Below are 115,343 nucleotides of genomic sequence, written 5' to 3' on the forward strand. Positions count from 1 at the left end.
CGCGGCGTCACGCAGGGCACCCAGGTGTCGCTGTTCGACGTGTCGGACCCGGCCGCACCGCGCCGGCTGGCGCAACACCAGGTGAGCGGTGGCCACTCCGAGGCCGAGTACGACCCGCACGCCCTGCTCTGGTGGCCGGCCACCAACCTGCTGGTGGTGCCGATCAACCGGTACGACGCCAGGATGTCCGCCCCGGCGAACGCGGCCCTCGCCCTGCGGATCACCGACCGCGGCGTCGAGGAGGCCGGCACCCTGGCGCAGCCGGCCGTCCCGGGCGCCGCGGAGCGCGCCTGGACGCCCGGCATCCGCCGCTCACTCGTCATCGGCGACGTGCTCTGGACGGTCAGCGAGTCCGGCCTGCAGGCGTCCCGGCTGTCCACCCTGGAGCAGATCGGCTGGATTCCGACAAACTGACCGGCTAGATGTACATCCCGGTGCGGTGGTCGGTCGGGTCCTTGCTGATCGGCTTGTCGCTCTCGCCGAAGAACCGCTTGCCGCCGAACTCGCCGTGCAGCCGGTCGTCCAGCTCGTCGGCGAGACCGGTCATCACCTGCACCGCGAGCATCAGATGCGCGGCCTGGAAGTTGCGGCCGAACACCGGGACGGACGCCCACACCGTGTCCTGGGCGCAGTACAGCCGGCCGATCGGCATGCGGTTGGTGAGTTCGGACAGCTTCACGTACAGCTGCTCGGTCGGCTCCACCTCGGTGAGGATGGGCGAGAAGACGTCGACCAGCGGCGGGTTGTCGCGCACCCGGACGAACACCATCGCCGAGCCGGCCCGGATGCCGATGTCGCCGTCCGCGTCCTCCTGCAGCTGGTCGACCGTGGTCTTCGACATGGTGGCGACCACGGTCCGGACCCGCTCGGCCAGCGGAATGGCCTCCTCGGCGGCCGTGGCCAGCGCGGCGGCGCCCTCCAGGTCGTCCAGGTTCAGCCCGGCCTCGAGGCTGGGCTCGTGCCGGGCGGTGCCCAGCGGGACCGTGTCGATCGGCTCGTCGTCGATGTCGTGCACCAGATAGACCAGGAACGCCGGATGCGGCGCACCGTACACGTCGCGCAGCGTGCGGGACACGATCGTGGCCAGGCGGCCGGCCTGATCCACCGTGGTGCGCAGGCCGAAGGAATCGCCCGAGTCGGGCAGCACGCCCGGCGGCGACCAGCCCAGCGCGACCAGGTCGGCCACCGCGGCACGGTCCATCCGGTAGCCCTCGGGCAGCTCGGCGTTGCCCACCGCCAGCGCCTCCACGACGCCGTCGTCGAGCAGCCGCATGCTCACCGAATAGACCGCGGTGCCGGTGCCTGAGGCGGTCGGGTCGAGCGTCACGTCGACGTGCGCGCCCGGCGAGAGCTCCGGCACCAACCGCGCCAACGCCCCGGCGAACTCCCGCCACGCCTCGGTGACCTTCACCCGTAGGTCAGAGTTCGTGGGCTCGTCGAGCAGAATGCCCTCGGGCTGCTCGCCCGTCGTGTCCGCCGTCATGTCCGCCACCCTATCGAGTGGTTCTCACTCCGCGTCGCGCGCTTTCCTCCCGGACAGTGCCGTCTTCAGCGCCTCTCCCTGGGCAACGGCTACTTCGGGTCGGCGGGCGGCGCTGTCTTCGGCCAGGCCAGGGCGAGGGCGCTGAGGCGGGCCGCGGCGTCGGCCGGATCGGACCCGCGGCCCACGGCGATCCCCATCAGGTACGTGGTGACCGGCGCACCCGGACGCAACACCTGGTGCGCCACGTCCCGGGCCACGTCCAGCGCCAGCTTCGGCTCGACCTCACCCGGGTCCACACCGAACTCCGCGGCGGCGGCGGCGATCCAGGCGTCCAACTCGTTCATCCGGTCCGCTCCCTCAGATTCCGTGCCGCCCGTCACCGCGCCCACTCCTCCGCGGTACGCAGGTCGTCATCGGTGTCGCAGTCGAACCACGGCGGCGGACCCGGCCGTCGCCAGGACACCTCCGCCACCCGCAGATACTCCATCAGATCCCGCACCGAGGCGCCGTGCAGATCACCACGTTCCGCGGCCAGCCGGTCCACCGCCTCCCGGAGCGCGGTCGTCCGCCACACCCCGCAGAGCAGCTGCCGGCGTCCCTCCGAGTCGCGGTAGACCGCGCCCTGCATCGGCGCCGACTCCACGGTCAGGCGCAGCACGTCGATCGCCTCGCCGGTGAGAAAGGGCAGGTCCGCGGCGAGCAATGCGGTGAACGTGACGTGCGCGGGCACCAGCGCCAGACCGGCCGAGGTGGCCGCGACCGGGCCGCCGCCCGGCGGATCCTCACGGGTCGAATGCACGTGGACCGGCAGGTCGGGCGGCACCCGGCCGACCACCACGCGCGGCTCGGCGTCGTGGACCGCGGCCAGTACCCGGGTCAACATCGGCTGACCCGCCACCGGCAGCGTCGGTTTGTCCGCACCACCCATCCGACGCGCCGCACCGCCGGCCAGCACCACCGCCGCAAATCCCCCCACGTACGTACCGTATCCCGCCGACGACCTCCGCGTGACCGCCCGCCTCACCCTTCCCACCTCACACTGCCGAGATCCTCCCTTCCCCCGCCACCCCCAAAGCCACACAACCGACTACTCGGACACCGGGCAGCGCCGGTTGGGCCGGCCGAGTCGGCCCCGGCGGCCGGTAGGGCCGGGCACTCCGGGGCGGGCGGCCGGTAGGGCCGGGCACTCCGGGGCGGGCGGCCGGTAGGGCCGGGCACTCCGGCCCGGGCGGGCATACGCTCGCACGATGGCACGGACGATGCACCGGCGGCCGGTGGTGAAGATCGACCTGGACGGATCGGCGGAACCACGCCGCCGCCCCGACGACCTGGCCGCCGAGGAACCGCTGGAGATCCGCCTGCGGCGCACCCCGTTGGCGGTGACCATGCGCACCCCCGGGCAGGATCTCGACCTCGCGATGGGCTTCCTGCTCACCGAGGGCATCATCGGCGCCGCCGGGGACGTGGTGACCGCGCAGCTGTGCGCCGGCACCGACGCCCCGAACACGTACAACGTGGTGGACGTCGTGCTCGGCGGGCACGTGCCGCCGCCGGTCACCGACCCGAGCCGGAACTTCTACACCACGAGCTCCTGCGGCGTGTGCGGGAAGGCCAGCATCGACGCGGTCCGCACCCGCTCGCGGTTCGACGTGTCCGGGGATCCGCTGCGGGTGTCCGCGCACGTCCTCGCCGCGCTGCCGGACCGGCTGCGGGCGGCGCAGCGGACGTTCGACCGGACCGGCGGCCTGCACGCGGCCGGGCTGTTCACGCCGGACGGCGAACTGCTGGCGCTGCGCGAGGATGTCGGGCGGCACAACGCCGTGGACAAGGTGATCGGCTGGGCGCTGCGGGAGGGCCGGCTGCCGCTGACCGGACATGTCCTGCTGGTGTCCGGGCGGGCCAGTTTCGAGCTCACCCAGAAGGCGTGGATGGCCGGAATCCCGCTGCTCGCCGCGGTGTCCGCACCGAGCACGCTGTCCGCGGAACTGGCCGACGAGGCGGGACTGACCCTGGTCGGCTTCCTGCGCGGGGCGTCGATGAACGTGTACACCCACCCGCAACGCGTCACCGTGGAGAACTTCCCCCGCCGGTAAGCCGCACACCGATCGGCGTTCATCCATGCTCGCGACGCTGCGGGCATGTCTGTTTCGCGACGTACCCTCCTGCTCGGTGGCGCCGCCGCCGGTGCCGCCGGCGCGATCACCACGTGGCCGCTGGCCGCGGTGGCGGCGCCCTACCGGGGCCCGCTCCGCAGCGACCCCTTCACGCTCGGCGTCGCGTCCGGCGACCCGGAGCCCGACGGCTTCGTGCTGTGGACGCGGCTCGCCCCGGCCCCGCTGGCTGAGGACGGCCTCGGCGGAATGCCGGCCCGCAACGTGCCGGTCCGCTGGGAGTTGGCGGCGGACCAGCGCTTCCGGCACGTGGTACGCCGCGGCACCGTGGTCGCGGACCCGGCCCGGGGGCACTCGGTGCACGTCGAACTGCACGGGTTGCTCCCCGGACGGGAGTACTTCTACCGGTTCCGGGCCGAGCGGTACGCCTCGCCGGTCGGCCGGACCCGCACCGCCCCGGCGCCGTGGGCCGTCGGCGGCACGCTGGCCATGTCGTTCGCGTCCTGTTCGCAGTACGAGCACGGCTACTTCACCGCGTACCGCCGGCTGGCCGAGGACGAACCGGACCTGATCCTGCACCTGGGCGACTACCAGTACGAGTACGCCCCGGGCACGTACACCATCCCGGCCGGCAACCCGCGCGACCACCAGGGCCCGGAGACCCGCACGCTGGCGAACTACCGGCAGCGGCACGCGCAGTACAAGACCGACCCGGACCTGCAGGCGGCGCACGCCGTGGCGCCGTGGGCCGTGGTGTTCGACGACCACGAGGTCGAGAACAACTGGGCCGGCGAGGTGCCCGAGGAGCCCGACCCGGACTTCCCGGCCCGGCGCGCCGCCGCGTTCCAGGCGTACTACGAGAACATGCCGCTGCGCCGCCGGTCGGTGCCCCGCGGCATCGACATGCAGCTGTACCGGCGGCTGCACTGGGGCCGGCTGGCCACGTTCCACCTGCTCGGCACCCGGCAGTACCGCAGCGATCAGGGCTGCGGCGACGGGTACCGGGACTGCCCGGAGGCCGCCGACCCGGCCCGCTCGATCACCGGCGCCGAGCAGGAGAGGTGGCTGCTCAACGGCTTCCGCAGGTCGGACGCCCGCTGGGATGTGCTCGGCCAGCAGGTGTTCTTCGGACAGCGGGACAACAACTCGGGGCCGGCCACGGTGGTCAGCATGGACTCCTGGGACGGGTACGCCGCTTCCCGCGACCGGATCACCCGCGGCTGGCTCGCCGCCGGCGTCCGCAACCCGGTCGTGCTGACCGGCGACGTGCACGCGCACTGGGCCGACGATCTCAAGCTGGACTACGCCGATCCCACCTCCCGCACGGTCGGCACCGAACTGGTCTGCTCCTCGATCACCTCCGGCGGCGACGGCACGGACGTGCCCACCGGCGCGCACAGCTGGGCGCCCTGGAACCCGCACCTGCGCTTCTACAACAACCAGCGCGGCTACGTCCGCACCCGGATCACCGCGGGCGCGTTCACCGCCGACTTCCGGGTGGTGCCGTACGTGACCCGGCCGGACGCGCCCGCGCACACCCGCGCCACGTTCGTCATCGAGGACCGGGTCCCCGGCCTGCACCAGACCGCCGACCAACCGACCCCGGCGGCTCCGAGCACGCTGCGGGCGCCCTCCTCCGCCCCCGACACGGTCCGCCAGGAGACCGACCGGCCCCGCTAGCTGGAGCCGCCGTCGGCCGCGTCTCCGCCGTCCGGCGGCGGCGCCCGCGGCGCCCGAGTCACCGCGACTCAACCGGCCCACAGCGCCCGAGCACCCCCCGACTCACACCAGGCCGCCCGAGTTCCCACGACTCACACCGACCCACGGCGGGGCCTGCGGGTGCGCCGCTGAGCCCGCAGGTCCCGCCGCACCGCCGCCGGACGGAACGGCAGCACCAGATCGCCCCCGCCGGCCCCGGGCCGCACGTCACCCGAACCAGACCGCGCCCGGCCGTCGGGACCAGACCGGCCCGGGCCGTCGGGACCAGACCGACCCCGACCATCGAGGCCAGACCCACCCCGGCCATCGGAACCAGAGCCACCCCGACCATCGGAACCAGACCTACCCCGGCCATCGGAACCAGACCCACCCCGGCCATCGGAACCAGACCGGCCCCGGCCATCCGGACCGAACCGCGCCGGCCCAGCTCGACCGAACCCGGGCGGGACATCCCAGCCGGGTTCCGGCCCGCCGCCCAGCTCGAGCCGGTCCGCCGCCGGCCCGTTGGCCGCCATGGCCGGTGACACGCCGAGCCCGAGCACCTGCTGCAGCAGCATCGCCATCCGGTAGTCCTCGTCGACATCCAGCGCCCGCTCGACCGCCACCCGGGCCAGCGCGCCCTGCCCGAGACGCCACGCCGCGTACCCGAGCAGGCACGCCGGCGCCGGCACGTACGCGGACTCCACCCGGCGCAGCACGTCCGTCCAGAGGCCGACCCGCCACTGTTCCACGCCGATCCGCTCCCAGGCGTAGTCGCGCACCTGCACGTCGACCAGCAGCACCCCGAGCCAGGCGGCCTCGTCCGCGGTGAGCCGGCGGCCGGACCGGTACCGGCGTTCCGCCTCGCGCACCGCCGCACGCCCGGCGCGGCGGACCAGCCGGGCGAACCCACCGCCGCGCGGCCGCGGCTCGACCAGGTCGGCGAGCCGTGCCTGCGCTCGCGCGGTGGCCGCGGTCATCGCCTCCCGTTCCGCGCCGGTCACGGCAGCGACCTGCGCCACCAGCGCCTCCCGGTCGGGTAGCGCCACCGCGCCGGCAAAGGTCGCCTGGGCGGCCACCACGCTCTGCTCGGGGGCGTACGGCGTGCCCTCCGGCGGGCAGCACCGCGGGTCTTCGCACTGGTACGACCAGTACCGGCCGTCGGCGACCCGGAGCACGTCGTCCACCGGAACGCCCAGCCGCCGGAGCGCCTCGGCGAGCCGGAGCACGGCGGGCGTGACCCGGACCGGTGGCCCGTACCCGATGATCCGGGTCTGGTCGACGTTCTGCCGGGCCACCACCGCGGCCAGGTAGTCCGCATCGGCCTGGGTCTCGGACGCGGGCGCGCCCGGCGCCGGCAGGTCGTGGCGCGCCGCGAACATCACGGTCTTCTCGTGCACCGCGACCACGACGACGCTGTCCGCCGGATGGAAGCCGAGCAGATAGGGCACGGCGGTGATGAGTTCGGCCGGGGAACTGACCTTGAGGGTGTGCTCGGATGTCATGCCAGGCAGCGTGGCGGGTGCCGGCCGGGCGCGGCGTGCCGGTTTGCCGGCCTGTGGACGACACGCCGGTCATCCACAGGGCGGATCGCCCCGGCGCAGGTCAGGAGCGGAACTGCAGTTCGTGCAGTTCGAGTCCGTCCGGCTGCCAGGCGTGCTCGTGCCGGCCCAGGTCCATGGTCAGCTTGATCGAGGAGACCACGTCGTAGCCGGCCGCGTGCAGGCTCCGGATGGCGTCCACGTTGCGCGACGCCGGGGAGATGGTGAGCGACTGCATGCTGCGCTTCTTGGCCTCGGTGGCGACGTGCCGCAGCAGCTTGCGGCCCACGCCCTTGTGCCGGTGCGTGGCGGTGACCACGACCGGATCCACCTCGCCGGCCCGGTCCCGCATGATCAGGCCGACCAGTCCGATCACGCCGTCGTCCGCGTGGTCGGCCACCCAGAGGCCGCTCAGGTCGAGGCGCGTGAGGTACTCCTCGAACGCGGCGCCGTCGTCGTCCGTGACACCGTCGCCGTACATGTCGTGGTGCTGCAGGGTCAGCTCCGCGTAGAGGCGACGGCACGCGTTGTGATCGCTGGGCCGGTACGAACGCACCGTGACAGGGCTCATGCCGACATTTTGACTCCGATTTCCGGGGCCCGTAACCCGAAGTGGAAGATAAGGCCGTGGATCTGGCGTACCTGCGCGCGCACCCGCAGCACCTCCCGACATTTCTCACCCATCAGCGGCTCCGCGAGACCCCGGTGTCCGGCGGCCACGTGTGCACCGCGTCGCGCCTGACCCTGGACGACGGCAGCTCGGTCTTCGCCAAGACGTGGCCGTCCGGGACCGCGCCGGAGGGCTTCTTCGCCACCGAGGCGGCCGGCCTGCGCTGGCTCGCCGACGCCGGGTCGGTACCGGTCCCCGAGGTGCTGGTGGCACTCCCGGACATGCTGGCGATGGAGTGGATCGAGCCGGGCGAACCGTCTCCCGAGGCGGCGGAACGGCTCGGCCGGGACCTGGCCGGGACGCATCGCGCCGGGGCGGACACCTTCGGCGCGGACCGGCCCGGGTTCATCGGCCCGCTGCCGCTGGACAACACGCCGTCGGCCGGACCCTGGGGGGCCTGGTTCGCCGAGCGCCGGCTCCTGCCGTACCTGCGCAGCTCGGCCGATCGCGGCGCGCTCTCCGTGGACGACGTCGCGGCCGTCGAGCGGATCATCAACACCATTGAGCGGTACGGCGGAAGCGAACCGCCCGCCCGTACCCACGGTGACCTGTGGTCGGGCAACGTCCTGTGGGCGGCCGACGGACGCGCTCGGCTGATCGACCCGGCGGCACACGGCGGACACCGGGAGACCGACCTGGCGGCGCTGGCCCTGTTCGGCGGGGCGCCGCACCTGGACCGGATCCTCGCGGCGTACCAGGAGGCGTACCCGTTGGCGGACGGCTGGCGGCAGCGCGTGCCGCTGCACCAACTGCACCTCCTGCTGGTGCACACGGCGTCCTTCGGGGCCGCCTACTCGGGCGCGGTCCGGACCGCCGCGGACGCGATCCGGCCCGGTTGACCGACTGTTAGCGCTGTCCCGGTCCACAGGGTGGACACCGCTACGGCGGAACCGCCGCGGCACGGGCTAGATTTGGCCGATGAGCGAGCTTCCTGGGCCGATCGGTGCTCCGCAGATCGTCGCGCCCGGAGCGCCGGTGGCCGACGACCTACCGGCCGGCAGTACGCTCGCCGACCGCTACGGGCGGGTGGCGACCGACCTGCGCGTCTCGCTCACCGACCGGTGCAACCTCCGCTGCACCTACTGCATGCCGGAGGAGGGCCTCGCCTGGCTGCCGCGCGAGCAGCAGCTGACCGACGACGAGGTGAACCGGCTCATCCGCATCGCGGTCGAACAGCTCGGCGTGACCGAGGTCCGCTTCACCGGCGGCGAGCCCCTGCTCCGCCGCGGGCTGCTCGGCATCGTCCAGTCCGCCGCCGCGCTGCGCCCGAGGCCGCGACTGTCGATCACCACGAACGGCATCGGGCTCGACCGTCTCGCCGCACCGCTGCGGGACGCCGGGCTGGACCGGGTCAACGTCTCGCTGGACACCGTCGACCCGGTGCGCTTCGCGACCCTGACCCGCCGCGACCGCCACGCGGACGTCCTGGCCGGGCTGCGCGCCGCGGCCGCCGCCGGACTCACGCCCGTCAAGATCAATACCGTCCTCATGCAGGGCGTCAACGACGACGAGGCGCCGGCGCTGCTGCGCTTCGCGCTGCAACACGGGTACGAACTCCGCTTCATCGAGCAGATGCCCCTCGACGCGCAGCACCGCTGGGACCGGCACACCATGGTCACCGCCGGTGACATCCTGCAGTCCCTGGCCGAGTTCGACCTGACTCCCGATTCGGTTTCACGTGGAACCGCGCCGGCCGAGACCTGGCTGGTCCCCGGCCACGTCGGCATCGACGGCAGGCCCGCCCGGGTGGGCGTCATCGGCAGCGTGACCAGGCCGTTCTGCGGCGACTGCGACCGCACCCGGCTGACCGCCGACGGCCAGGTGCGCAACTGCCTCTTCGCCACCGACGAGTCCGACCTGCGCGGCCTGCTCCGCGGCGGCCGGTCGGACGACGACATCGCCACCGCCTGGCGGGTCGCGATGTGGGGCAAGAAGCCCGGCCACGGCATCGACAATCCGTCCTTCCTGCAGCCGGCGCGACCCATGTCGGCCATCGGCGGCTGATCGTGACGACGGCCCTGACGGTGCGCTACTTCGCCGGCGCACGCGCCGCCGCGGGGGTCTCCACCGAGGCGGTCACCGCGGCCTCGCTCGACGACCTGGTCGGTGTGCTGACCGACCGGCACGGCGAACGGCTCGCCGTCGTACTCAAGGCGGCCAGCTTCCTGGTGGACGGCCTGACCTGCCACGATCGCGGGGCGACCCTGCCACCCGGGGCTACCGTGGACGTGCTGCCGCCGTTCGCCGGCGGATGAGCACAGACGGGGGAAACGGTGTTCGTATTCTTCGCGGTGGCGCTGGCGGTGCTGTTCGCCATCCACTGGTACCTGTGGAAACGCCTCGTCCGTGATCCGCTGCCCCCCGGCCGGGCGCGGAGGGCCGGCGGCATCCTCATGGTCCTGCTGGCCATCCTGGTACCGGCCACCCTGATCGGCACCCGCACCGGCCACGCCACCTGGCTGGGCTGGCCGGGGTACCTCTGGATCGCCCTGATGTTCTACCTGCTGGTGATCCTCGCCGTGCTGGAGATCCCGCGCCTCATCGTGTCGCTGACCTGGGTCCGGGGCCGCTCCTCCGAAACCGGCCTGCCGGTGTCCGGAGCCCGCTCGACGGCGATCCCGGCGCCCGGCGCACCGGAGAACACCGGCGGAACCGCCACGACGACAGCGGCCGGCGACCCGAGCCACGCCACGACCGCGACGGCCGGCGACCCGAGCCATGCCACGACCGCGGCGGCCGGCGACCCGAGCCATGCCACACCGGATGCGGCCGAATCAGGCGCGACCACCCACGCGGCCGAATCAGGCGCGACCACTGACCGAGCGGCCGAATCGGCCACGGCCGCCGGCGGCGACACCCGTTCGGGTGACGAGAACCGGACCGGCATCGAGCGGCGCCTGCTGCTGGCCCGTGGTGCCGCGATCTTCGCGGGTCTCACCGCCGCCGGGATCACCGGCTACGGCGTGCGGACCGCGCTCGGCGGCCCGCAGCTCGACCGGGTGCAGATCCCGCTGGCGAAGTTGCCACGGGCGATGGACGGCACCCGGCTCGCCGTCGTGTCCGACATCCACCTCGGCCCGCTGACCGGCCCCGACCACGCGCGGCGGATCGTGGACCTGATCAACTCGGTCGACGCCGACGTGGTGTGCATCGTCGGTGACATGGTCGACGGCACGGTGGAAGAGCTGGGCCGGCTCGCCGCGCCGCTGGCGGACATCCGGGCGCGGCAGGGTGCGTACTTCGTCACCGGCAACCACGAGTACTACTCCGGCTTCCAGCAGTGGGTCGACGAGGTGGCCCGGCTGGGCGTGCGCCCGCTGCGCAACGAGCGGCTGCAGATCACCACCCGCGGCGGCACGTTCGACCTGGCCGGCGTCAACGACCCGGGTGGCGCCGAGTTCGATGACGCACCGGACTTCGAGCGCGCGCTCGGCGACCGGGACCCGGCCCGGCCGGTCGTCCTCATGGCCCACCAGCCGGTGGTCGCCCGGGACGCCGCCCGGTACGGCGTGGACCTGCAGGTGTCCGGGCACACCCACGGCGGCCAGATGATGCCGTTCAACCTGCTGGTCCGGCTGGAGCAACCGGTGGTGTCCGGCTTCGGCAAGGTGGACGGCGTACCGGTGTACGTGACGAACGGCGCCGGTTTCTGGGGACCGCCCGTGCGCGTCGGCGCCCCACCGCAGGTCAGCCTCATCGAACTCCGCACACCCTGATCCCGTCCAACCGCCCCGCCACCGCCCTTGACCGGAAAGAGGCCCGGCTCTACAGCCATCAAGATCCGTTAATCCGGCTTGAGCGTGGCGGCGTGAAGGCGGACCGGCCGACATGACAGGATGCAGCGCGTGCCCTCGGACAACGCAGGGTCCTCGGTCGCCGCGGACGCATACGTCGCGGACCTGCACATCCACTCCCGGTACTCGCGTGCCTGCAGCCGCGACCTGACGCTGCCCAATCTCGCCTGGTGGGCGCGTCGCAAGGGCATCGCGCTGCTCGGTACCGGCGACTTCACCCACCCGGCGTGGTTCGACCACCTCCGGGAGAGCCTGCACCCGGCCGCCGAGCCCGGCCTGTTCCGGCTCAGCGGAGAAGCGGAACGCGACGTCGCCCGCAAGTTGCCGCCGATTCTGCAGGCCGGCGAGCCGGCCCGGTTCATGCTCAGCGTGGAGATCTCCACGATCTACAAGCGCGACGACCGCACCCGCAAGGTGCACCACCTGATCTACCTGCCCGACTTCGAGGCGGCCGCCCGGTTCAACACCGCGCTGGGCCGGATCGGCAACCTGACCGCGGACGGCCGCCCGATCCTCGGCCTGGACTCCCGGGACCTGCTGGAGATCGTGCTCGAGGCCAGCCCCGACGGGTACCTGGTCCCGGCACACATCTGGACGCCGTGGTTCTCCGCGCTCGGCTCCAAGTCCGGTTTCGACGCGATCGCCGACTGCTACGCGGACCTGGCGGACCACATCACCGCGGTGGAGACGGGCCTGTCCTCCGACCCGGAGATGAACTGGCGGGTCTCCAGCCTGGACCGGTACCGCCTGGTGTCCAATTCGGACGCGCATTCGCCGGCCGCGCTGGCCCGCGAGGCGACGTTGTTCACCGGCACCCCGGACTACTTCGCGGTGAAGGACGGGCGGGGCCTGGCCGGCACGCTCGAGTTCTTCCCGGAAGAGGGCAAGTACCACGCGGACGGCCACCGCGCCTGCGGAGTGAACTGGTCCCCCGCGCAGACCCGGGAGAACGCCGGACGCTGCCCCGAGTGCGGCAAGCCGCTGACCGTCGGCGTGCTGAGCCGGGTCGAGGATCTGGCCGACCGGCCCGGCGGCGAGGGACGGCGCGCCCCGGCGGTCGAGCACCTGATCCAGCTGCACGAGATCCTCGGCGAGATCAACGGCGTGGGCGCCAAGTCGAAGACCGTCGAGGCCCAGCTCAACCACGTCGTCGCGACGCTCGGCGCGGAACTCGACATCCTGCGCAGAGTGCCGGTCGACGACATCGGCCGGGCCGGCGGCGAGCAGCTGCGCGAGGCCGTCACCCGGCTGCGGCGGGGCGCGGTCCGGCGGATTCCCGGGTACGACGGCGAGTACGGCGTGATCACCCTGTTCGAGCCGGGTGAACTGCGGAACCGCGCCGCCGCCCCGCAGGCTGAGACGCTGTTCGACGTGCCGCAGCAGCGCACCGCCCCGGCGGTCGGGCGGGCCCCGGTGCCCACCGCACCGGCGCGCGAGTCCGCGAAGAAGAAACCGGCGCCCAAACCGGTGGCGCCGCCACCGCCGATCGCGCCGCCGCCGTCGCCGCACGAGCCGTTCGAGCCGATGCTGGCCGGGATGGAAGAGGTCGGCACCGGCCTGCTGGACCGGCTGGACGCGATGCAGCGGGTGGCCGCCTCGGCGCCGGGCGGACCGTTGCTGATCGTGGCCGGCCCGGGCACCGGCAAGACCCGGACGCTCACCCACCGGATCGCGTACCTCTGTGCCGAGCTGGGGGTCTTCCCGGAGCGCTGCCTGGCCATCACGTTCACCCGGCGCGCCGCCGAGGAGCTGCGCGAACGGCTCGACCATCTGCTCGGTGACGTGGCCGAGGACATCACGGTCGGCACGTTCCACTCGGTCGGCCTGACCATCCTGCGGGAGAACGCCAAGGCGGCCGGTCTGCCGGCGGCGTTCCGGATCGCCGACGACACCGAGCGGGCGCAGGCGCGGGAGCAGGCCGGGGACGACGATGCGGCGTACGCGAAGCTGCTCCGCCAGCAGGACCTGGTCGACCTGGACGACCTGATCACCTTGCCGGTGACCCTGCTCGGCGACGACCCGGCGCTGGTCGAGCGGTACCGCAAGCGCTGGCAGTGGATCTTCGTGGACGAGTATCAGGACGTCGACGAGCAGCAGTACGAACTGCTGCGGCTGCTCAGCCCCGCGGACGGCAACCTCTGCGCGATCGGCGACCCGGACCAGGCCATCTATTCGTTCCGCGGCGCCGACGTCCGGTACTTCCTGCGCTTCAACACCGACTTCACCGACGCCCGCCTGGTCCGCCTGACCCGCAACTACCGCTCGTCCGCGCCGATCCTGGCCGCCGCCGTGCAGGCCATCGCGCCGACCTCGCTGGTGCGCGGGCGGCGCCTGGACCCGGCCCGGCTGGACCCGGAGTCGCCGCTGGTGGGCCGGTACTTCGCGGCGAGCGTCGCGGACGAGGCCGACTTCGTGGTCCGTACCGTGGACGAACTGGTCGGCGGACTGTCGCACCGGTCGCTGGACTCCGGCCGGGTGGACTCCCGCGCGGTCGCGCCGGGCACGCTGTCCTTCTCGGACATCGCGGTGCTGTACCGCGCCGACGCCCAGTCCGGCCCGATCATGGAGGCGCTGTCGCGGGCCGGCGTGCCGGTGCAGAAGCGCTCACACAATCGACTCCGGGACCGGGCCGGCGTGCAGGTGATCGCTCGCGAGCTCCGGCACGCGGACGGCCTGGGCGGATCGCTCCCCGCGCGGGTCAAGCTGACCGCGCAGGTGCTGGCCCAGCGGTACGCGGCGCCGACGCTGGACGCGGAACAACTGGCCCCGGACGACATCTGGGCCGCCGCCGAGCTGCTGATGCCGCTGGCCCACCGGATCGGCGACGACCCGTCCCGGTTCCTGCAGGAGATCGCCACCGGCGCCGAGGTGGACGCGCTGGACCCGCGGGCCGAGGCGGTCAACCTGCTCACCCTGCACGCCGCGAAGGGTCTCGAGTTCCCGGTCGTGTTCCTGGTCGGCTGCGAGGACGGCCTGCTGCCGCTGCGCTGGCCGGGCGGCACGCCGACGGACGACGAGGTCGCCGAGGAACGCCGGTTGTTCTTCGTCGGGCTAACCCGGGCGCAGGACCGGTTGTACGTGTCGCACGCGGCGCGCCGGTTCCGCCACGGCAGCGAACGCGAGCAGGGCCCGACGCCGTTCCTGGACGCGATCGACGCCGGCCTGTTCGAGCGCATGGGCGACGCCGTTCCGGCCCGCCCCAAGGACCGTCAGCTGCGCCTCCTCTAGACGCCACGCCGGCTCGGGCAGGCGGGCGCCCGGAGGACGGTCCACAAGCGTCGACGGCCACCCCGCCCCCCAGCCACACCTCACCCCACCCGGCCCACCCCAGCCCAGCCCAGCCGCACCCTGCCCAGCGCGCCGAGTCGCGTGTGAAGTAGAGGCGCGCTACTCGCCGCAACCCCACACGCCCCAGCCACCCGAGCACCGCGTGTGAAGTAGAGGCGCGCCACTCGCCGCAACCCCACACGCCCCAGCCACCCGAGCACCACGTGCGGAGCAGAGGCGCGCCACTCGCCGCAACCCCACACGCCCCAGCCACCCGAGCACCACGTGCGGAGCAGAGGCGCGCTACTCGCCGCATCCCCACACGCCCCTGTCACCCGAGCACCGCGTGCAAAGTTGTGGCGCGCTATGCGCCGGAACGCCACACGCGGCGCCACCCGAACCCAACGAGCGACAACGGCGCGCTCGACAATCGAGCAGCGATACTGAAGATGTTGGAGGGGAGGGCAGATCTTGGAGGCGGCGCGCCCTCCCGGGGGCCATTTCGCTCCAAGAATCGCCTCCGCCTCCAAGAGATCTGAACACTCCGCTAGATCCGGCGGACCACAGGCAACCCCGCGGACACAGGAACCCGCGGACACAGGTAACTAGTAGCCGCGGGAAACAGGACGGATCAGCCTTCGCCCAACCCGGCTGTCCGCCCTGGGCAGCGCGCCTCGCGAGGCGGTCATCGGACGGTCAGCGGAACGGCCAGGGCGGCGCCCGCCAGCAGGGCCGGCCCGAACGGCAACGGGGTACGGCGCCCGGCCCGGCGGCGGAGCAGCAGCCAGATCGCGACCGGCCCGTTGATCAGGTGTGGCAGCACCAGGCCGGCGACCAGGGTCGGCCACCCGAACCAGCCGAGCAGGAACGCCAGCACCGTGGCCAGCTTCACGTCGCCCAGGCCGAGTCCGTCGCCGGGCAGCAGCGCCAGCCCGAGGTGCCCGAGCCCGGCCAGCGCCGCCGCCAGGCAGGCCCGCCACCAGCCGGTGCCGCCGCCCGGCAGGACGACCGGCACCACGACGACCGCGGCCAGCGCGCCGACCAGGGGGTCGGGCAGCCGCAACGAGCGCAGGTCGGCCTCGGCGAGGCGGAGGCCGAGCACGACCGCGGTCATCAGCACCGGCAGCAGCGGCGACGGCCCGGCGACGGCACCGAGACCCCCTGCCGCGGCGGCCCCGACCGGGACGGCCCGCCACGTGTGCCAGTACCGACGGGACGCCGCACCGGGGCGTACCCCTGGAAAAACCCACGCGGCCGCGGCCGCGCCGAACAGCGCGGCACCGACGCCGGTCGCGAGAAGCATGCGGGGAACGTAGCGGGACCGGTACGCGCGGCACGGCGCGTTTTCGCGGCCCTGGGGAAAACTCGCGGGTTCGGGTCGCGTTACCGACACTGGCGGCGAAATGCCGTCCTTGCTCCACTGATCCGCGCGATTCCGGGAGGGAGGTCGGCGGGGCCGCACGCTACCGTGTCGTACAGCGAATCTTCCTGGAGGACTCCCTGATGACTGCAAACGGCCCGTATCCCGGCCCGCCGTCGCAGCCGTGGTCCGGTGGGGGTTCCGAAGAGCCGTACACCGCGCCCGCCGATCCGTGGGGGGAGCAGTCGACCGCGTCGGCGCCGGAGTCGGCGGCCTGGGGTGGGCAGCCTCCGTCGGTCCCGCCCGCCATGTCGACGTCGACGGGCTATCCCTCGCCGTACGCCGCGCCGATGCACAACACCGCACCGCCGGTCTGGGGGCAGCCGGTCGCGCCGCAGCGCCGCCGGAACACGCCGATGGTGGCGTTGGTGGTCGTGCTGATCCTGTTGATCTGCGGCGGCCTCGGCACCACCGCGTGGCTGCTCACCCGGCCCAAGGATCCGCTGCGCAGCACCGGGCCGGGTCCGGTGGCGCCGTCCGTCCCACCGGCCACCGAGGAGGCCGCCGATCCGCAGCCGCGCAGCAGCTCGGACGCCCGGTTCGTGGCCAAGGGGCAGTGTGTCCGCAACGAGGGCACCGAGAGCGTTCCGGAGATGAAGATCGTGCCGTGCGCGAGCGGGACGTTCGAGGTGCTCAAGCGGGTGGACGGGCGCACCACCGGGGAGGCGGACGCGGAGAGCAAGTGCGGCAAGGTGCGCAACTACACGAAGTGGTTCTTCTACGACAGCGAGCTGGACAGCCTCGACTTCGTGCTCTGCCTCCGGGAACGGTAGGACGCTCTAGCCTTCTCTAGCAAATGAGCTAGAGAATCGTAGACGCGACTCGATAGCCATCTCTAGCGCATCAGCTAGAGAGCCCGATACGGTGCTATCCGTGGATCCGGTGCGGAACCCGTACGCTCCCGGCGCCGGCCAGCGCCCACCCGAGCTGGCCGGGCGCGGCCGTGAGCTGGACGCCTTCGACGTGGTGCTGGAGCGGGTCGCCCGCGGCCGTCCGGAGCGCAGCCTGGTGCTCACCGGTCTGCGCGGGGTGGGCAAGACCGTGCTGCTCAACACGCTGCGGTCGGCGGCCATCGGGCGGCTCTGGGGCACCGGCAAGATCGAGGCCCGGCCCGACCAGTCGCTGCGCCGCCCGGTCTCCGCGGCACTGCACATGGCGATCCGCGAGCTGACCCCGCACCACCGCGATCCGGAGCGGGTGGACGAGGTGCTCGGCGTGCTGAAGGCGTTCGCGCTGCGAGCCAACGACGCCAACGCGAAGCTGCGGGATCGCTGGGCGCCCGGCATCGACGTGCCGCCGGCCCGCGGCCGGGCCGACTCCGGCGACATCGAGATCGACCTGGTCGAGCTGTTCACCGACGCGGCGTCGCTCGCCACCGACGTGGGCACCGGCATCGCGCTGTTCATCGACGAGATGCAGGACCTGGGTCCGGCCGACGTGTCCGCGCTCTGCGCCGCCTGCCACGAGCTGTCCCAGATCGGCGCGCCGCTGATCGTCGTCGGGGCCGGCCTGCCGCACCTGCCGGCGGTGTTGTCCGCGGCGAAGTCGTACTCCGAGCGGCTGTTCCGGTACCAGCGGATCGACCGGCTGGACCGGATCGCCGCCGACCTGGCGCTGTGCGCACCCGCCGCCCGGGAGGACGTGGAGTACGAACCGAAGGCGCTCGACCTGCTCTACGAGAAGTCCGGCGGCTATCCCTACTTCGTCCAGGCGTACGGGAAGGCGACCTGGGACCACGCGCCGCAGTCGCCGGTCACCGACGCCGACGTCCGGGTCGCCGCCCCGGAGGCGGAGGCCGAACTCGCCGTGGGCTTCTTCGGTTCCCGGTTCGAGCGGGCCACGCCGGCCGAGCGGGAGTACATGCGCACGATGGCGACGCTCGCCGGGGACGCCGCGGACGACATGGACGCCGCCGTGCCCACCTCCGACATCGCGGCGTCGCTGGGCCGCAAGCCGGCCAGCCTGTCCCCGGCCCGGGACGCGTTGATCAAGAAGGGGCTGATCTACTCCGGCGAGCGGGGGACGGTCGCGTTCACCGTCCCGCACTTCGGCCGCTACCTGCGTACCCAACCCTGACTAGACGGCACTCCAGGGCGGCGGCGGGTAGAGCACCTCACCGGGTACGACCGGGCCGCGCAGCGGCAGCACCTGCCAGGCGTCGCCGAACGACGACCACGGTCCGGTGATCCCGTGCGCCGCCCCCGGCCCGAACCCGAACCGGCCGTAGTACGCCGGGTCGCCGAGCACCACGACCAGGCTCTCCCCGGCGGCCCGCAGCAGCGCGTCGCGGATCACCGCACTGCCGTGCCCCTGCTTCTGCCGCTCCGGCAGCACCGCCACCGGGCCCAGCGCCAGTGCCGGCACGTCGCCGTCCGGGCCGGCCACCACGATGCGGCTGAGCAGCGCGTGCGCGATCACCGTGTGGTCCTCGACGGCCACCACGGACAGCTCCGGCAGCCAGGCGTCGCCGGCGCGCAGCGCGTCCACCAGGTCCGCCTCCGCGGTGGTCTCGAACGCGGCCGCCAGCACGGCGCGGATGCCGGGGAGGTCGTCGGGGCGTTCCGCCCGCAGCTCGGTCATGCACCGGCACCCTACGCCACCGGGCCATCCGCAGGATGTCGCGCAGATCCGGCACAACGCGGGTATAACGAGCGTTATGAAGCCCGTACGGAGTGCCGCTCGCGCCATGCTCGCCTCGATCTTCGTCGTCAGCGGAGCGAAGATTCTCGTCAATCCGGACTCGAAGGTGGACACCGCCAGGCGGGTCACCGACCGGGTCGGTCCGCTGATCGAGCGAACGGACCCACGCCTGCCCGCCGAGCCGCGCGACCTGGTGCGGGTCAAGGCGGGCGTGGACGTGCTGGCCGGCCTGCTGCTGGCGACCGGTCATCTGACCCGTCCGGCGGCCGCCGTGCTGGCCGTCAACCTGGTGCCCACCACGCTGGCCGGCCACTCGTTCTGGAGCATGCCGAAGGAGGAGCGGTCCGGCCACCAGGTCCACTTCCTGAAGAATCTCGGCCTGCTCGGCGGGCTGCTGCTGGCCGTGGCCGACACCCAGGGCAAGCCCGGCCTGAAGTACCGCACCACGCACGCGGTCGGCCGTTCCCAGCGTGAGGTCCGCCGCGCGGTGCGCACGGCACGCCGGGAGGCGAAGATCGCCGCGATGTCCGCCGCGGCCGGTCGCAAGCTGCCGGGGTGACCTTCCCGCGCCCCCGGCGTTGAACGTCCGGGGGCCACACGGGTGGCCGGAGCCTTCTAAGCTCTCGACGGGAAGAACCGTGCCCGGAACACGAGAGCGACGCGGGGGTCGTGCATGCCGGCGGTGATGGAACGAGCGCGCGGCCGATTGACCGCGCGACGGTCCATGATGGCCGGACTGGTGGTGGCGGTCGCGACCGTCGCGACCGCCGGGTACGCGATCCGGTACGACTTCGCCGGCCTGCAGCTGAACACCGACGCCCTCCGCAGCTGGCTCGACGGCGACGGGCTGTACTCCTACCGGGCGCCCGGCTCGCATCTCGGCGCGGCGCTGACCCCGGTCGCCGCCGGGGCGCTGACGCCGCTCGCGGTCCTGCCGCTGACCGTGGCCGGGTGGCTGCTCGCACTGGTCGGCGTGGCCGCGCTGGCGCTGGCCCTGATCGCGCTGGTCGGCCCGGTCGCCCGCCGGTACGGCCGGAGCCGCGGCCCGGTGGTGCTCGTCGCGACCCTGACCGCGCTGGCCGTCGAACCGGTCCGGGCGGCGCTCGGGCTGGGCCACCTCGACCTGGTGCTGTTCGGCCTGATCACCGCGGACGTGGTCGCCCTGCGGCGGGGCGCCTGGGCCCGGAGCCGGGCGGCGTGGTGGCCCGGCCGGCCGGCGTCCGCGCCGGCACACCGCCGGTCGGTGGGTCTGCTGCTGCGCAAGGGCTGGGCCACCGGTGCCTGGGCCGGCGCCGGCGTCGGGCTGGCCACCGTGCTGTCGGTCGGTCCGGCGCTGTTCATCGTCTACTTCGCCGTGACCCGGCAGTGGCGGGCCGCGCTCACCGCGACCGGCACCGCGGTCACGCTGGCCGGTGGTGCGTTGCTGGTCGCGCCGCGGGAGACGGCCGCGTGGTTCGGCGAGGTGCTGTGGCGGCTGGACCGCACCGGTGGCGTGGACCGGGTGGAGAACCAGTCGCTGGCCGGGGTGCTGGCCCGCCTGTACGACTCGGCGACCACCCCGGTGCTGCTGTGGCTGTCGTTCTCGCTGCTGCTGGTTGCGGTGGGCATGATCCGGGCCCGGTCGGCGCACGCCGACGGCGACGAGATCACCGCGTTCACGCTGATCGGGTTGACCGGCGCGATCGTCGGACCGGTCACCCCGACGCACGAGCTGGTGTGGGTGCTGCCGGCGATCCTGATCCTGGCGGACGCCGCGGCTCGGCAGCGGGTGCAGGCGCGACGGTCGCTGCGCGGGTTCGGCAGCCGCCACCCCGGAGCCGGGTACGCCTCGGCGGCGGTGCTGGTCGTCCTGCTGTTCGTGGTCGCTCCGCTGTGGATGGCCGACGAGGTGGGCGGGCTGGCCGGGCTGCTCGGCGGGAACGCGTACGCGCTGGCGCTGATCGTGCTGATCAACGCGCTGCCCTGGCGGCCGGGGGTGGCTCCGGCGTTCCCGGTGAACCGCTGGCTACGGCGCCGGCCGGTGACGCGCCGGATACCGCCGGCCCGGCGACCCACGCCCTAGCTAGGGGCAGTTCACCCATTCCTCGGCGCCGTCCGTGAAGACCTGCCGCTTCCAGATCGGCAGCCGCGCCTTGGCCTCGTCGACCAGCCGCCCGCAGGCCGCGAACGCCGCCGCCCGGTGGGCCGTGCTGACCGCCGCGACGAGGGCCACGTCGCCGATCGCCAGCGTGCCGATCCGGTGCGAGACCGCCACCGCGTACACGTCGGGGTCGGCCGCGATCTCCGCGGCGACCTCCCGGAGCACCGCCTCGGCGCTGGGATGGCCCTCGTACTCCAGCAGCGTGACGCCGCGACCGTGGTCGTGGTCGCGGACCACGCCCTGGAAGGACACCACGGCGCCGGCGCGCGGGCCGGCCACCGCGGCCTCGTGTGCGGCCAGGTCCAGCGGCGCGTCACCGACCCACACCAGCGTCACACTCACGGCCGTTCCCCCTTCAGCAGCGGCAGCGGCAGGAACGGCACGGTGTCACCGGCCGCCGCCTGGGTGTCCGGGCGGACCACCACGAAGCCGTGCGCGTTGGCCAGGCCGCGGAGCATCGCGGAGCCGACGTGCCCGACCGGCGTGGCGGACCGTCCATCGTGGTCGAGCGCGGCCAGCGCCAGGTGGGTCTGGCTGCCCCGGCCCGGCACCGCCCGGGTGACCCGGACGTGCGGCAGCGCCGGCAGCGCCCGGCCGTGCAGGCCGGCCAGCAGCGGCGCCACCAGGCTGATCAGTGCGATGACCGCGGACTGCGGGTTGCCGGGCAGGCCGGCCAGGAAGCGGGTACGCCCGTCGTCGCCGGTCAGCCGGGCCAGCAGCATCGGAAAGCCGGGCCGGACCGCGACCGTGTTCACCACGTACTCGGCGCCGAGCGCGGCCAGCGCCGGGTGCAGATGGTCGACCGGGCCGTGCATGGTGCCCCCGGTGGTGCAGACCAGATCGGCCGTGGCCAGCGCGGACCGGAGCGCGTCGACGTGCGCGTCCAGAGTGTCCTGGACCGGACCGAGCACCGCGCCGGGGTCGATCACCGCGCCGTACCGCCGCAGCCAGCCGGGCACCTGCGGGCCGAGCGAGTCCCGGACCCGGCCGTCGCCCGGCGTGCCGCGGGTGAGCAGTTCGTCGCCGAACACCAGCAGGGCGGCGCGCGGCTGGGCGCTGACGGTCAGCGTCTCGTAGCCGCAGGTGGCGGCGACGCCGATGACCGCCGGGTCGACGGCGGTGCCGGCCGGCAGCAGTTCCTCGCCCTTGGTGGCCTCCTCGCCGGGCAGGCGCCACTCGGGGGCGGCGCGGGGCGTGCCGCTCACCAGCCCGGCGTCGTCGCGGGTGGAGTCCTCGATCCGGATCAGCGCCTCGGCACCGGCCGGCACCATCGCGCCGGTGGCGATCTCCATGCAGGTGCCGTCGTGGTCCAGCACGGGGGCGGTGCCGCCGGCCAGCACGCGGCCCACCGGCCGCCAGGGCCCGGTGCCGCGCACCGCCCACCCGTCGATACTGGCGGTCGGGAACGCCGGCAGGTCGGTGAGGGACAGCAACGGTTCGGCGAGGGTACGTCCGTCCGCGTCGGGCAACGGCACCGCCTCGGCCGGGCCGGCGGCCGACCGTCCCGCCGCATAGGCCAGGGCCCGTGCCTCTTCCCAGTCCACCGGGGTGCTGTCCGCGCTCACCCGCCGAGCCTATCCAGCCGCCGGGTGGTCGCCGCCGCGGAGTTGCTCGACGGTGTGCCGCAGGATCGGGCCGAGCACGGCGAGACCGTCGCGCGCCCCGCCGGTCGAGCCGGGCAGGTTCACCACGAGGGTACGGCCGGCCACGCCCGCCAGCCCCCGGGACAGCGCCGCGGCGGGCACCCGGTCCCGGCTGTACGCCCGGATCGCCTCGGCGATGCCCGGGATCTCGAAGTCGAGCAGTCCGCGCGTGGCCTCGGGGGTGCGGTCGGTCGGCGTGACGCCGGTGCCGCCGCTGGTGAGCACCACGTCCACCCGGTCCGCGACGGCCGCGCGCAGCGCCTCGGCGACCGGTTCGCCGTCGGGCACCACGACCGGCGCGTCGTCCACCTCGCAGCCGAGGTCGCGCAGGCCGGACACCAGCAACGGGCCGCTGGTGTCCGCGTACACGCCGGCCGCGGCCCGGTTCGACGCCACGATCACCCGGGCCCTCACGGCCGGTCCTCGGGGCGTACCCACTCGCCGGTCTTGCCGCCCTCCTTGCGCAGGACCCGCACCGCCTCGATGCTCGCCGCGGGGTCGACCGCCTTGACCATGTCGATCAGCGCGAGGCCGGCGGTCGCCACCGCGGTGAGCGCCTCCATCTCGACGCCGGTGCGGTCGGCGGTCCGCGCGGTGGCAGTGATGTCGACGCCGCGGTCCGTGACGGCCAGGTCCACGGTTACCCCGTGCAACCCGATGGGGTGGCAGAGCGGCACGAGTTCCGAGGTCCGTTTCGCACCCATGATCCCGGCCAGCCGGGCTACCGCGAGTGCATCGCCCTTGGGCACTCCGTCACCGCGGAGCAGGGCGACCACCTCCGCGGTGGTGACCAGCCGCCCGGCGGCGACGGCGCGGCGGACGGTCACCTCCTTCCGGGACACGTCCACCATGCGCGCGGCGCCGGTCTGATCCACGTGGGTAAGCAGGGATTCGTCGGGCATAACGGGAGCTTATAGAAACATTTCAAGTTTGTGAGTTAGCGCTACGGCGACGCGCACAGCACAATTTCCGTACGACAATGTCCGAAGATCTATCCCCTGATCAGGGGCACGGAGAGTCTCTCGATAACTACAACTGAGTGGATATTGATTGTCAATCATGTCGGTCATCGAAACGCCACTGTCCGCATCGCGAACAAACCGTCCCGCACAGTAATTACATTGCTCTGTGTTTCCGTCCATAAGCGCGCGGTAACTAGATCGCGGAGGGTTCTCGCGTTCTGCGCATAGGGACACAAACCACTACCAACTTCTCTCTTCGTGTCATACGTTCTGTCCGTCGCGACACGACAGGTTCAGCGATCGGACGAGGGCCGCGCGAACGGCACCTCGACCGACAGGGGGTTAGGAGTAACGCCATGCGCGGAATCGAGTGGGGCTGAGGTAGATGCACCCGACCTGGACCCCAACTACGCTGGTGGAGGGTCCGCCACGGCCAGGCCGACCTGCCGCGGTTGAGAGGAACGGGTTGACCCGCGATCAAAGTTCCAACGACGACGTGACCGGTAAGCAGCTCCGGCTGCTGATCGGTCTCGTCGTCGTTATGGGCTGCGGCGCCATCGCCTGGTCGGCCGGCGCGCTGCTGCTGTCCGAGCACCCGGTGCCGCACCCCGGCATGCTGGTCGGCCTGGTGCTCGGCATCGCCCTGGCGAGCCGCACCTCGGTGTCGATCCGCGTGCAGAGCAGTCAGTTCGGCATTTCCTGGACCGAGGTGGCCGTGCTCATCGGCCTCACCGTGGTCCCGGCCGCCTGGGTGGTGCTGTGCACCGCGGTGGCCATCGCCGGAGCCCGCGTCATCGAGCAGAAGCCGCTCCAGCGCTCGGTCTTCAGCGTCGCCAAGGAGACCCTGGTCGCCGCGACCGCCGCCGCGATCTACCTGATCGCCGGGATCGGCTACCCGGACGAGCCCAGACTGCACGCCGCCACGGTGGCGCTCGCGGTGGTGGCGATGTGGATCGTCGACGAAAGCCTGAGCGTCCCGGTGGTGGCGCTGGCCAACCGCATGCGGCTGCGCTCCATGGTCCGGGTCAACATCGAGCTCCGGATCGTCTCGATGATCGCCCGCTACGCCGTGGCCATCCTGGTGCCCGCCATCCTGATGGCCGACGAGAGCCTGCTGCTCGTCGTCCCGCCGCTGGTGCTCTGCATCCATCTCTGGCAGACCGGTCACTCCCGCAGCAAGGAGGAACGCCGGTCCTGGCAGCAGCTCGCCAACGCCACCGAGGAACTCAACGACGTCGACCTGGCCGCGGTGCTGCACTCGGCGGTGACCCGCGCACCCCAGCTCTTCTCCGTCGAGCAGGCCGAGGTCCAGCTCTACCGGCCGGACGGCGACCGGCTGGTCCGCGGGACGCGCAGCGCGGTGACGTACGACGGCGACCCCGCGGAGGCGGAGGACCTTCCCGGTCCGATGATTCCGGCCGAGCTGGCCGGGCAGGACGGCGAGGCGCCGATCGGGGTACTGCGGCTGCGGTCCGGCGGTGCGGTGCGCCTGACCAAGCCGGAGACGTACAAGCTGCAGGCGTTCGCGTCCGGGCTGTCCACCGCGATCGGCAACGCCCTGGCGTACGCGGAGTTGCAGCGGATCTCCGCCGAGCACGCCCACGCCGCCACCCACGACCCGCTCACCGGGCTCGCCAACCGCCGCCAGCTGTTGGAGCGCGCCGCCGAGGCGTTCGAGTCCCGGATCGACGAGGGCATGTTCGCGCTGCTGCTGATCGACCTCAACCACTTCAAGGAGGTCAACGACACGCTCGGGCACAACTCCGGGGACCGGGTGCTGTGTGCGGTGGCGGAACGGCTGCGCGAGGCCGCCCGCCCCGGGGACCTGGTGGCCCGGCTCGGCGGCGACGAGTTCGCGGTGCTGCTGAGCGGCCTGCCCACGCCCGCGGTGGCCGCGCACCGCGCCGACACGCTGCTGGCCGCGCTGAGCCGCAGCATCGAGGTGGACGGGATGCGGCTCACCGTCGAGGCGTCCGGCGGCATCGCCCTGGTGCCCGGCACCGGCGGCGTCACCGAGCTGCTGCGGCGCGCCGACGTGGCGATGTACCAGGCGAAACGCTCGAATCAGCGGATCGTCAACTACGTACACGCCCGGGACACCGCGGACGTCGGCCGGCTCATGCTCGGCGGCGAGCTGCACCGGGCCGTCCGGGAACACGAGTTCGTCGTCGACTTCCAGCCGATCGTCGACCTCGGCACCGGCGAGGTGGTGTCCGCCGAGGCGCTGGCCCGCTGGCACCACCCGGAACACGGCGACCTCACGCCGCTGCAGTTCCTGGAGACCGTGGAACGCTCCGGGCAGCTGCCCGCGTTCGCCGACGCCGTCCTGGAGCAGTCGCTGTCCGCGTTCGGCACCTGGCGGGAGGCCGGCTTCGACCTGCCGGTCGCGGTCAACGTGTCGCCCCGCAGCCTGCTCGATCCCGGGTTCCCGCCCGCCGTCCTGGCCCGCCTCGCCAGCCACGCCGTGCCGCCCGACCGGCTGGTGCTGGAGCTGACCGAGACCCTGACGATCAGCCAGCTGGAAGTGGTCGAGCGGGCCCTGCGGGAGCTGCGCGGCGCCGGCGTGCGGCTGGCTCTGGACGACTTCGGCACCGGCGTCTCGTCGCTGTCGGTGCTGTCCCGGATCCCGGTGCACCAGTTGAAGATCGACCGCGAGTTCGTCAAGGCGGTGGAGACCTCGTCCGAGGCGGCGGCGGTCATCCGGTCCACCGTGGACCTGGCCCGCAGCCTGCGGCTCACCGTGGTCGCTGAGGGCGTGGAGAGCGAACCGCAACGGCACGCGCTGTGGGAGCTGGGCTGCATCGCCGGCCAGGGCCACCTGTTCGCCCGCCCGATGCGCGCCGGCCGGATGCTCGCCGCCCTGCAGCGCGGCTCCGCCGGCCGGCCCGGGGTGCTGGCCGACCCGCTGCACACCGCCGGTTCCGTCGTCCGCATGCCGAAGCGCCGTCCCGGCGGCCGGGGCAGATCGGCTCTGCCACACTTGCCGGCGTGACCATCGCCCCCGGCACCCTGCTCACACGCGCGGACCGGGCCGCCGGAGGGCTGGCCGCCGACGCCGGCCTCTACGCGCTCGCCGCCGGGTTCGCACTGCTCACCGCGTTGACCTCCACACTGCTCCCGCACCGCGCCTGGGGTGCGGTCGCGGCGTGGGCGTACCTGGCCGCGGGCGCGGTGGTGGCCGGGCAGCTCGTGCTGCGCCGGCCGGCCGGCCGGATGCTGCTCACCTGGGTCACGTTCGCCGGGGTCGCGCTGCTGCCGCTGGTCGTGCAGGCGGTGCAGCGGGCCGGTGGGCGGACCGACCGGGCACAGGAGGAGGTGCTGGTCGTCGAGCACATGGGTGAGCGGCTCGCCGCCACCGGCACCCCCTACCTGGCACCGGACGCGATCGCCGCCCTGCCGCCCGGGGAACAACTGCTCGGATACAGCCCGTACCAGCCGGGCATGGCGATCTTCGGACTCCCCCGTGCCTGGGCCGGCGACGGCTGGTGGACGGACGCGCGGGTCTGGTTCGCGGTCGCCACCGTCGCCGCGCTGCTCGGTGCGTGGCAGGTGCTCCGCGGCACCGGCCGGCCGGCACCGGTCCGCGGCATCCAGGCGGCGACCGTACTCCCGATCTGTGCCCTCACGCTGGCCACCGGCGGCGACGACCTGCCGGTGCTGGCCCTCGCCCTGCTCGCCCTCGCCTGCTGCGCGGCCGACCGGTTCGGCGCCGCCGGCCTCGCGATCGGCGCGGCCGCGGCCCTCAAACTGTTCGCCCTGCCGGTGCTGATCGTGCTGGCCGTGCTGGCCGTCGCCACCCGGCACGGCCGCCGGTTCCTGCCCGGTGCGCTCGGCCTCCCGGTGCTGGCGCTGGTGCCGGCGTTCGCGGTGGACTCCGACGCGTTCGTGGAGAACGTGATCCGGTTCCCGCTCGGACTCGGCCTGGTGACCAGCCCGGCGCAGTCCCCGTTCCCCGGCTACCTGATCGCGTCCGCGCTGCCCGGCGGGCGTTACCTCGCGGCCGGGCTGCTGGTCGCGGCCGGTGCGGCGATCGCCGTGCTGCTGCTGCGGCGCCCGCCGCGCACGGCCACCACGGCCGCACTGTTCTGCGGGTACGGTCTGCTCGCCGCGATCCTGCTGATGCCGACCACCCGGTTCGGGTACCTGCTGTACCCGATCGCGCTGCTGGTCTGGGCGGCGGCACTCAGGAATCCCACAGGTACAACAGCCCCGCGACGGGACGCGGCCTTGTACCGTTTGTGAGATGCAGATGACCTGTCCGAAGTGTCACGGCGACATGCGGGTGTACGAGCGCAGCGGCGTCACCGTGGATCAGTGCACCGAGTGCCGCGGGATCTTCCTCGACCGCGGTGAGCTGGAAAAACTCTTCGAGGCCGAGACCAATTGGAACAACCAGCAGGCCCCGGGCGCCCCGCCCCGGCCACAGCAGCCGGCCGGCCCGCCGCCCGGCGGTTACGCACCGCCGCCCCCGGCGCCGCCCGCCCCCGGTGGCTATCCTCAGCAGCCGCCCGGCTACCCGCCGCAGCCCGGGTACGGCCAGCCGCAGCCCGGCTACCAGCAGGGTGCCCCGGCCTACGGGCAGGGCGGATACGGCCACCACGGCCACTACCACAACAAGCGTAAGAAGAAGAGCTTCCTGAACGAGCTCTTCGACTAGGTCACGCCCCGCGCGCTGCCCCGCGGTCGTGGTCGCGGGGCGGCGCCGGCGTGCCTACCAGGTGCCGTCGTCGCGGATCCGCTCCGCCGGGCCGTCCCCGGTGAGCAGGCCGGTCAGCACCGCGTCGATGCCCTCGCCGAGGAACCACTCCCCGCCCTGGTCCAGCGCGAACACCCGGCCGCGGTCGTCGATCGCCAGGATCGCGTCACCCCGCGCCTCCACGCCCAGCGGAAACAGCGGCGCGCCCACCACCTCGGCCAGTTCGGCCAGCCCGTCGGCGGTGTGCGCGGCCTCCAGCGGCGCGATGGTGAACTGCCGGATCGCCCGCCGCGCCCCCGCGCCGCGGCGCCCCGAGCTGAGCGCCGGGAAATCCGTCAGCACCTCCCGGACCGCCGGGAACGGCCGGTGCCGGTGCCGGAGGCCGGCCACCCGGACCACGTCGTTGATCGCCAGATCCGCCAGCACCTCGGCCGACTCGCGGTGCATCGGCGTCCATCCCGCGTCCGCCAGCTGACCGGCCACCTCGGCCGGGAACCGCCCGCTCTGCGCGACCCGGTCCGAGTGCCCCGCCGGCCACTCCTCCGCGAACGCCAGGTCGGACCACGGCAGCAACGCGAAGTCGACCAGCGCCACCAGGCACGTCTCGCACGGCCGGGACCGCTCCCCGGCCAGCGGGTCGCCGCTCTCGCGGACGAAGAAGGACTCGAATCCCGCGGTACGCAACCAGGCGCGCGCCTCGTCCAGCGTGATCGGCGCCGCACCGGCCGCCGCCCGCACCCGATCCGCCTCGTACAGCGCGTCGGAGAGCACGAGCAGCTCGGCGTGCCGCTCGGCACCGCGCACCAGGCGGCGCGGGTCGACCGTGCCGAGCTGCCGGAGCACCAGCGGATGGTGCCGGATCTCCTGATCGCCCTTGGCGCCGCGGGCCACCAGCAGCCGACCGTCCACAGTGAGGTGCGCGGCGCTGGTCGGGCTGGGCCGGCGGCGCGCGTTGCGGCGCAGCTCCACCTCGGGATCGGCGGTGCGGCGCTGCGCGGCCAGAGCGGGCCGGTGCGCCCGGTACAGGTCGGCCACCACGTCGGCCGGCACGCCCGGATAGGTGGCGACCGCACCGGTCTCCCGGTCGATCACCGTGCGCGCCCCGTCACCCGGGATCGGCAGCACGGTCGGCGGCTGCATCGTCCACACCACGAAGCCCAGATCGAACTCGGAGACCATCGGCGTGCACGCGTACCCCCGGCGCTCCGACTCCCGGCGCGCCCACCCCGCGGCGATCTCCTCGGCCTCCGTGCGCGTGATCATCGAGCACCTCCTGACGTTCTCGCGGGGTGAAACTACCGGACAACGCGAAGCCGCGCGGCCCGGTAATGTCTGCACCCCGATCGGCGGCGGCAGGGAGGAATCACGGTGGCGGACAGGGCTGACCGCGAGGCCAACCAGGCACTGCGGGCGCGCTTCGACGACGTCTTCGGGCAGTACCAACGACTCCGGTCCGGCATGGACGACATCCAGCAGCGGCTGGCCGATCTGCAGGTCAGCGCGGAGTCGCCGGACGGGCTGGTGCGCGCCACGGTCGGCGCCCGCGGCCAGCTCCTCGACCTGACCCTGGACCGCCGGGTCTACCGCGACCTCGACCCGGAACAGCTCGGCCGCGCCATCGTGGCCACCGTGCAGCAGGCCACCGCGCGCACCACCGAGCAGGTCCAGGACCTCATGGCGGCCTACCTGCCACCCGACTCCGGCGCCCTGCGGTTCGTCCGCGACCAGGACTTCGGCTCGCTGCTGCGCCGCTCCGACGACATCATGCGCACCGCCGGCGGCGAGCGCGATGAGTGACGGCCGGCTCTACCTCGATCCCCCGGTCGTCCGGACCGGCGCCCACCAGCTGGCCGCCGCCGGCCAGGACTACCAGGCCCTGCTCGGCGGCGCCGGCCACGAGCTGGCCGAGGCGTCCCAGCGGCGGCCGTGGGGCAGGGACGACATCGGACAGTCCTTCGAGAACAACTACCGCACGATCGAACAGCAGGTGTTCCAGGCCTGGCGGCAGGTCAGCGAGTACGTGCAGGGCCTTGGCGAGGCGGCCGAGGCCAGCGTCGCCGACAACCAGGGCGCCGACCACGAGTCCGGGACGCGGGTGGCCCGGACGTACCGGGACCGCCCGTGACGGTTCTGCCCAGCCCGATCCCGCACCCGCTCGACTACTGCCCCTGGGACCTGCCCGGCTGGGCGTACGAGGCGCTCGAGTGGGTCGTCGGCTTCCAGTGGCCGGACGGCAACGAAGCGGAGACCTGGGACGTCGCCGACCGCTGGTACGCCCTGGCCCAGGCGCTGGCCGGCCCGCGCGACGAGGCCAACCAGGCGGCCGACCAGATCATCTCCGGGTACGGCGGCGCCGGCGTCACCGTGGAAGCCTTCATGGCCGCCTGGGCGAAGGTGTCCGACGACGAGAACGCCCCGCTGAACGCCCTCCTGTCGATCAGCCACGAACTCGGCAGACTCGTCGAGGAGTGCGGCTGCGACATCGAGGGCGCCAAGATTGAAGCCTGGATCGAACTCGGCATCTTCGTCATCGAGCTGATCGGCATGGCGGTCGCCGTCGCCCTGACGCTGGGCGCCGCGTCCCCCGCCGCCGCCGGACTGATCGCCGCCACCCGCATCGCCATCCAGCAGATCTTCCGGAAGCTCATCGCCCAGCTCAGCAAGAAGGCGATGAAACAGTCGCTGAAGGAGGCCGGCGAGCGCGCCGCCAAGCAGCTCACCACCAAGGCCGGCCTGCGAAACCTCGGCCGGGACGCGCTGCGGGAGGGTCTCGACGAAGCCCGCGAGGAATTCGCCACCAACGCCGGCATCCAGCTCTACCAGAACTCCACCGGACGCCGGGACGGCCTCGACTGGAACGAACTCGGCATGTCCACGGCCGCGGGCTTCGCCGGTGGCGCCGCGTCGACCGGCGCGCAGCTCGGCCGCGGCACGCACGGCAGCGGACCCGGCGACCTGCTGCGCGGGGCGGGCGGAGAGGTGCTGGGCGAACTCGGCGGGGCGGCGGTCACCGGCCAGCTCGACCTCGAAGGGCTGGCCAAGTCGGCGACCTCGGGGGCGGCCGGGTCGGCGGTGCAGTCGGCCAGGGCCGGGGTGGGGGATGCGCTGGGCGGGTTGCAGGTTCCCACCCTGGGTGCGACCGGAGCGGTTGATTCGTCGTCGGCGCCTTCCGAGGGGGCCTCGACACGCGCCGCTGGGCCGTCCACGTCGGACGTTTCTCCTTTCGGTGCATCCCCTTCGGTCTCGTCTGCTACGGCTTCCGGTCCTTCCGCCTCCGGCCCCACCGCCGCTGCCTCCGGCCCCACCGCCTTCGGCCCTACCTCCTCCGCCTCCGCTCCCTCCGCCGCGGATCTCACCGCCTCCACCCTCTCCGGCGCGGTCCCTACCGCCTCCACTCCTTCGGGCGCGGTCCCGACCGCCTCCACTCCTTCGGGCGCGGACTCCTCGCCTGGCTCCGTCCCGCCCTCGTCCGGGTCCTCCTCTTCTGCGCCTCTGCCGTCCGGGTCTGCCTCGTCCGGGGTGGTCTCCGCGGGGCCGTCCGGTGCTTCCGGGTCCATGTCGGTGCTCTCGCCGCCGGATCCGTCCACCGCCTCCCCCTCGGCGGCCGCTCCCCCCAACGCCCTCGATCCGACGACGTCGTCCGGCACGCGGGGTGATCTGAACCTGTCGGCGCTCGCACCGCCGTCCGACGCACCCGGACCGGTTCCGCCGTCCGCGGGTCCGTCCGGCGGTGTGACGTCGAGCAGTGCAGCGCCGACGGCGAGCGGGCCCGTCATGGGGCCGCTCGGCGCCGCTTCGCCCGCCGCGACACCCGCAACAGGTCCGATCCCGGCGGGCGGCGGGGGGGGGGGGGGGCCCCCCCCCCCCCCCCCCCCCCCCCCGGGCCCCCCCCCCCACGGCGTGCCCTCCCCGACCACGAGTCCTTCACCCCGGGACGCCGCGTCATCGCCGGCCACTTCCCCGACTCGTCCACCGACCGGCACAACCGCGCCCCCGCCCACCGCGCCGCTGCCCACCACCGCGCCGCCATCTCAGCCCACCACCGCGCCACCGCCCCAACCCACCACCACACCGCCGCCATCTCAGCCCACCACCGCGCCACCGCCCCGGCCCACCCCGGTGATCGCCACGAGCAGCGCAGATCTCCCAGCTGCGCCACCTGCGGCCAGATCAGACACCGACTCGGACTCCGGTACCGAGATCGCCTGGTTCGGCGAGCCACGTCCGATCGAGGCCGACGTGGTCGGTCGGCCCGGCGGCGGACCCGGCGCGGGACTCACCACCTCGCCGGCCTTCGGCAGCGGGGACTTCACGTCCGGCGTACCCGGGAATGTGCCTGCCCCGCGGGATGCGCCGGCGGACCTCGGGTTGATGGCCGCTCTGCCGCCGGGCATGGTGGCCGGGCCGGACCGATCGAACCCGGCCGAAGCGGACGCCGAGCGCCGCTATCTCCGGAACATCGCCGAGCAGCGCGCCGCGTACGGGGCGAATCGGCGTGCGGCTGCGGCCACCGAACTTCGGGACCGCGCCGCGGTCCTGGAACGGCAGGCCCGGGACGCGCGGCGGGCGGCGCGGATGGCGCGGTTCCTGCGGTTCGACCGGCATGGTGCCGCGTTCCACGAGGAGACGGCGAACCTGCTCGCGCGCAACGCCCAGGCCACCGCGGCCCGGGCCGACGGCATCGCCGGCGAAACCGTGCCGATGGATCCGGTGGCGGTCGACGCACAGCCACAGGACTGGCACCGGGTCAATGTGGACGTCGGACCGCTGGCGGCGGGACCGGTGGCGACCGGCGACCGTTCCGTGCTGACCGGCAACGACCATCCACCGGCGGTCGACCGGACCCGGCGGTACGGCGAACCGCGGGGCCTGCGACCGCCGCTCGCGCTGCACCAGCTGGACCTGGAACGGGCCGTCCCCCGCGACGGAAACGGCGCACCGGTGCGGATGGCGGACCCCCGGGCACCGTACTTCCGGCTGGTCAACGACGGCGGACCGCAGGCCGATCCGACGCGCGGGATCAACTGCCAGGACTGCGTGCTGTCGTTCTACGAGACGTACGTGCACGGCCGGCCACGGGTGTCCGCCCCCCGCACGTTCGACGGCTACCTGCACGGCGAGACCGCGTACGTGCAGGGTGGCGAACGGGTCGGCACCGAGCGCGCCGAACTGGTCACGTCAGGCCGGTTCCAGTCGCTGTGCGACAACGTCGCCGGGGAACCACCCGCGGTCGCCCAGCAGCGGGTGGACCGGGCGTTCACGGACATCGCGGCGCAGTTGACCGCCGGCGGCCCCGGATCGTTCGCGTTCATCGTGAACGCCTGGGAGGGCGGAACCGCGCACGCCTGGGCCGCGGTCAACCAGGGTGGGGAGATCCTCTTCGTCGACCCGCAGTCCGGCGCGGTGGCCGGCCCGGGAACAATCCCCACACTGTACGGACACCGCGGCGTGCCCGACCCGCACAACGTGGTGCAGGTCGACGCGCTGGTGGTCAACGGTCAGGGCGTGCCGCTGACGTTCCCGGGCCGGAACGACGGCGCCTGGCACGTCGAGCACAAGACCTTGCCTCCGCTGCCGCCGCGGCCCACACCGGTGTACGTTTCGGCCGCCTACCAGGACACACCCACGGTGCCCGACGTGCAGGCGGCCTCGATCGTGGCGGAACTGGCCTCCGCGGAACCGTTCAACGCCTTCACACCCGGCACCGCCGACGACCGGTCCCCCGCTCCGCCACCGCCCGCGGCGAACCACGCCGGTGCGCGGGCCGCGTACTTCGGCTACGCCGCACACGCGCGCCGGACCCATGAGGAGAACAGACGCGACGAGTACGCCGAGTACCTCGCCACCAACGCCGACATCTGCCGCGCCAACGCCGTACACCTGGGTGATCAGGCGAACGCGGCCCAGCGCGACGGCCTGACGCTGCGCGCCGACCGATACCGGGCCAGCGCGCGCGAAGCCAGCACCGAAGCCGAGGAACTCGCCGACCGCGCCGCCCAGGTGCGGTCCGGCGAGGTCGTCCCCGATCTGGTGCGCGTCGAGGGCCCGGCCTGGGCACGAATCAACGACGACGTCGGCCACCTGGCGGGCGGGGCCGTCGAGACCGACGACAGTTCCGCGCTGACCGGCGACGACTTCCCGCCACCGGTCGACCGCAGCCGCCGGTACGGAATCCGCGGCGGCCTGCGCCCGCCCCTCGCCGTCCACCAGTCCGATCTGGAAAACGCCATGCCGCGCGAACCCGACGGCCGCGTGCAACGCCTGGCCGACCCGCGCGTGGGCCGGTGGTTCGGTCTCGCCAACGACGGCGGCCCCGAGGCCGACCCGACCCGCGGCATCAACTGCGTGGACGGCGTGCTGGCACTCTTCGACACGTACGTGCACGGCCGCCCCCGCGTGTCCGCGCCGCGCACCTTCGACTCGTACGCCCACGGCGACCCCACCCGCCCACTCGGCGCCGAGGAAGGCGGGCTGACCCGCATCCAGGACACCGTCCGAGGCGAGTTCCAGGGCATGTGCCCGTACGTCGGCGGGCTGGACCCGCACCAGGCCCAGCAGGCCGTCGACACCGCCCTGACCAACCTCAGCAACCACCTGCACAACATCGGACACGGCGCGTTCGCGTTCATCGTCACCGACTCCGAAGGCGGCAGCGCCCACGCCTGGGCGGCCGTCAACCACCACGGCACCATCCTGTTCCTGGACCCGCAGACCAGGCGCATCTCGGAAAACCTGCCGCTGTACCGCCACCAGGGCACGCCCGCCGACGGAAACGTGGTGTCGATGGACGCGATGGTGGTGGACGGTCGCGGAGAATGGTCGTCGATCCCATACCACGAGGCCGGCCTGTGGAGCCGCACCGCGCTGGAGCCGACCGGAGCCGAGCCCGAGCCACCGGAGAAGACGCCGGCTCAGCGGGAAGAGGAGCGACTGCTCCAGTCCCTCACATCCGCCGACCGGACCGCCCTCGAACAGGCCCACACCGAGGCGGAAACGGTGGCGGCCCGGGTTTCGCGCGACATGCATGAGGTCGCGGCACTGCTGGATCACCCAGAGGGGGAGATCCAGCCGCGGGTCGAGGACGAACAGTACCGAGTCAAGAGCCTGCCATCATTGGCCCGCAAGTTCCTCGAACGCCAGGCCACCGGCGCAATGTCGCTGGATCGCTTCATCGAAGACGTGAATGATCGCGTGAGGTTCACGATAGAGACAGGGGAGAAGCAGTACGGTCACACCGTCCGGAATGCGCTCTCCCTGTTCAGGGAGCGCGGCTACTCGGTCGAACAGGTGCTCAGTTTCTGGGGCGATGGACGCGGCCGTCACAACGGCCTGAATGTCACTCTCATCGACCCTCAGGGATACCGGCTGGAGCTGCAGTTCCCCACAACCGCCTCCCGCGCCGTCGGCAAACTCACGCACTCCCTGTATGAGGATGTGCGTCTGGAGACCGCATCTGCGGAAACCCGCATCGAGGCTTTCCTGCGAATTCTGGCTCTCAACAAGCGATACGGTATGTCTGGCCGCCAGCCAACTGACCTAGGCGAAATTCCGGGACTTGTCTCCGTTGACACGTCGTTCCCTAGATGGGCGCTCGGCAAGGGCGCGTATCCCTGGGCCCAGTATCGCGACAACCTGCACCGCAACAACACACCGTTCAGCGATACCCTGCAGTCCTTCGGCCTCACACCATCCGACATACCGGGATACGAAAGGCTGGGCGTTCCGCATGAGCCTCCCCAGAGTGGCGTACCGCGCCTTCAAGGCGAAGGGCTCGAACGAGACCACGAGCCTGATCGCCTACACGGCGCCGCTCCGGGAACCGCTCCAAGCGGTGATGTGGCACGCAGCCCGGAAGGAGTGGATGTACGCTCCGGGACTGGCGGCACGCCCGCTGTTCGACGACACGTACCCGGACCCGTCGACGGAGGTCGATCAGGCGACGGCGGTACGCCTGGCGCGGGAGCACCTGCAGACGGAACTGCCGAGCGAGGAGACAATTCTGGCGATGTACGAGGAGGGCGCCCGGAACGGCTGGACGTACGGCCCACCCCAGGCGTAGCACCCGGCGTCAAGTCCGCCGACCTGGCCGAGTTGGCGTCGGCGCAACAATCCGTCCTCACGGACGTCGCTCCACACTCCGCGGAGTTCGCTGACATCATCGTGCGGCTCCTCGTCGACCACGTCACTAACAACCACGCGCTGAACGTCACTTCCACACTCTTGAACCCAAGTCAGCGGACGCGCACGGTGGAACTACTCGTCGAGCTAGCGCAAATCCGGGCGGTCGGGCCTTACGGCGGTGTGCTCCAAGCGTTCCTGGAGGCGAATCCGGGGGCCGGCGCTCTCTTCGATCCCGTAGAGCCTGGTATCAATGTCGATGCCGCTGGTCGCTCCCGGAAGCAGACCTACGTCGAGGCGGGGAAGCTCAGTGATCCATCCCGCAACGCCGGGCCAGACACCTCCGTGGCGAACCTGGCGCGACTTGAGGAATACGCCCAGCGGCTCAACCGCAGAGTGCTACCTGCCGTGCTGGTAGAGCTGGACTTGCTGGCTCGCGCAGCTGCCGAACTCTGCGGTGAAGTGCAGCAGTCGGCGCGCGCGAAGCGGGCTCCAGAAATCCTGAACAAGGTGCAGCGCATGGTTTCCGGCGCGCGTGGCCGACCCCGTCCCAACTACCGCGCCGGCGATGTGATTGACGCCGTAGGTGGGCGCCTGACGGTCAAGGACATGCAATCGCTTGAGCAGGCGCTTGGTGTGGTGAAGCGCATACTCGGCGTGGGCGACGGCGGCCGGATCCTTGAGGTGGAGAACATGTACGCCGAGCCGAAGGCCACCGCGCCGGACTACCGCGTCGTTCCGCTCGTCGTAGGCATCGAAGTTGATGGACAGCCGTATACGTACGAGCTACAGCTGACCACACATCGGGCATCTGTCGCGGCTGACTTGGAGCACAATACAATCTTCAAATCGTACGTCGGGCTGACCGAGGCCGAGCAACTGCTGGTGAAGTTCGCGATGCGGGAGGCTGCGGCATTGGACCAGCTCGAAACACGGCAGGGGGTCGACCGTGGGTGAACCCGACGCCGAACGCAACGTCTACGTTTTCGAGATAGGCGAGGCTTTCGACGACATGCGGCCCGCATTCTGGATCAATGCTAGTGCTTACCAGAATTCAGCCAGTGCCCTAGTCGCTGTCGAGACCGCGGAAGCGGTGATGGCGCGTACCGGCGTTCTCTTTGGGATCGAGGTTCGCTCTGGACCGGGCGCGCACGCGGTCGCTGCGCTACCGACATGGGACGAGTTCTACAGGCGACACTTCATCGACGGTGTACCGCTTCCGGCCCGCGCCCAACCGTCGACGTTCGACGTGCCGCATTCCTGGCAGGCCATGCACGCGGAGATGATTCAGGCTCATGAGGCGTTGCAGGTGGAACTGGAACGCGACTTGAACACCGCGCTTCCTGGTAAGCGCACGTACGTGGAGTCTCGCACAGGACCCACCCGGTACTCCGCCGGCTCCGTGAGGCTTCAGGAAGAGTTGTACGGCTTTACCGTCGAACTGGCCGTCGCGATAGGAGACGACGACCTCGACTCGGCTTTCGAGCGGCTCTTGGCCCGCCTAGCGGCATCCGCATGGCATTTCGCGCCGGGATCTCAGGCTCTTATCCGCCGTGGGCGGCGCGACCTCTTCCAAATTTCGCTGCGGGTGAACGGGACTTTCATCCGCTTAATCGCGTACTCGCCGCTCTATCGGGCCTCGGACGAGCCAGCAGGTGAGTGGGCCATAGAGGAACGTCCTACTGTGGTTTGACACGGCTGTAACGGCACGTCTACCACACCGAAGCTCTGAACAACGGGTTACGTAGGTCTCGTGCGCTTGGGCTAGGCCACCACGACCGTAAGCGTGCCACCGGTCGATGCTTCGGATGGGGCATCGGTGCAGCTAGACGATGGCCATGTCGACGAAGCGCGAAAGATGCAACTGCGCCGCCACCGTCACCGTGTCGGTGGGACCGTTTCGATGCTTGGCCACGATGAAGTCCGCTTCGCCGGCGCGCGGGGACTCCTTGTCGTAGTAGTCGTCGCGGTGGAGCAGGATGACCACGTCAGCGTCCTGTTCGATGGAGCCGGATTCGCGCAGGTCGGACAGTTGGGGTCGCTTGTCGGTGCGCTGTTCGGGGCCGCGGTTCAGCTGGCTCACCGCGATCACCGGGCACTCGACTTCCTTGGCCAGCAGTTTGAGGCCTCGGGACAGGTCGGCGACTTCCTGCTGGCGGCTTTCGGTGCGTTTCGGCGATGTCATCAGCTGGAGGTAGTCGACGACGATGAGCTTGAGGTCGTGGCGTTGTTTGAGGCGGCGGGCCTTGGCTCGAATCTCCATCAGGTTCATGCTCGGTGTGTCGTCGACGAAGATCGGCGCCTCGCTGATTTCACCCATGCGGCGGGCGAGTTTGGTCCAGTCGTCGTCGGACAGTTGCCCGGAGCGCAGGATGTGCAGCGGCACGCGTGCTTCCGCGGACAGCAGGCGCATGACAATTTCGATCTTGCTCATTTCGAGGGAGAAGATGGCGCTGGCGCAGTTAGCTCGGATAGCGGCGTTTCGGGCGAAGTCCATACTGGCCGTCGACTTTCCGAGACCGGGGCGGCCGGCCACAATGATCAACTGTCCAGGGTGGAGGCCGTTGAGCAACCGGTCCAGATCGGAGAATCCGGTCGGTACGCCGGTCATCATGCCCTGCGTGGCGCCGACCGCTTCGATCTCGTCGAGGGTGGGCTGGAGCATGTCGGCGAGCACCGCGAAGTCCTCGTTGACGCGCCGCTCGGTGACGTCGTAGACCGCCTGCTGGGCCAGGTCGACGATGTCGTCCACGTCGCGGCCGCCGTGGCCGCCGGTGCCGTACCCCAGTTGGACGATCTTGGTGCCCGCCTCCACGAGCCGGCGCAGCACGGCGCGCTCGGACACGATCCGCGCGTAGTAGGAGGCGTTGGCGGCGGTGGGCACGCTCTCGATGAGCGTGTGCAGGTAGGGCACGCCGCCGATGCGTTGCAGGTCGCCGGAGTCGGAGAGGGCGGCCGCGACCGTGACGCCGTCGGCGGGTTCGCCGCGGCCGTACAGATCGAGGATGGTGTCGAAGACGGTCGCGTGGACGGGCCGGTAGAAGTCGTGAGACTTCAAGATCTCCACGACGTCGGCGATCGCGTCCTTGGACAGCAGCATGCCGCCCAGGACGCTCTGCTCGGCGGCGATGTCCTGTGGCGGCGCCTTGTCGAACTGGTTGTCGTGTGGCGATCCGCCGCCGGGCGGTCCGCCGCCCGGCGGGCGTCCGGCACCGGGTGGGGGCGGTGGCCGGGACTCCGCCCGTGCGTCGTCGGTGATTGACACCCGGGACTCCCTCCACTCGCCGTTCCGTGCTGACGTGATCAAACAACCTGGGTACGACATCTTCGGGCGCCCACCGCCAGACCTACGGGTGACACGCCCGGAATCTGGCACGTTGCAAACGGGTGTGCGGTCGTGATCAGGCGCGGCGGGTGCACGGGTCGGGTGGGAGGCTGGCCAACCATACGAAGTGCCACGTCAAACACCTAGCGGGGCGGTGGACGAGCCTCGGGACAACCTGTGGACAGGCCCGGGTGAGCCTGTGGGCAGCCCTGTGCACAGCCTGTGTACAACGCCTGGGGACGCACGGACCGTCGCGGGTCCGACCTGCGCTTTCGCCGTCCCCACGGTGTGGAGGAAAGAAAGTTCGGCGTGGCGGACAAGAAAAAGTCTGCGGGGTGACGAAGCCGTCGCTTCAGGGCGTTGCGGTTCGGTCGTGCAGCGGTCACGCTTTTCTGGTGGACCAACGGGAGTGGGACTACGGGTCCCGCCTGCCGCGCGATAACCGCGCGCCCGAAGATTGGTCTGCCACTTCTAGCCCGGAAAGTCCCGAAAAGTCCGGCTCTTGGGGCACCGGCTCCGTAGCCGACACCGGCAGCCTGCAGCCGATCCCCGAGGCCGTCGAGTGGGCCGAGCGCGCCGAGGCCTGGGCGCAGCGTCCCGCGAACGGCGACGGACAGGTCGAGGTCAGCCGTTGGTCGTCGGTGGAGCCCACCGGCCGCCCGAACTTCCCCGCCGAGGGCGTGGGCTGGCGCACCGAGACCGCCGAGTGGCGCGCCACCGAGCAGACCGCCCGCTGGCGGCAGACCACGGAATGGCGGTCGGCGTCCGGTACGCACGGCTGGCGGTCCACCACCGAGGCGTGGCACACCGGAGCCGGCGCGGAAAATCTGCTTCCGCCGAGCGACCCGCCGGCCCGCCAGCAGCTGGCCATCTCGGGCACCGCCTGGCCCACGCCGGGCTCCGAGGCGGGCACGGACGCGCTGCCCGGCGAGATCCGGGAGAGCGGCCCAGCGTGGCAGCCGGCCGACGGCACGGCCGGCCAGGGCGGTGCCACCGGCGGCGCGACCTGGCAGCGGTTCACCGACGGCACCCCGCCGTGGGAGGCGACCAACGGCACCCCACCCTGGGAAGCCACCAACGGCACCCCACCCTGGGAGGCCACCAACGGCACCGCTCCCTGGGAGTCCAGGAACGGGACCGCGGCACCCCCGTGGGAGACCGGCGGCGGCACCGCGGCCCGGCCCTGGGAGAACGGCAACGGCAACGGCACCGCGCCGCCGCGGAGCGAGACCACCGCACCCCCGTGGGAACCGGGCAACAGCACTCAGGCGAGACCATGGGAGACGGAAACCGGCACCACCGGACGGCCGTGGGAGACCGGCAACGGCACCCCGGCACCTCCGTGGCAGGCCGGCAACGGCACCCCCGCACCTCCGTGGCAGGCCGGCAACGGCACCCCGGCACCCCCGTGGGAGACCGGCAACGGCACCCGCGGTGGCGCCTCCGACGGCCGACCGGCCTGGCAGCAGTTCACCGCACCGGCGGACGGCCCGACCCCCGGCGGAACCGCGGCGGCCCCGAGCCCGTGGACGACCGGCGCCGTGCCGGACCGTCCGGAGTCGTCCTGGCAGCAGCTCGTCGACCCGACCCGGTCACGCTCCGAGCCGGCACCACCGGAGACCGGCCCCCGGCGCACGGAGCGGCCCGGATGGCAGGCGTTCACCGAACCGGACGACGGCCGGCACCTGGTCCGTGAGGACGACCGCGCGCGCTGGCGCCGCGACACGGCCACCGGCCCGGGGGAGGGGACCCGCCAGGTCGGCCGCCGCCGGGCCGCGGAGCCGGGCAGCCGGACCAGCGGGGGTACGGGCTGGTCGACCCGTTCCGACACGGACAACTGGGCCGGGCACACCGACACCGGCAGCATCCAGATGTTCGACGACGGCGGCGCCCGGACCGAGGCGCCGAATTGGCGGGACGCCCCCCGGGAGGACGACGGACGCCGGGCGGACCGGGCCCCGCGTTCCGGTGGCGACTGGCGTACCCGGACCGATGGCTGGCGTGCCGAGCCGGACTCCGGCAGCTGGAGCCGCGGCGACGAGCCGCAGACCGACAGCTGGCGGCAGTCCTCGCCCGCCGCGGGCTGGGCCGGCGACCGGGAAGCGCCGGGCTGGCTGCGCGACGAGCGCGAGGCGTCGGACGCCCCGGGCGAGGCAACCGGCCGGCGGGCGCGGCGCCGCGAGATCGAACCACCGGCCGATCCGTGGGCGCAGACCGCCTCGGACACCGGCGTCATCCCGATGGCCTGGCAGCAGCCGGAGACCGACACCGGGAGCTGGCGCACCGACACCGGCACCGGCTTCACCCGCCCGACGAACCCGAACCGGCGGCGGGACGACGCGGACCCCCGTAACGGGCGGCGCCGCGACGACACCGAGACGCGCGGCGGGCGGCGGCGGGCCGCGCCGGAGGACGAAGCGGCCTGGCGCCGGGATTCCGAAGCCGGCAGCGTCCGGGGCAACTGGCCGGCCGAGGAGGATGCGCGCCGCAACCGGTGGGCCGACGAGGGGCCAGGCGGCGGTCCGCTGGCCATCGAGGGTCCCGGCCGGGACGATCCGCCGCGCCGCGGGCGCTGGGCCGAGGACGAGGACGACCGCCGCGGTACGCCGCGCGCGGCCGGATGGTCCGGGGACGACCAGCGGCCCGGACGCTGGGACGCCGAACCGCGCGAGATCGAGCCGCCGCGGCCGGCCTGGTCCGGAGACGACCAGCGGCCCGGACGCTGGGACGCCGAACCGCGCGAGATCGAGCCGCCGCGGTCGGCCTGGTCCGGCCCGGCCGGGTCCGACGACTGGCGCCGTGATCTGCGTGACGGTCCGGCGCCGGGTGACGCGGTCACCGAGGTGCGTCCGCCGGTCGACCCGGAGACGTGGCGGCGCCCGGACGCCGGCCCGCCCGCGCGGGGCACCGCCCGGTACCGCACCGCCGGGACCGACGACTGGCGCCGTGAGCTCGCCGCGGAGAGCAGTGACCTGGCCGACGGCGAGTCGCGGCGGTTCGGTACCCAGGAGTTCGTGCCGTTCCGGCCGTCCGGCAGTGCCGCGGTGCCGACGTCGGCACCGGTCGCGGAGCCGCCGGCCGACCGACCGGTCAACGGGTCCCGTCAGGAGCTGCTGGTCGGGAACCCGGACGCCGGCCGGACGGCGGAGCCGCCGGAGGGCCAGTGGCCGCCGCGGCAGCCGACCGGCTACCAGAGCCCCGCGCCCGGCGGCGCGTACGAGCGCCGGCCGGTCGGCACCAACCTGACCGACGCACCCGGCCGGCCGAGCAACCTGCTCGAGCCGGACGATGACGACGACCTCGAGGAGGACACCGGCGGCCCGTTGGCCGCGGTGGGCTACACCGTCATGTGGTACGGCGTCCCGGTCGTCCTCGTCGTGCTCTACATGCTCGTGCTGAACGGCAGCCAGCAGGCCCGCGCCCTGGACACGCTCGGCGGCGCGGCCCCCGAGTTCGGCCTGTCGTTGCTGCTCAGCGTGGTGGTGGCGGTCGGGCTGCGGTGGGCCAGCGGCACCTGGAAGGCGGCGAGCGTGGGTCTCGCGGCGGCGGTCGTGGGCGGCGGCCTGGCCACCGTGCTGTCGTCGGCGATCACCGGCAACTCGCTGAGCTGAGCTGACCCGCCGAGCTCCGGCTCCGGGAACGACGAAGCGCGCCGGTCCGGAGACCGACGCGCTTCGAGGTGGTGCGGAGACTACTTGGCGGCCACCACGTTCACCGGGAACGTGGCGGTCACCTCCGGGTGCAGCTTGACCTGGACGTTGTACGTGCCGGTCGTCTTGATCGGACCGGCCAGCTCGAGCCGCCGGCGGTCCAGCGCCGGACCACCCGCGGCCTTGACCGCATCGGTGATCTCGGCCGGGGTGATCGAGCCGAACAGGCGGCCGCCGGTGCCGGAGCGCGCCGACAGCGTCACCTTGAGGCCGGAGAGCTGCTGCTTGACCTCGTTGGCCTGGCCCAGGTCGCGGATCTCGCGGGCCGAGCGGGCCCGCTTGATGACCGTGACCTGCTTCTCGGCGCCCTTGCTCCACTGGATCGCGAAGCCCTGCGGCAGCAGGTAGTTGCGGCCGTAGCCGTTCTTGACCTCGACGATGTCGCCGGGGGTGCCGAGGCCCGACACCTCCTGAGTGAGGATGATCTTCATATCGGTGCCTCCCCTCAGCGCGCCGTGGCCGTGTACGGCAGAAGCGCCATCTCGCGGGCGTTCTTGACCGCGCGGGCGATCTGCCGCTGCTGCTGCGAGGTCACGCCGGTGACCCGCCGGGCGCGGATCTTGCCCCGGTCGCTGATGAACTTCCGCAGCAGCGCGGTGTCCTTGTAGTCGATGTAGGTGATCCCGTCCTTGTCGAGCGGGTTCACCTTCTTCTTCGGCTTGCGCAGTGCCGCAGCCTTGGCCATTGCTCTTACTCCTGAATGTGAAGACTAGAAGGGGGGCTCGTCGTCGAAGTTGCCTCCGCCGCCACCGCCACCGGCACCGCCGGCGCGGGAGGGCGTGGCAGGCGCGGCCGTGGCCCACGGGTCGTCGAAGGAGTTGCCTCCGCCGCCGCCCCCGCCGGTGCCACCGGACTGCCGGCCACCACCACCGCCGGAGGCGCCGAAGCCACCCCCGCCGCCGCCGGACCGGGACATCTTCTGCACCTTCGCCGTGGCGTAGCGCAGCGACGGGCCGATCTCGTCGACCTCGAGTTCGTAGACGGTGCGCTTCTCGCCCTCGCGGGTCTCGTAGGACCGCTGGCGCAGCCGACCCTGCACGATCACCCGAGCGCCACGCTGCAGCGACTCGGCGACGTGCTCGGCGGCGTCACGCCAGATGTTGCACGCGAGGAAGAGTGGCTCGCCGTCTTTCCACTCGCCCGACTGCCGGTCCAAGGTCCGCGGCGTGGAAGCGATGCGGAACTTGGCGACCGCCGCACCCGAAGGGGTGAAGCGCAGCTCAGGGTCGTCGGTCAAGTTGCCGACGACCGTGATGGTGGTTTCTCCTGCCATGATCTTCTCCTCGCCGCTTTCGCTGGTCTGCAAGGAGGCTGCCAGAGCCCCCTGACAAAAACGAGCGTCAGCGGGTCTCCGGCCGGATGACCTTGGTACGCAGGATGGACTCGTTGAGGCGGAGCTGACGGTCCAGCTCGGCCACGGCCTCCGGAGTGGCCTGCAGGTCCACGACGGCGTAGATGCCTTCGGCCTTCTTGTTGATCTCGTACGAGAGCCGGCGCCGGCCCCACACGTCGAGCTTCTCCACCGAGCCGCCCGCGGTCCGGATCACGTTCAGGTACGTGTCGAGCGACGGTGCAACGGTGCGCTCCTCGAGACTGGGGTCGAGGATCACCATGAGTTCGTAATGACGCAAGACGTTCTCACCTCCTGTGGGCTGAGCGGCCACGGTCTCTCCGTGGCAGGAGGTCTTGTGTCGATCGCAAGAGAAAACCGTGGGTCAGAGCCCACGGCGGTCGCACTGCGAACCGGGCAAGCATACCCGCAGGTCCGGCTCACGCGAAAAAGGACCCCGCCCGGGAGACGGGGTCCTTTTTCGAAGCCGCGGGGCGTCCGGTCCGCATTCGTTGGGTGGGACCTGGGGAGGAACGACCACACCGATGAGGTTGGACGCGGCCGCCCCGCGGAGCTTGCGGTGATGAGTCTACGCGATTGTTGCCCGAGATGCACGTTGTGACACGAATGCCCGAATTGCCCCGACGGACACCCCGGCCACACACACCGCCGCGATCAGCGCCAACAGGCCGATCTGGCCGTTCTTAGACATCGGCTCCATCGCGGCCACCGGCTCGGCCACGGCCACGGTGGGCGGCGGCGAGGTGGGTGCGGCGGGCGCCGGCCCGGCGGCCGACGAGACATCCAGGGTGGGTACGCCGGTGACCACGGTCTTGTGGTCACCGGGCGGCATCCCGGCGAACGTCGGCGCCGCGGTGACCGTACCCTGGCTGGTCCTGGCTTTGACCCGCGGCTGCGACCCACCCTGCGGCATGGCCTGCACCGTGATGGTCACCGACTGCCTCGGCCGCTGATGAGGCGGCCGTGGCCGTGGCAGACCGGGCCGGGTCGCTCCCGGCCGCTGCGGGCGGGTGGGCGGAGCGACCGTGTCCGGCAGCGTGGAGCCGTCGTCGACCGGCACCGACGGCGACCCCGACCCGACCGGGGTGGACGGCGCCGCCGAGTCGTCCGGGGTCGGTATGGGGTTCGGCATGCCGGTGGGCGGCGCCGACGGCGTGGCGGTGACCAGCACCGGGGTGGATTCGTCGCCGAACGCGCACCGTGGGCTGAGCAGCACCGCGGTGGTGCCCCGGCGGAACCGCACTTCGGTCGCACCGTCGTCCGGCAGGGTGCCCTTCGGGGTGCCGCCCAGCTGCAGCCGGGCGCTGTGCCCGGTGCGGTTGACCACCCGCACGGTGGACTCGGCGGGCACGGTCAGGGCGCCGGTGTCCGGGTTGGACCGGCAGGACAGGCCGAGCACTCCGCCACCGCCGAAGACCACCTGCCGGCCGCCCTCGACCTGCTCGGCGCTCGCCGTTCCGTTCGCCAGCAACGGAGTGCCCAGGAGGAGCCCTCCCAGAACCAGCGCCATCACCCGATGTCGGACCTGCCGCGACATGTACCCATCTCCCAGCTCGGGCCGACAACCGGCCACATAGTCAAGCGTGATCAATGGAGCTAACGAGACGAAGCGGACGCCGGTGACGCGGGCGGAAACCGTCGCACCCGCGTCGTAGGCTCGTCCCATGCGCATCGGAGCCCATGTCGACCCTGCCGAGCCCCTCGAGGCGGCGGCCGCCCGCGGCGCCGACGCCGTGCAGTTCTTCCTGACCGATCCCCAGGGGTACAAGACGCCCAAGCCCCGCGCCGACGCCGATGCGCTGCGGGCCTCCACGGTGGACGTCTACATCCACGCGCCGTACATCATCAACGTCGCGACGCTCAACAACCGGATTCGCATCCCGAGCCGGAAATTGCTGATGGCGCACGCCAAGGCGGCCGCCGAGCTGGGCGCGAAGGGCCTGATCGTGCACGGCGGCCACGTGGGGGAGGGCGCCGACCTGACGGTCGGATTCGACAACTGGCGAAAGGCCTTCCAGTACGCGGAGTCCGACGGCGGCCTGCCGCTCCCGGTGCTGATCGAGAACACCGCGGGCGGCGACAACGCGATGGCCCGCCGGTTCGATCACCTGGCCCGGCTCTGGGAGGCGGTCGGCGACTTCGGCGCCGGGTTCTGTCTGGACACCTGCCACGCCCATGCCGGCGGCGAGGACCTGACCGGCATCGTCGACCGGGTCAAGGCGATCACCGGCCGGATCGACCTGATCCACGCCAACGACTCGAAGGACGCCTTCGACTCCGGCCGTGACCGGCACGACAACCTCGGCAGTGGGAAGATCGACCCGGAGTTGGTGGTGGCCGCGATCCGCTCGGCCGGCGCACCGGTCATCGTCGAGACACCGGGTGGTGCCGAGGGCCAGGCCGCCGACATCGCCCTCCTCCGGGAGAGGGCAGGCAGCTGACGCGGCGGTACGGGGGTACGGCATGACGACGGAACAGCCGCGGGCCGGCGCCGACCCCACGCTGCCGCCGGCACCACCGGCGGGCACGCCGCCGGCACGCACCCCGGACACGCCGCCAGCACAAGCGGTAGGCACGCCGCCCGCACGCACCCCGGACACGCCGCCAGCACAAGCGGTAGGCACGCCGCCCGCACGCACCCCGGACACGCCGCCGGCGCAACCAGCGGGCATGCCGCCGGCGCAGGCAACGGGCGCGCCGGCCATGCGGTCCGCCGGTCCGCCGCGGCCCGATCCGGAAGGTGGCCCGGCTGGCGCGGCCACCGGGGCCGAGCCGGCAGGCCTGGCCGGACCCAGGCGGGACCGCCGCTGGTGGCGGAGGAGGGCAAAACCGGCAGCGCTCCAGACGCCACCGTCCGCCGACGGCCCGCCCGTCACCAAACCGCCCACCACCAAACCGTCGGACCTCAAGCCGTCCAACGCCCAGCCATCTGACCCCAAGCCATCTGGCCCCAAGCCATTCGGCCCCAAGCCGACTGACCCCAAGCCGTCCGAAGCCAAGCCCTCCGACCCTAAGCCGTTTGACGCCAAGCCCTCCGACCCTAAGCCGTTTGACGCCAAGCCCTCCGACCCCAAGTCATTCGGCCCCCCGCCATCCGATGCCAAGTCGGAGAGCAGCACAGCAGCCGCCGCGGGTTCACAAGATCCACAAGAGACCACCGGGCCGGCCCGTGGCCGCCGCCGGCGCAAGAAGATCCCCACCACCCGGCCGCCCGGCGCCCCGCCCGACCCGTGGACCGCGTTCGCATCCGAGTCCGAACGCCCACCCGGCCGCCTCCGGCGGGCCCTGCGCGCCGTGCGCCGGTTCTTCGTGCACGAGTACGCCCTGGTCACCTATGCCGGGCTGCTGCTCGCCGTGGTGCTCACCTGGCCGACCCTGCGCTATCCCATGCATACCGTGCCGCAGGACATCTGGGACCCGGCCCGGCAGGCGTGGCTGGTGTCCTGGACCGGGCACATCCTGCTGACCGAGCCGGCCCAGCTGTGGCAGTCCCACGCGTTCTTCCCGGAGCGGTACAGCCTGGCGTTCGGCAACAGCCTGCTCGGGTACGCGCCGGCCGGCATGCTCGGCGACGGCCCGTTCGCTGCGGTGCTGCGCTACAACATCATCTTCGTGCTGGCCCACGCGCTGCTGTTCGTCGGCGGCTACGCGCTGGTACGGCAACTCGGCGCCGGTCGCACCGGGGCCTCGGTGGCGGCCGCCGCCTTCGCCTACGCGCCGTGGCGGCTCGCCCAGGAAGGTCACCTCGACATCGTCTCTGCCGGAGGCATCCCGCTGGCCCTGGCGATGCTGGCCCGCGGGCACGGCTGGTCCATCCGGAGCGGCCTGCGCCCCGGGCGCCGCCACGCCGGTTGGGCTGCGATGGGGTGGCTGGTCACCGCGTGGCAGATCAGCCTCGGGTTCTCGCTGGGCCTGCCGTTCGCGTACGTGCTGGCCGGGATCGTGCTGGTGGTGCTGGTCGCGGCGCCGATCCGGCACTGGCGCAAGCCGGCGCAGCGACCCGTGCTGGGGTGGCGCCTGCTGGTGACGGACCTGCTCGGCCTGCTCATCGTGGCCGGCGTCGGCGCCCTGATCGCGCTGCCGTACCTGCGCGCGGCCGACGTGCCCGGCACCGCGGAGATCCGGTTCTTCTCGCCGCCGTTGCAGAGTCTGCTGATCGCGCCGGCGGAGTCGCGGATCTGGGGCGCAGCGCACGCGGTGCCGCGGGCGTCGCTGGCCTGGCCCGCCGAGATGACGCTGCTGCCGGGCTTCGTGCTGTACGCGCTCGCCCTGGTCGGTCTCGTGTTCTCGATCTGGAAATGGTGGCAGCGCCTGCTGCTGCTGCTCGGCCTGGCCGGTGCCACCATCCTCACGCTGGGGACCACGTTCTTCGACGGGCGCTGGACCTACCTGCCCCTGTTCGGGCACCTGCCGCAGTCGTTCGGGGTCCGCATCCCGGGGCGCCTGATGCTGTGGGTGACGCTGCTGCTGGCGATCCTCGCGGCCGGTGCGGTCGCCGAGTTCGTCCGGCGGGCCGAGCACCTGTCGGCGCAACGGATACCGCCGTGGCCCGGGCCGTGGCTGCGGCTGGCCACGTTCGTACCGCTGATGCTGGTCCTGGTGGAGAGCTGGAACGCCACCGCGCATCCGGTGATGCCGGAGCAGCCCGTGGTGATGCGCACGGTGACCGGGCCGATGCTGGTGCTGCCCACCTCCGATCTGCAGGACCGGTCCGTGATGCTGTGGTCGACCTCGCGGTTCCAGCCCATGGCCAACGGCAGCGGAGGCTTCGCGGCCGAGCGGCAGGCCACATTGCGGCAGAACGTGGCGTCGTTCCCGGACGCGGCGAGCGTGCAGTACCTGCGCTCGCTGGGGATCTCCACCGTGCTGCTGGTGCGGTCGCAGGTGGCGGGCACACCGTGGGAACGGGCCGGGGACGTCCCGGTGGACGCGCTCGGCATCCGCCGGGAGGACCTGGACGACGGCGTCGTCTTCCGACTGAACTGAACCGAGCCCCCGGGCGGGCCGGCCGCGGGAACCTAGCCGGCCGTCGCGTCCGCCGTCGGCGCCGGGTCGGCCGCCACCGCCGGTGGCTTCGCGAGGCGCAGCCGGCGCCGCAGCGACGTCACCCACGCCGCGTCCGGGGCGTCGTCCAGCACCCCGCCGTCCGGGTCGTCGGCGTAGGTCTTCCGCACCGGGTCCAGCTGCGGGCGCCAGATCTCCCGGATCACCAGGCCACAGAGCACCGCCACGGTGACCAGCCGGGCCGTGGACGCCAGCACGAACGTGCCCTCCGGGATCACCGGTTTCCCGCCCGCCCCGAGCAGCTCCGCGTAGAACGCGGCGAAGTAACCGATCTCGGCGACGGTCCACGCGATGATCGCACCCCAGCGCGGGCGGGCCAGCACGATCAGCGGGAGCAGCCACAGCACGTACTGCTGGGACCAGACCTTGCTGAAGAGCAGGAACGCGGCGACGACCAGGAACGCCACCTGGGCCAGGCGGGGGCGGCGCGGTGCGAGCAGGCAGAGCGCCCCGATGGCGGCGCACGCCAGGAAGAACAGCGCGTACGAGAGGTAGTTGAGCACCGGGATGTTCTCGCTCAGCCACTGGAACGGGCCGCGGTCGCCGGGCGCGCCGCTGTTCCACTTGCCGTCGACGAACCGCCCGATGTACCAGAACGTGCCCCAGTCGATCGGGCGGGTGGTGTTCAGCTCGAAGAACCGGTTCCAGCTCTCCCGGTACAGCAGGAACACCGGCGCGTTGGCCACCAGCCAGGCGACCAGCGCCGCGCCGAACGCGTACCCGCACTCGCGGAGCCGGCGCGAGCGGAGCCCGAGCACGAGCAGCGGGCCCAGGATGAACAGCGGCCACAGCTTCGCCGCGCCGCCGAGCCCGAGCAGCACGCCGGCCAGTACCGGCCGGCGTCTCACCCAGGCGTAGAGGCCGAACGCGGCCAGCGCGATGGCCAGGAAGTCCCAGTTCACGGTGGCGGTGACGAACATGATGGGGGAGACCGCCATGATCGCGGCGTCCCAGGGGCGGCGGCGGCGCAGCGCGAGGATGACGCCGACCGTGGCGACGGCCAGCGCGGACAGCACCAGCGCGTTGACGTCGTAGAACCACATGCCCTGGTTGATCGACGGGTACCGCTCACCGAGAGCGTGCACCGGCAGCCCGAGCGCGCCCATGAAGTAGCCGGTGACCACCGGGTATTCCACCGGGTGGTCGGCGTACGGCACCTTGCCCTCGTTCAGGCCCTCGGCGTAGTACAGCGCCAGCACGTCGGTGTAACACAGCCGGGTGTACTGGATGTTCTTCTGCCAGTCGCCGTCCATGCAGGGTGACTTCTGCACCCAGTGCAACGCCAGGGTCAGGCAGCACAGCGCCAGGATGATGCGGGTCGCGGTCCAGAACGCACCGGACCGGGCGCCGGGCCGCACCGCGTGCGAGCCGAGCGGGCCGCCGATCGCCTCGGAGAGGCCGCGGACGAAACCGTCCGAGGCGGCCGGGGAATCCTCCTGGTCGGGGCGGGGGTTGTCCGTGTCCGGGGACGACTGGGCACTCATGTCTTGGAATCATGCCGCATCGGACGCGCCGGACAGAGATCGGCGCACGCACCCGGATCGGATGCGTGCGCCGAATCAATCAGTCGTCCTGGTCGGGGGTGTTCTGACCACCACCGGTGCCGGTGCCCCCCGTACCGTCGGTGTTATTGGGTGGGAACCCGGGGAGCGTTTCCTGATCGCCGCCCTGGTTCGGATCGGGAGGCGTGTCGCCCTGGCCGTCGTCCTGATCCCCGTTGCCGTTGCCGTTGCCGGGACCGCCGTTGCCGGGACCGCCGTTGCCGGGACCGCCGTTGCCGGGGCCACCGTTGCCCCCGCCGTTGTTGTTGTTGCCGTTCCCGTCCCCACAGAAGCCGGGGATGTTGCAGACGTCCGGTGGCGTCTCAACCTCCGGCTCCGGCTCGAGGCCGTTGCCCTTCTTGTTCGGGTCGCCGACGTCGACGTTGGGCAGGAACTCCTTCGACTCCATGTTCTTGTGGGCCAGGTCCATGAACATCTTCCAGACCTCGCCCGGCGTGGAACCGCCGTTCATGCCGTCGCCGTTGGCCTGCTTGATCGGCAACAGCTTCATCTGGCCGTTCTTCTGCGCCTTCTCCCGACCGATCCAGACCGCGGCCGCGATCTGCCGGGTGGCGCCGACCATCCAGGCGTCGCCGTTCTCACCGGTCTTGCCGTCCTGGTACTCCCAGGTGCCGGTCTTGGCGATGGCGGGACGGCCACCGTCGAGGTTCTTGCTGTTGGCCCCGGGGACCTTCTGCAGCACGTGATCGATCGCCGCGATGACGTTCTTGTCGAACGCCGTCTTCGGCTTGAGCTTCTCGTTGTGGAACGGCTTGAACTTGCCGGTCTTGTCGTCCCGCTTCTCGACCTTGCGCACGAAGTGGGCCTTGTTGTAGGTGCCGTCGGCGGCCAGCGTTGCCACGCCGTTCGCGTGGTCGAGCACCGTGATCGCGTACTGCCCGATGGCGACTTCCTGGCCGTACTGCCGCAGCTGCTTCTCGCTGGCCTTGCCCAGATCGATCCGCGAACCGATCTTGGTCGGGCTGGCGACGTACTGCACGCCGGCCTTGTGGTACGCCTCGAGCACCTTGTCCGGCCCGAGCATGTCGGCGAGCCAGTAGAACGGGAAGTTGTAGGACTCCACGGTGGCCTTGTCGAGTTCACACCGTCGCTCGTCACACGCGAAACTGGTCCGGCCCGAGTTGTTGATCTTCTCGCCGTTGGCCTTCAGCTTCTTGGCGTCCCAGGTCGTGTTGAAGCCGTACCCGGCGCTCACACCGGCGAGCAGGGTGTAGATCTTGGCCGACGAGCCGGGCGGCCGGCCGCCGCCCATGAACGAGCCGCTCTTGGTGTAGTTCGGGCCGGCGTAGTCCCAGCCCACCCCGTCGCCCTCGGGACCGCCGTAGTAGGCCAGCACCCGGCCGTTCTCCGGGTCGACCGCGACCAGCGCGGACTTGTAGGTGCTGGACAGCTTGCTCAGCGGCGACTCTTTGCTGGTCCGGGCGGCCGCCGTCTCGGCCGCCTTCTGCACGTCGGCGTCGATCGTGGTGGTGATCTTGAGGCCGCCCTTGTTGAGCTCCTCCTGCTTGATCCCCATCGCCAGCAGTTCCTGCTTGACGTACTTCACGATCTTGCCGGTGGGCTTGTCGTTGCCGCAGGTGGTGCGGCAGGCCGACGGGTTGAATTCCCGGACCTTCGGGTACGTCGTGGGCTTGGTCGCCTCGGTCAGCCAGCCCTTCTCGATCATGTTGCTGAGCGTGTAGCCCCAGCGCTGCTTCGCCGCCTCGAGGTCGTTCTGCGGGTCGTACCCCTTGGTGGTGTTGCTCGGCTCCGGCTGCCGGATGACCGACGCGAGCACGGCGGCCTCGGCGGCGGTGACCGCGCCCTTCTGACCGGGCTGGACCGTCGCCGACCGGTTGGTGCCGAAGTACGCCTTCACCGCGGCCTCGATGCCGTACGCACCCCGGCCGAAGTACACCGAGTTCAGGTAGCGCCCGAGGATCTCCGGCTTCTCGTACTTGTCTTCCATCTTCCGCGCGATGACCGCCTCGCGGAGCTTGCGGTTGTAGCTGATCTCCTTCAGTTCCGCGGCGTGGCGCGCGTACTGCTGGGTGATCGTCGAGGCGCCCTGCTTGCTGCCGCCGGTGAAGTTGTTCCACGCGGCGCGGGCGATGCCCTTCATGTCGATGCCGTTGTGGTCGTAGAAGTTCTTGTCCTCGGCGGCGATCACCGCCTGGCCGATGATCGGGTTGATGCTCTGGTACGGCACCACCGACCGGTTCTGCTCGCCGAGCGTCGCGATCGTCTTCTTGCCGTCGCTCGCCACCAGCTGGGTGACCTGACCCTCGGCGGTCGGCTCGTTGAACTCCACGCCGTCGAAGAACCAGGTGCCGGCGACCACGCCGGCGCCGAGCAGGATGACCACGACCGCGGCCATGGCGGTGAGGATGTTCGCCCGGCGACGCCGCTTGGCCGCCTTCGACTTGTCCTTCCCGCCGCCACCGGCCGGCGAGACCGGCGTCGGGTCGCCCAGTTCGTCGTAGGAGGGCGTGGGACGGACGGACGCCCGGGCCACGGCCGCGCGGCCACCGTGCGTACCGGTGCCCTCACCGACCGAGGCGCGGCCACCGACGCGCGCGGCACCCACCGAGGCGGCACCGACGGAGGCCCGTCCCGCGGAGGCCGAGCCGACCGACGCGCGCCCGCCGGAGCCCACCGAGGCCGAGCCGACCGACGCGGCGCCGCGCGGAGCGGAGCCGCCGCCCGACCGGCGGTAGGCGTCGGGTGCAGGGCGGCCCTCGGCGGCATAGCGGGGGCCGGACTGGTCGTCGTCAGGCGTGGAAGCAGCGGACGGCCCGGGCACTCGGGCCCGGGCGCGTGCAGACTGCGGATCGCCGTACGAGTTCATTCGGTCACACCTACCGGTCGCGGTGGCACGTCAGGGACGCCCTGGAGGGGCCTCCCTGGACTGCGCCACGAGCGGACGTTGTGGGCTGCACTACCGCAGCCGCCCTGTCGGATGTCAAGAATGACCGATTGCGGTGCTGGATGCCCGTATCGGTCGGGGTCGTGTCCACGTTAGCGACGGTGGGCACGGTCATCGACGGCCCTCCCATCGTTGTGACGACCCGGTCTCGCGGTGGCGGCCGGAGGAGGACGAGGCCATGGCTTCGTCCCGGATCAGTTCGTCGGTGGTCAGGGCGTCCCGTCCGAGCAGGTACTGCTCGGTCAGGTGGTTCCACGCGCACGAGGGGCACACCTCGACGACGAACACCTGGAACTCACGCAGCGTCATGGCCAGGACGGTCAGCTCCGCGAGCTTGCGAGCCTGTCCGGCCGACTGCTTCAGTTCGTCGCCATAGATGTAGTGCACCAGCGTGAGATTGTCCCGGCGGCAGATCGGACACCGCTCGTCGGTCGGCTCGCCGTGGAACCTTGCTGCGTTTTTCAAGTATGGAGACGCATCACAGACCTCGAGGGTCCCGACCCGCCCGTTGCGCACGTCACGCAGCACTGCTCGCTTCTGAAGCGAGTAGTCGACGATCTGCCGCTGGGTACGCACGACGAAGAGAGTACGCGGTCCCCACGGCTACGGCGACAGTCATCACTCAGCGTGGCGCGGCGAGTGCACAACCATGATGGTCTTGCGGTCTGTCCGCCTCCAATCTACGGTTGCGATGTATCGGGCCGATACATCGGGCCGCAACCGGAGGAGGGCGAATGCTGGAACTCGCCATCCTCGGCCTCCTGCAGGAGGCCCCGATGCACGGGTACGAGCTCCGCAAGGAACTCGCCACCAAGCTCGGCACGATCCGCGCCGCGATCAGCTACGGGACGCTGTACCCCACGCTCAAGCGGCTGCAGACGGCCGGCTGGATCGGCACCGCCGATACCGCCGACAGCGACACCATCCCGCCGCTGACGAGCAAGCGGGGTCGCGTTGTCTACAAGATCACAGCGGAAGGCAAGGAACGTTTCGCGGAACTGCTGGCCCAGGTCGGCCCCGAGACGTACGACGACGCCGGCTTCGGCGTGCACTTCGCCTTCTTCTCCCGGACCGACCGGGCCACGCGACTGCGGATCCTCGAGGGCCGCCGCCGCCGCATCGAAGAGCGTCGGGAGGGCCTGCGTGAAGTACTCGCCCGGGCCTCGGACCGGCTCGACGCGTACACCCTCGAGCTGCAGCGCCACGGACTCGACGCCTGCGAGCGCGAAGTCCGCTGGCTGGAGGAGCTCATCACCAACGAGCGTTCCGGCCGCCCCCCGGCGGCATCAGCCGGGGAGACACCCCCAGAACCCCCGCGTCCGCACCAGGACCGGCCGTGATGAACAAGGAGGCAAACGCGATGGGCTCCGTCCGCGTCGCCATCGTCGGTGTAGGTAACTGCGCCTCGTCCCTCGTGCAGGGCGTCGAGTATTACCGCAACGCCGACCCCAACGACCGCGTCCCGGGTCTCATGCACGTCACCTTCGGCGACTACCACGTCAGTGACGTGACGTTCGTCGCGGCGTTCGATGTGGACGCCAAGAAGGTCGGCATGGACCTGTCCGAAGCGATCGTCGCCAGCGAGAACAACACGATCACGCTCTGCGACGTGCCGCCGACCGGCGTGAGCGTCCAGCGTGGACCGACGTTCGACGGCCTCGGCACGTACTACCGGGAGATCATCGAGGAGTCCGGCGCCGAGCCGGTCGACGTGGTGCAGGCGCTGCGCGACGCCCAGGTCGACGTCGTGGTGTCGTACCTGCCGGTGGGTTCCGAGCAGGCCGACAAGTTCTACGCCCAGGCCGCGATCGACGCCGGCTGCGCGTTCGTGAACGCCCTGCCGGTCTTCATCGCCTCCGACCCGGTGTGGGCGAAGAAGTTCTCCGACGCCGGCCTGCCGATCGTCGGCGACGACATCAAGAGCCAGGTCGGCGCCACCATCGTGCACCGCGCACTGGCCAAGCTGTTCGAAGACCGCGGCGTCGAGCTGCTGCGCACCTACCAGCTCAACTTCGGCGGCAACATGGACTTCATGAACATGCTGGAGCGCAACCGCCTGGTCTCCAAGAAGATCTCCAAGACCCAGTCGGTGACCAGCCAGATCCCGCACGAGATGGTGAAGAGCGACGTCCACATCGGCCCGTCCGACCACGTGCCGTGGCTGGACGACCGCAAGTGGGCGTACATCCGCCTGGAGGGCCGCAGCTTCGGCGACACCCCGCTGATGGCCGAACTCAAGCTCGAGGTCTGGGACTCCCCGAACTCGGCCGGCGTGATCATCGACGCCGTCCGGGCCGCGAAGATCGCCAAGGACCGCGGCGTCGGCGGCCCGATCCTGTCGGCCAGCTCCTACTTCATGAAGTCCCCGCCGGTGCAGTACAACGACCACGACGCCAAAGAGGCGGTCGAGGCCTTCATCCGGGGCGAGGTCGAGAGCTAGGCTCACGTCGTGACGCACTCGTTGGGTCGGACCGCTCGCGGTCCGGCCCTTCGTTTCGTTACGGCCCTCCCTTACGCCGCGGCCCGTAGTGGCTTGCCGGCCCGCCGTCGCGATCCGGCCCGCCGTCGCGATCCGGTCCGCCGTCGCGATCCGGTCCGTCGTCGCGGTCCGGTCCGACGTGGCCTGCCGGCCGCGAGCTTCGTCATTCTCGCGCTGGCCGGCGCGACGGCCGGATGTGCCCGCCCAGGCAACACCCCAGCCGGTACGCCGGAGACATCGGTCACCATCGTCGCCTCGGCAGCACCGGCGGCACCGGGCCAAGCCACGCTCCGCGCCGGGATGATCCGGCCGGCCGGCTCGACGTGCGGCACCGTTCCGCCGGTGGCCCGCCCGCCAGTCTCGACCCGCCAGAGGGGCCAAACCCGCCCGGGCACCGGCGCGGACCCGGCCACCACAACCGGCCCCACCACCACAACCGGCCCAGCCACCGCAACCGGCCCAGCCACAACCGGCCCAGCCACCGCAACCGGCCCAGCCACTCCCGGCCCAGCCACCGCCCCCGGCCCGGCCGTCCGGCCGAACCCGCCGACCCACACGGAACCGGCCGCCGAGCGCGCCCGGCGCGCGCTGGAGGCGCAACGCTCAGCGATACCCCAGCGCGGCAACGTGCCACCGGGCGCCGCGGCCCGGGCCGCCGACTGCATCACCATGCTGCGCCAGGAGCTGTCCCTGCGCCGCGCCGCCCACCGCACGCTCACGCCCGAGCACGTCCGGGCAGCCCTCACCGCGGCGCGCCTAAAGAACGCAGTCGTCCACCCAGACCTGCGCTTCGCCGCCTCCACCGGCGCCGCCTCCACCGGCGACGTCCCGACTGGCGACGTCCCGACTGGCGACGTCCCGACTGGCGCGGCCTCCACCGGCGCCGCCTGCATCGTCGGCACCGCCCGCTCCGACCCCCCGGAGATCGCGATCGCCCCACCCGGCCCCGGCGGCGAATGCACACCATGACCCCGCCGACCGGTCAGCCGGCCGGCCACCGCACCACCCCGACCGCCAGACGACCGACCCGAAACGCCAACCCACTCCCGCACAAGACCTGATCCGACGTCACCCCCAGGCCTGCTCCAACGCGACCCGCGCCTCCAGCTCCAGCAGCCGTCGTTTCCGGTCGATCCCGCCGCCGAAGCCGACCATCTTGCCGCCCGCGCCGACCACCCGGTGGCAGGGCACGAGCACCGGCACCGGATTGCGGTTGCAGGCCGTGCCGACCGCCCGCGCCGCTCCCGGATCGCCGAGCGCGGCGGCGATCGCGCCGTACGTCTGCATCTCGCCGTAGGGAATCTTGGCGATCTCACCCCAGACGGCCCGTTCGAACGCCGAGCCGCCGCGCAGTTCCACCGGGACGGTGAAGGAGGTCAGCGCGCCACCGAAATAGGCGGCCAGCTCGTCGGCCACGCGATGTCGCGCCGGGGTGCCGGCGGTGGCGGCGCCGAAGCGCACGCCGACCACCGTCTCACCGTCGAGCGTGACGCCGAGCGGGCCGATCGGAGAGTCCACCACCAGAGGCACCCATCAATTGTGCCCGCCCGGTATGACAGAACCCGGCACGACAGAACCCCGGATACACCGGAGATCAGATGTGGCCGCGCTCGCGGGCCCACCGCATCAGCTCGGCCTCGGCGTCGTCCCGGGACAGCGGTCCCCGGTCCAGCCGCAACTCCTTGAGATGCCGCCAGGCCTGGCCGACGATCGGTCCCGGCGGTACCCCGAGCAGCTCCATGATCGCGTTGCCGTCCAGGTCCGGCCGTACCCGTGCCAGGTCCTCCTCGGCGGCCAGCCGGGCGATCCGCTCCTCCAGCGCGTCGTAGTCCGCGGAGAGCGCGGCGGCCTTGCGCCGGTTGCGGGTGGTGCAGTCGGAGCGGGTCAGCTTGTGCAGCCGGGGGAGGAGCGGGCCGGCGTCGGTGACGTAGCGGCGCACCGCCGAGTCGGTCCACTCGCCGCGGCCGTAGCCGTAGAAGCGCAGGTGCAGCGCGACCAGCTCGACCACGTCGGCGATGACGTCCTTGGGGTACTTCATCGCCTTCATCCGCTGCTTGGTCAGCCGCGCGCCGACCACCTCGTGGTGGTGGAAGCTGACCCGGCCGTCGCGCCCGACCGCCTTGGTGGCCGGCTTGCCGATGTCGTGCATCAGCGCCGCCATGCGCAGGACGAAGTCGGGGCCGTCGCCGCCCTCCAGCCGGACCGCGTTGGCGACCACGATCAGCGTGTGTTCGTACACGTCCTTGTGCTGGGCGTGCTCGTCGATCTCGAGCTTCAGGCCGGACAGTTCGGGCAGGAACCGGTCGGCGAGCCCGGTGTCGACCAGCAGCCGCAGGCCGGTGACCGGGTCGGCGCCGCTGAGCAGCTTGGTGAACTCGTCGCGGATGCGTTCCGCGGTGATCCGGTCCAGATCGGCCGCCATGGACGTCATGACCGAAATGACCGAGTCGTCCACAGTGAACCGGAGCTTTGCGGCGAACCGGGCGGCGCGCAGCATCCGAAGTGGATCATCGGAGAACGACGAGGCCGGCGTGTCCGGCGTGCGGATCACCTGGGCGGCCAGGTCGGTGAGCCCACCGTACGGATCGGTGAACTGATGCCCGGGCAGCGACACCGCCATCGCGTTGATGGTGAAGTCCCGGCGGCGCAGGTCGTCCAGCAGGCTGGTGCCGTACTCGACGGTCGGGTTCCGGCTGACCCCGTCGTACGCCTCGGCGCGGTACGTGGTGATCTCCAGCCGGAGACCGTTCTTCTGCAGCCCGATGGTCCCGAAGTCGCGTCCGGTCTCCCAGATCGCGTCGGCCCAGCCGCGGACCAGCTCCAGCGTCCGGTCCGGGTGGGCATCGGTGCAGAAGTCCAGATCGTCGCCGAGCCGGCCGAGCAACGCGTCGCGGACCGAGCCGCCGACCAGATGCAGCTCGTGGCCGGCGGCGGCGAAGCGCCGGCCCAGCTCGTCGGCGACGGGCGAGACCCGCAGCAGCTCGGCAACGGCGTTGCGCTGGGCGGAGGAGAGGGCGGCGGCAGGCGAAGACATGGGACGACCAGCTTATCGAGTGTTTGTTCGGCCCCTGAGTGGTGGGTGGGGCGGGCGCAGCGGGCAGGATGGATGCCGTGCGAGTTTCCGAGGCGCTGCACCGGGTCAGCGGGGACCCCGTGTTCTGGACCGGCGAGGGAATACCGGACGGCGCCCCGGACGACCGTCGCGAGCTGCGCATCCCGCTCCCCGTGGCGGGCGGCTACGGCCTGGTGCTCGACCTCGACCTGCAGACCGGCGAGCGGACCCTGGGCCTGCGCGAGCCGGCGACCAGCGAACCGGTGCAGCTGGGCTGGTCCGCGCCGGGCCGCCCGCACCCGGCCGCGCTGCGCTGGTGGGAGCTGGACCTGTGCGCCCGGGTGATCGCGCTGGAGGATCCGACGCTGCCGCATCCCGGTCTGGTGGTGGCGCTGCTCGCCCCGTTCGCACCGGTGACGCCGGACGACGACGTGTCCGCGGTGGCCGCGGTCCGGGAGGCGGCCTACCGGTCGCTGCGCCGCGAGGTGCCGCCGCCGGTGGATGCCGGCCCGGAGCAGACCCCGCTGCCGCTGTTCGCGGATCCCCGCTGGTGGCCCCGCCCGCCGGAGGAGTCACCGCAGGTGCTGGACGAGGCCGCGATCGCGGCCCTGACCGTCCCGGCCCCGGTGGTCCTCGAGGTCCGCGGCGGCTCCCGCTTCCCGCGGGAAGGGCTGGACCATCTGGTACGCCGGGCCGCCGCCCGCCTGTCTCGCCTGGCCGAGGAGCGCTGGTACCCCGGCACCCGCCCGTTGGCGGCGCAGATCGCGGCGACCGGTGACCTGCGACCGCTGCCCGAGTTGCTCGGCGCGCTGACCGAGGCCGGTTGCGACCACCCGACCGTGCTCGACGCGCTCAGCGAGCCGATCGTGGCCATCGAGGCCTGCTGGATGGTGGAGACGCTGGCCGGCGCGGAACCGGGCACCCTCCTGCGCCATCACGTATGAGCTGTCCCTCTATCGTGGTGGCCAGCGGACGACCCGAGGGGAGAGCGCGTGACCGGCGGCCTGTACCGCAGTGCGCACGCCGCGCGTGACGGTGATCCGCCTGCGGCGGACGATGCGGTGCTGATCTCGACGGACACCGCGGTGTCCGGCGCGGCCGCCGCCGAGGACCAGGCGCTGCCGCCGGAGGAGCCGGGTCGCAGCACCACCGGGCAGAGCGCGATCATGGCGGCCGGCAGCCTGGTCAGCCGGATCGTCGGCTTCGTCCGCAACGCGCTGATCGGCATGACCCTCGGCGCGGGCATCGGCGACGCCTACGCCAGCGCCCTGTTCCTGCCGAACCAGATCTACGAACTGCTGCTCGGCGGCATCCTCTCCAGCGTGCTGATCCCGCTGCTGGTGCGGCGGCGCAAGGCGTCGACGGACAACGGCCGGGAGTACGCCCAGAAGCTGTTGACCTTCGCGGTGTCCTGCCTCGGCATCGCGGCTCTGCTGGTGGTGGTGGCCGCGCCGGTGCTCACCGCGATCCAGTCCGGCTCCGGCACCGACCAGGACTACCGCAAGCTGATCACCGGCTTCGCGTACCTGATGCTGCCGATCATCTTTTTCACCGGCGTCTCCGCGCTGATCGGCGCGGTGCTGAACGTGAACGGCCACTTCGCCGCGCCGATGTGGGCGCCGATCCTGAACAACATCGTGGTGATCGCCGCCTGCTGCACGTTCATCGGCGTCTTCGGCACCGCCAAGGGCCTGTCGCCGGCCGACATGACGCCCGGCCGGATCGCGCTGATCGGCGGCGGCACGCTGCTCGGCATGGTGGTCCAGACCGCCGGCCTGCTGCCCGCGCTGCGCCGGGTGGGCTTCGCCTGGAAGTGGCGCTGGGACCCGCGCGGGCTCGGGCTGGGCGAGATCGGCCGGCTGGCCGGCTGGATGCTCTGCTTCGTCGTGGTCCAGCAGCTCGCCGTGTTCGTGGTGGTGAACCTGCTGAACCGGGTCTCCGGCGGCGACAACGCCGGCGTGCTCGCGTTCAACAACGTCACCCTGCTGATGATGATGGCGCACGGCATCATCGGCGTGTCGGTGATGACCGCGCTGCTGCCGAAGATGAGCGCGGCCGCCGCCGACGGCCGGCTGGCCGACGTCAGCGCCGACCTGAGCCGCGGCATCCGGCTCACCGCGACCGCGCTGGCGCCGATCGCGGTGGTCTACGGCGTGCTCGCCAAGCCGGTGGCGGTCACCTTGTTCCAGGGCGGTGCCTACTCCGCCGAGCTGGCCCACGCCACCGGCGGGGTGCTGCTGGTCGCGGCGTTCGGCCTGCTGCCGCTGTCGATCAGCTACCTGTGCACCTATGCCTTCTACTCCCTGCAGGGCACCAAGACGGTGGCACTGATCAACCTGCCGGTGACCGCCGTCCGGATCACCGCGTACCTGGTGCTGTTCCAGGTGCTCGCGGAGTCCTCGGTGGCCGCCGGGATGACCGCCGGGAACGCGCTGTCGTACACGCTCTCCGCGCTGATCTCGCTCGCCGTGCTCCGCCGGCGGATCGGCCGGCTGAACCTGGGCTCGGTGCTGGCCGCGCTCGCCAAGGTGCTCGCCGCCGCGGCGGTGGCGGCCGCGCTCGGGCTGCTGGTGGTGCGGCTGCTGCCCGGCGGCGGCGAGCCGGAGCGACCGGAGGCGCTGCTGCAACTGGCGGTCGGCGGACTGGTGATCATGGTGAGTTACCTCGCCGCGGCGATCGTGCTCCGGGTCCGCGAAGTCCACCAGGTGATCGGAATGATCCGGCGCAAGCTGGGCCGCTGAGCCCTGTGGACACCGGGGGTATGACGGCGCTGATCAGGCAAATCTGGCGCGCCGAACGGACGAAAAGTGCTCGCGTGTCGGCTTTCGGAGTCAGCCGCGCCAGGGGGATGACCTGTGGGACGGTGGCACCGGGCGGGTAAGGTCGCTCTGGACACGTGTGCACCACCGAGGGAGGACGGGTGACCCAGGTCGGCGAAGGCCAGGAGACCACGGCCGATGAGGCCGGGCCGGTCACGACCTTCGGTGCACCCACCGTCGGTGAAATCCTGGCCGAGCGTTATCAGATCGAGGAACACGTCAACAACGACAGTGCCGGCCGGCAGGTCTGGCGCGGTGTCGACGTCGTTCTCCGGCGCCCGGTGGCCGTCGTGCTGCGGCACCCCGGCGGCGACTCGGCCACCGAGATGCTGCAGGCCGCGGTGGCCGCCAGCCGGGTGATCCACTCCAATCTGGTCGGCGTCTACGACGCGATCGACGAGGGCGAGCGGGCGTACGTCGTCCGCGAGTGGGTGGACGGCGAGGCACTGCGCGAGCTGGTGTCCCAGGAGGGCCCGCTGGACCCGGCCCGGGCCACCGCGATCGCCCACTCCATCGCGGACGCGCTGGCCGCCGTGCACGCCACCGGCATGGTGCACGGCAACGTGCACCCCGGCACCACGCTGATCGGTGACGACGGCCGGGTGGTGCTGGCCGACGCGCGGGCCGACTCGGCGGACAGCATCGAGACCGACGTGCGCGCGGTCGGCGGCATTCTGTATTACGCCCTGACCGGGCGCTGGCCGCACAACGAGGTCCGCCCGTCCTCGCTGCCGGACGCCAACCGCGACGCCACCGGCAGCATCGCCGCACCCCGGCAGATCCGCGCCGGCGTCCCGGCGTACCTCGACGACCTGACGATGGACCTGCTGGACAAGCGGGTCGCCGCCCCGGCGGCCGATGCACTCGCCGCCGAGCTGGCCCGGCTGGACGCCCCCGAGGACGAGTACGAGGACGTCGGCCCGCTGCGGTTCGCGCAGGGCACGTCCACCGAGCCGGTGCGCAGCACTCGCAAGATCGCCATCGGCGTCGGCGCCCTCGCCGTCATCGCGGTCATCGGCCTGATCTTCGGCATCCAGGCGATCAGCGACTCCGGCCAGCCCGGTCCGCAGCGGACCACCCAGGCCGGCACCTCGGCCGACGGCGTGCCGGCCGGCGATCCCAATGCCAGCGGCGCGCCCGAGGCACCGGCACCGCAGAAGATCAAGCTCACCGAGGACATGGTGCGCCTGGTCGACCCGCCGCCCGGCGACCGCAAGGACGCCGCCGAGGCGAAGCTCACGGTTGACGACGACAAGGACACCGGGTGGGACACCCAGGGGTTCAACCAGTCGAACTTCGGCAACCTGAAGGACGGCATGGGCATCCTGATCAACCTGGGCACCCCGCGGAACATCAGCGATGTCCGGGTCGAGACGTCCACCCCGGGCGTGGCCATGGAGATCCGGTCCGGGACCAGCGACCCGGGCAACAGCGGCACCGGCGACGCCAAGATCATGAAGGACTACAAGCGGCTGGGCGAGGCCGAGGGCAAGACCACCGGGACGAAGGAAGTCTTCTCGGTCTTCGAGCCCGACCAGAAATACCAGTACCTCCTGGTGTTCCTCACCGACCTGCCGCAGGAAGAGAACGGCAGCCGCTTCCGGGCCACGGTCACCAACATCGAGGTGTACGGCTCCTGAGCCGGTGCCCCCCGCCGCCCGCCGTCTGGACTAGATTGCTGGCGTGACTTCCGGCGACGCCCACGACGGCAGGACCGGCGCCGACCGGGACGCGCCGGACGACGCCGAGCTGCTGCGCGCCCACGTCGACGGCGATCCAGACGCGTTCGCCGAACTGGTGCGCCGGCACCGCGACCGGCTCTGGGCGGTGGCCCTGCGCACCATGGGCGACCGCGAGGAGGCCGCCGACGCGGTGCAGGACGCGCTGCTGTCGGCGCACCGGGCAGCCGCCCGCTTCCGGGGCGACTCCCTGGTCACCACCTGGCTGCACCGCATCGTGGTGAACGCCTGCCTGGACCGGATCCGCCGCCGCCAGGCCCACCCGACCGTGCCGCTGCCCGACGGCGGCCACCACGGGGACGGCCCGCCCACCGGCCCGGAACCGGCCGCACCGGTCCAGGACCACGACACCGCCCTGGTGGTGCGGGCCGCGCTGGCCGAGCTCCCGGCCGACCAGCGGGCCGCGCTGGTGCTGGTCGACGTGCAGGGCTACCCGGTGGCCGAGGCCGCCGAGATTCTCGGGGTCGCCGAAGGCACGATCAAGAGCCGGTGCGCCCGGGGACGGGCCCGGATGGCGCTGGCGCTCGGACACCTGCGGCGGGGAGACGACGGTCACCTCACCACCGGGAACCGCACGGCCGCCGGGACCGTCCCATCGAGGTCGGGCACGCCTGCGACCCGAGAGCCGACGCGGGAGGGGAGGGAACGTTGATGATCTCGGACGACTTCAGCGGGATCGACATCGACCTGCTGGCCGACTACGTCGGCGGGGCCCTCGACGGCGACGACGCGGACCGGGTGGCCCGGCTGGTGGCGGACGACCCGGCGTGGCGCGAGGCGTACCGGATGCTGGTGCCGGGCATGACGGCGGCCGCGACCGACCTCCGTGACCTCGGGTCCGCCCCGGAGCCGATGCCGGCCGACGTGGTGGCCCGGCTGGACGCGGCGCTGCGTTCCCCGGCGACGCTGAGTTCACCGATCGCCGAGCCGGACACGATCCCTCCGGCGCTGATGGCCTCCGCCGAGCCGCACCTGATCCCGGTCCGTGGCGAGACGCACCCGACGGCCGGAAGCGGCGAGCCGCACCTGACCCCGGTCCGTGGTGAGCCGTCCCCGGTTGCCGTACCCGGAGGCACCGTGCACCGCGGGCGCCCGCGGCGTTCCCCGGCCCGGCGGCGGCTGCGCTGGGCCGCACCGATCGCGGCCGCGGCCGGCGTGCTGGCCTTCGCCGGCGTCGGCGTCGACTACCTCGCCGACCGGCCGGGTTCGAACGCGGAAACGTCCGCCGGCGGCAGCGCGGACCTCGGCGCGCCGATGATCGCCGCCGAGGCGGCCGGGCTGGTCTCCGGCCTGACCGACGAGAACATCCGGGCGAGCGGTGCCGACTACGGCGCGACGGCGCTCTCCGCGCCGGCACCGGCACCGGCGGGCGGGACGATGGCCCAGCCGGACGCGTCCGACGATCTCCGCAAGCGCACCTCGGAGAAGCCGGAGTCGCGGAACGCGATGGCACCGGATCCGGGCTTTCCCGAGCTGCAGCGGCTCCGTTCCCGGGACGCGTTGCTCGCCTGCCTCGAGGCGATCGCCTCCGAACAGGGCAGCGGCCCGATCGTGGTCCAGCTCGTCGACTACGCCCGCTACCAGGGCCGGCCGGCCGTGGTCGTGCAGTTCTCCGCCGGCGGGGCCAACTGGTCCTGGGCGAGCGGTGCGGCGTGCGGCACAGTCGGCGCCGGAGCGGACCGGCTGGGCCGGGTAAGGGTAGGCTGAGCGGCACCCCGCCTCCTCCGCCGTGACCCCGGCCACGGTGCGGTGACATGCGGGAATGGCGCGTTCCCATCCTGACGTTCTAGGGTGCGGAACCACCGGCGTGTCCGTACGAAGAATCTGAGGAGTCGGCAGTGGACGAGGTCCGAAACCTGATCATCATCGGCTCGGGACCGTCCGGCTACACCGCGGCGTTGTACGCCGCCCGGGCCAACCTCAAGCCGCTCGTCATCGAGGGCGTGCAGTCCGGCGGCGCCCTGATGACCACCACCGAGGTGGAGAACTTCCCGGGTCACCCCGACGGCATCATGGGTCCCGAACTCATGGACAACATGCGCAAGCAGGCCGAGCGGTTCGGTGCCGAGTTCATCACCGACGACGTCACCCGGGTCGAGCTGGGCGAGCGGCCCACCGAGCCGGGCGCCGAGGGCCTCAAGACGGTGTACGTCGGCGAGACCGAGTACTTCGCCCGCGCCGTCATCCTCTCCACCGGTTCCGCCTGGCGTCCGCTCGGCGTGCCCGGCGAGCAGGAACTCCTCGGCCACGGGGTGTCGTCCTGTGCCACCTGTGACGGATTCTTCTTCCGCAACCAGCACATCATCGTGGTGGGCGGCGGCGACTCCGCGATGGAGGAGGCCACCTTCCTCACCCGCTTCGCCGAGTCGGTGACGATCGTGCACCGGCGCGAGGTGTTCCGGGCCAGCAAGGTCATGCAGAAGCGGGCGCTGGACAACCCGAAGATCAAGGTCGAGTGGAACTCCGCGGTCGAGGAGATCCTCGGCGACGACGGCAAGGTGGTCGGCGCCCGGGTCCGCAATCTGCAGACCGGCGAGACCAAGGTGCTCGACGTCACCGGCGTCTTCATCGCGATCGGCCACGACCCGCGCAGCGAGCTGTTCAAGGGTCAGATCGACATGAACGACGAGGGGTACGTCCAGGTCGACCACCCCAGCACCCGGACCAACATCCCGGGTGTGTTCGCGGCCGGCGACCTCGTCGACCACACGTACCGTCAGGCCATCACGGCCGCCGGCACCGGCTGCGCCGCGGCGCTGGACGCCGAGCGCTTCATCGCCTCGTTCGTAGAGCTGTAGACCAGGAGGATCCAAAGTGGGAGCAACCAAGGCGGTCACCGACGCCACCTTCGTCACCGACGTACTGCAGTCCGACAAGCCGGTACTGGTGGACTTCTGGGCGGAGTGGTGCGCACCGTGCCGCAAGGTCGAGCCCCTGCTTGCGGAGATCGCCAACGAGATGGGCGACAAGGTCCAGATCGTCAAGGTCAACATCGACGAGAACCCGGAGACCGCCCGCGCGTACCGGGTGATGTCGGTGCCGACGCTGACCATGTTCAAGGGCGGCCAGGCGGTCAACTCGGTGGCCGGTGCCAAGCCCAAGGGCGCACTGATCAACTTGATCGAATCGGCACTCTGACCGAAGCTTCTCGACACGCCCCGCGTCCGGGTGGACGCGGGGCGTCGCTCGTTCCGGCCGCGGGGTGACGCGACGCACGAGCCACCCATCGATGCCCGGCCGCGGGCGGCTCCGGGGAGTACGCTCCGGAGGTCGCCCTTCCCCCGCCTATCAAGGGAGTCCTGCGTGCGTGCGATCCGACGTGGAGAGACCGGACCGGCCGTCAAGGAGATCCGATCAATCCTGGTGTCGCTCGATCTGCTCTCGTCGGCGGAGGGCGATTTCGACGCCGAGACCGAAAACGCGGTACGCGCGTTCCAGCAGAGCCGCGGCATCGGCATCGACGGCCTGGTGGGCGACGAGACCTGGCAGGCGCTGGACGGCGCCCGGTGGCGGCTCGGCGCCCGCACGCTGTTCCACTCCATCCCGTCCGCCCTGGTCGGCGAGGACGTGCGGGCCCTGCAGGAGCGGATGCTGGAGATGGGATTCGACACCGGCCGCGCGGACGGCATCTACGGCGCCCGCACCGCCCGCGCGGTGGCGCAGTTCCAGCGCGAGGTGGGCCTGTCGCCGGACGGTTCCTGCGGCCCGCAGACCATGAAGGCGCTGCGCCGGCTGGGCCGCAAGGTGGTCGGCGGGCGGCCGCAGTGGCTGCGCGAGGCCGAGGCGTTCCGCCAGTCCGGCCCCAACCTGGTCGGCAAGAACATCGTCATCGACCCGGGCCACGGCGGCCCGGACGACCTCGGCGTGGTGGTGCCGGACGGCCCGCTGCGGTGGACCGAGGCGGACCTCGTCTTCGACATGGCCGCCCGGCTGGAAGGCCGCCTGGCCGCGGCCGGCATGCGGGTGCACCTGACCCGGGGCCCGTCCCCGGCCCGGGCGATGAGCGGCGCCGAGCGTGCCGCGCTGGCCAACAGCCTCAACGCCGACCTGCTCATCTCGCTGCACCTGGACGGTCAGGAGAACGAGGCGGCCGAGGGCGTGGCGACCTACCACTACGGCACCGGCAGTGGGCTCACCTCGACCGTGGGGGAGCGGCTGGCCAACCTGGTGCAGCGCGAGATCGTGGTCCGCACCGGCATGGGTGACTGCCGGGCCCACGCGAAGACCTGGGAACTGCTCCGCCTGACCCGGATGCCCGCGGTACGGGTGGACCTCGGCTACCTCACCTCGCCGGCCGACCGGGACCGGCTCGTCAACCCGCAGATGCGCGAGCAGATCGTGGAGGCCATCCTGGCCGCCGTCCAGCGGATGTACTTCCCGGTGGAACACGACGTGCCGACCGGCTCGATCGACGTCCGCCAGCTGCGTCTCGTGCTGGCCCAGGGGTCCTGACTCAGGACGGCCCGGAACGGGTCGCGGTCGCCGGGCGCACCGGGCGCAGCAGTGTGTCCGGGCTCATCGAGCCGAGCAGCTTCTCCAGCGCGTACTCGACGTCGGACTTCCAGGACAGCGCGGTCCGCAGTTCCAGCCGCAGCCGCGGGTAGCGCGGGTGCGGGCGTACCGTCTTGAAGCCCACCGACAGGAAGAAGTCGACCGGCGCGACGCAGCCGTCCTGCGCCTCGTCCGCCTCGCCGAACTTCGCGTCACCGAACGCCTCGATCGCCTTCACGCCCCGCTTGGTGAGATCCCGCGCGACGCCCTGCACCAGCATCCGGCCCAGCCCGCCACCGGCGAACGCGGCCACCACGTGCGCGGTCATCAGCAGCGCGGCGTCGGCCGACACCGGGCTGGTCGGGAACGCCATGGATCGCGGCACGTAGGCCGGCGGCGCGTACATCACGAAGCCGGCGGGCATGCCGTCGACATACGCCAGCTTGCCGCACGAGCCCCACTCCAGCAGCGTCTGCGACACCCACGCCTCCTTCTCGAGGCCGGTGTCACCGGCGGCGCAGGCGCGGTCCGCGCTGACCGGATCCAGCTCCCAGAAGACGCACTGGCGGCAGGGCCGGGGCAGATCTTCCAGCGTGTCGAGGGTCAGGTTGACCAGGCGACGCGACATCGGCGAACCCCATCGTCAGCGACTTTGTGCTGCGGACACGAAGCACGGTCCTATTCACGTGCCGTCCGCGCCCCCGGACGGATCCTACGCCGCTTATTCCTTGAACGGGAGATTTATCCCCAGGCCGTGGTCCTGGTCGATGACTAGCATGAGGCGCACTGTTGCCGAGGTGATGAGGGGTGAGCCGGATGACCGGCACGACTCAGGATGACTACACCGACCGCTACGCGCGGCGAGTCCGGGGGATGACGACCTCCGAGATCCGCGCCCTGTTCGCCGTGGCGAGCCGGCCCGAGGTGGTGTCGCTCGCCGGCGGATCGCCGTACATCGCGGCGCTGCCGCTGGACGCGGTCGGCGACATGCTGTCCCGGCTCGCCGCCGAGCACGGCACCACGAGCCTCCAGTACGGCATCGGGCAGGGCACCGTCGACCTGCGCGAACGGATCTGCGAGGTGATGTCGCTGTCCGGCATCGACGCGTCCCCGGACGACGTGGTCGTGACGGTCGGCGGGCAGCAGGCGCTCGACCTGATCGCACGGCTGTTCCTGGACCCGGGCGACGTGGTACTCGCCGAGGGGCCGACGTACGTCGGCGCACTCGGCGTCTTCCAGGCCGCCCAGGCACAGGTGCAGCACGTGGCCATGGACGCCGACGGGATGATCCCGGCAGCCCTGTCCGAGGCGATCGACGAGGTGGCCCGCTCCGGCCGGCGGGCCAAGTTCCTCTACACCATCCCGACCTACCAGAACCCGGCCGGCGTCACGCTCACCGACGCCCGCCGCGAGGAGGTCCTCGACATCTGCGAGCGCGCCGGGCTGCTGGTGGTGGAGGACGACCCGTACAGCATGCTCAGCTTCGCCGGGGACGCCCCGCGGCCGCTGCGGGCGCGACGCCGCGAAGGCGTCTTCTACGTCAGCACGTTCTCCAAGACCTTCGCGCCCGGCCTGCGGGTGGGCTGGGTGCTGGCACCCCATGCGGTACGCGAGAAGCTGGTCATGGCCACCGAGGCGAACATCCTGTGCCCGAGCGCGTTCGCCCAGGCCGCGGTCGCCCAGTACCTCGCCACCATGCCCTGGCAGGAACAGATCAAGACGTACCGCGAGGTGTACCGGGAACGCCGGGACGCGCTGCTGGACGCCATGCGGGACCTGATGCCGTCCGGCACCACCTGGACCGAGCCGGAGGGCGGGCTGTTCGTGTGGGCCACGTTGCCGGACGGGCTCGACTCCAAGGCCATGATGCCGCGCGCCATCGCGGCCCGGGTGGCGTACGTGCCCGGCACCGGGTTCTACGCGGACAGCACCGGCACCGGCAACATGCGGCTCAACTTCTCGTTCTCGGCGCCCGACCGGCTTCGCGAGGGCGTACGCCGGCTGGCCGGCGTGATGGGGGAGGAGCTGGCGCTGCGCGCCGTGTTCGGCCCCACCGGCCAGACCCGGCAACGCCGTCGTGGCGCGGCCGGTGCCGATGCGCCTGGTCCGGACTTGGCATGATCAAAGCCATGGGTACGGATGCGCACGTGCTGGTACTGGCCGGCGGCCTGTCGTACGAACGCGAGGTGTCGCTGCGGTCCGGCCGCCGGGTGCTGCACGCGCTCCGCGCCGCCGGCCTGTCCGCGGAGATGCGCGACGCGGACGTCTCGCTGCTGCCGACGCTGCGCGAGGATCCGCCGAGCGCGGTGCTGATCGCGCTGCACGGCGCCACCGGCGAGGACGGCTCGCTGCGCGGGGTGCTCGACCTGTGCGACGTGCCGTACGTCGGTTGCGACGCCCGCGTCTCCCGGCTGGCCTGGGACAAGCCGTCGGCGAAGTCGATGCTCCGCGAGGCCGGCATTCCCACCCCCGACTGGGTGGCTCTGCCCCACGACCGCTTCTCCGAGCTGGGCGCGGTGGCGGTGCTCGACCGCATCACGTCCCGGCTCGGCCTGCCCCTGATGGTGAAGCCGGCCCAGGGCGGTTCCGGCCTGGGCGCCGCCGTGGTCAAGGACGAGGCGGCCCTGCCCGCCGCGATGGTCGGCTGTTTCGGGTACGACTCCACCGCACTGGTCGAGCGGTACGTGACCGGCACCAGCATCGCCGCCTCGATCGTCGACCTGGGCGACGGCCCCCAGGCACTCCCGTTGGTGGAGATCGTCCCCCGCAACGGCGTGTACGACTACGCGGCCCGCTACACCGCAGGCCTGACCACCTGGCACACCCCCGCCCGGCTGACCGCCGAGGTCGCGTCCCGGGTGTCGGAGACGGCACTCGCCGCCCACAAGGCGCTGGGTCTGCGGGACCTCTCGCGCGTCGACCTGATCGTGGATTCCGCCGACGAGCCGCACGTCCTCGGCGTCAACGTGGCACCCGGGATGACCGAGACGTCGCTGCTGCCGCTCGCGGTGGAGGCGGCCGGCCTGGACTTCGGCGCGATGCTGGCGACGCTGGTGGAGCGGGCGGTAGCGCGAACGCACTGACTCCCGGTGAGTCTTATTCGGCGCCGCCTCGGTCCTTCCGGGGCGGCGCCGCCGTCTGTCTACCGACCGGTCTCGTCGTTGGCGGTATAGGCCGGGGCGGGGGAGTCGTGGTCGATCTCCCGCGGCATGGGGATCGCGCCCGCCCCGCGAGAGAGACCCGAGCCGCCTTCCGCAGCCGTGTCAGGCCCCGGTCCCGCCTGCCGATGGGGGTCGGGGTCGACGCCGCCATCCGTGGCTTCGCCCGAGCCCTTCGTCTCGCTCACATCGGCACCAGCCCCGGCGGCCTCGCCCGGGCTCTTCGTCCCGCTCACATCGGCACCAGCCCCGGTGCCCTCACCCCGGCCCCTCGTCCCGCTCACATCGGCACTACCCTCGGTGCCCTCGCCCGGGCCTCTCGTCTCACTTACGTTGGCACCGCCCTTGGCAGCCTCACCCGGGCTTCCCATCCAACTCGCGTCGGCGCCCGGAGGGCTTGCCGGGACCGGGTCGGCGCCTGGGGTACTTGCCCAGACCGGGTCGGCGCCATGGCCCGCCGGGTCACCCGCATCGTCACCCTCAGGCCCGGAAATGCCGCCACCCGCAGCCGCGGCCCGGCCGCTCGTCGTGGTCATGTCCGCACCGCTACCCGAGTCGTTCGCGCCCGCGTCCCGGCCAGGTGCCGTACCGAGGCCACCTCCGTGAGCCTCCGACTCCGAGGAGGACACGTCCGCACCGCCGTGCGCGTCGGCGCCGGTCCCGCTGCCGCCGGCCGTGGCTGGCACGCTGAACGTCGAGGGCGACTGCCACTGGATGTGCGGCGGCTCGGCGAGCGCGCGGCCACCGAACTCAGCCAGCCATGCGGCCACGTGCGCCAGGTTCTCCCGCCAGCGCTGCTCGGGAATGCGGGGAAGGATGTCGTCCCACAGGGAGAGGAACGTGCCCCGCAACTGGAGCTGTCCGTAAGGCCGCGCCAGGAACCACATGTGCAGGTGCGCCGAACCGTCGCCCCAGCGGTTCACATGAACCCGCGCTACACCGTCGAGCGAGCGAATGGCGCGCTCCAGCCGAACAGTCATCACTCCGAGTTCGGCCGCGAGCAGATTCGGCAGATCCCCGAGGTCGAGGTGCGAGCGGCATTCCAGGATGAGGACCATAGGCAGTCCCGTCGGACGGTCCATCGCCCGAACGCGCCAACGCTCACTGACCCAGATGTATGCGTCGTCGGGCGTGTTGCAGGCGACGCAGTCGGCAGCGTCCTCACCGCTGCGGGGAGGCTCGACTTCGACGGGGGCGGCGATCTTCTTGACCCGCAGATCTCCCTCGAAAGGGAACGAGGGCCAGCGAGTGAAGTCGGGCAGTGGGGCAGGGTTCTCGGACACGTCGCTGACCTTAGTGCAGGTCACCAGGCACTGTCCCGGGTCAATTTTCGGCGGAGCCGCCAACGCCGGCTCAGCCGTTCAGCCAGGCCCCCCGGGTCGATCCACATCACCGTGGGCCAGCGCACCACCCCGCCGAAAGTTATCCACAGAAGTTATCCACAGGCACGCCAGTTTCACGTGAAACACGACGTAGAACGCTTGCGCACCCTGTGGATACAGACGTGGACAACGCTGCAGCCATCGGCGTCGTTTCACGTGAAACGCGGCACGCTGGTTTCTCAACAGCCTTACGCACAGCTTGTGGATACTGCCCATCTCCTATGCAAGCCGCTTCGCTCGGAGGCGTAGTACGGCCCTTCCGCGTCGCGCCCTGGTCGACACTTCTCGATCACCAAACCGGCGGGCCGACGCTCTCCGGGAGAGGGTCGCGCCGAGCCAGATTCCCTCGTTCGTGGCGGCTCCGTCATTCGCGGAGCGGGCACGCGGCCGAGTTCATTCGGTCTGGATCGGGCGTCGTGTGCGGGTGATGGCTCGCTGGTGTTGGCCCAGGATTGATGCCGTCGCGTCCGGCGTTAGGCGCGCACTCGGCGCTGCGACACGCAGAATGATCACACGCCGCGGTGACCCCCGCCACCGAACGGCGCGCTAGATCCGTGGGCGCAGCCTCGTTCGTCACCGCAGACTCGGCCTGGTGGTACTGGCGCTGGCGTTGTGTGCGGGTGTACGGCTGCTCGCCCCGAGGCAGCTGGCGCTGGGATCGGCACGGGTATTCCCCCGAAGGACGGAGGTCGGTTCCTCATAGTTCCCGCAGTTGTCCCTCGCAACGCGGAACCTGCGGGCCAGCTTCATCACCGCCCGCCGTCGTCATTTCGTCGCTGCCCTCGCAGACCGCCGTCGCGCTCCGCCCTAGGACCGGCTTGACGTCGCCTGTCGACCTACTGCCCGGCCCAGCCTCCACCGGATCAGCCGGCGGCATCGTCCCGCCGGGAAGGCGACCGGCCAGGGCGACACAGAAGGCGGGGGCGAGAGCGGCCCCAGCGATCAGGCCCAGGTTTCACGTGAAACGGCTCGGCGCGGTCCGTGGTCGCGGCTTCCTTCATCAGAGCGATGCCCACGATTTGCCGGCTACTTGCGGCCAGTCGAGTGGTCATTGTCTTTCAGGCGCTCGTAGCCATGCTCCATCTCGACCCCCGAAGCCTTGCGACAGCGGGGCTTCCCTGCGGGTGGGGTCGGCGTCGCTATCGCGCAGAGCTGACCGACGACGACACCAGCCCTTGGGTAGGTGCCGGCGCGGTGAACTGACGGCATGGGTTCGCCGTTGCGGATTAACAGGACCGTGATGGCAACAGCGGCGGTTGTACTGTGCTCCCCGGCCTCGTTGGCCGCACCGGATCGCCTCTACCGTTGCGAGCTCGCGCGCCGGTCGTGAGATCTACACGGGCCAGCTGACCCGCCAGCTCGCTGAGCCGCGTTCGGCTCGCTCGCGACCCGTCCTCCCACCCGGTGCGCCGTCGCAGTGGGCCATCCGCTTCGTCAGGAAGCATCCGCTCCGAAACGTCCTACCCAGAGACGGTCCTCCGACCGCTCCGCAAGGATGACGACTTTGTGGCCCGCCCCGTCCCATCGGTGCGCCGGCTCCGGCGCGGCCTGGCCGGCAGCGATCGCCATGTGCGTCCTCATTGACTGCGTCGAGTCCGAACCGAGAGTCAGGGTCAGTCCCGCACACTCCGCCCCTAGTAGGCGCGATCGCGCGTGGGTGACCGAGTCCCCATTGACCGAGGCGGCCAAGGGAACCCGTGTGGCTCACTGGCGTGCGAAGGTGTGGGGCGGCAGCACACCGTGCGAGACCTAGACCGAGCTTGTTAGGCAACGAACGGATGACGGAAGCCTTGGCGCGCGTGGCGACTGATCCTCATCGGGTTCGCTGTTTCACGGGAAACGAGGCCACGGCACCAAGCCGTCCGGCGGGCGCCGTTACCGCTGCGAGGGGCCGACACACTCCACATCAGCATGCGCTTCCGCCGGCCGTGTGTTTCACGGGAAACCGAGGTCCACCGCGTCCCGGTTCGCCACACCCAGCGGCTATCAGCACGCACCAGCAGAGGCCCTGCTGAGCGCGTCCGCGATAGACGAGATGTCATCCGGCGTCGACGCATGGCGCCGACGGCGCCAAGAGCGCCTCCTGCGCGGGTGCCCTTGATCGACTAGAGATCGTTCGTGCGCTCCGACGAGGGCGGAGGCGCTTCGGCTTCGGCGCCGGCTCCGGCTCCGGCTCCGGCTCCGGCTCCGGCTCCGGCTCCGGCTCCGAACAGGGAAGCACCACAGGGTCGTCAGCGGTAGCCCGTCATTTGCTCGCCTTCCAGGATCTTCCCCGGAGTGAGATGTCAAACGACCGAAGCCCCGGTTGGCTGACGCTTACTGGGCGCCGCCATGAATCTCGTGATCGCCCCTACGACCCTCCGTCTCGATTCAGAGCCCCGGTCGTGGGAGATGCCGTCCCGGCGTTGCGCACGCCGCCCGAGCCTTGGGCATCCCGCCCAGCGGGTGGCTGTCGTGATTCCCACGCCCACCCATCAGACTCATGCCAGCCGACCCCGGTGGCCCAAGGCGAGCGGTCAGGCGCCCGTGTTTCACGTGGAACTCCGATCTCCCAAACCGCCAAGCGTCTAATCAGACAGCCGTTTCACGTGGAACCCCGGCTCCCGGCTCCCGGCTCCCGGCTCCCGGCTCCCGGCTCCCGGCTCCCGGCTCCCGGCTCCCGGCTCCCGGCTCCCGGCTCCCGGCTCCCGGCTCCCGGCTCCCGGCTCCCGGCTCCCGGCTCCCGGCTCCCGGCTCCCGGCTCCCGGCTCCGAGGATTGTTGGTCCGCCCAGGGCCATTCGCAAGGACAGCCCGTTTCACGTGAAACGATCGCATCCTTCACAACGCAGTGGCTCAAGCCCCGACCTCCACGGAAACCGTGCGCCTTAACCAAAAAGAGTCGTCAAGTAAGTCCGAAGCCAATGAATAGGGGAGTAGATGAACCACACCCATTCTTCGAACCACAGGCACACCTCTCACGACTCAGAGACTGAGACCTCGCCCGCTCGACATCGCTGATCAAGGCCGCCATGGACCGCCTGCACGGAACAACCGGCGAGCCACCGATCTGCCGAGTCCTCAGTAAGCACGACCGGTCCGCCCATCGGAGCTGAAACCGGCCGCGCTCCCTAGCGACGACTAGAACCGTCCCAACCAACGCGGTCGCCTAGCCATGCCAGGCCAACCAGCAAGACCCGCTCGTCTGGTCACCAAGAAGCAGAAGCAGGTCCTTGGCGACACCCGACACCAGCCACCACCGGCCCGCCGAGCAATCAGCAGCAGCCCCACACAGCGGCCCAAACAGCCAGGGCGAAAGCAAGTTCACCGCTGCTCTTCGCCTCCAATCACCACCAGCAGCAGCCAGTAGCCCAACCCAACCCCGCTCATAACACGGCCTAGGCGCAAACTCGTCGCCGCCGCAGCGCCAGGGCACACTCGTCGGCCCAGCCACCGACGCTGCGCGAACCACCGCGGCCCAAGAGAACCAACAGAACGCCCCGAACCGACGAGCCACGCACCACGCGCCCCGAGTCCTAAGACACCAAGCCAGCGACATGAGCCGGCCGGCCACCCACCCCCGCCAAGCCCTCACAACATCGAGCTGGCCCGCATCCCAAGGTTCAGACCCCAGACGAACACGCCTACCTCGTCCCCGGATCTCCATACTCCAACCGAGACCGGATCCGACGCCTCACCTCGCACCCCCCGGTGAGAACACCCCCCAACACAAGCGGAATACGAGTTCCCCCTATAACAAGAACCATCGAATCAACAACAAGCCATCATCCCCAGACCACCCGACAAGACGAATCCCGCTCATCTCAACGCCCCAGCCAAAACGGCCCGCCGGAAACGACCATCAGGAGCCTTTAAAAGACCCCAGAACCGAAATCCCACAAAGATCAAAATCGCAGCAGAACGGCTCTGACAGAATTACTTGACCTTGCAACTACACCCCACAGGCCCGCAACTACGACCCACAAGAGCCCTCAACCCAGCCGAACAAGCCCACGCCCGGCCCACGCCCGGCCCACGCCCGGCCCACGCCCTCACGCCGCCCACCCACCACAACCCGGACATGAAGAAGGCACGCGATCCGCCAGAATCACGTGCCGTCGTCCACCGATCCTCAGCAGCGCACCCACCCGGCCAAGCCCAGGCACGCACACCGGGATCACTCGTCCTCAGCCGCGCCCCCCGCGCCTTCCTCTTCCACCCCGATCATCCCAACGATCCGCTCCAGGTCATCCACCGTCGCGAACTCTATGGTGATCTTGCCCTTGTTCCGGCCGATGTCGACCTTCACCCGGGTGTCGAACCGATCCGAGAGCCGATCGGCAAGGTCGTTCAACGCAGGCGCGTGCACTCTGGCCCGCCGGGCGGGAGCCGCCTTCTTGGCGGGTCCGTCCGCGATGGCCAGCGACACCAGTTCCTCGGTGGCCCGGACCGACAGTCCCTCTGCCACGATGCGCAGCGCGAGCTGTTCCTGGGCGTCGTTGTCGTCCAGGCCGAGGAGCGCCCGCGCATGCCCCGCGGACAGAACGCCGGCCGCCACCCGGCGCTGCACCGGCGCCGGCAGGTTCAGCAAGCGGATGGTGTTGGAGATCTGCGGCCGGCTGCGGCCGATCCGGCGAGCCAACTCCTCATGGGTGGCGCCGAATTCGTCGAGCAGCTGCTGATAGGCGGCCGCCTCTTCCAGCGGGTTGAGGTTGGCGCGGTGAATGTTCTCGAGCAGGGCGTCCCGCAGCATGGCGTCGTCGCGCGTGTCGCGCACGATGGCCGGGATCGTTTCCTTGCCCACGGCCTGCGCGGCACGCCAGCGCCGCTCGCCCATGACCAGTTCGTACTTGCCGTCGCCGCTGTCGCGCACCACGATCGGCTGGAGGAAGCCCACCTCTTGGATGGACGTCTTCAGCTCCTCGAGCGCCTCTTCGTCGAAGACGTGTCGCGGCTGCTTCGGGTTGGGGTGGATCGCGGTGACCGGCAGTTCGGCGAACCGCGCACCCGGGACCGGGGCCAACTCGTTCTCGGGCTCGATCGCGGGCAGCGCCTCGTCGGGCTCGGCAGCGGGCGGCGGCGGGGGAGGAGCAGCGGCAGCAGCCGGTGCTTCCGGAGTGCCCGCCTGGGCTGGCGCCGGCGGAGCGACGGGTGCCGGCGGGGCCTCCGGCGCCGGTGGTTCCTCGGTGGCCACGGCGGCTGCCGGTGCGGTCGGGATCAACGCGCCCAGGCCTCGGCCGAGACCACCCCGTGGACGATTCTTCATGCCGCGCCTCCGTTACTGACCCCACGCATCGCGATCTCCAGAGCGGCCTCGAAGTAGCTGGTAGCCCCCCGCGAACCCGGATCGTAGGTCATCACGGACTGGCCGTAGCTCGGAGCCTCCGACACTCGGACGTTGCGCGGAATCACCGCCTGGAGGACCTTCTCCCCGAAGTGGTTCCGCACGTCCTGTTCCACCGCGTCGGCCAGCCGGGTACGGCGGTCGTACATGGTCAGGAGGATCGTGGAGACGTCCAGCGTCGGGTTGAGGTGCTGACGGACCAGGTTGATGTTGTTGATCAGCTGGTTCAGGCCCTCCAGCGCGTAGTACTCGCACTGGATCGGGATGAGCACCTCTTGCGCGGCGCACAGCGCGTTGACCGTCAGCAGGCCGAGCGAGGGCGGGCAGTCGATGAAGACGTAGTCGAACTTCTCCGGGTGTGCCGCGATGGCGCGGGCCAGTCGCGACTCACGCGCCACGACCGAGACCAGCTCGATCTCCGCACCGGCCAGGTCGATGGTCGCGGGTACGCAGAAGAGGTTCGGAATGCCCTCGACCGGCTGGGCCACCTCGGCCAGGGGCACATTGTCGATGAGGCAGTCGTAGACGTCGGGCACGCCCGCGTGGTGCGGGACGTTCAGCCCGGTGGAAGCGTTGCCCTGGGGATCCAGGTCCACCACCAGGACCCGGTTGCCGTGCAGCGCGAGCGCTACGGCCAGGTTCACGGTGGTGGTGGTCTTACCCACGCCGCCCTTCTGGTTAGCGACGCAGAGAACCCTCGGATGGTCGGGTCGCGGCATGATGATCTCGCCGCTGGGATTGAGGATCTGCACAGCACGCAACGCTTCCATGGCCAGGGGCGGATCGTCCTCATCCCGGCCCGGCGTTTCACGTGAAACATGCTCGTCTGGAGCGCTGCCGTCACCCGTAGGCGGTGGCACCGGCGAGGGCGGCACCAGCGGAACCGGCGCAGAGCCGGACACCGGCGCCACCGACGGCTCGGTGCGGGGGGCCGGCGCGGTCCGGCGTGGCTCGACCTGGACGGCCTCTTCGCCGGTCAGCGGGCCTCCGGCGCCATCGTTGGACGGATTGACCGCCGGACGGCCGTACACCTGGCCGCCGTTCGCCTGAGCACTCCCGTGTCCATGACCCGCACGCGGCTGTGGCACGCCGTGCTCCTCACTGTCGAAGCCCATTGCTGGACCAGCCGGACCGTCCGGTACGCCCGCGCCGGGACCGGCCGCGTATCCATGGGAGCCGGTCGGATGACCCGGCAGGCCTGCACGCCGATCGGGTTCGGCGAATGGATCGGTTTCACGTGAAACACCACGGCCACCGTCGAGGCCTCTGCCGTACTCATGCACCGTCTTGTCCCTGCCTGCTTGGAATGGGTCGGCACCGCGAGCACTCACCACGTCATCGACGGACGATGCAGGCGGTGAGTCAGGAGGCGGCGAGTCGTCGGGTGCGTCCGCCGTCCGGTCCACACTATCGACGCGCGGCCAGCCTACGGCCGTCGGGCGGTGCGTGCCACGGGTGTCCGTCTGATGGGGCGCCCCGACCGACGGTCGTCGTGCACCGGACTCTCGTGCACCGGACCGTCGTGCACCGGATCGTGGAGCCTGTGATCGCTGTGCGTTGGATCGCTGTGCGTTGGGGTGTGGCGTCATGGCAACGGCCGCACGGTCTCCGCCCGGAGGCGAAACCTCGTCGGCCGAGGAAGAAGGGGTCGGGCTTGAACAGGCTAGGGCCAAGGGCATCGGCCCAGCAAGGCCCACATCTGTCGGCTTTTCGGGTTGAGGCGCGGTCGGCTCGAAAACCATGAACCCGGGTACGAGCCGGAGCGAAGCCGCGTACTCCGGACTCGCCTGCGCGGGCCAGCCGGTGGCCGCCGGCGCCTTGCCCGGTGACCGGGCGGGTGGACGTGGTGATTTCGCTGATCGTTGACGTCCGCCCCGCTTGGCCATCTATCCCCTCCGCGATCTCCTTCGCCCGGAACCGCGCCCACCGGAGCCACCGGCGGAACGGTCCGAACCGGCCGCCCGCTTGGACGGCCTCGGCCGTGGTGCCACGACGTTCCGCTCCCGCACGATCTCCACGACCGTCGTCGGCGGCTCGATCAGCCCGGTCCCGCAGAGCGTGACGGACGGATCCGAACCGCCAAGCCGGGCGATCGCGTCACGGTGCTCGGCCACCTCGTCCGCGGCCGACGAGCCCTTGAGGGCCAGCAGCCGGCCGCCCAGGGCGGCGAGTGGCAAGCACCAACCGGCAAGCCGGTCCAGTGGCGCAACCGCCCGGGCGGTGACGACATCGGCGGCGACGGGGGGTCCGCCGGCGAGGTCTTCCGCTCGTCCCCGGACGACCGTGACGGTCGTGTCGAGGTCGAGCGCTGTCACCGCCTCGGACAGGAAGGCGGTACGTCGTGCTAGTGGCTCGACCAGCGTGATGGTGAGATCAGGCCGAGCCACTGCCAGCACGATACCGGGCAAACCTGCACCAGAGCCCACGTCGACCACAGAAGCGCCGATAGGGATCATCTCGGACATAACACCGCAGTTGATGAGGTGCCTTTCCCAGATGCGCGGGGCCTCCCGAGGACCGATCAGGCCGCGGACGACGCCATCGGTCATGAGAAGCCGGGCATAGGCCTCCGCGGTGGACAGGCGATCACCGAAGACCTGGTGAGCAGCTTCGAGATATTCACCGGGCGGCGCCGGGAATGACGACGGCCCGGGCGTCGAGGCGCCCGGGCCGAGGTCACCCGCGCCGGAGCGTGGGTCGGTCATCGTCAGTCGGCCGGCTGAACCACAATGCGGCGGTTCGGCTCGACGCCCTCGGACTCGCTCTGCACGCCCGGGATGGCGTTGACGACGTCGTGAACGCATTTGCGCTCGAACGCCGACATCGGCTCCAGGCGTACCGCATCGCCGTGTTCCTTGACCTTCTCGACGGCGTTGCGGGCCACCGCGGCCAGCTCCTTGCGCCGCGAGGCGCGGTAGCCGCCGATGTCGAGCAGCAGCCGGCTCGGGGAGCCGGTGGCGCGGAAGATCGCCAGCCTCGTCAGCTCCTGCAGCGCCTCCAGCGTGGCGCCGCGCTGACCGACCAACGGCTGGAGGCGGCCACCGACCACCTCCACCATCGGGCGGCCCGCCGACACCAGCTCGTCGATGTCGCCGTCGTAGTCGAGGATGTCCAACAGACCCTCGACATAGTCGGCAGCGATCTCGCTCTGGCGGAACAGGTCACCGTCGGAAGCAACGTTCTCCGACTTCTTGGTCTCCTCGGCACCCTCGGCGCTGGAGGGGTCGGCGGAAACCGAGGAATCGGGAGTGCTGGTGTCGGTCACGTTCATCTCCGTTTTGATCGGCCGGACCCGTTCGGTCCGCTGTTCCACACCGGCGGTTGTCCGTACGCCGGCGCGGAGAGGTCTCGGTGTGTCTCAGCTCCGCGGTTTGTTCGCGGGCCTCGCGCCCTTCTTGGGGTTGACCGGCTTGGCGCCCGGCTTCGGCGCACGCGCCTTGGCGTCCACCACGGGGCTCTGCGGCTCGGGCGCGGCGTTGTTCTTGCGACCGAACAGGCCGCCGCTCTTGGCCGGCTGCACGGGGCCCTTGGCGCCACCCTTGACGTTGCCCTTGGCCGCGCCGGAGCCACCGGCGGGGCGCGCCGAACCGGCCTTCGCACCGGCCATCGGCGGCGGCGGGAACTTCCGCAGGACCCACTGCTGCTGGCCCAGGGTGAACAGGTTGTTCGTCACCCAGTAGATGACCACGCCGATCGGGAACAGCGCGCCGGACACCAGCAGCGACAGCGGGATGCCGTAGAGCATCAGGCGCTGGATCATCTTCTGCTGCGGGTCCTCGGCCCAGCCGGTCTTGAGGATCATCTGACGGCTGGTCAGGTAGGTGGTGGTCATCATGACCAGGACCAGGACGCCGGCGATGACCTTGACCATGGTGCCGTTGCTGACGCCGAGCGCGGCGAGTTCGGACGTGCTGGAGTTGAACTTGCTGGCGATCGGGGCGGTGAAGAGCCGGGCCTGCGAGGCGCTGTCGAACTGCTCGGCCGTCCAGCCGTAGATGTCCTTGTTCAGCTTGTCCGGGTCGAGCCGGCGCAGCACGTGGAAGAGACCGAGGAAGACCGGGATCTGCAGGAACATCGGAAGGCAACCCATCAACGGGTTCGCCTTCTCCTTCCGGTACAGCTCCATCATTTCTTTCTGGAGCGTCTCCCGGTCGCCCTTGTGCTTCTCCTGCAGCTCCTTGACCTTGGGCTGAAGAGCCTGCATGGCACGTTGCGACTTGATCTGCTTGACGAAGACCGGGAACAGCACCACCCGGACCGTCACCACCAGGAACACGATGGCGAGGATCCACGCCCAGTTCGTGCCGAGAATGCGGCCGTCCGGGATGCCGATGTAGTCCCACAGGGTGTGCCAGCGGAGGAGGATCCACGAAATCGCGTAGTAGATCCAGTCGAGACTCATTCAGGCTCCAGTCACATCGGCAGGACGGTGACGGATCGGGTCAGGCACCGGGTCGAACCCGCCAGGGTGGAAAGGGTGGCAGCGCAGCAGCCGCCAGATCGCCAGGGCGCTACCCCGGAGCGCGCCGTGCCGCGCCAGGGCCTGGAGGGCGTACGCGCTGCACGAGGGGTAGAACCGACAGCGAGCCGGCAGCGCCGGGCTCAGGTACCGACGGTACGCGACGATCGGCGCGGTAAGCAGTCGGGCGACCGGTGTCATCGCCGCCGCCGGGGGGAGCGGGCCGCGGCCAGCGCGGCGTCCAGGTCGGCACCGAGCGTGTCCGACGTGGCCGGAGCGGCCGCCGGAAGCGCGCGGACCACCAGACTCGTGCCCGGCGGCAGCGCGTCGAGGCGGTCCCGGACCAGATGGCGCAGGCGCCGCCGGACCCGGTTGCGGACCACCGCGTTGCCCACGGCCTTCGACACGACGAAGCCGGCGCGCGCCGGGGAGTCGGAACTCCCGGCAGACGCCGGCTCGTCGAGAAGCAGGTGTACGACCACGGTGCCCCGGCCGACCCGTCGGCCACCGCGGACTGCTGCGGCGAAGTCGTTGCTACGCCGCAGTCGATGCGCCGCGGCCAGCACGATTACCTGGGCATTCCGGGGACCGACCAGCGTCGGCTCAGGCCGACAGCTTGTCGCGACCCTTGCCGCGGCGGGAGGCGAGGATCGCGCGACCGGCACGGGTGCGCATGCGCAGCCGGAAGCCGTGGGTCTTCGCACGACGGCGGTTGTTCGGCTGGTAGGTGCGCTTGCTCACGTCAAAACTCCGTCTTCCAACTGCGGATCGGGGGCAGGGGCTGCCAAGGGCCACTTTATCAGAGCGGCGCGGAGCAACCGCCCGACCCTACGGACGCCCGGTGGGGTGGTCAACCATCACCGACTCGTGGCACGCCGGCAAACTGGCATCTCGACGGTGTTGGTGCAGGTCTGCGTACCCGGGTCGGGAAGGTTTTGCTGCCCGGTGGCACCCCGCAGATGGGACGCCGGTTGAAGCCGCGCCTACCGCGCTGTTAGCGTGCCCGTTTGCTGGTCTCCAGCGTCGTTCGCATACCGGGGCAATACCGGACGCCCCAGTCAATCGTTCGGCACGGTGAGCCTGATGTCCCGCGCCAGTACAGGCTCCGGGAAGTCCGCCGACCATCCGGCCGGGGAGCGACTGCCGGTCGGCCCACAGGTTGTGGATAACCTGTGGACAGCCGGTGGCGCCATGCACGTTCAGCAGCTACACATGCTGAGTTGGGGGGACCCGGTCGTTGCCTGCAGGAGCAACGGGCAGGCAAGGGCGGAAGCCGGACAACGGCCATCGGACACCGGTGGCGATGGGGGTGGCGCGGCGGTGGCCGATACGGTCGACCTTGGCGAGGTGTGGAGCGCGGCGACGGACGAGCTGGCTGACGAGATCGTGTCGCCCCAGCAGCGTGCGTACCTGCGACTCACCCGCCTGCGCGCGATCGTGGAGGACACCGCGCTGCTGTCCGTGCCGGACCTGTTCACCCGCGACGTGATCGAGTCCAAGCTGCGGCCGGCGATCACCGACGCGCTGTCACGCCGGCTGGGCCGGCCGATCCAGGTCGCCGTGACGGTACGCCCACCGGAGGACGGTTCCGGTCGCCCCGGCACGGTGTACGGCAGCCCGCCCCCGGAACCGCAGGCACCGCAGAGCCACTACGCGGAGTCCTCGTCCGGCTACGGTCCCGATCGTTACGCGCAGCCCCCCTCGTACGCCCAGCCCGGCTACCCGGACGACTACGACCGGGCGCCGACGGGTTCGGCCCAGCACTCCGCGCCGTCCGCGCCGTACCCCCGTGGTGTTCCCGCCGCCCGCGACGGCCAGGACGCGCTGTTCGCGGCGCCGGTGTCGCAGGGCCCGCCCGCCGCGCCGCAGGCGTCGACGCTGGCCGCGCCGCAGCAACTCCCGGTCCAGCCGCCGGCCGGCCCGGAGCAGAAGGAACCGAACGAGTCCAGCCGCCGGATGGCCACCGAGCCGGCGCAACGGCGCGACAACCAGCGCACCGACGAACGCCCCCTGCTCGGCGAGCGGTCCATGCACGCCGAACGGTCGCCGATGCCGGACCGGCGCGACGACACGCTGCACATGTCCCGGGCCGGCGACAACGGTCCCGGCCGGGCGCCGATGGACATGCGCGGCTCGGGTCGCGACGACCGGCGGCCGGGCGGCAACGACGGCAACCGGCTCAACCCGAAATACATGTTCGAGACGTTCGTCATCGGCTCCTCGAACCGGTTCGCGCACGCCGCCAGCGTGGCCGTCGCCGAATCGCCGGCGAAGGCCTACAACCCGCTCTTCATCTACGGCAGTTCCGGGCTGGGCAAGACACACCTGCTGCACGCAATCGGTCATTACGCCACCACGCTCGGGCACGCCCGGTCGGTCCGTTACGTGTCCACCGAGGAATTCACCAACGACTTCATCAACTCGTTGCGTGACGACAAGACCCAGGCTTTCCAACGGCGCTACCGCGACGTCGACATCCTGCTGATCGACGACATCCAGTTCCTGGAAAATCGCGAGCGGACCCAGGAGGAGTTCTTCCACACCTTCAACACGCTGCACAACGCGAACAAGCAGATCGTGATCAGCTCGGACCGCTCGCCGCGCCAGCTGGCCACGCTCGAAGACCGGATGCGCACCCGGTTCGAGTGGGGCCTGCTCGCCGACATCCAGCCCCCCGACCTGGAAACCCGCATCGCCATCCTGCAGAAGAAGGCCGCGCAGGAACGCATGTTCGCCCCCGACGACGTGCTCGAATTCATCGCGTCCCGGGTCTCCAATTCCATCCGCGAACTCGAAGGCGCGCTCATCCGCGTCACCGCATTCGCCAGCCTGACCCGCTCGGCGGTGCAGTTGTCGCTGGCCGAGGAGGTCCTGCGCGACTTCATGCCGGACGGCGCCGGCCCGGAAATCACCGCCGACCAGATCATGGTGTCGACCGCCGACTATTTCGGTGTCTCCCTCGAGGACCTGCGCGGCCACTCCCGGTCCCGGGTCCTGGTAAACGCCCGCCAGGTCGCCATGTACCTCTGCCGCGAACTGACCGACCTCTCGCTACCCCGGATCGGCCAGGCCTTCGGTGGCCGCGACCACACCACGGTGATGCACGCCGACCGCAAGATCCGCCAGCACATGGCGGAGCGGCGGTCCCTTTACAACCAGATCGCCGAACTCACCAACCGGATCAAACAAAACACCTGACCCCAGAGGTACGGGGACTCCGAGAAGTCCCCACCTCTCGGCCCGGCCAGGAGATCCCACCCGGCCGTCCCCGCAGCCGGGCAGGACTTCCGCCACCGGCCCGGCCACCCTCGGCACGCCCCTCCCGACGTACCCGGCACCTCCCCGAGCCCCGCCGGGCCGGCCCGGTCCCGGAGTCCGGGCGATGCCCGCGCGCCGCCATTGTGGATAAGCGAGGAGGCGGCCCGTCCGCACCGCCCTGGCTTGCGCTCGGGCTCATCGGCCGCTCCCGGGCTCCTAGCCGCTGCCGGTCCCGCCCGTCACGCCGGTCTGCTGGGTCCCCGACTCCGGCGCCGGCCAGGTTCGGCACGAGCCGGCGTGCTCGCCAACCGGGTCGGGTCGGTGCCCTGGGGGGTCATGCCCGGCCGCCGCCCACCCCGTCGGAATAGGTCATCCAGTCGACTCGCGCCGACCCGCTGGGTAAACCGAGCGCCCGCTCGCATCTCCCATTCCGCCCGTGCGCCGCACCCCGCCGGGCCCGTGTGAATTACGGGCATGCTCCGCACCGCAGCTCAACACGCACCGCACCCCACCACACCGTGTGTGGACAACCGGCACGCTCCGCACCGCAGCCCAACACGCACCGCACCCCACCACACCGTGTGTGGACAACCGGCACGCTCCGCACCGCAGCCCAACACGCACCGCACCCCACCACACCGTGTGTGGACAACCGGCACGCTCCGCACCCCAGCCCAACACGCACCGCACCCCACCAAGCGGTGTGTGGACAACCGGCACGCTCCGCACCCCAGCCGAACGCGCACCCACGGGCGATGTCACCGCTTGAACATGGCTCGCCCAACCTTCGCCTGAAAGCCGCGCCGTGCCATCCAGCGACGGTGCGCCCACTCCATCGGCGAATCACCGGTCGGACGCCGGCGGAACATTCTCCGCTCCGCAGCCTCGCACCCCTGCCTCGCACCGCCGCCTCGGCGGGCTCGGCACGGCGGGCTCGGCACGGCGCTGCACCGTGTCGATGATCTGGTTGTGGCTGAGGCACGGCAGGCCCGGATGGCCCGGCACTACGAGCCCGGCATGGCCTCCTCGCACGCCCGCCTTGAAAAAGCCGCCTAGCTCCGCCCTGCCCGCCTGCCCTGCCCGCCTGCCCTGCCCGCCTGCCCTGCCCGCCTGCCCTGCCCGCCTGCCCTGCCCGCCTGCCCTGCCCGCCTGCCCTGCCCGCCTGCCCTGCCCGCCTGCCCTGCCCGCCCGCCGTGCCCGCCCGCCGTGCCCGCCAGCCGCGCTCGCCTCGCTAAGGCCACCTCGCCAAAGCCACCTCGCACGCCCGATCGGCGTCGGCCGATCAAGGGCCCGCCGCGGAACGTGAGGCCATGGCTCCGCCAAGCCACGGACGTGCAGATTGTCCCCAGCCCCAGCGTGCCAACGTTATCCACCGTTCGTCCCCAGGCAGTTGTCCCCAGCAGTGGATAACACCTCCAGCGGCTACCCACAGATGTGGACGAGTCCTGGGGATATCGATGTGGACAAGCACAGAGCGTCACATCTTTGTCCACCGCCTGTGGAGGAGTGTGGATTACCTGTTGAAGGTTCTGGGGACGACGAGTCGGTAGCGTCCCGGCGTTATCCCCAGGGCGGGGGACAAAGTCGGTGGATAGCCGGTGGATAGCCGGTGGACAACGGTGGACAACCGGCTCCGCGTCGGCGACTGTGGACGCGAGCCGGGGTTTGTACCCGGGTTACCCACAGGCAAACCACCGGTGGATAACCCGCTGACCAGCCCAGACAGGGGTTCTCCACACTGTGCACAGGACCGATGGTTATGACGAGTTATCTCTTCTAAGAGAACAAAAACCAATCATCAGCGTTGGGGAAGGTGTGGACAGCCGCTTCGGCTCGACGCGCCACCGCTTCCGAACCCCAGCACCGGGGGCGGGGCATCACCGTCTGGACACGCGCCATAGAGTTCGTCAGGGCAGAGACGCCCTATAGAGGAAGCGTTGCGGAGGGGCAGCATGAAGTTCCGGGTGGAGCGAGACGCACTCGCCGACGCGGTGGCGTGGACGGCCAAGAGCCTGCCCAGCCGTCCGTCGGTGCCGGTCCTCGCCGGTGTCATGCTGCGGGTGACCGACGGTCGCCTGCACGTCTCCGGCTTCGACTACGAGGTCTCCAGCCAGGTGAGCGTGGAGGTGCAGGCGGACGCGGACGGCGCCGCGCTGGTCTCCGGTCGCCTGCTCGCCGAGATCACCAAGGCGCTCCCGGCCAAGCCGGTGGACATCGCCGCCGTCGGTGCGCATCTCGAGCTGGTCTGCGGCAGCGCCCGCTTCACCCTCCCGACGATGCCGGTCGAGGACTACCCGACCCTGCCGGAGATGCCGTCCAGCACCGGCACCGTGGACGCGTCCGCCTTCGCCGCCGCGGTGGCCCAGGTGGCCGTGGCCGCCGGCCGGGACGAGACGCTGCCGATGATGACCGGCGTCCGGCTGGAGCTGAACGGTTCGGTGCTGGCCATGCTGGCGACCGACCGTTACCGCCTCGCCATGCGTGAGATGGAGTGGAACCCGGACGACCCGGAGATCAGCTTGAACGCGCTGGTCCCGGCGAAGACCCTGAACGACACCGCCAAGGCGCTCGGCCCGATCGGTGGCGCGGTGACCATCGCGCTGGCCCAGGGCGCCGCGGGCGAGGGCATGATCGGCTTCGCCGGGGGTACCCGCCGCACCACCAGCCGCCTGCTGGACGGCGCCAACTACCCGCCGGTGCGGTCACTCTTCCCGGCCAGCCACAACGCCGAGGCGCGGGTGACCGTCGCCGCGCTGGTCGAGGTCGTCCGCCGGGTCGCCCTGGTCGCCGAGCGCACCACGCCGGTGCTGCTCAGCTTCGGCGAGGACGGCCTGGTGGTCGAGGCCGGTGGCACCGAGGAGGCCCGGGCCAGCGAGGCCATGGAGGCCGCGTTCACCGGCGAGCCGCTGACCATCGGCTTCAACCCGCAGTACCTCATCGACGGCCTGCAGAACCTGAACGCCCCCAACGCGGTGTTGTCCTTCGTCGATGCGTTCAAGCCCGCAGTGATCTCTCCGGCCACCGAGGACGGGGAAATCGTGCCCGGATACCGCTATCTGATCATGCCGATCCGGGTAACCCGCTGATACTGGGGCTGTCGAACCGCAACACTGAGGGGGAACATCATGCAGCTCGGCCTTATCGGTCTCGGCCGGATGGGCGGCAACATGCGGGAGCGCATCCGCGGTGCCGGGCACGAAGTCGTCGGCTATGACCGGAACCCGGACATCTCCGATGTCACCGGCCTTGCCGAGATGGTCGAGAAGCTGGCCGCGCCGCGCGTCGTGTGGACCATGGTGCCGGCCGGAGCCATCACCGAGGGCACCATCGACCAGCTGGCCGACCTGATGTCTCCGGGCGATCTGATCATCGACGGTGGCAATTCCAAGTTCACCGACGATCGGCCGCGGGCCGAGCGGCTGGCCACCAAGGGCATCGGGTACATGGACTGCGGCGTCTCCGGCGGCGTGTGGGGCCACAAGAACGGCTACGCGCTGATGGTCGGCGGCGACGCCAAGCACGTCGAGATGGCCATGCCGATCTTCGAAGCGCTCAAGCCGGCGGGCCCCTACGGCTTCGTGCACGCCGGCCCGGTCGGTGCCGGCCACTACACGAAGATGGTCCACAACGGCATCGAGTACGGCATGATGCAGGCCCTGGCCGAGGGCTGGGAGCTGCTCGAGGCCTCCGAGTACGTGGACAACGTGCCGGGCTCGATCAAGAGCTGGCGCGAGGGCAGCGTGGTCAAGTCCTGGCTGCTGGACCTGCTCGACCGCGCCCTAGACGGCGACCCGGAACTCGGCAAGCTCAAGGGCTACGCCGAGGACACCGGCGAGGGCCGCTGGACGGTCGACGAGGCCGTCCGGCTCGGCGTACCGCTGCACGTCATCGCGTCCTCGCTGTTCGCCCGCTTCGAGTCCCGGCAGCCCGACTCGCCGGCCATGAAGGCGGTCGCCGCGCTGCGTCAGCAGTTCGGTGGCCACGCCGTCGTCAGCTGACATGTATGTGCGCCGGGTCGAGTTGACCGATTTCCGTTCGTACGAACGGGTGGCGGTTGATCTCGACCCCGGCGTCAGCGTGCTGGTCGGCCAGAACGGGATGGGCAAGACAAACCTCGTCGAAGCCCTCGGGTACGTCGCCACACTGGACAGCCATCGGGTGGCCACCGACGCACCCCTGGTCCGGGCCGGGGCGACGTCCGCGGTGATCCGCTGCGCCGTCGTCCACGATGGACGCGAGCTGCTCGTCGAGATGGAGATCGTCCCCGGCAAGGCGAACCGTGCCCGGCTCAACCGTTCGCCGGTGCGCCGCCCGCGGGAGGTGCTCGGCGCGCTCCGCATGGTGCTGTTCGCCCCCGAGGACCTGGAACTGGTCCGTGGCGACCCGTCCGAGCGCCGCCGCTACCTGGACGACCTGCTGGTGGCCCGGCTCCCGCGGTACGCCGGGGTACGCGCCGACTACGACCGCGTGGTGAAGCAGCGCAACGCCCTGTTGCGGACCGCGTACCTGACCCGCAAGGTCGGTGGCACCCGTGGTCAGGACCTGTCCACCCTGGCGGTGTGGGACACCCACCTGGCCCAGCACGGTGCGGAACTGCTGGCCGGCCGGCTGGAGCTGACCGCCGCCCTGGGCCCGCACCTGACCAAGTCGTACGACGCGGTGGCGGCCGGGCGGTCCGCGGCCACCATCGGGTACGCCTCCCGGCTCGGCGAGTCCCTGACCGCGGACCGCACCGTCCTGGAGGAGGCGCTGCTCGCCGCGCTGGCGGAGCGCCGCACGGCCGAGATCGAGCGGGGGACCACCCTGGTCGGCCCGCACCGCGACGATCTGAACCTGATGCTGGGCGACCTGCCCGCCAAGGGGTACGCGAGCCACGGCGAATCCTGGTCGTTCGCGCTGGCCCTCCGGCTGGCGGCGTACGACCTGCTGCGCGCCGAGGGGATCGAGCCGGTGCTGGTGCTGGACGACGTGTTCGCGGAACTCGACTCCGGACGCCGGGAACGCCTGGCCGCCCTGGTCGCGGATGCGGCCCAGCTGCTGGTGACGTGCGCGGTGCCGGAGGACGTGCCGGACGCGCTCCGGGGCACCCGCTTCGACGTCGGAACCGGGACGGTGACCCGTGCCTGAGCCCAAGGACAGATCCGGCCCGGACGGCCGGCCCGGCGCCGCTGGAGCGCCGGGAGGCGCCCGGCCTGGCGCGAGCGGTGCGCCGGGAGCAGGCGCCCGGCCCGGCGCGAGCGGTGCGCCGGGAGCAGACAGCCGGCCCGGCGCCAGCGGTCCGGCAGGAACTGGCGGCCGGCCCGGCGCCAGTGGTGCGCCAGGAGCAGACGGCGAGCCCGGCGCGGGTGCTGCGCCGGGAACCGGGGGCGAGCCGGGCGCGGACGGACCGGCCGGCCCGGAACTCGCCCGCGCCGTGCTCGACGCCGCCCTCGCCAACCGGCGTGGCGCGGCCCGTACCCCCCGACGGCGCACCGGGGCCGACGGCGAGGGACGGCGTCTGCGCGGCTATTCCGGCCCCGGTCCGGACCCCCGCGACCCGCAGCTCTTCGGTGCTGTCCTGGGCCGGCTGATGAAGGCCCGCGGCTGGGAGAAGCCCGCCGCCGAGGCCACCGTCTTCGGCGCCTGGGAGAAGGTCGTCGGCGCGGACATCGCCAAGCACAGCCGCCCGGTCAAGCTGGACGCCGGCGTGCTCACCGTGGAGGCGGAGTCCACCGCCTGGGCCACCCAGCTGCGGATGCTGGCGGCGACGCTGCTCCGGAAGATCGCCTCCGAGGTCGGCCACAACGTGGTGACCAGGCTGAACATCCACGGCCCGGCGGCGCCGTCCTGGAACCGTGGACCGCGCCGGGTGCAGGGCCGCGGGCCGCGCGACACCTACGGCTGACCGGGGCGGCGCCGTCGGTGCCGCCCCGGTGACCGCTCAGTAGTCCGCGAAGACCGCGAAGCCGCGGTCCGCACAGCGGCGGTAGAACCCGGCCAGCACGGCGAGTTCGGTGCGCGCGAACGTCCAGTGCGGCGCGTTCCCGGCATCGTCGCGCAGGGCCGCGAGCCGCTGGTCGAGCCACCGCAACTGCTGCTCGGCGAGCCGCCCGGAGGCCACCGCGGCGCGCAGCACGGCCGCCACCGTGTCGAACGTGACCAGGTCGCCGTACGGCTTGTGGCCCTCGACGAACCGTTCCAGGCCGCCGGCGATCCAGGCGCAGCCGTCCGGGTCGATCACCGGATCCTCGTCCTCGGCGGCGGCGTCCGTGGCGTACAGCACGCCGTCCAGACCCAGCAACAGATCAACCAGTTCGGTGTACGCGGTCGCGCGCACCGTCCCGGTCTTGGCGATGTGCAGCGCCAACGCTCCGGTTGGTGCGGCTATGCCCGGTTCGTCCGCGATGGTGCCGAAGTCGACGAAGTCGGCGGGTGCGACCGGGTCGTAGTACTGGTTGGTCCGGGGCCAGTGCACGGCGACGTTCTCCAGCCCTTTGTCCAGCGCCATGGGCCCACCTCTCCTCGACGTGCCCGCTGCGGCCGGTCGGCGACGAACCGGCCCGCGCGGGCGAGGTTACGACACCGCCGCCCGCGGTCGACAGGCAGTGTCGCAGCGCGTGGCCGAAGGGTGCGGCAGGCGCGCCTGACCGGCAACAGCCGGATCATTCGCCATTGCGCGCCGCCTCCGGTCCGTGTAGGGGGAGTCGTAGGAGGCGGGCTGAACGGCGCTACGGCAATCTGAGGCACCCGCAAGGGGTGCCGGACCCCCGCCAACTCGCATCGGCGGAGTAGAATCGACAAAGACCGGGAAACCGCCCGGCGGTCGGGAACGCAGCGTCGGCCCTAAATCCGGACGCCGACTCCCGTAACGCTACGCGGTTTTCCAGCCGATCACGATCCGCGGGTGCCCCGCGGCGACCGGCGCGCTCGGTTTCACCGGTGGTCCGCTTCCTCCCTGCGGGTTGTCGAGTGTGCCCTGCGCCCACCGGACGGCCGCCGGACTTCCCGCCGACCCCGGGTCCGGCCCTCGCGGGCCGGGCGCGAGAAAGTGGCCGAGGGTGGCAGAGAACAAGCAGGAGTACGGTGCCGGGTCCATCACCGTCCTCGAAGGCCTCGAGGCGGTCCGTAAGCGTCCCGGTATGTACATCGGTTCGACCGGCGAGCGGGGACTGCACCACCTGGTCCAGGAGGTCGTGGACAACGCCGTCGACGAGGCGATGGCCGGATACTGCGACACGATCGACGTGGTCCTGTTGCCCGACGGCGGTGTCTCGGTCACCGACAACGGCCGCGGCTTCCCGGTCGACCTGCACCCCAAGCTGAAGAAGCCGGGCGTCGAGGTGGCGCTGACCGTGCTGCACGCGGGCGGCAAGTTCGACGGCAAGGCGTACTCGGTCTCCGGTGGTCTGCACGGCGTGGGCGTCTCGGTGGTGAACGCGCTCTCCACCCGGATGGCGGTGGAGATCCACAAGTCCGGCAACGTCTACCGGCAGAAGTACACCGCGTCGAAGCCCGGGCCGCTGGAGAAGGGCGAGCCGACCGACCACACCGGTTCGACGGTGGAGTTCTGGCCGGACCCGACGATCTTCGAGACGGTCGAGTTCGACTTCCAGACGATCTACCGCCGGCTGCAGGAGATGGCCTTCCTCAACAAGGGCCTGACGATCAACCTGGTGGACCGCCGTCCCGCCTACGAGGAGGACGGCAAGGCCCGCGAGGTCACCTTCATGTACGAGAACGGCATCGCCGACTTCGTGCGGCACCTGAACAACACCAAGACGCCGATCCACAAGTCGGTGATCGAGTTCGAGGCCGAGGCGACCGACGAGGGCATGGCCCTGGAGATCGCCATGCAGTGGAACGAGTCGTACGGCGAGTCGGTGTACACGTTCGCCAACACGATCAACACGCATGAGGGCGGCACCCACGAGGAAGGCTTCCGCGCGGCGCTGACCAGCATCGTCAACCGCTACGGCGCGGAGAAGAAGTTCCTCAAGGGCGACGAGAAGCTCTCCGGCGAGGACATCCGCGAGGGACTCGCCGCGATCATCTCGGTGAAGCTGGCGAATCCGCAGTTCGAGGGTCAGACCAAGACGAAGCTCGGCAACACGGACATGAAGAGCTTCGTGCAGAAGGCCGCCAACGAGTGGCTGGTGGACTGGTTCGAGCGCAACCCGGCCGAAGCCAAGACGATCATCACGAAGGCGTCCATGGCGGCCCGGGCGCGCATCGCCGCGCAGCAGGCCCGCAAGCTGGCCCGCCGCAAGTCGCTGCTGGAATCCGGCTCGATGCCGGGCAAGCTGGCCGACTGCCAGTCGACCGACCCGCGGGTCTCCGAGGTGTTCATCGTCGAGGGCGACTCGGCCGGCGGCTCGGCCAAGCAGGGCCGGAACAACGTGACGCAGGCGATCCTGCCGATCCGCGGCAAGATCCTCAACGTGGAGAAGGCCCGGATCGACCGGGTGCTGAAGAACAACGAGGTCCAGGCGCTGATCACGGCGCTGGGCACCGGCATCCACGACGAGTTCGACATCGCCAAGCTGCGCTACCACAAGGTCATCCTGATGGCCGACGCCGACGTCGACGGCCAGCACATCCAGACGCTGCTGCTCACGCTGCTGTTCCGCTTCATGCGGCCACTGGTCGAGGTGGGCCACGTCTACCTGGCGGCTCCGCCGCTTTACAAGATCAAGTGGAACAAGAAGGGCGACGACGCGCAGTACGCCTACTCCGACCGGGAGCGGGACGGCCTGATCGCGCTGCGGCAGCAGAAGAAGCCGAACGCCAAGCCGGACGACATCCAGCGGTTCAAGGGTCTCGGCGAGATGAACTACACCGAGCTGTGGGACACCACGATGAACCCGGGTACGCGCACGCTGCGCCAGGTGACGCTCGACGACGCCGCGGTGGCCGACGAGCTGTTCAGCGTGCTCATGGGCGAGGACGTCGAGGCGCGCCGTTCCTTCATCCAGCGCAACGCCAAGGACGTCCGTTTCCTGGACATCTGACCGGCGGGTGAGCGGCCGCGTATGCGGACCGCTCACCCAGGGTTATGCACAGCTTCAGCGGCTTTCCACAACGTTATCCACAGCGAAAAGCGTGGTTCCGGCCTTGATGTCGGGATTCACATTCAGTAAGGGTTAACTGTGACGGACACTCCCGAGACCCCGGCAGACGAGCCGCAGGGCGCGATTCCCGCTGCCGCCGCGATCACCGACCGGGTCGAACCGGTCGGCCTCGAGGTCGAGATGCAGCGCTCGTACCTCGACTACGCGATGAGCGTGATCGTGGGCCGTGCGCTGCCCGACGTGCGAGACGGCCTCAAGCCGGTGCACCGCAAGATCCTCTACGCGATGTACGACTCCGGGTTCCGTCCGGACCGTGGCTACGTCAAGTGCGCGCGGGTGGTCGGCGAGGTGATGGGCAACTACCACCCGCACGGTGACTCCTCGATCTACGACGCCCTGGTCCGCATGGCGCAGCCCTGGTCGCTGCGCTACCCGCTGATCGACGGCAACGGCAACTTCGGTTCGCCGGGCAACGACCCGCCGGCCGCCATGCGGTACTGCGTCGCCGGCGACACCCTGGTGCGCCTGGCCGACGGCGGCGAGGTCCGGATCGACTCGCTGGTGCCGGACGCCGCACCGTCGTCGGAGACGCCGATCGACCTCAAGGTGAGCGGCCTGGTCGGCGACCCGGTCCGGGCCAACGCGTTCTTCCACTCCGGCTCCCACCCGACGCTGCGGGTGCGCACCGGGGACAGCACCGAGCTCGTCGGTACGCACAACCACCCGGTGCTGTGCGTCGTGCCGGGTGCCGCCGGCGCGCCGGTACTGCGCTGGCTGCTGCTGTCCGAGGTGCGCCGGGGTGACCTGATCGCGCGGGCGGACGGGTCCTGGATGCTGCCGTCGCCGCTGCGCGCGACCGGGCTGGCCGACCTCGACGACCCGGCCCGGGTGCTGCCGCAGTCGGTGCCGCTCACCGCGTTCTCGTACGCGATGGTCACGAACGTCTCGGACGCCGGGGTGCAGCCGGTCTACAGCCTCCGGGTGGAGACGGACGACCACGCGTTCGTCACCAACGGCTTCGTCAGCCACAACACCGAGTCGAAGCTCGCGCCGCTGGCCATGGAGATGCTGCGCGACATCGACGAGGACACCGTCGACATGCAGGACAACTACGACGGCCGGGCCAAGGAGCCCACGATCCTGCCGGCGCGGTTCCCGAACCTGCTGGTCAACGGCTCCGAGGGCATCGCGGTCGGGATGGCCACCAAGATCCCGCCGCACAACCTGCGGGAGATCGCCGGAGCCGTGCAGTGGCGGCTGGACAACCCGGAGGCCGACGAGGAGACGATGCTCGAGGCGCTCCTCGAAATCGTCAAGGGACCCGACTTCCCGACCCGCGGCCTGATCGTCGGTCAGCAGGCCATCCAGGACGCCTACCGCACCGGCCGCGGCTCGATCCGGATGCGCGCCGTGGTGGAGGTCGAGGAGGACGCGCGCGGCCGCCCCTGCCTGGTGATGACCGAGTTGCCGTACCAGGTCAACCCGGACAATCTGGCCGAGCGGGTCGCCGAGCTCGTCAAGGAGGGCAAGCTCACCGGCATCGCGGACATCCGGGACGAGTCCTCCGGGCGTACCGGCCTGCGGTTGATCCTGGTGTTGAAGCGCGACGCAGTCGCGAAGGTCGTGCTGAACAACCTGTACAAGCACACCCAGCTGCAGGACACGTTCGGCGCGAACATGCTGGCGCTGGTGGACGGCGTTCCGCGCACGCTGAACCTGGCGCAGTTCATCAAGTACTACGTCGACCACCAGATCGAGGTCATCCGCCGGCGGACCGCGTACCGCCTGCGCAAGGCCGAGGAGCGCGCCCACATCCTGCGCGGTCTGGTGAAGGCGCTCGACGCGCTCGACGAGGTCATCGCGCTGATCCGGCGCTCGCCGACGGTCGACGACGCCCGGCAGGGCCTGATCCAGCTGCTCGACATCGACGAGGTGCAGTCGCAGGCGATCCTCGACATGCAGCTGCGCCGGCTGGCGGCGCTCGAGCGGCAGAAGATCATCGACGAGTTGGCCAAGATCGAGATCGAGATCGCCGACCTCAAGGACATCCTGGCGAAGCCGGAGCGGCAGCGCGCCATCGTGTCCGAGGAACTGGCCGAGATCGTGGCCAAGTACGGCGACGACCGTAAGACGAAGATTGTCCCGTTTGATGGTGAGGTCTCCATGGAGGACCTCATCGCTCGGGAAGACGTTGTGGTGACCATCACACGAACTGGTTATGCGAAGCGCACCAAGGTCGACATGTACCGGTCCCAGCGGCGCGGCGGGAAGGGCGTGAGCGGCGCATCCCTGCGCCAGGACGACATCGTCAGCCACTTCTTCGTGATCTCCACGCACGCGTGGATCCTGTTCTTCACGAACAAGGGGCGGGTCTACCGGGCCAAGACGTACGAGCTGCCCGAGGCGAACCGCGTGGCCAAGGGCCAGCACGTCGCGAACCTGCTGGCCTTCCAGCCGGACGAGCATATTGCGCAGGTTATCCAGATTCCGGACTACCAGGTCGCGCCCTACCTTGTGCTCGCCACTAAGAATGGGCTCGTGAAGAAGACCCGCCTCGACGAGTTTGACTCCAACCGCAGCGGTGGCATCATCGCCATCAACCTGCGGGAGGATGACGAATTGGTGGGCGCCGCACTGGCCGCGCCGGAGGACGACCTGCTCCTGGTGTCGAAGAACGCCCAGGCCATCCGGTTCAACGCGACCGACGAGGCGCTGCGGCCGATGGGACGGGCGACCTCCGGTGTCATCGGCATGCGCTTCGGCGACAATGATCAACTCCTGGCCATGGAGGTGGTCCGCGAGGGTATGGACGTTTTGGTCGCCACCAACGGCGGGTATGCCAAGCGGACCCCGATCGAGGAGTACCCGGTGCAGGGACGAGGCGGCAAGGGCGTGCTCACGGCGAAGATCACGGAGCGTCGCGGCGGCCTCGTCGGTGCGGTAGTAATCAGCCCGGACGACGAACTATTTGCCATCACCAGCAATGGTGGAGTGATCCGGACTCCCGTGAAGCCTGTACGGCGCACGCGGGATCGGAACACAATGGGGGTCAAGCTGATGGACCTCCCAGAAGGTGTAACCATCGTGGCGCTTGCTCGCAATGCCGACGAGCCTGACGAACAGGACTAGTTGATGACGGAGACACAGGCGAAGTCGGGGGGCTCCGGGACCTCGACAACTCCGGTCGACGAGGAGCCGAAGGACGGCGCCAACGCGGCCGGACGCGAGCCCGCGGGGCGCGCGGCAGTCCCCGCCGACGCTGGGTCGTCGCCGAAGTTCACCCGGGCGCCGGGAATGGCGCCTCCTCCGGGTGAACCAGGCGCCGACGGCAACGACGGTCCGTCCGAGGCGAAACGGCCACCAGCACCCGGCGTAGCGAAAGGGTCCGCGACGGTGCCGATTGTCACCAAGGGCAAGGGCGGTACGCCGGGAGGCGCCGCCGGCCGCACCACTGTCACGCCGCCGCCGGCGAAGCCCGCCACGGCGCCGCAGCGTCCCGGCGGTCCCGCCGAGGGCGGCAAGCGCCCCGGCGGCGTCACCGGCTCCGCCGCGGTCGGCGCGGCCCGGGTGACCGAGGCGGTCCGCTCGGCCCGCTCCACGGTGTCGTCCGCCGCCGCACGCGGCCCGCGCCGTGCCCGGCTGAACCTCAAGCGGATCGACCCCTGGTCCGTGATGAAGTTCTCCTTCGCGGTCTCCATCGTGCTGTTCATCGTCGTCGTGGTCGCCACCGCGGTGCTCTACCTGGCGCTGGACACCATGGGCGTGTGGAGCGAGATCAACAAGAGCCTCGGCGACCTGGTCAAGACGAGCGGCGGCACCGACGCGAGCAGCGGCGGCTTCCGCATCACCGCGTGGGGCGTGATCGGCACGTCGATGCTGATCGGCGCCGTGAACGTGGTGCTGTTCACCGCCCTGGCCACGCTCGGTGCGTTCATCTACAACGTCTGTGCCGACCTCGTCGGCGGCGTCGAACTGACGCTCGCCGAGCGCGACTGAGCCACCCGGCAACGGTTGCGGCCACCGCGTTCGCGCGGTGGCCGCCCCCGTTTGGGAGAGCGAGCCCGGGTACGGTAATCTTCGTTGTCGCACGGGGCTATAGCTCAGTCGGTTAGAGCGCAGAGCTGATAACTCTGAGGTCGCTGGTTCGATTCCAGCTAGCCCCACCCTCTCCCACCCGGCAGTCGCAGACCGTAAGGGGACAGCCATGCTGAAGAAGCTCCTGATCGTCGCCGGGGTGGTCGGCGCGGCCGCGCTGGTCGTCCGGCGAGTCAAGGCCTCCAGCGACGAGCGCGCCCTCTGGCACGAGGCCACCACCGCTCCGGACCTCCGATAACGGTCCGGCCAGCGGGGCCCTAGCTCAACTGGCAGAGCACCGCCTTTGCAAGGCGGGGGTTAGGGGTTCAAGTCCCCTGGGCTCCACAGAACCAGCCCGCGACCAGGGCGAACATAAAAAGTGGACGTAGGTCTCCAAGGTGATCTGCAGGGTCGCGTGCCGTAGCGCTCGCTGCACCTCCTTCGGATCCAGGTCAACCGTGCCGGACGAGCCACTCTTCGGCTCACTGAGGTAGAAGCCGCCGTAGTCGCGCGGCGAGTAGCGGAGCTGCTGAACTACGTGCAGTTCCTCGTTGCCGACGTCCAGGCAGCGCGGTCCGTGCTCGGCGCCAAGCGGCACCCACTTCGGGATGGCGGGACTTTCGGGCTGGCGGTGCCTCGCAGACGTCGATGGTGGGTCGGCGTCGGGCGCTGCTGATCGGCGTGCAGCCGCACGCGCGGTGGTGGCTTACCTTGTAGGAGTGATCTCCGAAGGGGAGCTTGGAAAGATCCGCAGCAGTGGGAGCTACCGTGCGTCGATTTGGCTGACGCGGTTCAATTTCATCCCGTTTGCGGTGCTCGTCTGGCTAGGACCCCTCCGAAATGCCGCTCCAGGGCCGTTGTTCCTCCTGATATGGGTCTTGCTCGGGGCGTCGATCATGACGGCGCTGGCGCTGCTGCACCGATCGGGTGCACCTTTTGTACGCTCCGGCCTGTCCTGGGAAGTTCGAGATCGGCACATGACCCGGCAGATATTCAAGGATGTCTTCTGGCTTCGTCGTCCGTGATTCAGGCGCTGGGTGTGACGGTGCCGATCGTTGTGCCAGCCGAAAGGCAACGACCAGCGCCTCACCGGGAGGCGAAGACAAAGCCGCCCCTGATGTCCGGGGCTGGGTGATGCTCCATCTCGGCCTCGACCTTGAAGCCGGCGGCGCTCAGCCAGTCCGCGATTCGGGCCGGCGAGCGTCGGTGCACGTAGACCTTCATCGGGTGGCCGCCGTAGCCCTCGGTCTTGAGCCTGCTGCCTTCGCCGGCGTGGAAGCCGACCAGGAGGGCCCCGCCGGGCCGCAGCACGCGGAAGAACTCGGCGAGGACGGCGGGCACCTCGTCGTCGGGCACATGGATCAGGGAGAACCAGGCGAGCAGGCCGGTCAGGGAATTGTCGGCCAGGTCGAGATCGGTCATGGTGCCGACCTCGAACCGCAGGCCAGGATGGTCCTGCCGGGCAATGTCGATCATGGCGGGCGACAGGTCGACGCCGAATGCGTCCAGGCCGATGCTGTGCAGGTAGCCGGTGAGCCGGCCCGGACCGCAGCCGATGTCGGCGACAGCCCCGTTGCCCTGTGCGCGCACCAGTTCGGCGAAGAGCGCCAGGATGCCCCGTTGGAACGGTTCGCCGGCGAGTGCGTCGCGAAGCATCGCGGCGTAGCTGACTGCCACGGTGTCGTAGGAGATCCGAGTGTCGTCCAGCCAACCGGCAACGCGCATGTGGAGCACGGTATCCGCGACGCAGGCGGCGATGTCGTCCCCGTACCAAGATCATTAAGAAAGCAGGCCCCGCCGCTGATCGCGCCCAGCGCAGAGCTGGGCGCGATCAAGGCGCCTATGCCACGAAGCGGGAACGGCGGCGGCGACCGATCAGGTACCCGGCGACACCGAGGAGCAGGAGCACACCGCCGAGACCGGCCACCGTCCCGGTGTCGGCGCCGGTCAGGGGCAGCCCTCCACCCTCGCCACCCTCGGCACCCGGGGCTTCCGTGTTGTCGGGGGAGGTGGGAACGGGAACCGGAGCAGGGGGGACGGGCGGAACGGTCGTCGTGGCGCCGGGCGTGGGGCTCGACGTGGGGCGCGTCGGCGTCGGCTTGGTCGCGCAGTCGAGCGCACGCGCGGTGTGCAGACCCCCGTTCAGGTAGGCCAGGGCAGCGTCGATGCTGCCGTCGTCGAGCACCTTCTGCGCGGCCGCCTCGACGTTGGCGCCGGCGTCGGGCAACGTTCGGCCGACCGAGATCCGCAGATCCGCCGTCCAGGCGTTGAGCATGCCCTTCTTCAGGAAGGCTCGCAGTTCATCGGCGGTGCCGTCCAGCCGCTTTTGCATCGCGCGAGGCAGGACGGGCAACGAGTTGGCCTTCGTCGCGGCCAGGATCTGGTTGGCAACGACCCGGATCTCCACATCGGTGGCGGTGGCCAGGTCGATGGTGACCAGCTTGCGGATGTCCTTGTAGAGCTTGCGCTCGACTGTCTGGCAGGCCGCGTCGAACCCGGGCGCCTCGGCCTGTGCCGCCGCCGGTGCCGCGGGTATGAGGAGAGCCAGCGCCATCAGGACGCCGGCCGAAGTCTTTCGTCGCATGCGGGTCTTCCTCCCCCGTTGGATCAAAGCCGGGAGATACTACCGTCGATGGGCGGACCGGCGAGTCGTGGAGCTTGCCGGTGCTCCGGTCCGGTCCCGTCTGGCTGGGTCGAGAGACTCGACGAAGGCCCGCTCCCCGGACCCGCGCCGGGCCGGATAACGTCGCGTGGATGACCGTCCGTCTGCGTACCGCCAAGGATCTCGACATGCCGGCCGTCGGCGCCCTGCATCACCGGTCCCGGGCCGCGGCCTACGTCGGCCTGGTCGATCCGGAGGCGTTGACCTTCGGCTCGGAGGAGGCGCTCGGCGAGTGGTGGGCCGAGCGCCGGCGGTGGGAGGCGGACACCCACCGGATGACCGTCGCCGTCTCCGGCACCGAGATCGTGGGCTTCAGCTATCTGGGGCCGAGCCCGGAGGAGGGCGTCGGCGAGCTGTACGCCATCCACGTGCTGCCCGGGCACGTCGGAACCGGCGTGGGCCGGGCGCTGATGGACGACGCGCTGCCGCACCTGGGCCCGCGCGCGGTGTTGTGGGTGCTGGAGGGCAACCAGCGGGCCCGCCGGTTCTACGAGAAGGCCGGCTGGTCGGCGGACGGGGTCACCCGGGACGCACCGATGGGCGGGGTACTGACCCACCAGCTGCGGTACGCCCGGTGAGGAGACCGGGGGACTGATGAGGTTCCGCCGTGGATGCCGTCTCAACGGGGGACGAGGCATTCAGCCGGCGAAGGAGACCGCAGTGGACGACATCGAACCGCAGACCGCGAACGGCAAGGTGCTCTGGCATTTCACCATGTCCCTGGACGGGTTCGTGGCGGGGCCGAACCACGAGATGGACTGGATGATGACCGGCGTCTCGCCCCAGCCGGGCCTGGTCGACGAGTACGTCAAGACCACCGGCGCGATTCTGGGCGGCCGGCGCGGCTGGGACCAGTTCCCGGATCCGGGCACCGTCTACGGCGGAGCCTGGACCGGGCCCATCTTCGTGCTCACCCATCACCCGGAGGACGCCGCGCCCGCGGCCGGTGTCACGTTCCTCGACTGTGACGTGGCCGAGGCGGTACGGATCGCGTTGGCCGCGGCCGGCGGCGGGAACGTGGAGGTGCTGTCGCCGACGATCGGTGGGCAGCTTCTCGAGCGGGGCCTGATCGACGAGATCGATCTGCACATCGCGCCGGTGCTGCTCGGCGACGGGATCCGGCTGCTGGATCTTCCCGGCGGCCGGCCGCACTACCTGCACAGGGTCGGTGCCGGCGACCCCACGGCCGAGCTGACGGTCCGGTACCGGCCGGTCCGGCCTTAGGGACGGCGGGGGACCTCGGCGGCCGCACCGGACGGGCCGCGGAAGACGTCCCGCGCGAGCGCCAGCAGTTCGTCCAGGCGGGCCGGGGGATTGTCCGCCCACCAGGCGATCGACACCTCGATCGGCGGGGCGTCGCGCACCGCCCGGTAGGCCACCCCGGGCCGCGGGTTCTGGTGGGCGGTGGCTTCGGACGTGATGCCGACGACCTGGCCCAGGGCGATCTGGGTCAGCCAGTCCTCCATGCTGCTGGTGGCGCGGGTCGACGTGGGCGCGGTGCCGGCCGGCCACAGGTCCGGCGTGGTGGTGCCGGTGCGGGTGTCGATCGCTACCGTGTAGCGGGCCAGGTCGGCCAGGCGCAGCGACCTGCGGCGGGCCAGGGTGTGGTCGGTGGCCACCGCGGCGTACCGGGCCTCCCGGCCCACCGGTGCGGTCCGGAACCGGGGATCGGCCAGCGGCCGGCGGATGACCGCGACGTCCGCGCGGCCGTCGCTCAGTCCGGCGGTGGGGTCGTTCGCGTGCACGAACAGCAGGGGTACGTCGGGACGGCTGCGTGCCCACGTCTTCTGCAGGCGCCGGGTGTGCCGGCCCAGCGCCGCCCAGGCGTAGCCGACCCGGATCTCGGTGTGTGCGCTGTCCACGATCTGCTGCAGGTGGCCGACCTCGGCCAGCACCCGGCGTGCCTGGTCGACCACCTTGGCGCCGACGGCCGTGACCGCCACGTGCCGGGTGGAGCGTTCCAGGACGCGCACGCCGAGCGTCGTCTCCAGGGCGGCCACCGAGCGGGACACCGATGCCTGGGTGACGCCGAGCACCGCCGCCGCGTCGGTGAACGTGCCGGCGTCCACCACCGCGAGCAGCGTCCGGAGCTGGCGCACCTGCACATCCATACGTCCAGCGTATAGATGTCGCGGGCGGGACATTTCCGTCGCCGGCCGGGGAGGCCGACGCTGGCGGCATGGGCAAGGTTCTCGGGGGCGTGGCCACGATGCTGGGCAGCGCCGCCTCCAATCAGATGGGCGCCGCGGTGGGCGCGCTGGCGTTCCCGACTCTCGGCCCGGCGGGGGTGGTCGCGGTACGCCAGTTCGTCGCGGCCGCCGTGCTGCTGCCGGTGGCCCGTCCGCCGCTGCGCCGGATGACGTGGTCGCAGTGGTGGCCGTCGTTGCTGCTCGGGGTCGTGTTCGCGGTGATGAACCTGAGCCTGTACACCGCGGTCGACCGGATCGGGCTGGGGCTCGCCGTCACGCTGGAGGTGCTCGGGCCGCTCGCGGTGGCGCTGCTCGGCTCGCGTACCCGGCGGGATCTGGTCTGTGCGGCGGCGGCCTGCGCCGGGGTGTACGTGCTGGTGTCGCCCGGGCCGTCCAGTGACTACCTGGGCGTCGGTCTGGGGTTGGTGGCGGCCGCCTGCTGGGCGGCGTACATCCTGCTCAATCGGCTTCTCGGCACCCGCATGCCGGGCCTGCAGGCGCCGGCGGTGGCCACGTCGGTGTCCGCGGTGCTGTACCTGCCGGTCGCCGCGGTGCTGCTGGCCCACGGACGGTGGGACGGTGCGGGCGTGGCGTACGCGGTGGGCGCGGGATTGTGCAGTTCGGTGTTGCCGTACGCGGCGGATCTGATCGTGCTGCGGCGGGTGCCGCCGCCGTTGTTCGGGCTGTTCATGAGCGTGCACCCGGTGCTCGCCGCGGGTGCCGGTCTGCTGCTGCTCGGGCAGGCGCTGGACCTGCACGAATGGGCCGGGATCGCGATCGTGATCAGCGCCAACGCCGTCGCCCTGGCACCTCGGAGGCGTCCGGCGGCCGTGCGGCGCGCGGACCCCGGACCCCGTCGCGCGGCCGCCCTGGGCCACCTGACCGGCACGCGCGTCTAGGGTCGGGGGATGCGGTTGCGGTGGGCGGACGTGTCGGCGCGCCGGCGGGTCCGGTCCCACCTGGTGGAGCCGCGGCCGGGCGTGGCGCCGGCCGAGGTCGCCGCCGCCCTGCTCGGCGTGCACGCCCAGGTCATGTCCGCCGCCGAACTGTCGATCGGGGTGCGGCAGTCGGACGGCACCCGGGCCGGGGTGCGGGCCGCCCTGTGGGAGCACCGGACGCTGGTGAAGACGCGCGGGCCGCGCGGCACGGTGCACCTGCTCGCCGCGGCCGACCTTCCGATGTGGACCGGCGCGCTGTCCTCGGTGCCGTCCGCGGCGGGCCCGTTGCCGCCGGACGTCCGGATGGACGCCGCCCAGACCGACTCGGTGGTCGCGGCGATCGCCGACGCGGTGGGCGGGGCGGACGCGGCGCTCACCGTGGACGAGTTGACCGCGGCGATCGTGGCGCGGGTCGGTTCGTGGGCCGGGGACCGGGTGATGGAGGCGTTCCAGGACCGGTGGCCGCGCTGGCGGCAGATCGAGTCGGTGGCGATGAACCGGGGTGCGCTCTGCTTCGGGCCGGACCGGGGCCGCCGGGCGACCTACACCGACCCGCGGCGATGGCTGCCCGGCTTCGCGCCGGCGCCGTCCGGGACCGCGGTCACCGAGCTGGTCCGGCGGTTCCTGCACGGGTACGGGCCGGCCACGCCCGCCCAGTTCGGGCGCTGGCTCGGCGCGCCGCCCGGCTGGGCCGCCGAGGTGTTCGCCGGGCAGGGGGCGATCGAGCAGGTCGACTTCGACGGCACGCCGGCCTGGGTGAACGCCGGCGACACCGGCACCGCCGAGGGTCAGGCGGGGCTGCGTCTGTTGCCGTACTTCGACGCGTACGTCATCGGTTGTCATCCCCGGGCCGGCCTCTTCCCGGACCGGGCGGCGGACCGGGCGCTCGCCGGCGGCCAGGCCGGCAACGTGCCCACCGTGCTGATCGACGGCGTGGTGCGCGGGGTGTGGCACCAGCGGCGGTCCGGCCGCCGGATCGCGGTGACCGTCGAACCGTTCGTCCGGCTGACCGCCGCCCAGCGCGCGTCGCTGGCCGGCGAGGTGCACCGGATCGGTCTGATCGGCGAGGGTACCGCCGAGCTGACCCTCGGACCGGTCACCGCCGGACCCCACGCATGAAAGAGTCAATAGCCATTCGGTTGTTGCAATGCGCGGGCCGCCGGGTCAATATCCACGTGTGGCGATATCCGTGGGCGAGCTGGTGACCACCGGGCAGGCGGCCGTCCTGCTGCGGGTGTCCCGGGCGCGCGTGGTGGACCTGTGCCTGCGCGGACTGCTGCCGTACGTCCGGGTCGGCGGCCAGCGCAGACTGCGCCGCGCCGACGTGGAGGCGCTGCTCCAGCCGCTGCTGACCCGGGACCAGACGGTGGCCCTGTGGCTGCACCGGGCGATCGCCGGCAAGGTCGTCGCGGACCCGCCCGGGGTGCTCGGCGCCGCCCGGGCGAACCTGCGGCGGCTGCGCCGGCTGCACCCGGACGGCCCGGACTGGGAGTGGCTGGACCGGTGGGACGCGGTGCTGGACGACGGCGCCGAGTCCGTGCTGGAGGCGCTCACCTCCCCGGCCCGGTCCGCGGTGGAGCTGCGCCGGAACTCCCCGTTCGCCGGCGTGCTGAGCGAGGCGGAACGGCGGGCCGTGGTGCGGGCCTACGCGGACAGCCGCCGCGACCACGCCCGGCCGGTGCGGCGCGAGACCGTGGAGCAGGTGCTCAAGGCGGTCTGAGCCGGCTCAGCGGTGCAGCCAGTCCCGCAGGTCCGGCGGGCCCAGCGCGGCGGTCCGGTCGAGGTAGTGCGCGTACTGTTCGTCGCTGAGCAGGTCCCGTCCCGCCCCGGAGCGGCCCGAGCGGAAGAACGCGTTCCGGTCCTTGAGCACCCCGGCCGGATCCGGCGCCAGCTCTCCGGCCCGGGCCCGCATCTGGCTGAACCCGGCCGCGTCCACCAGCTCCGGCCAGGTCTCCGCCGGCACCGGGACGCCGAGCCGCGCGGCGATCCGGCGCATCTCCCCGTCCAGATCCGCGGACAGGTCGGCGTAGTGCACGAGCAGCACGTTCGGCTCGTGCCGCCGCCGCCACGCGTCGGACAGATGCCACATCACGCCGGGCAGTGAGTCCAGCTCGTCGGCCGGCGCCGGGTCGTGGTCGATCCAGCTGAGCAGGGCATCGAGTACGGGCGGAGCCGGGCGCTCGACCCCGGCCGGTGTGCCGGTCAGTGCCGCCAGCCGCTGGCGGTCCAGGTTCGCACCCTGGTGGAACAGCGACACCGCCAGGTCCAACGGGTGCCGGGCCACCACGATGTAGGTGGCGCGCGGATCGATCGGGACACCGTCCAGCGGGGTGTGCGTCTTGACGAAGCGCCGGTGCGGTTGCGCCGCGAGCCGGGCGATCACCTCGTCACGCGGCTCGACCAGCCAGTCCAGCCACGGCGACAGGGTGGGCAGCGGCGCCGGCAGGCGTGGCGTCTGGAAGATCAGCAAGGCGCAGATCATCTGCATCCAGGTGGTGCCGCTCTTCGACCGGGTGCTGATCACGATGTCACCGTCCCGGAACCGGGCGCTATCTTCGTCGGACGATACGTAGCGCTTGTGCGTCATGATTCCCTATCCTTCCTCAAGTAGGGCAGGATAGGGAAGTATGGAGCAGGGCTGGTTCTCGGTGGAGCAGGTGGCGGACCGGCTCGGGCTGCACGTGCGCACCGTGCGCGGCTACATCCGGGACGGCCGCCTCCGGGCGGTACGCATCGGCAAGCAGTACCGCATCGCCCCGGCCGACCTGGACACGTTCACCGGCCGGCCGGTCGAGCCGGTCCGGCGGCACGTCGAGGTGTCGGCGGTGGTGGAGATCGACGGCATCACCGCGAGCCTGGCCGACCGCCTCAGCACGTTCCTGATAGCCGGCGCCCAGCTCGCGCCGGTGCGCGTCCGCACGGTGTACGACGACGACCGCGGCCGCCTCAAGGTCATCGTCCTGGGCGGTACCGCCGCCACGGCCGACGTCCTGCAACTCATCGACACCTTCCTCGGAACGGAGAACGGACATGACGCCGACCGACCCGACGGCCCCGACGACTGACCAGGTGATCGAGCGCCGGGGCGTACCGGTCCTGCTCTGCGGCGCGGACGGCCCGCCGGTCGCCGGGACGCAGGACGCGCTGGACCTGATCGGTGCGGCGTTCTCCCGCGCGGACGTGGTGGCCCTGCCCGCCGGGCGACTCGACGAGCGGTTCTTCCGGCTGCGCAGCGGGCTTGCCGGGGAGATCATGCAGAAGTTCGTCAACTACCGGATCCGGCTGGCGATCGTCGGCGACATCTCCGCCTATGTCGCGGACAGCACGGCGCTGCGCGATCTGGTCACCGAGTCCAACCGGGGTCAGCAGATCTGGTTCGTCGCGGATCTCGACGAGTTGGACACCCACCTGGCCTGACCTTCGGCCTCCGCCTGCCCCGGCCTCCGCTACGGCCCCGGCCCTGGCCCCAGCCCGGCCCTGGCCCCAGCCCAGCCCAGCCCAGCCCCAGCCCAGCCCAGCGGCCCGACCCCGGTCGCGGCCACGGCCACGGCCACGGCCGAAGGGTGCCGTTCGTGTCGCTCCCGGCCTATCTGCTGGACATGCCGGACCCGTCCGGCATGACATCGGTGTTCCTGGGCTCGACGGCGCCCGGCGGGCTGGTGCCGGGGAGGCCGCTGCCCGGTGGAATGGTGCCAGGTGGGTTGGTGCCCGGTGAGCTGGTCCCGGGGAGTTTGGTGCCCGGTGAGCTGGCCCCGGGGAGTTTGGTGCCGGGTGGGTTGGTGCCCAGTAGGTCGGCGCCGGGGAGGTCGGTGCCCGGTAGTTCGGTGCCGGGGAGGTCGGTGCTCGGCCAGACCGCCACCGCGGCCGCGGAACGCACCGACCGGCGCCGCTCGACGACGAAGTAGGCGCCGCTCAAGGCGTACCCGCCGGAGAGCGTCAGCCCGACCAGCCGAACCGCCGTGGGCGCGGCGACCAGGACGGTCCCGGCCAGCGCACCAGCCGACCAGGCGCCGAGCAGCACCGTGTTGACCGTGTCCGGCACGGCCCACCCGCCGGCCGAACGGCGGCGCGCCTGGCGGCGGATCTCGTCCAGCAGGGCGTGTGCCATGCCGACGGCGAGCAGGGACAACAGGCAGGTGGCGAACGCGGAGTGCGCGCCGCTGGACGCCGCGATCAGCGCGGTTGCGCCGGCCAGCAGCGCCAGGCCGCCGAGCGTGCCGATCCGCGCCGCACGTCGCTCCTCCACAATCTCTGACACTCGGCAGAATCCGGCGGCGCCTGAGGATCGGGCGTGACGCGCGGCACGTCACGTCGTGCATGCGTCGTTCGTCCTGGACACATGACGACAACGGAGACGGTGCTGATCACCGGAGCGAGTGGAACGCTGGGGTCCGCGGTGCTGCCGCGGCTGGTCAAGGAGGGACATGAGGTACGGCCGGCGAGCCGCCGTACCCGGCCGGGCTGGGTCACCGCGGACCTGCTGACCGGTGCGGGCCTGGACGAGGCGGTACGCGGGGTGGACACGGTCGTGCACCTGGCGTCCGCTCCGCGCCGGACCCGGGAGACGGATGTCGAGGGCACCCGCCGGCTCCTGGCGGCGGCGGGGAACGCGGGCGTGCGGCACGTCGTGTTCATCTCGATCATCGGCATCGACCGGGTGCCGCTGCCGTACTACCGGCTGAAGGTGGAGACCGAGGCGGTGGTCCGTGCGTCCGGGGTGCCGTACACGCTGCTGCGGGCGGCGCAGTTCCCGTCGCTGATCGACACCGTGCTGACCTTCTCCGGCAAGGCCGGGCCGTTGCTGATCGACCGCAACCTGGTGTTCCAGCCGGTGGCGGTGGAGGACGTGGCGGACCGGATCGCGGCGGTGCTGGCGGAGGGGCCGACCGGCGACGTGGTCGAGGTGGCCGGGCCGGAGACGCTGCGGCTGGGCGAGATGGCCGGAGCCTGGCAGCGGGCCCGGGGTTCCCGCCGGCCGGTGTGGCCGATCCGCATCCCGGGCAGGCTGGGACGGGAGGTACGTGCCGGGGCGCTCACCACCGCGGTACCGCCGACGGGTACCCGGACGTGGCGGGACTACCTGGCGGCCCGGTATTGAGCGAGGATGTCGGGCGTGATGGGAAGCCTGAAGCTGGAACCGGCCATGTCGCGGCTCGACCTGTTGGCCGCGCCGGTCGCCGCGGCGCTGGAGGTGTGGCCGGTCGACGCGCCGGTCGACGGTGACCAGGTGATGGTCGCGCCGATCGAGCCGGACCTGGCCGACACCGCGGCGTTCTGCGAGGCGTACGGGGTGTCCCTGCGCGAGTCGGCCAACTGCGTGATCGTGGCGGGGCGGCGCGGCGAGGTGACCCGGTACGCGGCCTGCATCGTGCTGGCCACCACCCGCGCCGACGTGAACGGCGTGGTCCGCAAGCAACTGGACGCCCGCAAGGCCAGCTTCGCCCCGACGGACGACGCGGTCCGCCTCACCGGCATGGAGTACGGCGGCATCACCCCGATCGGCCTGCCCAAGGACTGGCCGGTGCTGGTGGACGCGCGGGTCGTCGCGATGCCCCACGTGGTGATCGGTTCCGGCGTGCGGCACAGCAAGATCGCTATCGCCGGGCCGGCGCTGGGCGCGCTGCCCGGCGCGCTGGTCATCGAGGGACTGGCCCGCGAGGCCGGTTAGGCCCGTTCCACGTGAAACCTCATCGACCCGCGTCGACCGCTTCCCGGCGGGCGATCTCGGCGAAGGCCGTGCGCAGCGTGTCCGGCTCCTGGGCGCCCTGGACCGCGTACCGGCCGTCGATCACGAACGTCGGCACGCTGGTGATGCCGAGTTCGCGGGCCACCGCCAGGTCCGCGCGCACCACGTCCGCACCGCCGTCGTCGGCGAGGTAGGCCGCCGCGGCCGGACCGTCCAGGCCGATCGATTCCGCCACCGCGACCAGCGCCGCCGGCGAGCCGATGTCGATTCCGTCGGTGAAGTGCGCCCGTTGCAGCGCGTCCAGCATCTCCCGCTGGCGTTGGTGGGCGAGGCCCCAGGCGATCAGCCGGTGCGCGTCGAACGTGTTGGCCGCGATGGCCCGGTCGAAGTTCAGCACCAGCCCCTCGGCGGCGGCGATCGCGGCGACGTGGGCGAACATCTGCTCGGCCCGCTCCGGACCACCGAACTTGGCGGTCATCGCGGTCTTGGTGGGGACCGGCTCCGGAACCGGCGCCGGGTCCAGTTGGAACGCCCGGTAGATCACCCGCGCCTCACCGTCGTGCCCGGCCAGCGCCTTCTCTAGTCGCGCCCGGCCGAGGTAGCACCACGGGCAGACGACGTCAGACCACACCTGAATGTCCATGCTCACTCCGTTTGCTCGCGTACCTGGCGCTTCAGCCGGGTCAGGATGGCCGAGCCGCCGCGGATGCGCAGCGGGCTGATCGCCTGGGCCAGGCCCATCCGGGCATAGAGGTCGTCCGGCACCGCCAGCACCTCCTCCGCGGTGGCGCCCGCCAGGCCCTCGGCCAGGATGCCGGCGAAGGCCCGGGTGGTCGGTGCCTCCGGCGGGCAGTCGAACCACGTCTGCACGGTCCGGTCCGGGAGAACCCGGGTTTTCAGGAAGAACGCGGTCTGGCACTCGGGCACCTGCTCCATGCCCTGGTGCCCGGCCATCTCGGCGGGCAGGGCGGGCACCGTGTCGGAGAACTCCAGCAGCATCTCGAGCACCAGCTCCCGTGGCGCCGAGGCGAACTCGTCGACGATCTCGGCCAGCTTCGCGGGCATGTCGGTCACGGTTGACGACCCTACGCGCGTGACCTCACGCCGAGGCAGAAGTCGGCACGAGGGCCAGGTCACTCATCGACAGGATGCCGACCACCTGCCGGTCGGCGTCGCAGACCAGCAGCCGGCGCACACCACGGTCCCGCATCGCGCGTACCGCCTCCTCCACCGTGGCCGACTGTTCCACCATGATCAGCTCCCGCGAGGCGATCGACTCCAGCGTCGTGGTGTCCGGCGGCAGGCCCTCCGCGACGGCCCGGACCACGATGTCGCGGTCGGTGACCAGTCCGGACATGGTCGGGCCGTGGGTCACCACCACGTCGCCGATGGACCTGTCCCGCATCGCCTGCGCGGCCTCGTCGAGTGTGGTCTCGCCGGGCAGGTAGACCACCTGCCGGGTCATCACGTCGGCGACCACCGTCCTGGCCATGGTCTTCCTCCCGCCGCGTCGAACACCCGATCCGGAGCTGCCGTACCCGAGGGGCCGCATCGCTACACCCGGGTCATCCGGCCGGCCACCGCGGCGAGACCGACCTCGGCGCGTTCGCCGGTGCGGCGGTCCCGGACCTCCGCGTACCCGTCGGCCAGGCGGCGTCCGACCACGACGGTCCGCGGGATGCCGATCAGTTCGGCGTCGGTGAACTTCACCCCGGCCGAGACGTTCGGCCGGTCGTCCACCAGGATCCGCAGCCCGGCGGCGACCAGATCGGCGGCGAGCGCGAGCGCGGCCTCCACCTGGCCGTCCCGGCCCGCCGCGACGATGTGCACGTCCGCCGGGGCCACCTCGGCCGGCCAGATCAGGCCGCGCTCGTCGTGGTGCTGCTCGGCGATCGCGGCCACCGCCCGGGACAGGCCGATGCCGTAGCAGCCCATCGTCGGGCGCACCGGTTTGCCGTCGGCGCCCAGCACGTCCACCTTGAACGCCTCGGTGTAGCGGCGGCCGAGCTGGAAGATGTGCCCGATCTCGATGCCGCGCCGGATGGTCAGCTCGCCGGTGTCGCATGCCGGACATGGATCGCCGGCGCGCACCTCGGCCGCCTCGATGGTGCCGTCCGGGGTGAAGTCGCGGCCGGCGACCACCGACGTGGCGTGCCGCCCGGGCTGGTTCGCGCCGGTCAGCCACGCGGTGCCCGGTGCCACGCGCGGGTCGGCCAGATAGCGGACCGACCGGCCCTGCGGTCCGATGTACCCCTTGACCAGGTCGGGCCGGGAGGCGAAGTCGTCGAACAGCGTCGCGGTGCCCGGCGCCAGCGCGGCGTCCAGGCGCTTGAGGTCCACGTCCCGGTCGCCGGGCACGCCGATGAGCAGCAACTCCTCCTCGCGACCCGGATGGTGGACCGTCACCACGACGTTCTTCAGCGTGTCCCGGGCGGTCCAGTCGGTCCGGCCGCCCAGGGCGTGCGCGTTGGCGTGGTCGACCAGGGCGGCGATGGTCGGGGTGTCCGGGGTGTCGTGCACGGTCAGCGCGCCGGTGGCCGGCTCCGGCACGGCCGGCATCGGCGTCACCACGGCCTCGGTGTTGGCCGCGTAGTCGCACGTCGTGCATCCGACGTAGGTGTCCTCACCGACGTCCGACGTGGCCAGGAACTCCTCCGACGCGGACCCGCCCATGGCGCCGGACACCGCGGTCACCACGGCGTGTGTCAGCCCGAGCCGGGCGAAGATCCGCTGGTACGCCGCGCGCATGATCGCATACACCTCGGCCAGGCCGGCGTCGTCGAGATCGAACGAGTACGCGTCCTTCATCAGGAACTCGCGCCCGCGCAGCAGGCCGGCGCGCGGGCGGGCCTCGTCCCGGAACTTCGTCTGGACCTGGAACACCGCCAGCGGAAAGTCGCGGTACGAGGTGGTCAGGTCCTGCACCAGCAGGGCGGCCATCTCCTCGTGCGTGGGGGCCAGCAGGAACTCCCCGCCGCGCCGGTCGGTGAGCGTGAAGATGTCGTCGCCGTACTCCGTCCAGCGGCCACTCACGTCGTACGGCTCGCGGGGCAGCAGCGCCGGGAACGACACCTCCTGCGCCCCGGCCGCGACCATCTCGTCACGCACGATGCGGATCACGTTGTCCAGTACCAGCTTGCCCAGCGGCAGCCAGGTGTGGCCGCCCGGCGCGGCGCGGCGGACATAGCCGGCGCGCAGCAGTAACCGATGGCTCGGCACCTCCGCGTCGGCCGGGTCCTCGCGCAGGGTCCGGAGCAGCAGCCGTGACATCCGCAGAAGCATGAGGCAAGGGTAGGGACCGGGTACGACGGTAAGCACCCGGTTATCCGGTGTAGCCAGCGTCACGTCCCGCTCGGTCCGCACCGGTGCTTAGCTCAGAGGTTGTCGGGTCATCGAGCGTTCAGGGAGTGGCCGTGGCGTGGCGCAGTTTCGTGGCGATGGGCGACAGCTTCACCGAGGGGATGGACGATCCGTACCCCGACGGCACCTACCGGGGCTGGGCCGACCTGGTCGCGGCGCGGCTCGCGGTCGACGCCGGCCCCGACTTCGGGTACGCCAACCTGGCGATCCGCGGGCGCCTGCTGGGCCAGGTGCTGGACGAACAACTGGACGCCACCGTGGCGATGCGGCCCGACCTGGTGAGCTTCGCGGCCGGCGGCAACGACGTGCTGCGCCGCCGGGTGGACGCCGCGGGACTGGCGGACCGCCTCGACCCGGTGATCGGCCGGCTCCGGAAGTCCGGCGCCGACGTGATCATGTTCTGCTTCGCCGACGTGAGCGGACACCTGCCCGGGCACCGCATCATCGGCCCGCGGGCGGCGGCGCTCAGCGACGCGGTCCGGCGGGTCGCCGACACGCACGGCGCGTACCTCGTCGATCTGTTCGCCGACCGCACCTTCCGGCACCGCACCATGTGGAGCGAGGACCGCCTGCACCTGTCCCCGGCCGGCCACCGCCGGGTGGCCGCGCACGTGCTCACCGCGCTCGGCGTGGGTGTCGAGGAGGACTGGCTGCTGGTGCCGCCGGCGCCGGCGCCGACGCCGTGGCTGCTGGCCCGCGGCGCGGACCTGCGCTGGGCCGGGCGCTATCTGGCACCCTGGCTCCGGCGCCGGCTGGCGGGCGCCTCGTCCGGCGATCTGGTCACCGCGAAGCGCCCGGCGCTGTCCCCGGTCCACGACGGAAGCCGCGCCGAGCCGCGGCCACGGAGTTAGGTTGAACAGATGTCTGTAGCGAATGACCCGGCGCCGGCCCTGCAGGCGTACGCGCACCCCGAGAAGCTGGTCACCACCGAGTGGCTGGCCGCCAACCTGGACACCCCCGGCCTCGTCGTGGTCGAGTCGGACGAGGACGTGCTGCTCTACGACACCGGCCACATCCCGGGCGCGGTGAAGGTCGACTGGCACCTCGAACTCAACGACCAGCTCACCCGCGACTACCTGGACCCGGCCGCGTTCGCCGCGATGTGCGAGGCGAAGGGCATCGGGCGGGA

General features: G+C 71.5%; 96 protein-coding genes, 2 tRNA genes and 5 pseudogenes (2 of these 103 cut by a window edge). 60 read left to right on the forward strand and 43 right to left on the reverse strand.

Annotated elements, in window-relative coordinates; translation table 11 throughout:
• Nucleotides 1-414: the end of a beta-propeller domain-containing protein gene (locus LDL48_RS07295; RefSeq protein WP_225254248.1), read on the forward strand. It extends 1,476 nt beyond the left edge of the window; the window shows 414 of its 1,890 coding nt (coding positions 1,477-1,890); the start codon falls outside the window, past its left edge; it ends in the stop codon at nt 412-414.
• Between the two features lie 4 nt (nt 415-418).
• On the opposite strand, the gene LDL48_RS07300 is transcribed toward LDL48_RS07295, so the two are convergent.
• The 3 genes from LDL48_RS07300 to mobA form a co-directional block, all read right to left on the reverse strand.
• A complete protein-coding gene (locus LDL48_RS07300; RefSeq protein WP_225254249.1) occupies nt 419-1,483 on the reverse strand; it encodes a T3SS (YopN, CesT) and YbjN peptide-binding chaperone 1 in 1,065 nt (354 codons plus the stop codon).
• An 89-nt stretch (nt 1,484-1,572) separates the two neighbouring features.
• The gene (locus LDL48_RS07305) at nt 1,573-1,827 is read right to left on the reverse strand and encodes a DUF6457 domain-containing protein (RefSeq protein ID WP_225254250.1); all 255 of its coding nucleotides are present in this window, start codon (nt 1,825-1,827) and stop codon (nt 1,573-1,575) included.
• A 32-nt stretch (nt 1,828-1,859) separates the two neighbouring features.
• Complete coding sequence (gene mobA, locus LDL48_RS07310) at nt 1,860-2,411, reverse strand: molybdenum cofactor guanylyltransferase (protein ID WP_372472069.1); 552 nt, start codon at nt 2,409-2,411, stop codon at nt 1,860-1,862.
• A gap of 319 nt (nt 2,412-2,730) precedes the next feature.
• Between mobA and fdhD the strand changes: the two genes are divergently transcribed.
• A complete protein-coding gene (fdhD, locus tag LDL48_RS07315) occupies nt 2,731-3,576 on the forward strand; it encodes a formate dehydrogenase accessory sulfurtransferase FdhD (RefSeq protein ID WP_225254252.1) in 846 nt (281 codons plus the stop codon).
• A 45-nt stretch (nt 3,577-3,621) separates the two neighbouring features.
• On the forward strand, nt 3,622-5,274 hold the full coding sequence (locus tag LDL48_RS07320; RefSeq protein WP_225254253.1) for an alkaline phosphatase D family protein: 1,653 nt from the start codon (nt 3,622-3,624) through the stop codon (nt 5,272-5,274).
• A 497-nt stretch (nt 5,275-5,771) separates the two neighbouring features.
• Here LDL48_RS07320 and LDL48_RS07325 read toward each other — a convergent pair.
• Both LDL48_RS07325 and LDL48_RS07330 read right to left on the reverse strand, forming a co-directional pair.
• Nucleotides 5,772-6,797 (reverse strand): annotated as a pseudogene (locus LDL48_RS07325) (DUF4192 domain-containing protein); the annotation flags it as partial.
• A gap of 100 nt (nt 6,798-6,897) precedes the next feature.
• Nucleotides 6,898-7,404: a GNAT family N-acetyltransferase gene (locus LDL48_RS07330; RefSeq protein ID WP_225254255.1), complete on the reverse strand. Its 507-nt coding sequence runs from the start codon at nt 7,402-7,404 to the stop codon at nt 6,898-6,900.
• Between the two features lie 56 nt (nt 7,405-7,460).
• Here LDL48_RS07330 and LDL48_RS07335 point away from each other — a divergent pair, with 56 nt between their 5' ends.
• The 5 genes from LDL48_RS07335 (at nt 7,461) to LDL48_RS07355 (ending at nt 14,525) form a co-directional block, all read left to right on the forward strand.
• Nucleotides 7,461-8,342, forward strand: a complete 882-nt coding sequence (locus LDL48_RS07335) for a fructosamine kinase family protein (protein WP_225254256.1) — start codon at nt 7,461-7,463, stop codon at nt 8,340-8,342.
• Between the two features lie 79 nt (nt 8,343-8,421).
• A complete protein-coding gene (moaA, locus tag LDL48_RS07340) occupies nt 8,422-9,507 on the forward strand; it encodes a GTP 3',8-cyclase MoaA (RefSeq protein WP_225254257.1) in 1,086 nt (361 codons plus the stop codon).
• Between the two features lie 2 nt (nt 9,508-9,509).
• A complete protein-coding gene (locus LDL48_RS07345) occupies nt 9,510-9,758 on the forward strand; it encodes a MoaD/ThiS family protein (RefSeq protein ID WP_225254258.1) in 249 nt (82 codons plus the stop codon).
• An 18-nt stretch (nt 9,759-9,776) separates the two neighbouring features.
• On the forward strand, nt 9,777-11,219 hold the full coding sequence (locus tag LDL48_RS07350; protein WP_225254259.1) for a metallophosphoesterase: 1,443 nt from the start codon (nt 9,777-9,779) through the stop codon (nt 11,217-11,219).
• Between the two features lie 120 nt (nt 11,220-11,339).
• Entirely contained in the window at nt 11,340-14,525 is a 3,186-nt protein-coding gene (locus LDL48_RS07355; protein ID WP_225254260.1) for a UvrD-helicase domain-containing protein, read from the forward strand.
• Between the two features lie 724 nt (nt 14,526-15,249).
• Here the strand turns inward: LDL48_RS07355 and LDL48_RS07360 are convergent.
• A complete protein-coding gene (locus LDL48_RS07360) occupies nt 15,250-15,867 on the reverse strand; it encodes a prepilin peptidase (RefSeq protein ID WP_225254261.1) in 618 nt (205 codons plus the stop codon).
• Between the two features lie 200 nt (nt 15,868-16,067).
• On the opposite strand from LDL48_RS07360, the gene LDL48_RS07365 reads away from it, so the two are divergent.
• Nucleotides 16,068-16,757, forward strand: coding sequence for an LppU/SCO3897 family protein (locus LDL48_RS07365; protein WP_225254262.1), 690 nt, complete (start codon nt 16,068-16,070; stop codon nt 16,755-16,757).
• Between the two features lie 100 nt (nt 16,758-16,857).
• Nucleotides 16,858-18,060 carry an ATP-binding protein gene (locus LDL48_RS07370; RefSeq protein ID WP_225254263.1) on the forward strand — a complete coding sequence of 401 codons (1,203 nt, stop codon included), beginning with the start codon at nt 16,858-16,860 and terminating at the stop codon, nt 18,058-18,060.
• Here the strand turns inward: LDL48_RS07370 and LDL48_RS07375 are convergent, their stop codons facing one another.
• The gene (locus tag LDL48_RS07375; RefSeq protein WP_225254264.1) at nt 18,061-18,564 is read right to left on the reverse strand and encodes a GNAT family N-acetyltransferase; all 504 of its coding nucleotides are present in this window, start codon (nt 18,562-18,564) and stop codon (nt 18,061-18,063) included.
• Between the two features lie 76 nt (nt 18,565-18,640).
• Between LDL48_RS07375 and LDL48_RS07380 the strand changes: the two genes are divergently transcribed.
• Nucleotides 18,641-19,183 (forward strand): DoxX family protein, encoded by a 543-nt coding sequence (locus LDL48_RS07380; protein ID WP_225254265.1) that lies wholly within the window; start codon nt 18,641-18,643, stop codon nt 19,181-19,183.
• A gap of 147 nt (nt 19,184-19,330) precedes the next feature.
• Entirely contained in the window at nt 19,331-20,686 is a 1,356-nt protein-coding gene (locus tag LDL48_RS07385) for a glycosyltransferase 87 family protein (protein WP_225254266.1), read from the forward strand.
• Here the strand turns inward: LDL48_RS07385 and LDL48_RS07390 are convergent, their stop codons facing one another.
• From LDL48_RS07390 to moaC, 4 genes are read right to left on the reverse strand one after another with little or no spacing between them, the layout of a single operon-like run.
• Nucleotides 20,687-21,106, reverse strand: coding sequence for a molybdenum cofactor biosynthesis protein MoaE (locus tag LDL48_RS07390; protein WP_225254267.1), 420 nt, complete (start codon nt 21,104-21,106; stop codon nt 20,687-20,689).
• Nucleotides 21,103-22,329 carry a molybdopterin molybdotransferase MoeA gene (locus LDL48_RS07395; RefSeq protein WP_225254268.1) on the reverse strand — a complete coding sequence of 409 codons (1,227 nt, stop codon included), beginning with the start codon at nt 22,327-22,329 and terminating at the stop codon, nt 21,103-21,105. Before LDL48_RS07395 ends, LDL48_RS07390 begins: the two co-directional genes overlap by 4 nt.
• A gap of 9 nt (nt 22,330-22,338) precedes the next feature.
• Complete coding sequence (locus LDL48_RS07400; protein ID WP_225254269.1) at nt 22,339-22,845, reverse strand: MogA/MoaB family molybdenum cofactor biosynthesis protein; 507 nt, start codon at nt 22,843-22,845, stop codon at nt 22,339-22,341.
• A complete protein-coding gene (gene moaC, locus LDL48_RS07405) occupies nt 22,818-23,309 on the reverse strand; it encodes a cyclic pyranopterin monophosphate synthase MoaC (RefSeq protein ID WP_225254270.1) in 492 nt (163 codons plus the stop codon). Before moaC ends, LDL48_RS07400 begins: the two co-directional genes overlap by 28 nt.
• A gap of 601 nt (nt 23,310-23,910) precedes the next feature.
• Here moaC and LDL48_RS07410 point away from each other — a divergent pair.
• Genes LDL48_RS07410 through LDL48_RS07420 form a run of 3 tightly spaced genes read left to right on the forward strand, consistent with a single transcriptional unit; the run spans nt 23,911 to nt 28,026 of the window.
• Nucleotides 23,911-26,361: a putative bifunctional diguanylate cyclase/phosphodiesterase gene (locus tag LDL48_RS07410; protein WP_372472070.1), complete on the forward strand. Its 2,451-nt coding sequence runs from the start codon at nt 23,911-23,913 to the stop codon at nt 26,359-26,361.
• On the forward strand, nt 26,358-27,611 hold the full coding sequence (locus LDL48_RS07415; RefSeq protein WP_225254272.1) for a glycosyltransferase 87 family protein: 1,254 nt from the start codon (nt 26,358-26,360) through the stop codon (nt 27,609-27,611). Before LDL48_RS07410 ends, LDL48_RS07415 begins: the two co-directional genes overlap by 4 nt.
• 1 nt (nt 27,612) lies before the next feature.
• Nucleotides 27,613-28,026: a TFIIB-type zinc ribbon-containing protein gene (locus tag LDL48_RS07420; RefSeq protein WP_225254273.1), complete on the forward strand. Its 414-nt coding sequence runs from the start codon at nt 27,613-27,615 to the stop codon at nt 28,024-28,026.
• 54 nt (nt 28,027-28,080) lie between these two features.
• Here LDL48_RS07420 and LDL48_RS07425 read toward each other — a convergent pair whose 3' ends face one another.
• Nucleotides 28,081-29,328 (reverse strand): SUKH-3 domain-containing protein, encoded by a 1,248-nt coding sequence (locus tag LDL48_RS07425; RefSeq protein ID WP_225254274.1) that lies wholly within the window; start codon nt 29,326-29,328, stop codon nt 28,081-28,083.
• Nucleotides 29,329-29,433: 105 nt separating this feature from the next.
• Here LDL48_RS07425 and LDL48_RS07430 point away from each other — a divergent pair, with 105 nt between their 5' ends.
• Genes LDL48_RS07430 through LDL48_RS07445 form a run of 4 tightly spaced genes read left to right on the forward strand, consistent with a single transcriptional unit; the run spans nt 29,434 to nt 37,876 of the window.
• Nucleotides 29,434-29,862, forward strand: coding sequence for a YbaB/EbfC family nucleoid-associated protein (locus tag LDL48_RS07430; RefSeq protein ID WP_225254275.1), 429 nt, complete (start codon nt 29,434-29,436; stop codon nt 29,860-29,862).
• Nucleotides 29,855-30,190 (forward strand): hypothetical protein, encoded by a 336-nt coding sequence (locus tag LDL48_RS07435; protein ID WP_225254276.1) that lies wholly within the window; start codon nt 29,855-29,857, stop codon nt 30,188-30,190. The genes LDL48_RS07430 and LDL48_RS07435 overlap by 8 nt, the downstream gene beginning before the upstream one ends.
• Nucleotides 30,187-37,140, forward strand: coding sequence for a toxin glutamine deamidase domain-containing protein (locus tag LDL48_RS07440; RefSeq protein WP_225254277.1), 6,954 nt, complete (start codon nt 30,187-30,189; stop codon nt 37,138-37,140). The genes LDL48_RS07435 and LDL48_RS07440 overlap by 4 nt, the downstream gene beginning before the upstream one ends.
• Nucleotides 37,133-37,876: a hypothetical protein gene (locus tag LDL48_RS07445; protein WP_225254278.1), complete on the forward strand. Its 744-nt coding sequence runs from the start codon at nt 37,133-37,135 to the stop codon at nt 37,874-37,876. Before LDL48_RS07440 ends, LDL48_RS07445 begins: the two co-directional genes overlap by 8 nt.
• A gap of 132 nt (nt 37,877-38,008) precedes the next feature.
• Here LDL48_RS07445 and dnaB read toward each other — a convergent pair whose 3' ends face one another.
• Entirely contained in the window at nt 38,009-39,448 is a 1,440-nt protein-coding gene (gene dnaB / locus LDL48_RS07450; RefSeq protein ID WP_225254484.1) for a replicative DNA helicase, read from the reverse strand.
• 455 nt (nt 39,449-39,903) lie between these two features.
• Between dnaB and LDL48_RS07455 the strand changes: the two genes are divergently transcribed.
• Nucleotides 39,904-43,119 (forward strand): hypothetical protein, encoded by a 3,216-nt coding sequence (locus LDL48_RS07455; RefSeq protein ID WP_225254279.1) that lies wholly within the window; start codon nt 39,904-39,906, stop codon nt 43,117-43,119.
• A gap of 80 nt (nt 43,120-43,199) precedes the next feature.
• On the opposite strand, the gene rplI is transcribed toward LDL48_RS07455, so the two are convergent.
• The 5 genes from rplI to LDL48_RS07480 form a co-directional block, all read right to left on the reverse strand.
• On the reverse strand, nt 43,200-43,649 hold the full coding sequence (gene rplI / locus LDL48_RS07460; protein ID WP_225254280.1) for a 50S ribosomal protein L9: 450 nt from the start codon (nt 43,647-43,649) through the stop codon (nt 43,200-43,202).
• 14 nt (nt 43,650-43,663) lie between these two features.
• Complete coding sequence (gene rpsR, locus LDL48_RS07465) at nt 43,664-43,903, reverse strand: 30S ribosomal protein S18 (protein ID WP_007073789.1); 240 nt, start codon at nt 43,901-43,903, stop codon at nt 43,664-43,666.
• A 24-nt stretch (nt 43,904-43,927) separates the two neighbouring features.
• A complete protein-coding gene (locus tag LDL48_RS07470; protein ID WP_225254281.1) occupies nt 43,928-44,491 on the reverse strand; it encodes a single-stranded DNA-binding protein in 564 nt (187 codons plus the stop codon).
• Nucleotides 44,492-44,558: 67 nt separating this feature from the next.
• Nucleotides 44,559-44,849 (reverse strand): 30S ribosomal protein S6, encoded by a 291-nt coding sequence (gene rpsF / locus LDL48_RS07475; RefSeq protein WP_225254282.1) that lies wholly within the window; start codon nt 44,847-44,849, stop codon nt 44,559-44,561.
• Nucleotides 44,850-45,137: 288 nt separating this feature from the next.
• On the reverse strand, nt 45,138-46,106 hold the full coding sequence (locus tag LDL48_RS07480; protein ID WP_225254283.1) for a hypothetical protein: 969 nt from the start codon (nt 46,104-46,106) through the stop codon (nt 45,138-45,140).
• A gap of 127 nt (nt 46,107-46,233) precedes the next feature.
• Between LDL48_RS07480 and LDL48_RS07485 the strand changes: the two genes are divergently transcribed.
• Both LDL48_RS07485 and LDL48_RS07490 read left to right on the forward strand, forming a co-directional pair.
• Complete coding sequence (locus LDL48_RS07485) at nt 46,234-47,010, forward strand: deoxyribonuclease IV (protein WP_225254284.1); 777 nt, start codon at nt 46,234-46,236, stop codon at nt 47,008-47,010.
• Nucleotides 47,011-47,854: 844 nt separating this feature from the next.
• Nucleotides 47,855-49,555 carry a hypothetical protein gene (locus LDL48_RS07490; RefSeq protein WP_225254485.1) on the forward strand — a complete coding sequence of 567 codons (1,701 nt, stop codon included), beginning with the start codon at nt 47,855-47,857 and terminating at the stop codon, nt 49,553-49,555.
• Between the two features lie 32 nt (nt 49,556-49,587).
• On the opposite strand, the gene LDL48_RS07495 is transcribed toward LDL48_RS07490, so the two are convergent.
• The 3 genes from LDL48_RS07495 to LDL48_RS07505 all read right to left on the reverse strand — a co-directional run bounded on the left by LDL48_RS07495 (nt 49,588) and on the right by LDL48_RS07505 (nt 54,676).
• Nucleotides 49,588-51,117, reverse strand: coding sequence for a glycosyltransferase family 87 protein (locus tag LDL48_RS07495; RefSeq protein WP_225254285.1), 1,530 nt, complete (start codon nt 51,115-51,117; stop codon nt 49,588-49,590).
• A gap of 79 nt (nt 51,118-51,196) precedes the next feature.
• A complete protein-coding gene (locus LDL48_RS07500) occupies nt 51,197-54,022 on the reverse strand; it encodes a transglycosylase domain-containing protein (RefSeq protein WP_225254286.1) in 2,826 nt (941 codons plus the stop codon).
• Nucleotides 54,023-54,211: 189 nt separating this feature from the next.
• Nucleotides 54,212-54,676, reverse strand: a complete 465-nt coding sequence (locus LDL48_RS07505; RefSeq protein WP_225254287.1) for a DUF5318 domain-containing protein — start codon at nt 54,674-54,676, stop codon at nt 54,212-54,214.
• Between the two features lie 158 nt (nt 54,677-54,834).
• On the opposite strand from LDL48_RS07505, the gene LDL48_RS07510 reads away from it, so the two are divergent.
• The 3 genes from LDL48_RS07510 to LDL48_RS07520 all read left to right on the forward strand — a co-directional run bounded on the left by LDL48_RS07510 (nt 54,835) and on the right by LDL48_RS07520 (nt 57,548).
• A complete protein-coding gene (locus LDL48_RS07510) occupies nt 54,835-55,440 on the forward strand; it encodes a PadR family transcriptional regulator (protein ID WP_225254288.1) in 606 nt (201 codons plus the stop codon).
• Between the two features lie 20 nt (nt 55,441-55,460).
• Nucleotides 55,461-56,540, forward strand: coding sequence for an inositol-3-phosphate synthase (locus LDL48_RS07515; protein WP_225254486.1), 1,080 nt, complete (start codon nt 55,461-55,463; stop codon nt 56,538-56,540).
• A gap of 666 nt (nt 56,541-57,206) precedes the next feature.
• Nucleotides 57,207-57,548: a hypothetical protein gene (locus LDL48_RS07520; protein ID WP_225254289.1), complete on the forward strand. Its 342-nt coding sequence runs from the start codon at nt 57,207-57,209 to the stop codon at nt 57,546-57,548.
• A 99-nt stretch (nt 57,549-57,647) separates the two neighbouring features.
• Here the strand turns inward: LDL48_RS07520 and LDL48_RS07525 are convergent, their stop codons facing one another.
• A complete protein-coding gene (locus LDL48_RS07525; RefSeq protein WP_225254290.1) occupies nt 57,648-58,109 on the reverse strand; it encodes a methylated-DNA--[protein]-cysteine S-methyltransferase in 462 nt (153 codons plus the stop codon).
• Between the two features lie 64 nt (nt 58,110-58,173).
• Nucleotides 58,174-59,613 (reverse strand): CCA tRNA nucleotidyltransferase, encoded by a 1,440-nt coding sequence (locus LDL48_RS07530; protein WP_225254291.1) that lies wholly within the window; start codon nt 59,611-59,613, stop codon nt 58,174-58,176.
• 68 nt (nt 59,614-59,681) lie between these two features.
• On the opposite strand from LDL48_RS07530, the gene LDL48_RS07535 reads away from it, so the two are divergent.
• The 8 genes from LDL48_RS07535 (at nt 59,682) to LDL48_RS07570 (ending at nt 68,641) form a co-directional block, all read left to right on the forward strand.
• On the forward strand, nt 59,682-60,575 hold the full coding sequence (locus LDL48_RS07535) for a hypothetical protein (protein WP_225254292.1): 894 nt from the start codon (nt 59,682-59,684) through the stop codon (nt 60,573-60,575).
• A 48-nt stretch (nt 60,576-60,623) separates the two neighbouring features.
• Nucleotides 60,624-62,372: a murein biosynthesis integral membrane protein MurJ gene (murJ, locus tag LDL48_RS07540; protein ID WP_225254293.1), complete on the forward strand. Its 1,749-nt coding sequence runs from the start codon at nt 60,624-60,626 to the stop codon at nt 62,370-62,372.
• A 179-nt stretch (nt 62,373-62,551) separates the two neighbouring features.
• The gene (locus tag LDL48_RS07545; RefSeq protein ID WP_225254294.1) at nt 62,552-64,090 is read left to right on the forward strand and encodes a protein kinase family protein; all 1,539 of its coding nucleotides are present in this window, start codon (nt 62,552-62,554) and stop codon (nt 64,088-64,090) included.
• Between the two features lie 43 nt (nt 64,091-64,133).
• A complete protein-coding gene (gene sigM / locus LDL48_RS07550; RefSeq protein ID WP_225254295.1) occupies nt 64,134-64,841 on the forward strand; it encodes an RNA polymerase sigma factor SigM in 708 nt (235 codons plus the stop codon).
• Nucleotides 64,841-65,896, forward strand: coding sequence for an RsmA family anti-sigma factor (locus LDL48_RS07555; protein ID WP_225254296.1), 1,056 nt, complete (start codon nt 64,841-64,843; stop codon nt 65,894-65,896). The genes sigM and LDL48_RS07555 overlap by 1 nt, the downstream gene beginning before the upstream one ends.
• A 131-nt stretch (nt 65,897-66,027) precedes the next feature.
• The gene (gene trxB / locus LDL48_RS07560; protein WP_225254297.1) at nt 66,028-66,987 is read left to right on the forward strand and encodes a thioredoxin-disulfide reductase; all 960 of its coding nucleotides are present in this window, start codon (nt 66,028-66,030) and stop codon (nt 66,985-66,987) included.
• Nucleotides 66,988-67,003: 16 nt separating this feature from the next.
• Nucleotides 67,004-67,327 (forward strand): thioredoxin, encoded by a 324-nt coding sequence (gene trxA / locus LDL48_RS07565; RefSeq protein ID WP_225254298.1) that lies wholly within the window; start codon nt 67,004-67,006, stop codon nt 67,325-67,327.
• A gap of 165 nt (nt 67,328-67,492) precedes the next feature.
• The gene (locus tag LDL48_RS07570; protein WP_225254299.1) at nt 67,493-68,641 is read left to right on the forward strand and encodes an N-acetylmuramoyl-L-alanine amidase; all 1,149 of its coding nucleotides are present in this window, start codon (nt 67,493-67,495) and stop codon (nt 68,639-68,641) included.
• Between the two features lies 1 nt (nt 68,642).
• On the opposite strand, the gene LDL48_RS07575 is transcribed toward LDL48_RS07570, so the two are convergent.
• Nucleotides 68,643-69,308, reverse strand: a complete 666-nt coding sequence (locus LDL48_RS07575) for a GNAT family N-acetyltransferase (protein WP_225254300.1) — start codon at nt 69,306-69,308, stop codon at nt 68,643-68,645.
• A gap of 188 nt (nt 69,309-69,496) precedes the next feature.
• On the opposite strand from LDL48_RS07575, the gene LDL48_RS07580 reads away from it, so the two are divergent.
• Nucleotides 69,497-70,801: an aminotransferase-like domain-containing protein gene (locus LDL48_RS07580; protein WP_225254301.1), complete on the forward strand. Its 1,305-nt coding sequence runs from the start codon at nt 69,497-69,499 to the stop codon at nt 70,799-70,801.
• Complete coding sequence (locus LDL48_RS07585) at nt 70,798-71,763, forward strand: D-alanine--D-alanine ligase family protein (RefSeq protein WP_225254302.1); 966 nt, start codon at nt 70,798-70,800, stop codon at nt 71,761-71,763. Before LDL48_RS07580 ends, LDL48_RS07585 begins: the two co-directional genes overlap by 4 nt.
• A 371-nt stretch (nt 71,764-72,134) precedes the next feature.
• Here LDL48_RS07585 and LDL48_RS44420 read toward each other — a convergent pair.
• From LDL48_RS44420 to rpmH, 9 genes and pseudogenes are all read right to left on the reverse strand, one after another.
• Nucleotides 72,135-73,100: pseudogene (locus LDL48_RS44420) on the reverse strand (hypothetical protein); the annotation flags it as partial.
• Nucleotides 73,101-77,374: 4,274 nt separating this feature from the next.
• Nucleotides 77,375-78,463, reverse strand: a complete 1,089-nt coding sequence (locus LDL48_RS07595) for a ParB/RepB/Spo0J family partition protein (RefSeq protein ID WP_225254303.1) — start codon at nt 78,461-78,463, stop codon at nt 77,375-77,377.
• Nucleotides 78,460-79,656 carry a ParA family protein gene (locus tag LDL48_RS07600; protein WP_272493014.1) on the reverse strand — a complete coding sequence of 399 codons (1,197 nt, stop codon included), beginning with the start codon at nt 79,654-79,656 and terminating at the stop codon, nt 78,460-78,462. The genes LDL48_RS07595 and LDL48_RS07600 overlap by 4 nt, the downstream gene beginning before the upstream one ends.
• Nucleotides 79,657-80,427: 771 nt before the next feature.
• Entirely contained in the window at nt 80,428-81,246 is an 819-nt protein-coding gene (rsmG, locus tag LDL48_RS07605; RefSeq protein ID WP_225254304.1) for a 16S rRNA (guanine(527)-N(7))-methyltransferase RsmG, read from the reverse strand.
• A 2-nt stretch (nt 81,247-81,248) separates the two neighbouring features.
• The gene (locus LDL48_RS07610; protein ID WP_372472072.1) at nt 81,249-81,824 is read right to left on the reverse strand and encodes a Jag family protein; all 576 of its coding nucleotides are present in this window, start codon (nt 81,822-81,824) and stop codon (nt 81,249-81,251) included.
• A gap of 75 nt (nt 81,825-81,899) precedes the next feature.
• Nucleotides 81,900-82,943: a membrane protein insertase YidC gene (gene yidC / locus LDL48_RS07615; RefSeq protein ID WP_225254305.1), complete on the reverse strand. Its 1,044-nt coding sequence runs from the start codon at nt 82,941-82,943 to the stop codon at nt 81,900-81,902.
• Nucleotides 82,944-83,201, reverse strand: a complete 258-nt coding sequence (gene yidD / locus LDL48_RS07620; protein WP_225254306.1) for a membrane protein insertion efficiency factor YidD — start codon at nt 83,199-83,201, stop codon at nt 82,944-82,946.
• Entirely contained in the window at nt 83,198-83,566 is a 369-nt protein-coding gene (gene rnpA / locus LDL48_RS07625) for a ribonuclease P protein component (RefSeq protein WP_225254307.1), read from the reverse strand. The genes yidD and rnpA overlap by 4 nt, the downstream gene beginning before the upstream one ends.
• Nucleotides 83,567-83,603: 37 nt before the next feature.
• On the reverse strand, nt 83,604-83,741 hold the full coding sequence (rpmH, locus tag LDL48_RS07630) for a 50S ribosomal protein L34 (protein ID WP_225254308.1): 138 nt from the start codon (nt 83,739-83,741) through the stop codon (nt 83,604-83,606).
• Between the two features lie 579 nt (nt 83,742-84,320).
• Here rpmH and dnaA point away from each other — a divergent pair.
• The 5 genes from dnaA (at nt 84,321) to LDL48_RS07660 (ending at nt 92,142) form a co-directional block, all read left to right on the forward strand.
• Entirely contained in the window at nt 84,321-86,198 is a 1,878-nt protein-coding gene (dnaA, locus tag LDL48_RS07635) for a chromosomal replication initiator protein DnaA (protein WP_308016438.1), read from the forward strand.
• A gap of 2,012 nt (nt 86,199-88,210) precedes the next feature.
• Nucleotides 88,211-89,344, forward strand: coding sequence for a DNA polymerase III subunit beta (gene dnaN / locus LDL48_RS07640; protein ID WP_225254310.1), 1,134 nt, complete (start codon nt 88,211-88,213; stop codon nt 89,342-89,344).
• A 39-nt stretch (nt 89,345-89,383) separates the two neighbouring features.
• Nucleotides 89,384-90,256: a phosphogluconate dehydrogenase (NAD(+)-dependent, decarboxylating) gene (gnd, locus tag LDL48_RS07645; RefSeq protein ID WP_225254311.1), complete on the forward strand. Its 873-nt coding sequence runs from the start codon at nt 89,384-89,386 to the stop codon at nt 90,254-90,256.
• 1 nt (nt 90,257) lies between these two features.
• Nucleotides 90,258-91,385, forward strand: a complete 1,128-nt coding sequence (gene recF / locus LDL48_RS07650) for a DNA replication/repair protein RecF (protein WP_225254312.1) — start codon at nt 90,258-90,260, stop codon at nt 91,383-91,385.
• Between the two features lie 286 nt (nt 91,386-91,671).
• Nucleotides 91,672-92,142, forward strand: a complete 471-nt coding sequence (locus LDL48_RS07660; RefSeq protein WP_225254313.1) for a DciA family protein — start codon at nt 91,672-91,674, stop codon at nt 92,140-92,142.
• A 36-nt stretch (nt 92,143-92,178) separates the two neighbouring features.
• Here the strand turns inward: LDL48_RS07660 and LDL48_RS07665 are convergent, their stop codons facing one another.
• Complete coding sequence (locus LDL48_RS07665; protein ID WP_225254314.1) at nt 92,179-92,745, reverse strand: hypothetical protein; 567 nt, start codon at nt 92,743-92,745, stop codon at nt 92,179-92,181.
• A gap of 550 nt (nt 92,746-93,295) precedes the next feature.
• Between LDL48_RS07665 and gyrB the strand changes: the two genes are divergently transcribed.
• The 9 genes and pseudogenes from gyrB to LDL48_RS07700 all read left to right on the forward strand — a co-directional run bounded on the left by gyrB (nt 93,296) and on the right by LDL48_RS07700 (nt 100,404).
• On the forward strand, nt 93,296-95,245 hold the full coding sequence (gene gyrB / locus LDL48_RS07670) for a DNA topoisomerase (ATP-hydrolyzing) subunit B (protein WP_225254315.1): 1,950 nt from the start codon (nt 93,296-93,298) through the stop codon (nt 95,243-95,245).
• Nucleotides 95,246-95,383: 138 nt separating this feature from the next.
• Nucleotides 95,384-96,079: pseudogene (locus LDL48_RS45360) on the forward strand (DNA gyrase subunit A); the annotation flags it as partial.
• Nucleotides 96,080-96,235: 156 nt separating this feature from the next.
• Nucleotides 96,236-96,331: pseudogene (locus LDL48_RS45365) on the forward strand (hypothetical protein); the annotation flags it as partial.
• A gap of 6 nt (nt 96,332-96,337) precedes the next feature.
• Nucleotides 96,338-98,434: pseudogene (gyrA, locus tag LDL48_RS07675) on the forward strand (DNA gyrase subunit A); the annotation flags it as partial.
• Nucleotides 98,435-98,437: 3 nt separating this feature from the next.
• The gene (locus LDL48_RS07680; protein WP_225254317.1) at nt 98,438-99,301 is read left to right on the forward strand and encodes a DUF3566 domain-containing protein; all 864 of its coding nucleotides are present in this window, start codon (nt 98,438-98,440) and stop codon (nt 99,299-99,301) included.
• A 93-nt stretch (nt 99,302-99,394) separates the two neighbouring features.
• Nucleotides 99,395-99,468: transfer RNA gene (locus LDL48_RS07685), tRNA-Ile, on the forward strand.
• Between the two features lie 41 nt (nt 99,469-99,509).
• Entirely contained in the window at nt 99,510-99,638 is a 129-nt protein-coding gene (locus LDL48_RS07690; RefSeq protein WP_225254318.1) for a DLW-39 family protein, read from the forward strand.
• Nucleotides 99,639-99,651: 13 nt separating this feature from the next.
• A tRNA-Ala gene (locus LDL48_RS07695) sits at nt 99,652-99,724 on the forward strand.
• A gap of 374 nt (nt 99,725-100,098) precedes the next feature.
• Nucleotides 100,099-100,404: a hypothetical protein gene (locus LDL48_RS07700; RefSeq protein ID WP_225254319.1), complete on the forward strand. Its 306-nt coding sequence runs from the start codon at nt 100,099-100,101 to the stop codon at nt 100,402-100,404.
• 61 nt (nt 100,405-100,465) lie between these two features.
• Here LDL48_RS07700 and LDL48_RS07705 read toward each other — a convergent pair whose 3' ends face one another.
• Entirely contained in the window at nt 100,466-101,104 is a 639-nt protein-coding gene (locus tag LDL48_RS07705; RefSeq protein ID WP_225254320.1) for a class I SAM-dependent methyltransferase, read from the reverse strand.
• Nucleotides 101,105-101,219: 115 nt separating this feature from the next.
• Complete coding sequence (locus tag LDL48_RS07710; protein WP_225254321.1) at nt 101,220-101,963, reverse strand: LPXTG cell wall anchor domain-containing protein; 744 nt, start codon at nt 101,961-101,963, stop codon at nt 101,220-101,222.
• A 170-nt stretch (nt 101,964-102,133) separates the two neighbouring features.
• Between LDL48_RS07710 and LDL48_RS07715 the strand changes: the two genes are divergently transcribed.
• Nucleotides 102,134-102,619 (forward strand): GNAT family N-acetyltransferase, encoded by a 486-nt coding sequence (locus tag LDL48_RS07715; RefSeq protein ID WP_225254322.1) that lies wholly within the window; start codon nt 102,134-102,136, stop codon nt 102,617-102,619.
• Nucleotides 102,620-102,701: 82 nt separating this feature from the next.
• The gene (locus tag LDL48_RS07720; RefSeq protein ID WP_225254323.1) at nt 102,702-103,265 is read left to right on the forward strand and encodes a dihydrofolate reductase family protein; all 564 of its coding nucleotides are present in this window, start codon (nt 102,702-102,704) and stop codon (nt 103,263-103,265) included.
• Here the strand turns inward: LDL48_RS07720 and LDL48_RS07725 are convergent.
• Nucleotides 103,262-104,152: a LysR family transcriptional regulator gene (locus tag LDL48_RS07725; RefSeq protein WP_225254324.1), complete on the reverse strand. Its 891-nt coding sequence runs from the start codon at nt 104,150-104,152 to the stop codon at nt 103,262-103,264. The two genes, LDL48_RS07720 and LDL48_RS07725, sit on opposite strands and share 4 nt — an antisense overlap.
• Before the next feature lie 68 nt (nt 104,153-104,220).
• Here LDL48_RS07725 and LDL48_RS07730 point away from each other — a divergent pair, with 68 nt between their 5' ends.
• From LDL48_RS07730 to LDL48_RS07740, 3 genes are read left to right on the forward strand one after another with little or no spacing between them, the layout of a single operon-like run.
• The gene (locus tag LDL48_RS07730; RefSeq protein ID WP_225254325.1) at nt 104,221-105,129 is read left to right on the forward strand and encodes an EamA family transporter; all 909 of its coding nucleotides are present in this window, start codon (nt 104,221-104,223) and stop codon (nt 105,127-105,129) included.
• A gap of 9 nt (nt 105,130-105,138) precedes the next feature.
• On the forward strand, nt 105,139-106,287 hold the full coding sequence (locus LDL48_RS07735; protein ID WP_225254326.1) for a winged helix DNA-binding domain-containing protein: 1,149 nt from the start codon (nt 105,139-105,141) through the stop codon (nt 106,285-106,287).
• A gap of 58 nt (nt 106,288-106,345) precedes the next feature.
• Nucleotides 106,346-106,888 carry a helix-turn-helix domain-containing protein gene (locus tag LDL48_RS07740; RefSeq protein ID WP_225254327.1) on the forward strand — a complete coding sequence of 181 codons (543 nt, stop codon included), beginning with the start codon at nt 106,346-106,348 and terminating at the stop codon, nt 106,886-106,888.
• 6 nt (nt 106,889-106,894) lie between these two features.
• Here LDL48_RS07740 and LDL48_RS07745 read toward each other — a convergent pair whose 3' ends face one another.
• Nucleotides 106,895-107,755: a sulfotransferase domain-containing protein gene (locus LDL48_RS07745; RefSeq protein WP_225254328.1), complete on the reverse strand. Its 861-nt coding sequence runs from the start codon at nt 107,753-107,755 to the stop codon at nt 106,895-106,897.
• A 40-nt stretch (nt 107,756-107,795) separates the two neighbouring features.
• Here LDL48_RS07745 and LDL48_RS07750 point away from each other — a divergent pair, with 40 nt between their 5' ends.
• Together LDL48_RS07750 and LDL48_RS07755 are read left to right on the forward strand one after the other, a co-directional pair.
• Nucleotides 107,796-108,233, forward strand: coding sequence for a helix-turn-helix domain-containing protein (locus LDL48_RS07750; protein WP_225254329.1), 438 nt, complete (start codon nt 107,796-107,798; stop codon nt 108,231-108,233).
• Entirely contained in the window at nt 108,199-108,585 is a 387-nt protein-coding gene (locus LDL48_RS07755; RefSeq protein WP_225254330.1) for a DUF4180 domain-containing protein, read from the forward strand. The genes LDL48_RS07750 and LDL48_RS07755 overlap by 35 nt, the downstream gene beginning before the upstream one ends.
• 169 nt (nt 108,586-108,754) lie before the next feature.
• On the opposite strand, the gene LDL48_RS07760 is transcribed toward LDL48_RS07755, so the two are convergent.
• Nucleotides 108,755-109,414, reverse strand: coding sequence for a hypothetical protein (locus tag LDL48_RS07760; protein WP_225254331.1), 660 nt, complete (start codon nt 109,412-109,414; stop codon nt 108,755-108,757).
• Nucleotides 109,415-109,507: 93 nt separating this feature from the next.
• Between LDL48_RS07760 and LDL48_RS07765 the strand changes: the two genes are divergently transcribed.
• Nucleotides 109,508-110,266, forward strand: a complete 759-nt coding sequence (locus tag LDL48_RS07765) for an SDR family oxidoreductase (RefSeq protein WP_225254332.1) — start codon at nt 109,508-109,510, stop codon at nt 110,264-110,266.
• Between the two features lie 18 nt (nt 110,267-110,284).
• Nucleotides 110,285-110,836, forward strand: coding sequence for a YbaK/EbsC family protein (locus LDL48_RS07770; protein ID WP_225254489.1), 552 nt, complete (start codon nt 110,285-110,287; stop codon nt 110,834-110,836).
• A 19-nt stretch (nt 110,837-110,855) separates the two neighbouring features.
• Here the strand turns inward: LDL48_RS07770 and LDL48_RS07775 are convergent, their stop codons facing one another.
• From LDL48_RS07775 to LDL48_RS07790, 4 genes are all read right to left on the reverse strand, one after another.
• Entirely contained in the window at nt 110,856-111,497 is a 642-nt protein-coding gene (locus LDL48_RS07775; protein ID WP_225254333.1) for a DsbA family oxidoreductase, read from the reverse strand.
• Between the two features lie 2 nt (nt 111,498-111,499).
• Nucleotides 111,500-111,928 carry a SufE family protein gene (locus tag LDL48_RS07780; protein ID WP_225254334.1) on the reverse strand — a complete coding sequence of 143 codons (429 nt, stop codon included), beginning with the start codon at nt 111,926-111,928 and terminating at the stop codon, nt 111,500-111,502.
• Nucleotides 111,929-111,953: 25 nt separating this feature from the next.
• Nucleotides 111,954-112,346: a CBS domain-containing protein gene (locus LDL48_RS07785; protein WP_225254335.1), complete on the reverse strand. Its 393-nt coding sequence runs from the start codon at nt 112,344-112,346 to the stop codon at nt 111,954-111,956.
• A gap of 62 nt (nt 112,347-112,408) precedes the next feature.
• Nucleotides 112,409-114,136: a proline--tRNA ligase gene (locus LDL48_RS07790; RefSeq protein ID WP_225254336.1), complete on the reverse strand. Its 1,728-nt coding sequence runs from the start codon at nt 114,134-114,136 to the stop codon at nt 112,409-112,411.
• Nucleotides 114,137-114,267: 131 nt separating this feature from the next.
• Between LDL48_RS07790 and LDL48_RS07795 the strand changes: the two genes are divergently transcribed.
• Together LDL48_RS07795 and LDL48_RS07800 are read left to right on the forward strand one after the other, a co-directional pair.
• On the forward strand, nt 114,268-115,065 hold the full coding sequence (locus LDL48_RS07795; protein ID WP_225254337.1) for an SGNH/GDSL hydrolase family protein: 798 nt from the start codon (nt 114,268-114,270) through the stop codon (nt 115,063-115,065).
• Between the two features lie 9 nt (nt 115,066-115,074).
• On the forward strand, nt 115,075-115,343 hold the 5' end (the start) of the coding sequence (locus LDL48_RS07800; RefSeq protein ID WP_225254338.1) for a sulfurtransferase. Its footprint extends 631 nt past the window's final position; the window shows 269 of its 900 coding nt (coding positions 1-269); the start codon lies at nt 115,075-115,077; its stop codon lies off the right edge, out of view.

Source organism: Jidongwangia harbinensis (assembly GCF_020216025.1).
In the GTDB taxonomy this organism is placed as follows: Bacteria; Actinomycetota; Actinomycetes; order Mycobacteriales; family Micromonosporaceae; genus Actinoplanes; species Actinoplanes harbinensis.

Excerpts from the sequence above, each read along its gene's own strand:
- LDL48_RS07500 (WP_225254286.1), bottom strand. The coding sequence starts at position 54,022 with ATGAACTCGTACGGCGATCCGCAGTCTGCACGCGCCCGGGCCCGAGTG.
- rpsR (WP_007073789.1), bottom strand. The coding sequence starts at position 43,903 with ATGGCCAAGGCTGCGGCACTGCGCAAGCCGAAGAAGAAGGTGAACCCG.
- LDL48_RS07725 (WP_225254324.1), bottom strand. The coding sequence starts at position 104,152 with ATGGATGTGCAGGTGCGCCAGCTCCGGACGCTGCTCGCGGTGGTGGAC.
- LDL48_RS07745 (WP_225254328.1), bottom strand. The coding sequence starts at position 107,755 with ATGACGCACAAGCGCTACGTATCGTCCGACGAAGATAGCGCCCGGTTC.
- moaA (WP_225254257.1), top strand. The coding sequence starts at position 8,422 with ATGAGCGAGCTTCCTGGGCCGATCGGTGCTCCGCAGATCGTCGCGCCC.
- LDL48_RS07575 (WP_225254300.1), bottom strand. The coding sequence starts at position 69,308 with ATGTCGCGTCGCCTGGTCAACCTGACCCTCGACACGCTGGAAGATCTG.
- LDL48_RS07420 (WP_225254273.1), top strand. The coding sequence starts at position 27,613 with ATGCAGATGACCTGTCCGAAGTGTCACGGCGACATGCGGGTGTACGAG.
- LDL48_RS07665 (WP_225254314.1), bottom strand. The coding sequence starts at position 92,745 with ATGGCGCTGGACAAAGGGCTGGAGAACGTCGCCGTGCACTGGCCCCGG.
- LDL48_RS07585 (WP_225254302.1), top strand. The coding sequence starts at position 70,798 with ATGATCAAAGCCATGGGTACGGATGCGCACGTGCTGGTACTGGCCGGC.
- yidD (WP_225254306.1), bottom strand. The coding sequence starts at position 83,201 with ATGACACCGGTCGCCCGACTGCTTACCGCGCCGATCGTCGCGTACCGT.
- LDL48_RS07380 (WP_225254265.1), top strand. The coding sequence starts at position 18,641 with ATGAAGCCCGTACGGAGTGCCGCTCGCGCCATGCTCGCCTCGATCTTC.
- yidC (WP_225254305.1), bottom strand. The coding sequence starts at position 82,943 with ATGAGTCTCGACTGGATCTACTACGCGATTTCGTGGATCCTCCTCCGC.
- LDL48_RS07375 (WP_225254264.1), bottom strand. The coding sequence starts at position 18,564 with ATGACCGAGCTGCGGGCGGAACGCCCCGACGACCTCCCCGGCATCCGC.
- LDL48_RS07785 (WP_225254335.1), bottom strand. The coding sequence starts at position 112,346 with ATGGCCAGGACGGTGGTCGCCGACGTGATGACCCGGCAGGTGGTCTAC.
- LDL48_RS07530 (WP_225254291.1), bottom strand. The coding sequence starts at position 59,613 with ATGTCTTCGCCTGCCGCCGCCCTCTCCTCCGCCCAGCGCAACGCCGTT.
- LDL48_RS07690 (WP_225254318.1), top strand. The coding sequence starts at position 99,510 with ATGCTGAAGAAGCTCCTGATCGTCGCCGGGGTGGTCGGCGCGGCCGCG.
- LDL48_RS07510 (WP_225254288.1), top strand. The coding sequence starts at position 54,835 with ATGCTGGAACTCGCCATCCTCGGCCTCCTGCAGGAGGCCCCGATGCAC.
- LDL48_RS07750 (WP_225254329.1), top strand. The coding sequence starts at position 107,796 with ATGGAGCAGGGCTGGTTCTCGGTGGAGCAGGTGGCGGACCGGCTCGGG.
- LDL48_RS07710 (WP_225254321.1), bottom strand. The coding sequence starts at position 101,963 with ATGCGACGAAAGACTTCGGCCGGCGTCCTGATGGCGCTGGCTCTCCTC.
- LDL48_RS07365 (WP_225254262.1), top strand. The coding sequence starts at position 16,068 with ATGACTGCAAACGGCCCGTATCCCGGCCCGCCGTCGCAGCCGTGGTCC.
- LDL48_RS07790 (WP_225254336.1), bottom strand. The coding sequence starts at position 114,136 with ATGCTTCTGCGGATGTCACGGCTGCTGCTCCGGACCCTGCGCGAGGAC.
- LDL48_RS07535 (WP_225254292.1), top strand. The coding sequence starts at position 59,682 with ATGGATGCCGTGCGAGTTTCCGAGGCGCTGCACCGGGTCAGCGGGGAC.
- LDL48_RS07680 (WP_225254317.1), top strand. The coding sequence starts at position 98,438 with ATGACGGAGACACAGGCGAAGTCGGGGGGCTCCGGGACCTCGACAACT.
- rplI (WP_225254280.1), bottom strand. The coding sequence starts at position 43,649 with ATGAAGATCATCCTCACTCAGGAGGTGTCGGGCCTCGGCACCCCCGGC.
- LDL48_RS07600 (WP_272493014.1), bottom strand. The coding sequence starts at position 79,656 with ATGGGCTTCGACAGTGAGGAGCACGGCGTGCCACAGCCGCGTGCGGGT.
- LDL48_RS07360 (WP_225254261.1), bottom strand. The coding sequence starts at position 15,867 with ATGCTTCTCGCGACCGGCGTCGGTGCCGCGCTGTTCGGCGCGGCCGCG.
- LDL48_RS07765 (WP_225254332.1), top strand. The coding sequence starts at position 109,508 with ATGACGACAACGGAGACGGTGCTGATCACCGGAGCGAGTGGAACGCTG.
- LDL48_RS07515 (WP_225254486.1), top strand. The coding sequence starts at position 55,461 with ATGGGCTCCGTCCGCGTCGCCATCGTCGGTGTAGGTAACTGCGCCTCG.
- LDL48_RS07330 (WP_225254255.1), bottom strand. The coding sequence starts at position 7,404 with ATGAGCCCTGTCACGGTGCGTTCGTACCGGCCCAGCGATCACAACGCG.
- LDL48_RS07470 (WP_225254281.1), bottom strand. The coding sequence starts at position 44,491 with ATGGCAGGAGAAACCACCATCACGGTCGTCGGCAACTTGACCGACGAC.
- LDL48_RS07735 (WP_225254326.1), top strand. The coding sequence starts at position 105,139 with ATGCGGTTGCGGTGGGCGGACGTGTCGGCGCGCCGGCGGGTCCGGTCC.
- LDL48_RS07485 (WP_225254284.1), top strand. The coding sequence starts at position 46,234 with ATGCGCATCGGAGCCCATGTCGACCCTGCCGAGCCCCTCGAGGCGGCG.
- LDL48_RS07770 (WP_225254489.1), top strand. The coding sequence starts at position 110,285 with ATGGGAAGCCTGAAGCTGGAACCGGCCATGTCGCGGCTCGACCTGTTG.
- dnaN (WP_225254310.1), top strand. The coding sequence starts at position 88,211 with ATGAAGTTCCGGGTGGAGCGAGACGCACTCGCCGACGCGGTGGCGTGG.
- moaC (WP_225254270.1), bottom strand. The coding sequence starts at position 23,309 with ATGCCCGACGAATCCCTGCTTACCCACGTGGATCAGACCGGCGCCGCG.
- LDL48_RS07495 (WP_225254285.1), bottom strand. The coding sequence starts at position 51,117 with ATGAGTGCCCAGTCGTCCCCGGACACGGACAACCCCCGCCCCGACCAG.
- mobA (WP_372472069.1), bottom strand. The coding sequence starts at position 2,411 with ATGGGTGGTGCGGACAAACCGACGCTGCCGGTGGCGGGTCAGCCGATG.
- LDL48_RS07425 (WP_225254274.1), bottom strand. The coding sequence starts at position 29,328 with ATGATCACGCGCACGGAGGCCGAGGAGATCGCCGCGGGGTGGGCGCGC.
- LDL48_RS07595 (WP_225254303.1), bottom strand. The coding sequence starts at position 78,463 with ATGAAGAATCGTCCACGGGGTGGTCTCGGCCGAGGCCTGGGCGCGTTG.
- LDL48_RS07730 (WP_225254325.1), top strand. The coding sequence starts at position 104,221 with ATGGGCAAGGTTCTCGGGGGCGTGGCCACGATGCTGGGCAGCGCCGCC.
- LDL48_RS07580 (WP_225254301.1), top strand. The coding sequence starts at position 69,497 with ATGACCGGCACGACTCAGGATGACTACACCGACCGCTACGCGCGGCGA.
- LDL48_RS07320 (WP_225254253.1), top strand. The coding sequence starts at position 3,622 with ATGTCTGTTTCGCGACGTACCCTCCTGCTCGGTGGCGCCGCCGCCGGT.
- recF (WP_225254312.1), top strand. The coding sequence starts at position 90,258 with ATGTATGTGCGCCGGGTCGAGTTGACCGATTTCCGTTCGTACGAACGG.
- LDL48_RS07705 (WP_225254320.1), bottom strand. The coding sequence starts at position 101,104 with ATGCGCGTTGCCGGTTGGCTGGACGACACTCGGATCTCCTACGACACC.
- LDL48_RS07410 (WP_372472070.1), top strand. The coding sequence starts at position 23,911 with ATGGGCTGCGGCGCCATCGCCTGGTCGGCCGGCGCGCTGCTGCTGTCC.
- LDL48_RS07715 (WP_225254322.1), top strand. The coding sequence starts at position 102,134 with ATGACCGTCCGTCTGCGTACCGCCAAGGATCTCGACATGCCGGCCGTC.
- LDL48_RS07355 (WP_225254260.1), top strand. The coding sequence starts at position 11,340 with ATGCAGCGCGTGCCCTCGGACAACGCAGGGTCCTCGGTCGCCGCGGAC.
- gnd (WP_225254311.1), top strand. The coding sequence starts at position 89,384 with ATGCAGCTCGGCCTTATCGGTCTCGGCCGGATGGGCGGCAACATGCGG.
- LDL48_RS07755 (WP_225254330.1), top strand. The coding sequence starts at position 108,199 with ATGACGCCGACCGACCCGACGGCCCCGACGACTGACCAGGTGATCGAG.
- rsmG (WP_225254304.1), bottom strand. The coding sequence starts at position 81,246 with ATGACCGACCCACGCTCCGGCGCGGGTGACCTCGGCCCGGGCGCCTCG.
- LDL48_RS07300 (WP_225254249.1), bottom strand. The coding sequence starts at position 1,483 with ATGACGGCGGACACGACGGGCGAGCAGCCCGAGGGCATTCTGCTCGAC.
- LDL48_RS07305 (WP_225254250.1), bottom strand. The coding sequence starts at position 1,827 with ATGAACGAGTTGGACGCCTGGATCGCCGCCGCCGCCGCGGAGTTCGGT.
- fdhD (WP_225254252.1), top strand. The coding sequence starts at position 2,731 with ATGGCACGGACGATGCACCGGCGGCCGGTGGTGAAGATCGACCTGGAC.
- LDL48_RS07435 (WP_225254276.1), top strand. The coding sequence starts at position 29,855 with ATGAGTGACGGCCGGCTCTACCTCGATCCCCCGGTCGTCCGGACCGGC.
- LDL48_RS07775 (WP_225254333.1), bottom strand. The coding sequence starts at position 111,497 with ATGGACATTCAGGTGTGGTCTGACGTCGTCTGCCCGTGGTGCTACCTC.
- LDL48_RS07480 (WP_225254283.1), bottom strand. The coding sequence starts at position 46,106 with ATGTCGCGGCAGGTCCGACATCGGGTGATGGCGCTGGTTCTGGGAGGG.
- LDL48_RS07555 (WP_225254296.1), top strand. The coding sequence starts at position 64,841 with ATGATCTCGGACGACTTCAGCGGGATCGACATCGACCTGCTGGCCGAC.